120 protein-coding genes, 5 tRNA genes, 1 rRNA gene and 3 pseudogenes (1 of these 129 only partly in view) are annotated in these 109,065 nt (G+C 61.8%); 44 read left to right on the top strand and 85 right to left on the bottom strand.

Features of this window, described 5'->3' with window-relative positions; genetic code table 11:
- From ACNFBR_RS21445 to ACNFBR_RS21270, 36 genes and pseudogenes are all read right to left on the bottom strand, one after another.
- On the bottom strand, window positions 1-1,476 hold the 5' portion of the coding sequence (locus tag ACNFBR_RS21445; RefSeq protein WP_416736668.1) for a phage tail tape measure protein. The gene continues 960 nt to the left of window position 1, outside the view; 1,476 of the gene's 2,436 nt are visible here — the first part of the coding sequence; it begins with the start codon at window positions 1,474-1,476; its stop codon lies beyond the left edge, outside the window.
- Window positions 1,477-1,530: 54 nt separating this feature from the next.
- The gene (locus ACNFBR_RS21440) at window positions 1,531-1,881 is read right to left on the bottom strand and encodes a superinfection immunity protein (protein WP_416736667.1); all 351 of its coding nucleotides are present in this window, start codon (window positions 1,879-1,881) and stop codon (window positions 1,531-1,533) included.
- An 82-nt stretch (window positions 1,882-1,963) separates the two neighbouring features.
- A complete protein-coding gene (locus ACNFBR_RS21435; RefSeq protein ID WP_416736666.1) occupies window positions 1,964-2,125 on the bottom strand; it encodes a hypothetical protein in 162 nt (53 codons plus the stop codon).
- Between the two features lie 62 nt (window positions 2,126-2,187).
- Window positions 2,188-2,658, bottom strand: a complete 471-nt coding sequence (locus tag ACNFBR_RS21430; RefSeq protein ID WP_416736665.1) for a phage tail assembly chaperone family protein, TAC — start codon at window positions 2,656-2,658, stop codon at window positions 2,188-2,190.
- Between the two features lie 8 nt (window positions 2,659-2,666).
- Window positions 2,667-2,939: a phage tail tube protein gene (locus ACNFBR_RS21425; RefSeq protein WP_416736728.1), complete on the bottom strand. Its 273-nt coding sequence runs from the start codon at window positions 2,937-2,939 to the stop codon at window positions 2,667-2,669.
- A 276-nt stretch (window positions 2,940-3,215) separates the two neighbouring features.
- Window positions 3,216-3,326: pseudogene (locus tag ACNFBR_RS21420) on the bottom strand (phage tail tube protein); the annotation flags it as partial.
- 140 nt (window positions 3,327-3,466) lie between these two features.
- Window positions 3,467-3,835: a DUF3168 domain-containing protein gene (locus ACNFBR_RS21415; protein ID WP_416736664.1), complete on the bottom strand. Its 369-nt coding sequence runs from the start codon at window positions 3,833-3,835 to the stop codon at window positions 3,467-3,469.
- Window positions 3,832-4,350 carry an HK97-gp10 family putative phage morphogenesis protein gene (locus tag ACNFBR_RS21410; RefSeq protein ID WP_227696342.1) on the bottom strand — a complete coding sequence of 173 codons (519 nt, stop codon included), beginning with the start codon at window positions 4,348-4,350 and terminating at the stop codon, window positions 3,832-3,834. Before ACNFBR_RS21410 ends, ACNFBR_RS21415 begins: the two co-directional genes overlap by 4 nt.
- A gap of 30 nt (window positions 4,351-4,380) precedes the next feature.
- The gene (locus ACNFBR_RS21405; RefSeq protein WP_416736663.1) at window positions 4,381-4,719 is read right to left on the bottom strand and encodes a phage head closure protein; all 339 of its coding nucleotides are present in this window, start codon (window positions 4,717-4,719) and stop codon (window positions 4,381-4,383) included.
- Window positions 4,716-5,288, bottom strand: a complete 573-nt coding sequence (locus ACNFBR_RS21400; RefSeq protein WP_416736662.1) for a head-tail connector protein — start codon at window positions 5,286-5,288, stop codon at window positions 4,716-4,718. Before ACNFBR_RS21400 ends, ACNFBR_RS21405 begins: the two co-directional genes overlap by 4 nt.
- Before the next feature lie 4 nt (window positions 5,289-5,292).
- Window positions 5,293-5,526, bottom strand: coding sequence for a hypothetical protein (locus tag ACNFBR_RS21395; RefSeq protein ID WP_277836239.1), 234 nt, complete (start codon window positions 5,524-5,526; stop codon window positions 5,293-5,295).
- 51 nt (window positions 5,527-5,577) lie between these two features.
- A complete protein-coding gene (locus ACNFBR_RS21390; protein WP_416736661.1) occupies window positions 5,578-6,804 on the bottom strand; it encodes a phage major capsid protein in 1,227 nt (408 codons plus the stop codon).
- Window positions 6,805-6,868: 64 nt separating this feature from the next.
- Entirely contained in the window at window positions 6,869-7,573 is a 705-nt protein-coding gene (locus ACNFBR_RS21385) for a head maturation protease, ClpP-related (protein ID WP_121782998.1), read from the bottom strand.
- Entirely contained in the window at window positions 7,545-8,843 is a 1,299-nt protein-coding gene (locus ACNFBR_RS21380) for a phage portal protein (protein ID WP_416736660.1), read from the bottom strand. The genes ACNFBR_RS21385 and ACNFBR_RS21380 overlap by 29 nt, the downstream gene beginning before the upstream one ends.
- The gene (locus ACNFBR_RS21375) at window positions 8,843-10,585 is read right to left on the bottom strand and encodes a terminase large subunit (RefSeq protein WP_416736659.1); all 1,743 of its coding nucleotides are present in this window, start codon (window positions 10,583-10,585) and stop codon (window positions 8,843-8,845) included. The genes ACNFBR_RS21380 and ACNFBR_RS21375 overlap by 1 nt, the downstream gene beginning before the upstream one ends.
- Window positions 10,578-10,994 (bottom strand): hypothetical protein, encoded by a 417-nt coding sequence (locus ACNFBR_RS21370; RefSeq protein WP_186703024.1) that lies wholly within the window; start codon window positions 10,992-10,994, stop codon window positions 10,578-10,580. Before ACNFBR_RS21370 ends, ACNFBR_RS21375 begins: the two co-directional genes overlap by 8 nt.
- Window positions 10,995-11,166: 172 nt before the next feature.
- The gene (locus tag ACNFBR_RS21365; protein WP_416736658.1) at window positions 11,167-11,496 is read right to left on the bottom strand and encodes an HNH endonuclease signature motif containing protein; all 330 of its coding nucleotides are present in this window, start codon (window positions 11,494-11,496) and stop codon (window positions 11,167-11,169) included.
- The gene (locus tag ACNFBR_RS21360; RefSeq protein WP_416736657.1) at window positions 11,487-11,672 is read right to left on the bottom strand and encodes a hypothetical protein; all 186 of its coding nucleotides are present in this window, start codon (window positions 11,670-11,672) and stop codon (window positions 11,487-11,489) included. Before ACNFBR_RS21360 ends, ACNFBR_RS21365 begins: the two co-directional genes overlap by 10 nt.
- Window positions 11,669-11,962 (bottom strand): hypothetical protein, encoded by a 294-nt coding sequence (locus ACNFBR_RS21355; protein ID WP_416736656.1) that lies wholly within the window; start codon window positions 11,960-11,962, stop codon window positions 11,669-11,671. The genes ACNFBR_RS21360 and ACNFBR_RS21355 overlap by 4 nt, the downstream gene beginning before the upstream one ends.
- Before the next feature lie 71 nt (window positions 11,963-12,033).
- The gene (locus ACNFBR_RS21350) at window positions 12,034-12,360 is read right to left on the bottom strand and encodes a hypothetical protein (RefSeq protein WP_416736655.1); all 327 of its coding nucleotides are present in this window, start codon (window positions 12,358-12,360) and stop codon (window positions 12,034-12,036) included.
- Between the two features lie 60 nt (window positions 12,361-12,420).
- A complete protein-coding gene (locus ACNFBR_RS21345) occupies window positions 12,421-12,618 on the bottom strand; it encodes a hypothetical protein (protein WP_338799422.1) in 198 nt (65 codons plus the stop codon).
- A gap of 10 nt (window positions 12,619-12,628) precedes the next feature.
- Window positions 12,629-12,859 carry a hypothetical protein gene (locus tag ACNFBR_RS21340; protein WP_416736654.1) on the bottom strand — a complete coding sequence of 77 codons (231 nt, stop codon included), beginning with the start codon at window positions 12,857-12,859 and terminating at the stop codon, window positions 12,629-12,631.
- Window positions 12,860-12,880: 21 nt separating this feature from the next.
- Window positions 12,881-13,093 (bottom strand): hypothetical protein, encoded by a 213-nt coding sequence (locus ACNFBR_RS21335; RefSeq protein WP_416736653.1) that lies wholly within the window; start codon window positions 13,091-13,093, stop codon window positions 12,881-12,883.
- Window positions 13,094-13,142: 49 nt separating this feature from the next.
- Window positions 13,143-13,640, bottom strand: a complete 498-nt coding sequence (locus tag ACNFBR_RS21330) for a phage holin family protein (RefSeq protein ID WP_416736652.1) — start codon at window positions 13,638-13,640, stop codon at window positions 13,143-13,145.
- Between the two features lie 106 nt (window positions 13,641-13,746).
- Complete coding sequence (locus ACNFBR_RS21325) at window positions 13,747-14,292, bottom strand: hypothetical protein (RefSeq protein ID WP_416736651.1); 546 nt, start codon at window positions 14,290-14,292, stop codon at window positions 13,747-13,749.
- On the bottom strand, window positions 14,289-14,585 hold the full coding sequence (locus ACNFBR_RS21320) for a hypothetical protein (RefSeq protein ID WP_121782988.1): 297 nt from the start codon (window positions 14,583-14,585) through the stop codon (window positions 14,289-14,291). The genes ACNFBR_RS21325 and ACNFBR_RS21320 overlap by 4 nt, the downstream gene beginning before the upstream one ends.
- Window positions 14,578-15,912: a tyrosine-type recombinase/integrase gene (locus ACNFBR_RS21315; RefSeq protein ID WP_416736650.1), complete on the bottom strand. Its 1,335-nt coding sequence runs from the start codon at window positions 15,910-15,912 to the stop codon at window positions 14,578-14,580. Before ACNFBR_RS21315 ends, ACNFBR_RS21320 begins: the two co-directional genes overlap by 8 nt.
- Window positions 15,899-17,290, bottom strand: coding sequence for a replicative DNA helicase (locus ACNFBR_RS21310; protein ID WP_416736649.1), 1,392 nt, complete (start codon window positions 17,288-17,290; stop codon window positions 15,899-15,901). Before ACNFBR_RS21310 ends, ACNFBR_RS21315 begins: the two co-directional genes overlap by 14 nt.
- Window positions 17,287-18,087 carry an ATP-binding protein gene (locus ACNFBR_RS21305; protein ID WP_416736648.1) on the bottom strand — a complete coding sequence of 267 codons (801 nt, stop codon included), beginning with the start codon at window positions 18,085-18,087 and terminating at the stop codon, window positions 17,287-17,289. The genes ACNFBR_RS21310 and ACNFBR_RS21305 overlap by 4 nt, the downstream gene beginning before the upstream one ends.
- The gene (locus ACNFBR_RS21300) at window positions 18,068-18,832 is read right to left on the bottom strand and encodes a helix-turn-helix domain-containing protein (protein ID WP_416736647.1); all 765 of its coding nucleotides are present in this window, start codon (window positions 18,830-18,832) and stop codon (window positions 18,068-18,070) included. Before ACNFBR_RS21300 ends, ACNFBR_RS21305 begins: the two co-directional genes overlap by 20 nt.
- On the bottom strand, window positions 18,829-19,059 hold the full coding sequence (locus ACNFBR_RS21295; RefSeq protein WP_416736646.1) for a hypothetical protein: 231 nt from the start codon (window positions 19,057-19,059) through the stop codon (window positions 18,829-18,831). Before ACNFBR_RS21295 ends, ACNFBR_RS21300 begins: the two co-directional genes overlap by 4 nt.
- On the bottom strand, window positions 19,056-19,436 hold the full coding sequence (locus ACNFBR_RS21290) for a hypothetical protein (RefSeq protein ID WP_416736645.1): 381 nt from the start codon (window positions 19,434-19,436) through the stop codon (window positions 19,056-19,058). Before ACNFBR_RS21290 ends, ACNFBR_RS21295 begins: the two co-directional genes overlap by 4 nt.
- 8 nt (window positions 19,437-19,444) lie before the next feature.
- The gene (locus ACNFBR_RS21285) at window positions 19,445-20,212 is read right to left on the bottom strand and encodes a Bro-N domain-containing protein (RefSeq protein WP_416736644.1); all 768 of its coding nucleotides are present in this window, start codon (window positions 20,210-20,212) and stop codon (window positions 19,445-19,447) included.
- Window positions 20,209-20,505 (bottom strand): hypothetical protein, encoded by a 297-nt coding sequence (locus ACNFBR_RS21280; protein WP_416736643.1) that lies wholly within the window; start codon window positions 20,503-20,505, stop codon window positions 20,209-20,211. The genes ACNFBR_RS21285 and ACNFBR_RS21280 overlap by 4 nt, the downstream gene beginning before the upstream one ends.
- The gene (locus ACNFBR_RS21275; protein ID WP_416736642.1) at window positions 20,499-20,909 is read right to left on the bottom strand and encodes a hypothetical protein; all 411 of its coding nucleotides are present in this window, start codon (window positions 20,907-20,909) and stop codon (window positions 20,499-20,501) included. The genes ACNFBR_RS21280 and ACNFBR_RS21275 overlap by 7 nt, the downstream gene beginning before the upstream one ends.
- 137 nt (window positions 20,910-21,046) lie before the next feature.
- Window positions 21,047-21,340 (bottom strand): Cro/CI family transcriptional regulator, encoded by a 294-nt coding sequence (locus tag ACNFBR_RS21270; RefSeq protein WP_416736641.1) that lies wholly within the window; start codon window positions 21,338-21,340, stop codon window positions 21,047-21,049.
- Between the two features lie 106 nt (window positions 21,341-21,446).
- Here ACNFBR_RS21270 and ACNFBR_RS21265 point away from each other — a divergent pair, with 106 nt between their 5' ends.
- From ACNFBR_RS21265 to ACNFBR_RS21215, 11 genes and pseudogenes are all read left to right on the top strand, one after another.
- Window positions 21,447-22,175: a LexA family protein gene (locus ACNFBR_RS21265; RefSeq protein ID WP_416736640.1), complete on the top strand. Its 729-nt coding sequence runs from the start codon at window positions 21,447-21,449 to the stop codon at window positions 22,173-22,175.
- A 140-nt stretch (window positions 22,176-22,315) separates the two neighbouring features.
- On the top strand, window positions 22,316-22,711 hold the full coding sequence (locus ACNFBR_RS21260; protein WP_416736639.1) for a LuxR C-terminal-related transcriptional regulator: 396 nt from the start codon (window positions 22,316-22,318) through the stop codon (window positions 22,709-22,711).
- 106 nt (window positions 22,712-22,817) lie between these two features.
- The gene (locus tag ACNFBR_RS21255; RefSeq protein WP_416736638.1) at window positions 22,818-23,255 is read left to right on the top strand and encodes a tellurite resistance TerB family protein; all 438 of its coding nucleotides are present in this window, start codon (window positions 22,818-22,820) and stop codon (window positions 23,253-23,255) included.
- Window positions 23,252-23,455 (top strand): hypothetical protein, encoded by a 204-nt coding sequence (locus ACNFBR_RS21250; protein ID WP_009681855.1) that lies wholly within the window; start codon window positions 23,252-23,254, stop codon window positions 23,453-23,455. The genes ACNFBR_RS21255 and ACNFBR_RS21250 overlap by 4 nt, the downstream gene beginning before the upstream one ends.
- Before the next feature lie 45 nt (window positions 23,456-23,500).
- A pseudogene (csrA, locus tag ACNFBR_RS21245) lies at window positions 23,501-23,677 on the top strand (carbon storage regulator CsrA); the annotation flags it as partial.
- A gap of 127 nt (window positions 23,678-23,804) precedes the next feature.
- Window positions 23,805-24,140 (top strand): hypothetical protein, encoded by a 336-nt coding sequence (locus ACNFBR_RS21240; protein ID WP_416736637.1) that lies wholly within the window; start codon window positions 23,805-23,807, stop codon window positions 24,138-24,140.
- Window positions 24,137-24,280 carry a hypothetical protein gene (locus tag ACNFBR_RS21235; RefSeq protein WP_416736635.1) on the top strand — a complete coding sequence of 48 codons (144 nt, stop codon included), beginning with the start codon at window positions 24,137-24,139 and terminating at the stop codon, window positions 24,278-24,280. Before ACNFBR_RS21240 ends, ACNFBR_RS21235 begins: the two co-directional genes overlap by 4 nt.
- The gene (locus ACNFBR_RS21230; RefSeq protein ID WP_416736633.1) at window positions 24,277-24,639 is read left to right on the top strand and encodes a hypothetical protein; all 363 of its coding nucleotides are present in this window, start codon (window positions 24,277-24,279) and stop codon (window positions 24,637-24,639) included. The genes ACNFBR_RS21235 and ACNFBR_RS21230 overlap by 4 nt, the downstream gene beginning before the upstream one ends.
- A complete protein-coding gene (locus ACNFBR_RS21225; RefSeq protein WP_232861961.1) occupies window positions 24,632-25,189 on the top strand; it encodes an HNH endonuclease signature motif containing protein in 558 nt (185 codons plus the stop codon). The genes ACNFBR_RS21230 and ACNFBR_RS21225 overlap by 8 nt, the downstream gene beginning before the upstream one ends.
- A complete protein-coding gene (locus ACNFBR_RS21220) occupies window positions 25,179-25,421 on the top strand; it encodes a hypothetical protein (protein WP_012315790.1) in 243 nt (80 codons plus the stop codon). The genes ACNFBR_RS21225 and ACNFBR_RS21220 overlap by 11 nt, the downstream gene beginning before the upstream one ends.
- 54 nt (window positions 25,422-25,475) lie before the next feature.
- Window positions 25,476-25,724 carry a helix-turn-helix transcriptional regulator gene (locus tag ACNFBR_RS21215; protein ID WP_416736632.1) on the top strand — a complete coding sequence of 83 codons (249 nt, stop codon included), beginning with the start codon at window positions 25,476-25,478 and terminating at the stop codon, window positions 25,722-25,724.
- Window positions 25,725-25,748: 24 nt separating this feature from the next.
- Here the strand turns inward: ACNFBR_RS21215 and ACNFBR_RS21210 are convergent, their stop codons facing one another.
- The 7 genes from ACNFBR_RS21210 to dapA all read right to left on the bottom strand — a co-directional run bounded on the left by ACNFBR_RS21210 (window position 25,749) and on the right by dapA (window position 30,810).
- Window positions 25,749-25,979, bottom strand: coding sequence for a hypothetical protein (locus tag ACNFBR_RS21210; RefSeq protein ID WP_416736631.1), 231 nt, complete (start codon window positions 25,977-25,979; stop codon window positions 25,749-25,751).
- Window positions 25,980-26,016: 37 nt separating this feature from the next.
- The gene (locus tag ACNFBR_RS21205; RefSeq protein WP_416736630.1) at window positions 26,017-26,994 is read right to left on the bottom strand and encodes an integrase; all 978 of its coding nucleotides are present in this window, start codon (window positions 26,992-26,994) and stop codon (window positions 26,017-26,019) included.
- Between the two features lie 110 nt (window positions 26,995-27,104).
- Window positions 27,105-27,194 (bottom strand) — tRNA-Ser (locus tag ACNFBR_RS21200).
- Window positions 27,195-27,285: 91 nt separating this feature from the next.
- Window positions 27,286-27,996, bottom strand: coding sequence for a phosphoribosylaminoimidazolesuccinocarboxamide synthase (gene purC, locus ACNFBR_RS21195; RefSeq protein WP_011535129.1), 711 nt, complete (start codon window positions 27,994-27,996; stop codon window positions 27,286-27,288).
- Between the two features lie 30 nt (window positions 27,997-28,026).
- Window positions 28,027-28,785 carry an MBL fold metallo-hydrolase gene (locus ACNFBR_RS21190; RefSeq protein WP_416736629.1) on the bottom strand — a complete coding sequence of 253 codons (759 nt, stop codon included), beginning with the start codon at window positions 28,783-28,785 and terminating at the stop codon, window positions 28,027-28,029.
- Window positions 28,786-29,907 carry an outer membrane protein assembly factor BamC gene (gene bamC, locus ACNFBR_RS21185; protein ID WP_416736628.1) on the bottom strand — a complete coding sequence of 374 codons (1,122 nt, stop codon included), beginning with the start codon at window positions 29,905-29,907 and terminating at the stop codon, window positions 28,786-28,788. It lies immediately after the preceding gene.
- 15 nt (window positions 29,908-29,922) lie between these two features.
- Window positions 29,923-30,810 (bottom strand): 4-hydroxy-tetrahydrodipicolinate synthase, encoded by an 888-nt coding sequence (gene dapA, locus ACNFBR_RS21180; RefSeq protein ID WP_416736627.1) that lies wholly within the window; start codon window positions 30,808-30,810, stop codon window positions 29,923-29,925.
- 259 nt (window positions 30,811-31,069) lie between these two features.
- On the opposite strand from dapA, the gene ACNFBR_RS21175 reads away from it, so the two are divergent.
- Window positions 31,070-31,630, top strand: coding sequence for a glycine cleavage system protein R (locus ACNFBR_RS21175; protein ID WP_003254741.1), 561 nt, complete (start codon window positions 31,070-31,072; stop codon window positions 31,628-31,630).
- Window positions 31,631-31,641: 11 nt separating this feature from the next.
- Entirely contained in the window at window positions 31,642-32,115 is a 474-nt protein-coding gene (locus ACNFBR_RS21170) for a peroxiredoxin (protein ID WP_416736626.1), read from the top strand.
- 110 nt (window positions 32,116-32,225) lie between these two features.
- Here the strand turns inward: ACNFBR_RS21170 and ACNFBR_RS21165 are convergent, their stop codons facing one another.
- Both ACNFBR_RS21165 and ACNFBR_RS21160 read right to left on the bottom strand, forming a co-directional pair.
- Window positions 32,226-33,296, bottom strand: coding sequence for an AI-2E family transporter (locus ACNFBR_RS21165; protein ID WP_416736625.1), 1,071 nt, complete (start codon window positions 33,294-33,296; stop codon window positions 32,226-32,228).
- Between the two features lie 20 nt (window positions 33,297-33,316).
- Complete coding sequence (locus ACNFBR_RS21160; protein WP_416736624.1) at window positions 33,317-33,556, bottom strand: sulfurtransferase TusA family protein; 240 nt, start codon at window positions 33,554-33,556, stop codon at window positions 33,317-33,319.
- Between the two features lie 122 nt (window positions 33,557-33,678).
- Here ACNFBR_RS21160 and ACNFBR_RS21155 point away from each other — a divergent pair, with 122 nt between their 5' ends.
- Window positions 33,679-35,115, top strand: coding sequence for a M48 family metalloprotease (locus ACNFBR_RS21155; RefSeq protein WP_416736623.1), 1,437 nt, complete (start codon window positions 33,679-33,681; stop codon window positions 35,113-35,115).
- Between the two features lie 118 nt (window positions 35,116-35,233).
- Here ACNFBR_RS21155 and nadA read toward each other — a convergent pair whose 3' ends face one another.
- Window positions 35,234-36,292 carry a quinolinate synthase NadA gene (gene nadA / locus ACNFBR_RS21150; RefSeq protein ID WP_416736622.1) on the bottom strand — a complete coding sequence of 353 codons (1,059 nt, stop codon included), beginning with the start codon at window positions 36,290-36,292 and terminating at the stop codon, window positions 35,234-35,236.
- A 297-nt stretch (window positions 36,293-36,589) separates the two neighbouring features.
- Window positions 36,590-38,098, bottom strand: a complete 1,509-nt coding sequence (locus ACNFBR_RS21145) for a YdgA family protein (protein WP_416736621.1) — start codon at window positions 38,096-38,098, stop codon at window positions 36,590-36,592.
- A 446-nt stretch (window positions 38,099-38,544) separates the two neighbouring features.
- On the opposite strand from ACNFBR_RS21145, the gene ACNFBR_RS21140 reads away from it, so the two are divergent.
- From ACNFBR_RS21140 to ACNFBR_RS21125, 4 genes and pseudogenes are all read left to right on the top strand, one after another.
- Entirely contained in the window at window positions 38,545-39,897 is a 1,353-nt protein-coding gene (locus ACNFBR_RS21140; protein ID WP_416736620.1) for an APC family permease, read from the top strand.
- A 66-nt stretch (window positions 39,898-39,963) separates the two neighbouring features.
- Window positions 39,964-41,172, top strand: a pseudogene (locus ACNFBR_RS21135) (HAMP domain-containing protein); the annotation flags it as partial.
- Window positions 41,173-41,274: 102 nt separating this feature from the next.
- Window positions 41,275-42,030, top strand: a complete 756-nt coding sequence (locus tag ACNFBR_RS21130) for a methyl-accepting chemotaxis protein (RefSeq protein WP_416736727.1) — start codon at window positions 41,275-41,277, stop codon at window positions 42,028-42,030.
- 331 nt (window positions 42,031-42,361) lie between these two features.
- Entirely contained in the window at window positions 42,362-43,321 is a 960-nt protein-coding gene (locus ACNFBR_RS21125) for a cation diffusion facilitator family transporter (RefSeq protein WP_416736619.1), read from the top strand.
- Window positions 43,322-43,386: 65 nt separating this feature from the next.
- On the opposite strand, the gene ACNFBR_RS21120 is transcribed toward ACNFBR_RS21125, so the two are convergent.
- The 18 genes from ACNFBR_RS21120 to ACNFBR_RS21035 all read right to left on the bottom strand — a co-directional run bounded on the left by ACNFBR_RS21120 (window position 43,387) and on the right by ACNFBR_RS21035 (window position 57,033).
- Window positions 43,387-43,462 (bottom strand) — tRNA-Lys (locus ACNFBR_RS21120).
- A gap of 60 nt (window positions 43,463-43,522) precedes the next feature.
- Entirely contained in the window at window positions 43,523-44,215 is a 693-nt protein-coding gene (gene queC, locus ACNFBR_RS21115) for a 7-cyano-7-deazaguanine synthase QueC (protein ID WP_416736726.1), read from the bottom strand.
- Window positions 44,215-44,862 (bottom strand): 7-carboxy-7-deazaguanine synthase QueE, encoded by a 648-nt coding sequence (gene queE, locus ACNFBR_RS21110; RefSeq protein ID WP_416736618.1) that lies wholly within the window; start codon window positions 44,860-44,862, stop codon window positions 44,215-44,217. The genes queC and queE overlap by 1 nt, the downstream gene beginning before the upstream one ends.
- Window positions 44,863-45,030: 168 nt before the next feature.
- Complete coding sequence (ybgF, locus tag ACNFBR_RS21105) at window positions 45,031-45,837, bottom strand: tol-pal system protein YbgF (protein WP_110743807.1); 807 nt, start codon at window positions 45,835-45,837, stop codon at window positions 45,031-45,033.
- A 6-nt stretch (window positions 45,838-45,843) separates the two neighbouring features.
- Window positions 45,844-46,344 (bottom strand): peptidoglycan-associated lipoprotein Pal, encoded by a 501-nt coding sequence (gene pal / locus ACNFBR_RS21100; RefSeq protein WP_003254755.1) that lies wholly within the window; start codon window positions 46,342-46,344, stop codon window positions 45,844-45,846.
- A gap of 54 nt (window positions 46,345-46,398) precedes the next feature.
- Window positions 46,399-47,670 carry a Tol-Pal system beta propeller repeat protein TolB gene (gene tolB, locus ACNFBR_RS21095; protein WP_012273763.1) on the bottom strand — a complete coding sequence of 424 codons (1,272 nt, stop codon included), beginning with the start codon at window positions 47,668-47,670 and terminating at the stop codon, window positions 46,399-46,401.
- Window positions 47,671-47,696: 26 nt separating this feature from the next.
- Entirely contained in the window at window positions 47,697-48,815 is a 1,119-nt protein-coding gene (gene tolA, locus ACNFBR_RS21090) for a cell envelope integrity protein TolA (protein WP_012051476.1), read from the bottom strand.
- A complete protein-coding gene (tolR, locus tag ACNFBR_RS21085) occupies window positions 48,815-49,267 on the bottom strand; it encodes a protein TolR (protein WP_054890995.1) in 453 nt (150 codons plus the stop codon). Before tolR ends, tolA begins: the two co-directional genes overlap by 1 nt.
- Window positions 49,268-49,281: 14 nt before the next feature.
- Window positions 49,282-49,977 (bottom strand): protein TolQ, encoded by a 696-nt coding sequence (gene tolQ, locus ACNFBR_RS21080; protein WP_010952367.1) that lies wholly within the window; start codon window positions 49,975-49,977, stop codon window positions 49,282-49,284.
- A 2-nt stretch (window positions 49,978-49,979) separates the two neighbouring features.
- The gene (gene ybgC, locus ACNFBR_RS21075; protein WP_400739119.1) at window positions 49,980-50,432 is read right to left on the bottom strand and encodes a tol-pal system-associated acyl-CoA thioesterase; all 453 of its coding nucleotides are present in this window, start codon (window positions 50,430-50,432) and stop codon (window positions 49,980-49,982) included.
- Between the two features lie 125 nt (window positions 50,433-50,557).
- On the bottom strand, window positions 50,558-51,604 hold the full coding sequence (gene ruvB, locus ACNFBR_RS21070) for a Holliday junction branch migration DNA helicase RuvB (RefSeq protein WP_416736617.1): 1,047 nt from the start codon (window positions 51,602-51,604) through the stop codon (window positions 50,558-50,560).
- Entirely contained in the window at window positions 51,601-52,218 is a 618-nt protein-coding gene (ruvA, locus tag ACNFBR_RS21065) for a Holliday junction branch migration protein RuvA (RefSeq protein ID WP_110743812.1), read from the bottom strand. Before ruvA ends, ruvB begins: the two co-directional genes overlap by 4 nt.
- 109 nt (window positions 52,219-52,327) lie before the next feature.
- Window positions 52,328-52,852 carry a crossover junction endodeoxyribonuclease RuvC gene (ruvC, locus tag ACNFBR_RS21060; RefSeq protein WP_012273769.1) on the bottom strand — a complete coding sequence of 175 codons (525 nt, stop codon included), beginning with the start codon at window positions 52,850-52,852 and terminating at the stop codon, window positions 52,328-52,330.
- Between the two features lie 126 nt (window positions 52,853-52,978).
- Window positions 52,979-53,725 (bottom strand): YebC/PmpR family DNA-binding transcriptional regulator, encoded by a 747-nt coding sequence (locus tag ACNFBR_RS21055; protein WP_003254770.1) that lies wholly within the window; start codon window positions 53,723-53,725, stop codon window positions 52,979-52,981.
- 113 nt (window positions 53,726-53,838) lie between these two features.
- The gene (aspS, locus tag ACNFBR_RS21050; RefSeq protein ID WP_004575741.1) at window positions 53,839-55,614 is read right to left on the bottom strand and encodes an aspartate--tRNA ligase; all 1,776 of its coding nucleotides are present in this window, start codon (window positions 55,612-55,614) and stop codon (window positions 53,839-53,841) included.
- 93 nt (window positions 55,615-55,707) lie between these two features.
- Complete coding sequence (locus ACNFBR_RS21045; protein WP_003254776.1) at window positions 55,708-55,929, bottom strand: FmdB family zinc ribbon protein; 222 nt, start codon at window positions 55,927-55,929, stop codon at window positions 55,708-55,710.
- 92 nt (window positions 55,930-56,021) lie between these two features.
- Window positions 56,022-56,351 carry a ribbon-helix-helix domain-containing protein gene (locus ACNFBR_RS21040; protein ID WP_416736616.1) on the bottom strand — a complete coding sequence of 110 codons (330 nt, stop codon included), beginning with the start codon at window positions 56,349-56,351 and terminating at the stop codon, window positions 56,022-56,024.
- 208 nt (window positions 56,352-56,559) lie between these two features.
- Complete coding sequence (locus tag ACNFBR_RS21035) at window positions 56,560-57,033, bottom strand: Dps family protein (protein ID WP_003254783.1); 474 nt, start codon at window positions 57,031-57,033, stop codon at window positions 56,560-56,562.
- 280 nt (window positions 57,034-57,313) lie between these two features.
- Here ACNFBR_RS21035 and ACNFBR_RS21030 point away from each other — a divergent pair, with 280 nt between their 5' ends.
- Complete coding sequence (locus tag ACNFBR_RS21030; protein ID WP_416736615.1) at window positions 57,314-57,907, top strand: cold shock domain-containing protein membrane protein; 594 nt, start codon at window positions 57,314-57,316, stop codon at window positions 57,905-57,907.
- Window positions 57,908-58,116: 209 nt separating this feature from the next.
- On the opposite strand, the gene ACNFBR_RS21025 is transcribed toward ACNFBR_RS21030, so the two are convergent.
- Both ACNFBR_RS21025 and ACNFBR_RS21020 read right to left on the bottom strand, forming a co-directional pair.
- A complete protein-coding gene (locus tag ACNFBR_RS21025; protein ID WP_416736614.1) occupies window positions 58,117-58,323 on the bottom strand; it encodes a SlyX family protein in 207 nt (68 codons plus the stop codon).
- A gap of 1 nt (window position 58,324) precedes the next feature.
- Entirely contained in the window at window positions 58,325-58,744 is a 420-nt protein-coding gene (locus ACNFBR_RS21020; protein WP_416736613.1) for an HIT family protein, read from the bottom strand.
- Window positions 58,745-59,435: 691 nt separating this feature from the next.
- Between ACNFBR_RS21020 and ACNFBR_RS21015 the strand changes: the two genes are divergently transcribed.
- The 3 genes from ACNFBR_RS21015 (at window position 59,436) to ACNFBR_RS21005 (ending at window position 63,568) form a co-directional block, all read left to right on the top strand.
- The gene (locus tag ACNFBR_RS21015; protein WP_416736612.1) at window positions 59,436-60,719 is read left to right on the top strand and encodes an OprD family porin; all 1,284 of its coding nucleotides are present in this window, start codon (window positions 59,436-59,438) and stop codon (window positions 60,717-60,719) included.
- Between the two features lie 159 nt (window positions 60,720-60,878).
- A complete protein-coding gene (locus ACNFBR_RS21010) occupies window positions 60,879-62,594 on the top strand; it encodes a proline--tRNA ligase (protein ID WP_416736611.1) in 1,716 nt (571 codons plus the stop codon).
- A 20-nt stretch (window positions 62,595-62,614) separates the two neighbouring features.
- Window positions 62,615-63,568 (top strand): hypothetical protein, encoded by a 954-nt coding sequence (locus tag ACNFBR_RS21005; RefSeq protein WP_416736610.1) that lies wholly within the window; start codon window positions 62,615-62,617, stop codon window positions 63,566-63,568.
- Window positions 63,569-63,595: 27 nt separating this feature from the next.
- Here ACNFBR_RS21005 and dinB read toward each other — a convergent pair whose 3' ends face one another.
- Window positions 63,596-64,654: a DNA polymerase IV gene (gene dinB, locus ACNFBR_RS21000; RefSeq protein WP_416736725.1), complete on the bottom strand. Its 1,059-nt coding sequence runs from the start codon at window positions 64,652-64,654 to the stop codon at window positions 63,596-63,598.
- Window positions 64,655-64,875: 221 nt separating this feature from the next.
- On the opposite strand from dinB, the gene ACNFBR_RS20995 reads away from it, so the two are divergent.
- The 5 genes from ACNFBR_RS20995 to ACNFBR_RS20975 all read left to right on the top strand — a co-directional run bounded on the left by ACNFBR_RS20995 (window position 64,876) and on the right by ACNFBR_RS20975 (window position 69,856).
- Window positions 64,876-64,952, top strand: a tRNA-Met gene (locus ACNFBR_RS20995).
- A gap of 134 nt (window positions 64,953-65,086) precedes the next feature.
- A tRNA-Met gene (locus ACNFBR_RS20990) sits at window positions 65,087-65,163 on the top strand.
- A gap of 420 nt (window positions 65,164-65,583) precedes the next feature.
- Window positions 65,584-65,660 (top strand) — tRNA-Met (locus ACNFBR_RS20985).
- Between the two features lie 261 nt (window positions 65,661-65,921).
- Complete coding sequence (mprF, locus tag ACNFBR_RS20980; protein ID WP_416736609.1) at window positions 65,922-68,564, top strand: bifunctional lysylphosphatidylglycerol flippase/synthetase MprF; 2,643 nt, start codon at window positions 65,922-65,924, stop codon at window positions 68,562-68,564.
- Entirely contained in the window at window positions 68,564-69,856 is a 1,293-nt protein-coding gene (locus tag ACNFBR_RS20975; RefSeq protein WP_416736607.1) for a virulence factor family protein, read from the top strand. The genes mprF and ACNFBR_RS20975 overlap by 1 nt, the downstream gene beginning before the upstream one ends.
- A 34-nt stretch (window positions 69,857-69,890) precedes the next feature.
- Here the strand turns inward: ACNFBR_RS20975 and ACNFBR_RS20970 are convergent, their stop codons facing one another.
- Complete coding sequence (locus ACNFBR_RS20970; protein ID WP_416736606.1) at window positions 69,891-71,801, bottom strand: potassium transporter Kup; 1,911 nt, start codon at window positions 71,799-71,801, stop codon at window positions 69,891-69,893.
- Between the two features lie 234 nt (window positions 71,802-72,035).
- Here ACNFBR_RS20970 and rimO point away from each other — a divergent pair, with 234 nt between their 5' ends.
- Window positions 72,036-73,367: a 30S ribosomal protein S12 methylthiotransferase RimO gene (gene rimO / locus ACNFBR_RS20965; RefSeq protein WP_416736605.1), complete on the top strand. Its 1,332-nt coding sequence runs from the start codon at window positions 72,036-72,038 to the stop codon at window positions 73,365-73,367.
- Window positions 73,368-73,438: 71 nt separating this feature from the next.
- On the opposite strand, the gene ACNFBR_RS20960 is transcribed toward rimO, so the two are convergent.
- From ACNFBR_RS20960 to ACNFBR_RS20945, 4 genes are all read right to left on the bottom strand, one after another.
- The gene (locus tag ACNFBR_RS20960) at window positions 73,439-74,188 is read right to left on the bottom strand and encodes a hypothetical protein (protein WP_416736604.1); all 750 of its coding nucleotides are present in this window, start codon (window positions 74,186-74,188) and stop codon (window positions 73,439-73,441) included.
- A gap of 55 nt (window positions 74,189-74,243) precedes the next feature.
- The gene (locus tag ACNFBR_RS20955; RefSeq protein ID WP_416736603.1) at window positions 74,244-75,995 is read right to left on the bottom strand and encodes a DUF5666 domain-containing protein; all 1,752 of its coding nucleotides are present in this window, start codon (window positions 75,993-75,995) and stop codon (window positions 74,244-74,246) included.
- Window positions 75,992-76,837, bottom strand: a complete 846-nt coding sequence (locus ACNFBR_RS20950; protein WP_416736602.1) for a DUF6502 family protein — start codon at window positions 76,835-76,837, stop codon at window positions 75,992-75,994. The genes ACNFBR_RS20955 and ACNFBR_RS20950 overlap by 4 nt, the downstream gene beginning before the upstream one ends.
- A gap of 84 nt (window positions 76,838-76,921) precedes the next feature.
- On the bottom strand, window positions 76,922-77,569 hold the full coding sequence (locus ACNFBR_RS20945) for a hypothetical protein (RefSeq protein ID WP_416736601.1): 648 nt from the start codon (window positions 77,567-77,569) through the stop codon (window positions 76,922-76,924).
- Window positions 77,570-77,767: 198 nt separating this feature from the next.
- Between ACNFBR_RS20945 and ACNFBR_RS20940 the strand changes: the two genes are divergently transcribed.
- The 4 genes from ACNFBR_RS20940 to tsaA all read left to right on the top strand — a co-directional run bounded on the left by ACNFBR_RS20940 (window position 77,768) and on the right by tsaA (window position 80,262).
- Entirely contained in the window at window positions 77,768-78,223 is a 456-nt protein-coding gene (locus tag ACNFBR_RS20940; protein ID WP_416736600.1) for a GNAT family N-acetyltransferase, read from the top strand.
- A 118-nt stretch (window positions 78,224-78,341) separates the two neighbouring features.
- Complete coding sequence (locus ACNFBR_RS20935) at window positions 78,342-79,052, top strand: rRNA pseudouridine synthase (RefSeq protein ID WP_416736599.1); 711 nt, start codon at window positions 78,342-78,344, stop codon at window positions 79,050-79,052.
- Window positions 79,053-79,101: 49 nt separating this feature from the next.
- Complete coding sequence (locus ACNFBR_RS20930; RefSeq protein ID WP_416736598.1) at window positions 79,102-79,563, top strand: DUF1456 family protein; 462 nt, start codon at window positions 79,102-79,104, stop codon at window positions 79,561-79,563.
- A 6-nt stretch (window positions 79,564-79,569) separates the two neighbouring features.
- Window positions 79,570-80,262, top strand: coding sequence for a tRNA (N6-threonylcarbamoyladenosine(37)-N6)-methyltransferase TrmO (tsaA, locus tag ACNFBR_RS20925; protein ID WP_416736597.1), 693 nt, complete (start codon window positions 79,570-79,572; stop codon window positions 80,260-80,262).
- A 63-nt stretch (window positions 80,263-80,325) separates the two neighbouring features.
- On the opposite strand, the gene ACNFBR_RS20920 is transcribed toward tsaA, so the two are convergent.
- The 4 genes from ACNFBR_RS20920 to ACNFBR_RS20905 form a co-directional block, all read right to left on the bottom strand.
- The gene (locus tag ACNFBR_RS20920; RefSeq protein ID WP_019098118.1) at window positions 80,326-81,648 is read right to left on the bottom strand and encodes a dicarboxylate/amino acid:cation symporter; all 1,323 of its coding nucleotides are present in this window, start codon (window positions 81,646-81,648) and stop codon (window positions 80,326-80,328) included.
- Window positions 81,649-82,038: 390 nt separating this feature from the next.
- A complete protein-coding gene (locus tag ACNFBR_RS20915) occupies window positions 82,039-83,385 on the bottom strand; it encodes an ATP-binding protein (RefSeq protein ID WP_416736596.1) in 1,347 nt (448 codons plus the stop codon).
- On the bottom strand, window positions 83,382-84,059 hold the full coding sequence (locus tag ACNFBR_RS20910) for a response regulator (protein WP_416736595.1): 678 nt from the start codon (window positions 84,057-84,059) through the stop codon (window positions 83,382-83,384). Before ACNFBR_RS20910 ends, ACNFBR_RS20915 begins: the two co-directional genes overlap by 4 nt.
- 130 nt (window positions 84,060-84,189) lie before the next feature.
- Entirely contained in the window at window positions 84,190-84,795 is a 606-nt protein-coding gene (locus ACNFBR_RS20905; protein ID WP_416736594.1) for an outer membrane protein, read from the bottom strand.
- A gap of 130 nt (window positions 84,796-84,925) precedes the next feature.
- On the opposite strand from ACNFBR_RS20905, the gene ACNFBR_RS20900 reads away from it, so the two are divergent.
- Both ACNFBR_RS20900 and ACNFBR_RS20895 read left to right on the top strand, forming a co-directional pair.
- Window positions 84,926-85,717, top strand: a complete 792-nt coding sequence (locus ACNFBR_RS20900; RefSeq protein ID WP_416736593.1) for a dienelactone hydrolase family protein — start codon at window positions 84,926-84,928, stop codon at window positions 85,715-85,717.
- 80 nt (window positions 85,718-85,797) lie between these two features.
- A complete protein-coding gene (locus ACNFBR_RS20895; RefSeq protein WP_416736592.1) occupies window positions 85,798-86,499 on the top strand; it encodes a 4'-phosphopantetheinyl transferase family protein in 702 nt (233 codons plus the stop codon).
- Between the two features lie 3 nt (window positions 86,500-86,502).
- Here the strand turns inward: ACNFBR_RS20895 and ACNFBR_RS20890 are convergent, their stop codons facing one another.
- Both ACNFBR_RS20890 and ACNFBR_RS20885 read right to left on the bottom strand, forming a co-directional pair.
- Window positions 86,503-88,110, bottom strand: a complete 1,608-nt coding sequence (locus ACNFBR_RS20890; protein WP_416736591.1) for an ATP-binding protein — start codon at window positions 88,108-88,110, stop codon at window positions 86,503-86,505.
- Window positions 88,107-88,805 carry a response regulator gene (locus tag ACNFBR_RS20885; RefSeq protein WP_416736590.1) on the bottom strand — a complete coding sequence of 233 codons (699 nt, stop codon included), beginning with the start codon at window positions 88,803-88,805 and terminating at the stop codon, window positions 88,107-88,109. Before ACNFBR_RS20885 ends, ACNFBR_RS20890 begins: the two co-directional genes overlap by 4 nt.
- An 813-nt stretch (window positions 88,806-89,618) precedes the next feature.
- Between ACNFBR_RS20885 and ACNFBR_RS20880 the strand changes: the two genes are divergently transcribed.
- The 10 genes from ACNFBR_RS20880 (at window position 89,619) to ACNFBR_RS20835 (ending at window position 102,843) form a co-directional block, all read left to right on the top strand.
- Complete coding sequence (locus ACNFBR_RS20880) at window positions 89,619-92,498, top strand: ribonucleoside-diphosphate reductase subunit alpha (protein ID WP_416736589.1); 2,880 nt, start codon at window positions 89,619-89,621, stop codon at window positions 92,496-92,498.
- A gap of 481 nt (window positions 92,499-92,979) precedes the next feature.
- The gene (locus ACNFBR_RS20875) at window positions 92,980-94,230 is read left to right on the top strand and encodes a ribonucleotide-diphosphate reductase subunit beta (protein WP_416736588.1); all 1,251 of its coding nucleotides are present in this window, start codon (window positions 92,980-92,982) and stop codon (window positions 94,228-94,230) included.
- 651 nt (window positions 94,231-94,881) lie between these two features.
- Entirely contained in the window at window positions 94,882-96,120 is a 1,239-nt protein-coding gene (locus tag ACNFBR_RS20870; RefSeq protein WP_416736587.1) for an OprD family porin, read from the top strand.
- A 221-nt stretch (window positions 96,121-96,341) separates the two neighbouring features.
- The gene (locus ACNFBR_RS20865; RefSeq protein WP_416736586.1) at window positions 96,342-97,148 is read left to right on the top strand and encodes an NAD-dependent epimerase/dehydratase family protein; all 807 of its coding nucleotides are present in this window, start codon (window positions 96,342-96,344) and stop codon (window positions 97,146-97,148) included.
- Between the two features lie 25 nt (window positions 97,149-97,173).
- Complete coding sequence (locus ACNFBR_RS20860) at window positions 97,174-98,055, top strand: glucurono-1,5-lactonase (protein WP_416736585.1); 882 nt, start codon at window positions 97,174-97,176, stop codon at window positions 98,053-98,055.
- 65 nt (window positions 98,056-98,120) lie between these two features.
- Entirely contained in the window at window positions 98,121-99,092 is a 972-nt protein-coding gene (locus tag ACNFBR_RS20855) for a TRAP transporter substrate-binding protein (protein WP_416736584.1), read from the top strand.
- 65 nt (window positions 99,093-99,157) lie between these two features.
- Window positions 99,158-99,685: a TRAP transporter small permease gene (locus ACNFBR_RS20850; protein ID WP_416736583.1), complete on the top strand. Its 528-nt coding sequence runs from the start codon at window positions 99,158-99,160 to the stop codon at window positions 99,683-99,685.
- Window positions 99,686-100,966, top strand: coding sequence for a TRAP transporter large permease (locus ACNFBR_RS20845; RefSeq protein WP_186666988.1), 1,281 nt, complete (start codon window positions 99,686-99,688; stop codon window positions 100,964-100,966).
- Window positions 100,967-101,025: 59 nt separating this feature from the next.
- Window positions 101,026-101,949, top strand: a complete 924-nt coding sequence (locus ACNFBR_RS20840) for an EamA family transporter (RefSeq protein WP_416736582.1) — start codon at window positions 101,026-101,028, stop codon at window positions 101,947-101,949.
- Window positions 101,950-101,973: 24 nt separating this feature from the next.
- Complete coding sequence (locus tag ACNFBR_RS20835; RefSeq protein WP_416736581.1) at window positions 101,974-102,843, top strand: aldose 1-epimerase; 870 nt, start codon at window positions 101,974-101,976, stop codon at window positions 102,841-102,843.
- A gap of 51 nt (window positions 102,844-102,894) precedes the next feature.
- On the opposite strand, the gene ACNFBR_RS20830 is transcribed toward ACNFBR_RS20835, so the two are convergent.
- The 6 genes from ACNFBR_RS20830 to rrf form a co-directional block, all read right to left on the bottom strand.
- Window positions 102,895-104,190, bottom strand: a complete 1,296-nt coding sequence (locus tag ACNFBR_RS20830) for an MFS transporter (RefSeq protein WP_416736580.1) — start codon at window positions 104,188-104,190, stop codon at window positions 102,895-102,897.
- 157 nt (window positions 104,191-104,347) lie between these two features.
- The gene (locus ACNFBR_RS20825) at window positions 104,348-105,244 is read right to left on the bottom strand and encodes a LysR family transcriptional regulator (RefSeq protein WP_416736579.1); all 897 of its coding nucleotides are present in this window, start codon (window positions 105,242-105,244) and stop codon (window positions 104,348-104,350) included.
- A gap of 89 nt (window positions 105,245-105,333) precedes the next feature.
- Window positions 105,334-107,370, bottom strand: coding sequence for a pyridoxamine 5'-phosphate oxidase family protein (locus tag ACNFBR_RS20820; protein WP_416736578.1), 2,037 nt, complete (start codon window positions 107,368-107,370; stop codon window positions 105,334-105,336).
- Between the two features lie 27 nt (window positions 107,371-107,397).
- Window positions 107,398-108,027 carry a glutathione S-transferase family protein gene (locus ACNFBR_RS20815; RefSeq protein ID WP_416736577.1) on the bottom strand — a complete coding sequence of 210 codons (630 nt, stop codon included), beginning with the start codon at window positions 108,025-108,027 and terminating at the stop codon, window positions 107,398-107,400.
- Between the two features lie 172 nt (window positions 108,028-108,199).
- A complete protein-coding gene (locus ACNFBR_RS20810; RefSeq protein WP_416736576.1) occupies window positions 108,200-108,751 on the bottom strand; it encodes a UPF0149 family protein in 552 nt (183 codons plus the stop codon).
- A 228-nt stretch (window positions 108,752-108,979) separates the two neighbouring features.
- Window positions 108,980-109,065: ribosomal RNA gene (rrf, locus tag ACNFBR_RS20805) — 5S ribosomal RNA — on the bottom strand; the annotation flags it as partial.

Genomic DNA, 109,065 nt, shown 5'->3' with positions numbered 1-109,065 from the left:
GGCCTTGTCATCCTCCTTTGCCTGCTTCAGCTTCTTCAGCTGGTCCAGTTCGGCAGCCAGGCCTTTCAGGCGCTCCTGCTGCTTTTCGCTCAAGCCCTGCAGGTTGCCGGCCTCGAGCTCGAACTGGAGCTTGGCGACCTCGGTGGCTTCCTTGCGCTTGTCGGTCTCGGTGTTGATCAAGGCGATCTGCCGCTTGTATCCCTCTTCAGCGGTATCGAACTGACCTTGCAGCTTCTTCGCGGCGGCCTCAGCGGCTTTTGCCGCCTCGATCTGCGCCGGAGTCTGCGGATTGAATGTGCCCGGCGGTGTAATGGTACCGAGCTCACCAGCAGCCTTCTTTGCATCGATTACATATTGACGAATGGCATCGCCAGCCCAAGGCCTTTCAAACTCATCCATCATATCTATGACGATAGAGTTAGCTGTGTTCATATTATCCACAGCGTCACTGGTGAACTTCGCCGCATCCTGCTTGAAGTTTTTTGACATATCACCGAAGGTGATTGCACCAAGAATCTTGCTACCTGCCGCACCGATTTGCTGCATGTAGCTAACAGTCGTGGCAAATCCCGCAGCGATGATACCTGCAACAACCTTAAATGTTCTTCCTAGCCCATCAGCCAAGGTTGCTGTGACCGCGACAGCTTCGACAAGGTCGGCTGCTAGATCTTTAACCTTCTTTTGAAGCCCCCCGGCTTGAGTGGTTGTATCGGTCAGGTCTTTGGAGAACTGAGCCAACACTGGCATAAGCTCAGCAGCTAGGGCGGTTTGTACCGAGCCAAGATAAGTACCGAGAACGGTTAGCTCCGTACTGAATTGCTTTGCCGCCAGAATGGTCTTTTCATCCATGATGGCGCCCGCAGCCTCAGCAGCATCGCCATACTTCCTGAAACCCTCGGCATTATTTCGCAGCAGCGGCAGTAGAGCAGTGGCGTCACTGGCAATCGCTTCAAGATAGAAGGTCATGTCCGACTGACTTACCTTTGCTTTTTCCAGGCTGGAGACATAAAGACCGAGGGCCTGATTACCGCTTAAATTCTTGAACTGCTCAGCTGTAACGCCGACCTTTGGAGCAATTTGCTCGAAAAAATCAGCCATACCCCCGCCGCCAGTGTTTAAAAAATCACCGACCTTGTCATTAACATCCTTGAGAATATCGGCGAGTTTGTCTTGCTCAATACCTACGGTCTTCGCGCCTACCGACATTTTCTGGAAGTCAGTTGTGCTGACGTTAGCGACCGCCGCCAAGTTAGCAATCTCAGACGCCGAGTTGACAGCAGAAACCGTCATTGCCGTCAATGCTGTGACGCCAGCAGCAACGCCAGTACCTATGGCAGTCCCAACTGCCTTAGCGCTTTTCTCAACTTCTTTTCGCCATTTAGCGGAACTGCGCTCCGCCTTATCCATGCCGGCTACAAATCCGCCAACCTGCGCAATAACGTCCAGAGTCAAAGTGCCTAATGATCTTGAGGCCATCTTTTTCTCCGAGCAAAAAAAAAGCCCGCTTAGCGGGCTAGTTGTCAGTTGTGTTCAGCGGTTGAGGACTTTGGCTTTCTCTGCCTCAAACTCTTCAGCGGTAAGGTGCCCGCGCTCTCTCAGCTCGGCCAGCTTTTCAAGCTCAAGGTAGGCACCATCTTTTCCGGCGCCCGATGTAGGCAATTCGCCAGATAGTGTTGGTGATCTCTTTTTGATTGCAGATGCAGACCAAATCAGAGCAACTATCCATCCGATGACCGTCCATCCGAGAAAGAGGTTCAGCAGAAAGATTGATGCCTTATTGTGATGACCCCGCAGCCAAGCGACGATGAGCGGTAGAAAGTACAGCGCAATCACCATACCTTTCATAACGCCGCTCTGCATTGAGCTTGCGTCTACGACCATAGCCTGAAACTCCCTGTATCACTTGAAATTGATAACTGCTTTAGCGGGGCAATTTATCATCATTGCTAGTCAAGCTGCACGTTTACGCCCAAGTGGCCATGGCGTCCTCAAGGGAGATTGGCCCCTCTTCATCCTCATGCAGGGCGAAGTCCTTCCAGCTGTAGGGAGTCGGCACCTTCTGCGGGTCACGGTGCAGGTTGGCCATCAACGCCGCCAGCATGGCCATCGCACGCTCCACTCGCATACCAGGATGCAACGAGCCACGACGCCTCCTGAACTTCACCCACGACCGAAACTCGCGCAGGCTCAGGGTTTCCTTGGCTTGCGCGATCGTCGAGCCACCGACGCCGGAGAGGACGAGCTCGTGCCAGATTTCGTCGCGCTCGGTGAGCTCTTCGTCTTTCCCAGGTCGTTGACCTCCTGGATTGCGAGCAACAGCGCTACCGAGAGCGCACCATCAAGCGCGCCCAGGCGGGCGGTGCTTTCTGGGTCCTTCTCCAGTTCTGCCGGATCAAGCGGGCCATGGGTGATATCCATGGGGCTGCTGAACACCGGGTTGCCATGCTCATCGCAAATCGATGCCGCGATCTTGCCGGCAATCGTGTCGTGCTTTCCGTTGAACGACAGAACATCGTTCACGGCTGTCTGGTAGCCCAAGGGGCGTACATACACGGTGTAGGTGAGCTTCTTGCCGTCTTGTAACCAACTGATTTCCTTTTCCACTGGGCGCCCGGTGAACGACCCTGCGCTGGTGAGCGCGTCGAGTGTCAGTTTCATGCTTTACCTCAGACGTTGGTGGTCTTGCGAATCCAGGCGGAGCCGCCGGAGCGCTGAATGGTGGCTGCCGTGGTTACCGCAGCGTTGGCGGCAAAGTCGAACGGGAAGTCGGACACATAGCCGTCGAACAGGAACCAGGTGCGGGTCGAAGGCAACACGAAGTCTTCCGCGTCACCCAGGATTGCCGAAGCGGCTGCGCCAGTGCCCGCGCCACCGGTCAGGGCAATGGTTGGCTTGCTGGTGTAGCCGGTGCCGGCGTTGGTGATGTTGAACCCAACCACCTTGCCGTCTTCGATGATGGCGGTGGCTGCAGCGCCGGTGCCGCCGCCACCCGAGAAAGCGACGGTCGGAGCCGAGGTGTAGCCGGTACCGCCATCGGTCAACTCGATCGCCGCCAGCGCGCCGGCAACGCCGACCGTTGGCTTGATGTCTTTGCCGTCAGACCAGCCAACCACCCAGCGGATGCTCTCGATGGTGTCGTCTTCCGAGATCTGGTGCAGCCTTACATGGGAGGGGTTGCGCGGATCGACGTTCAGGGTCAGGGAAGCCTGGCCGGGGGTGCGCAGGCCGCGCAGGTACTTTCGGACGGCGTCGCTGAGGCAGGTAACCTCAACCTGGTCAGCCGGGTTGCCGCCCGGGTTGAAGGCGGTGGCGCACTCCACCTCCATGACTTCGAACTGAGACGGGGTACCGACCTTGGGCGCCAGGGCATAAATCTGGGTACCTTGAGCGAGAATCGCCATGGGTTTCTCCAATTGCGGGCAAAAGAAAACCCGCACTGGGCGGGCTATTGGGATTGGTTGCAGCTCTACCGGTGGACCATCCAGTCCACGTCGAAGCTGGCACGGTAGTTCTTGGTTTCGGTGTCGCGCCCCTCATCACCCCAGCGGGTGATATAGGCGTCGAGCTCAATCGCATCACGGATTGCGTCCCTGACCGCTCTGGCGGAGTCGCCCGTGGTTGCGTAAACGTCGACCTGCAAGGTGATGCTGTCCAGATCTGGGCGGCCGGCCAAGTAGTTCTCAGGGCTGCCGCTGATGACCTGCCAGACAGCGTATGGCTTGGCCACGCCCTGCTCCGCCTCCCCGAACGAGTAGAGGCGCATGTCGGTTCCGGCGCCGAGCAGCGCTGTTACAGCGGAGCTCTGCAAGCAGGCCTTCACAATGGGTGGTGTCATGAGGATGCCGTCTTCTTCGCCGCGCGCTTTATCGCACGGTCAATTGACTTGTCGTATTCGCTAACAAAGGTGTTGGTCACTTCCGCGATGCTCTCGGTCAGTGCCGGACGCATGAACGGAGTAGCGCGAATCCGCTCGGTACCGAACTCCAGCAGCCGCCAGTACCACACGATACTGCTGAGCTCATAGCTCTTGCCGACCCGCCCTGCCCGCCTGTTATCAGCGGTGTTGGCGTACTGCCTGGCTCCACCCTCAACGCCGATCCGGAACATCAGATCACCCGTTCGCCGGAACCGTTTGTTGGACCACCGGACGGTGATGTGCTCCCAAATCTTGTTCGGGGTTTTGGCGTCATCCAGCTTCTTCGCCTGCTCGATAGCAGCTTTTTCTACGACCTGAGCAGCCTTTCGCAAAGCGGCCCGACCGCCTTTTCGGCGGATATCATCCTTGATCGATGACAGCTTTCCGGCCAGCTGATCGGCGCCGGTAATCTTGAAATCAACACCGTCACGCATGTGTTTCTCCCTGGCGCGGCCCGCGCGCCGTCACTCATCCTTGACGCCTTTGGAGACAAGAATGGTCAGGTACTCCAGACCAGACTTGGTGTCCTCAAGCGGCGGACCCTCGATGCTGTACACCTCGCCTCGGTAGAGGATTCGCATGGTCGACAGAACACCTGGCCGGTACCTGATCAGCATGCGGGCAGTGGCTTCCGACTGAGCGGCCTGCGCGGCGATCAAGTCCCGGGCAGACAACGGTGATACCTCTGCGTAGACCTTGGCGAACTTCTGCCAAGTTGGCTCGCCAAACTCCAGGGTCACCGGGTCCCTGAGCTTCACCTTGTGCTCAATGGTGATGAGGTGGTTCAGGCGACCGAGTCTCATGGCACACCCGGAACACAATAGGGCGCGAGCAGCGAGTCAACGCCCATCGGCAACTCAGTGGCGATAGTGCCAGTGACCACCTGCTCCCGGTTCTGGTCCAGGTGGCCGACCAGCAGCAGGATCGCCGAAACGATATCCTCCGGCACGGTTGCATAGCCGGCCGTGAAGTCGATCTTCACCGACATGGCCTGCTTGCGTGTGGCTGGCCAGCTTTCGCCCTGTGCAAGGGAAACCCGGCCAAGGATCTCGAACGGGTTGACGATGTAGCTCAGGGCGTCAAGGGTTTGAACAGATCCGAGCGAATCGGTGTAGTTGACGGCCTCAACGCTCTGCAGGGGTGGCCGAGGGATCAGCACTGCACCGCAAGGGAAACCATCCAGGTGTAGCCGCCAGCGCTGTTGGCAAAGCGCTCGCTGGGTGATCCGCTCCGCCCAGGCGGTTGCCGCACGCACGATACGCGCCACCTCGTCGTCCTGGTCGGTATCGTCAGGGGCAATGCGCAGGTGCTTCTTGGCCACCTCAAGCGATACGGGCTGAGCCGTTGGCGCCTCCAGCAATTGCAGCCCCATACGATCAGCCCTCTTCCGCCGACTCTTGCGCATCGGCCGGCGAGTGCTCGACCAGTTCATAGCCCGCTGCCTTGCAGGCGGCCAAGGCATCCTTGCCAGGGTCAACCGCGCCCATGCCTTTCAACTGATCCACCTGCTCAGCGGAGAAACCCACCAGTTGGCCAGGCTTGTACTCACGACCCTCAAGCGGGAAACCGCACAGCACGCGCACCTGTACCAAATCTTTCTTTGCAGCCATGATTCATTCCCTCCGGGATGGGTGATGGCGGGCCGTAGCCCGCCAGGCACATTAGGTCGCCGAGTGCTGGTAGTGCTTCACGGCGTCGGTATCGGTCAGGTTGCCGCCGCTGCGCATGAAGGCCAGGAAGCCGACCTGCCCCTTCGAGGCGAAGGCGCTGTCGTCGAAGCGCATCAGGTTGACCTGCATGGCATCGCGGATCATGTACTTGGACAGGTCGCCGTAGATGATCGACTTGGCGTTCGCCGCCGGCGCCGGCATGTCGTTGTTCAGGGCCACTTCCTTGCCCAGCAGCAGGTCCGGGGCGCCGGCGGTGATGCCTGCCTCGTAGCCTGGGGTCCAGATCGGGCGACCCGCAGTGTCCTTCAGCTTGCGCAGCAGCTTACGGACGGTCTGGGCGAACATGAACTTACAGCTGCCGGCCAGCTGGTAGGCCTCGTCCACCGATTCCAGCAGGTCAACCAGGTCGTCGTAAACCACGGTCAGGGTCTGGCCGGTGGTGCCGATCTTGCCGGAAGAGGATGCGGTCACAATGCCGCGCGGCTGGCCAGTGCCGGTGCCGGTGGTGAAGTGGCGGTTGGTGATGCGGCCCACACGCTCGATGATCCGCTTGCGGATGAACGCCTCGATGTCGATCGAACTGTCCTGCAGCAGCTCGATCGGCACCGCGATGATCTTGGAGCTGTACTTGAACACGTTCAGGCTGACAGTGCCGAACGACGGGTCGAGTGCGCTGGCCTGGGCGTTCTCGGCCAGGATCTCACCTTCCTCGGCGGTCCCATTCGAAGACGGGAAACTCAGCGGGTTGCCTTGGGCGGTGTTCAGGATCTCGGCCACCGCACGCATGCCACCGAACAGCTTCAGGGAGTCGATCAGGCTGGACGCCACTGCGGACGGGACGGTGTAGCCGCCCTCGGAGCCAGTGGTGGTGCTCATGGTGTTGAAGAACTTGGCGGCCTGCTCGTTCGTGAAGCCGCGCTCACCGCGACGGGTCCAGGTGTCGAAGATGCCGATATCCGAGAGCAGGTCTTCGGTGTCGCGCTTGCCGGGCTTTTTATCGCCCTTGTCGCCACGGTTGTTGAAGTGCTGCTCGGCGGCGAGGTCCAGCACCTTCTGCTCGCGCTCGATCCGGGCATCAAGATCGGAGATCTCGCCGGTGAGCTGGTCGTACTTGGTCTGGTGCTCGGACTCCCATTTCTTGTCTTTGGTGTCGTCCAGCAGCTTGCGGGCTTCGATGGCCAAGCCATTACGGCGCTCGCGCATTGCTTGAATGGTCATAACTTTTCTCCAGGTGCAAAAAAGCCCGCACTGGGCGGGCTGGATTTACGCGACGGCGCGAGGCCTACGGCGCGATTTTTTCCAACAGCGAAAGGCGGCGCTCAAGGGCTTCGCGATTGACTGTGGGTTCGGGGCGCTCGGTCAGCGCCTTGGGTGCATTGCCGTAGGCGGCAAGGTTCCAGTGGTTCTGTGTGGCAGTCTTGCCTTCGGCCAGGCGATCAACAAACCCGCCCTCCAGCGCCTCCGCTGCAGTCATCCAGGTAGTGGCCGCCATCAAGGCCAGGACTTCCTCGGCGGACTTACCAGTCTTGCGCTCGTAGTCGGCACTGATGCTGGCATCGACCTTGTCCAGCAGGTCGGCCTGGTCGCGGAAGTCCTTGGCGTTGCCCATCTGGATGGTCCAGGCGTTGTGGATCATGAAGAAACCGCCTTCGGCAATCTCGACCTCATCCGCCGCCACCGCCACATAGGTGGCTGCCGATACGGCCTGACCATCGATATGCGCAATGACTTTCGCAGGGTGCGACTTGATGGCCTGGGCCATGGCGCGCGCGTCGAACACATCGCCGCCGGGGCTGTTGATTCGTAGGTGGATGGTGTCAACGTCGAGCGCGGCCAGCTGTGGCACGAAGTCTTTCGCCGCAACGCCGCCGTACCAGTCCTCGCCGATGATGTCGTAGAGGTAGATGGTTGCCTCGCGGCCCTCGTTGACGATTCGAAACTCGCGCTTCGCCGCCTGGTTATTCTTGAACAGTTGGATCAGGTTCATCTGGCTGAGCCTCTGGGGGTTTGGCCGGCTTCTGGCTGGCAGTCGAGAAGTAGAGTTTGTCGCCGCCTGGTACAGGCGGCAGATTCTTGATGGCCCGCACTTCGTTGACCACCATCCAGCCTTGGGCGCCAGGCCCGCCCAACGCCTTGCCGAGCACGTCCGCTTCGGTCTTGCTGTCACCGGCCAGCAGGCCCTCGCGATTGAATTCTGTGAAGTAGCGGGTCGAGCGCGGCCACAGCTTGCGGTTCAGCTCCTGCTCGATGCGGCGCAAGTGCGGGCCCAGGGTGTAACGGACGAAGCCGATCGACATCTGCTCGATGCCGGTACCCCAGCTGGTGGACGCGGAGGTTTCGCCGATCATGTGCGGAGGTGCGCCAAATGCTCGAGCAATCTCGACCACCTGGAACTTGCGAGTTTCCAGTAACTGGGCATCTTCGGCGGTGAGGCTCACTGGCTTCACGTCGCCGCCATTCACCAGCAGCATCGGGCGATGATGTTTGCCACGGCCCACATACTTCTCGTCGAACTGCTGACGTAGGTAATCTTGCTGGGGTGTATCCGGAGCCACACCTTGTGGGTAGGTGATCACCATGCTCGGGCTCGCGCCGTTGCTGAAGAACTCGCCGGCATACTCGTCGGCGGCCAGGGCAGCACCCACAGCCTGGCGGGCGGCGTAGCGAATTACCGACTCGCCCTTGGTGCCGTCGAACCCAAAGCCGGGGAAGTGCAAGACATCCTCCGACTCCAGGCCGAAGTACTTGCCGTCGTCATTGACGTAGTAGTGCAGCGTGTCGCCAACCCGCACGATCGATACACACTCCCGGGGAAGCGGCATGAGCCGCACTGGCTTGCCGGAACGGTCGCGGACGATCTGGGCGAGCCCATCGCCACGCAAAAGCATGGAGGACAGCATCCACTCCCAGAACGAACAGGCCGTCAGGGTCGGATAGGGCGATTCGTTGAGCAGCCACCACAGGTCGTGATTCGCCCGAGCCCGGCCGCCGTTCTCGGTGCGCTCGTAGATTGGCAGCGGCAGCAGAGCCACCGCACCGGCGATCAGTCGGCAGCAGGCATACACGGCGGCGCTGCGCTTGGCGGTTTCGGTGGTGACCACCACGCCGGATGACGACGGCACAGCGCCAAAGAAGTCCGCCCACTGGGAGCGATCCATCTCGTTCCAGGTCATTTCCTTGTTCTTTAGCTGCCCGAACTCTTCCTGCAGCGCTGCCAGCTCCTGCTCCAGCTTCTTGGTTTTTCCAAAGTTGAACATCACAGCACCACGCATAGGTCAGTAATGGGCTGCTCTTGCCCAGCCTTCGAGACGCCGACTGCCATGAGCAGAGCAGTCATGTCGTCGATCTTGTCCGCCGAACGCTTCTTGTCCGGGGCCATGTTCATGTTGTCGTCACGCCGGGCGATGAGGTTGGAGGCGCACCAGTTCAGCAGCATGTCGCCGCCATGCACCAACTTGCCGGAGATATAGGCCAGCTCCAGGGTCTGCATCGCCGGATGGTACGACTTCGGCCCCTGAATGAACTCGACCATCGGGAGCTCAGCCGCAACCAGGCGGTTCACCAGGTCGGCGGCATTCCACCGGTCATACCCGATGGCCTTGACGTTGAAGCGCTCGCAGACCGCCTTCACATCGGCCTCGATCACCGCGTAATCGGTAACGTCGCCCTCGGTCTGCTTGAGCAGCCCCGATTCAACCCAGGCCGCATACGGAACCGTTCCGTGCTCGGTGCGGAAGGCCACCGCGCTTTCCGGCGCCCATCGCCACCCGTAGGTGTACAGAACGCCATCGACATCCCACACAAGGCGGAATGACGTGAGGTCGCGGGTAGAGGCCAGGTCCAGCCCGCCCCAGCATGGGTACTGCGCGAGCCAGTCCAGGTCGATCTCGCCACCGCACTGCTGCCATCTGTTCAGGTCGATCCAGCCCTCAGCAGTCGAGGCCGGCCGGTTCAACCGCTTGATGCGAAACTCGGCCATCTTCGATGGCATCTGCTTCGCCTCGATGGCTTCCTTCTGGATCGCCGCCATCAGGTGCGGGTTCACGTCCATCAACGGGTTGGCCTTGATCCAGGCCTTCTCGTCGAAGTCGTCATCAGCCTTGATGCCGAGGCTCTTGTCCTCGTCATCCACCGCATAGAACACCACCAGGTAGTGGTCAGCGGTGGTGCCGAACAGCCCGCCCAGCAACTTCTTGGCGAACATCCGTATTTCCGCCCACGGCCCGGGGTTGGTGTAGCCCTCGGTGGTCGTGAACAGCCACAGCGGGTTACCCCGGGCACCAGCTGCTGACTGCAGAACGTTCAGCAGGTCGGCGGTCTTGTGGGCATGGATTTCGTCCAGGCCGACGTGTGATGGGTTCAGACCATCTTGGGTCGATGCCTTGGCGTGGATCGGCTTGAAGCTGGCACCGGTCTGAACGCGGCTGATGGACTTGGCCCAGACTTCAAGGCCGAAGTACTCCCGCAGGTCCGCGTTCTTCTCGGTCATCCGCTTGGCGGCGTTGAAGATGATCGACGCCTGCGGGAAGGTGGTGGCCGCGCTGATGATCTGGGCGCCCTCTTCGGGCTCGCAGCATTCGCAGTACAGCAGGATCGCCGACGAAAGCGTGCTCTTGGCGTTCTTCCGGGCTACTGCAAACAGTGCCGAGGTGAACCGGCGCGGGTGAAACTTCCCGTCGTCGCCCCACCCTTCAGTGAACACCCACTGCCGTTTTCGGAAACCGAACAGCTGGACCACAAAGAAGATGTGCGACGGGTGCATCACGATGGTGGGTTTTTCCCACTTGCCTTCAACGTGATGCAGCTTCTCGATGAAGTCGCACGGGTCGTTCGCATGCCAGGGGTCGAAAATGAACGGGCAGTCCTTCTTCTTGGCGCGCTTGAGGTCATCCAGAAAGCGCTGGGCCGCCTGGCGGATCAGCTTGCCATGGCGCTTCCGCTTCTTGTCGGCCACAGCCCCCTTCGCGTAGTCGGTAGCGATCTTGACGAAGTCACGCATTCTTCCGCCCATTACCCGCGAAGGCGTTGCCCTTCTTCTGCTCCCCGCCCGACGAAACCTTACGGCGGCTGGCCGGCGTCATGCCGAACTCGGAGAACAGCGCCTTCAGCGCTGTGGTCTCTGCCGCCGTGGCCTCCATGTCGGCCTTGGCCTTCTTGCGGAAGCATTGCCAGGCAAAGCACAGCTGCTCCAGTGAATACAGGTCGACCACCTGCAAAACCTTGGCGGCAACAAGCTGCCGGCCCAGGCTTTCCCACATCTCGGCACCGTCTCGATTCAGGTGCTGAGGTGCGTCAGGAAAGTCGTCAATCAGGTCGAACTCTGGCGCGTCCTTTTCCTCGCGATCCGGGCGAGTGGTACCGGCCAGAACCTTGAGGTTGGGCGCCGTTGGCTTCCGTCCTCGGGTCATTTGTCAACCTTCAATTTCAAAAAGCTAATTTTGACGGCGCGAAAAAAGAGTTTCGGGCGCGGTCTAGAAGAAAAAGGCCCCAGACTTTTCCCCTCCCCCTGCCCAAGCAGCGAGAAATATTCTCATTTCTACGTTTTTGGCTGATTTCTCAGGCCTGCGCGCGTGGTTTCGATCAGCTGCGGCGGGCGTTGCCGAAGCCGCCGTCCTCTGCTGCCGTCTTGCGTGAGTGATGCGTTCGGCAGAGGCCCTGCCAGTTCGCTCTGGACCAGAACAGGTCCTTGTCGCCTTTGTGAGGGGTGATGTGGTCGAGCTCAGTGGCTGGTTCTACCCTTCCCTCTCGCTGGCAGTGCACGCAGAGCGGATGCTTGCGCAGGTAGCCAGCGCGGGCTTGCTGCCACCTGTACCCGTAGCCGCGCTCGGTGCTGCTCCCTCGCTGCTCGGGCGGCTTGTGCCTGGCAGTGGTAGCGCCGTGGGGCTTGTGGGTTCCAGGTCTTACCGGCATGGCGAGCCATCCAGGTAGGTGTCCGGCTCAGCGTCCGGGTCACGAACTACATCCTCGCCATCAGCCAGCGCTTCGATCAATGCGATCTGGTTCAGCGCGATCTGCTCCAGCAGGCCCGTGTGCTTCTGCAGCTCTACAAGGATCTTCTCCTGCACCTGCTCAGCTGAAAGGTTCATCGCTCCACCCGGGCGTAACGCCTGGTTTCGTCAGCGAGGCTAGAAATATCCACCTCAACGAACTGGGCTTCTGCTGACACTACGGGGATCACACGAGGCAGAACGGTGATCACTGCGTGCCAAGCACCATTCTCGACTGACGCCTTGAGCTCAACACTCAACACTCCTTCCAGTTCGCTGCCGTCACTCAGCAGGACCTTGGTACCCATCACTTGGTGCGGACTGCCGGGGTTGCTCTTTGGTGCCGGCACGACCGTCGCCACCATCAAGGATTTGGTTTGCTCGCTCATAGGCCACCTGTGTCCAATGGTTAATCCACTAACGCCGGAATGCGTCTTCTGCACAACATCAGCCTTGAGCTTTACGCTCCGGTAGGCTCGTCATCACTTACATCCTGCTCGCCTGCCAGAGCCTTGATCAGGGCAAGGTTCTGAGTGGAGATCTGTTCGAGCAGCAAAGACTGCTTGCGCTGCTCGGCAAGCAGTTCACTCAGGCTCGGATACATGTGCGCGATTGCGCCGCCTTCTTGAGCCAGCAGCTGGAGCACCATCTGTTCCGCCCGAGCTTGCAGCTGAGCCTGGACTGTCGCCATCTGTTCCAGGCTCAACTGCTGGGGAATGCTGACCACCAGCAGGCTCTCCTGCCCCTGAGCCAACGGCTGATCGGAAGAGTTCGCTTGCTCGCTCATATGCGACCTTTGTCCATTTGTTGATCCGTTCGCGCCGGGCGGCGCATCCACTGCAGGCCATCACTCAGTCCTGCGCATGTTGAGTTGCTGTGCGATATCCGCAGCCCGCTCACGCACCTCCAGCACCTGACCATCGAACGTGCGAACGATGGCGCAGACGCCGTGCCACTGGCTGCTGGCGCAGGCCTCCGTAACAGAGGCAACAGCGGCAGGTGCCAGGTGTATAGCGTTGCGGTTGATTCCGGTCAGCTTGATCATTGGCGTTCTCTCATCTTCGGTACCAGGTCAGCTGGAAGCACCGCGCATCATGCGGCACCTCCTCGATCGGCCAGCGCAGGCAGCTCATGTGTTTGCGCTCTGGCCTGGTGCGGCTCAATCGAAGCGTCTGCACCAGATAGGCAGATCCGGCAGCGGTAGTGATGTAGTCGCCAACCGCGATACCTTCAGCCCCATCCACATACAGCTTGCACGGTGTGTACGGGGCCTTTGATCTGGCCATGCCAACCTCCTGCAAGCTGCTTCACACGCCGATCCGGGTAAGGCCGTAGCGCTCCAGGGAGCCTGCGATCTTCTCGCCTTCAACAACGTTGATCACCTGTGTCACCTCTACCGCTGCGGCGGTGTTGGGCTCCATGCGAATGGTGATCGAGACAACCTTCGAAGGGTCAAGACCGAGCACTTGGCAGACCATCTGGCCAAGTTCCTGACCCAAGATGAGGGGTTTCTTTTCCATGATGCTTCCTCGCGCCACGAAACAGCGCTCCATGTGTTTGTGGCGCAGGTCACCCTGCATCTACCTTCCGCTCTGCCCAGCGCTTGCCAAGCTGGCGCGCTTGCTCAACGCCCAGCACACCGACAAAGCCAGCGGTGGCGAACGACCAAGCGATGCTCAAGCCGAACTCCTTCACGGTCAGGCCAACCACCATCACGATCAACGCACCAAGGGTTGCCTCAATCAGCTGGCGGGCTGGGCGAGTCTCTTTCCCGTCGTACTGGATGCGCAGCCAGGTCAAAGCGAATGTCAGGCCCATAGCAAGGCCGTTTTCTCTCAGGGCTGTCAGTACCAGCACCCAGAAGGATGGGTCTTTCTCTGGCGGCATATGGGCCATCTCGATTCCTCCCGTTGCGGGGAGCGGAAAAAGAAAAGGCCCGCCGTTATGGCGAGCCCTTGTAATTGGCGGAGATGGCAACCCTGTCAGGCCGCTGTCGTGGCGCTTCCCTCCAGTCCCCACGCTGACTGTTACCCCTGCGCATTTCTGCCGGGCTTTGATCATCTCCATAAACGAAAAAACCCCGACACAATGGCCGGGGTTTCTATGCTCGCGTGCGTCACCTTTTTACGCACCGAACCGCAGGTTATGAAGTTACGCGGTCACTCGGCCACTGTCAAGCGGCTGATTTCAGCAGAAGCCCGTGCTCTTCAAGCAATCCCTCGACAACCGCATGCGCCTCACTCACCCGATCATCAAGCCAGCGCATGGTCACTGTTCTCCAGCGCCGAAGCGTTCGGTCTGGAGTGCCGTCGGCATCCCAGGTATGCAGCACATAGAACGACGCAGGCAGCCCGCGACGGCGCTCTGGCACCATCCAGGCCATCACGCACTTCATCTTGAACAGGTGGTGCGCCGGGCTCACCACGCGCGGGGTCAGGTATCTGGCTGCCTCCTGCACCTCGGCCTCATTGATTGAGTACTTCCCAGCCAACGCATGCCACTGCGCATCTGGAAGCATTCGTTTCAGCATGGATCGGGTCATGGCGTCTTGGGTGGTCCGCTCCTCTGGGGAAAGTCCGTCATCGATCCGCTCAGTCAGCAACTCGTCATCGACGGTGGCTTTGTAGCGGTTCTGCCAGGCCGGCTTGGCCGTGCCGTCGTGGATCTCGATCGACATGACACGGCTGATGCAGTGTCCAGCGTCCTTGTACACGGTCATGCAGCCCTCCGGATGCGGCGAGGTGGTGGGTTGTCGTCCAGGCCAAGCAGGTTGCGCAGCAGCTTGTCGGCGGCCGCATTCTTGGTGTTGCCCTCGGCAACCCAGCGCTTGCAGTACTCCCCGAACTCGATCTCAACCCGGGTGGCGTGCCAGCTGGCGACCATATCCAGCAGCGCGGCCATGGCGTGCGGGCCAGCCTTCTCTTCTGCCAGGTGCTGGCCGGCGATCTTCAGGAACTTGCGCTCATGCTCCTGAAGGCTTTTGCGCGGCAGCGCCGCAGTTACCTTACTCATGCCCGTCTCCCGGCTTGGAATCTTGATCGTGCATCCTCCCTTGGGATGGATGCTGTGAGGTGCTGCAACCGGCGCCGTTAGTGGCGTCATCGGCTACAGGCCCGGTTTTCTGTCCCGGCAATGTCTCGGTGTGAATGGCGGCGAATCCCTGCCCGTCGAGGTACTTGTGCCAGGCCTCCAGCGCCTGACGTTTCAGCCCTTCGGCCGTGGTGTGGATGTAGGTGGCGTCGAGATCCTTCATGGCGTGGTTCAGCAGCAGCTCGCCCACCATGTAGTCCACGCCGAGGTCGGTCCACGCGGTGCGGGCCACCTTGCGCAGGTCGTGGCTCGACCACTCGCCCTTGGCCAGATCGGTGAACAAGGTGTTGGCCTTGCTCGGGCTCAGCGGAGCACCGTGGCTGCCCGGGAACAACAGCAGGCCGGAGTAACCCTGAGCGGTCTGCAAGCGCTGGTACCGGCGCAGCAGTGCGCAGGCCTGGGTGGTTAGCGGCAGCGTGTGCTCGGCCTTCGTCTTCGTGTCACCCGCCGGAATGAACCAGCGCCCCGCTTCAAGGTTGACGTTGCGCCAGCGCGCCAGCCGGGTCTCGCCCAGCCGCGAACCGTGGCACAGCATCATCAGGGCCAGCATGCAGCCCGCTGGCTCCACCTCGAAGCGCTCGGCCACCACCATCAGCAGGCCCGGCACATCATCCCCACGCAGTCGCGCCGGGCGCGGCCTGATCCGGGTCCGCACGAAGTCGGTGAACTTCAGCGAGGCCATCGGGTTGGCGGGCAGCATGTCCAGACGCAGGGCCTGGCGGAACGCGACCGAAAGCACGCCGTAGACCGAGCGCACGAAGGACAGCGCATAACGCTCCTGCAGCGGCCACATCAGGCGCTGGTCGATCGCCTGCTTGTTGGTCTCGGCCAGTAGCAGATCCCCCAGGCGCGGCACCAGGTGGCGGTCCAGCGCCGACTTGGCACTGGCCTTGCGCTTGGCGGACAGGCCTCGATCACGGTTCATCCGGTCGCGGTACCACGCCAGCACATCGCCCACCGTGGCCCAGCTGGTGGTCGTCGACTTGGCGTCTGCATCGGCGGCACGGCGGGCCAGGATCGCCGGCAAGGTGGCCAGCATGGTCTTGGTGTTGATCCCTGGATAATCGCCAGCCTTGCCCCAGCGCCCACGCACCACGACATGCCAGGCGCCACGGGAGCGGTCAACAGTCGAGAACCGGAACCGCAGCTCCCGGTGGCGAGTATCGCGCAGCTGGAAGACTTGGCCAGCAGCGTGCCGGCGGATCTCTGCATCGCTGAGGGTAACGGTTAGGGTTTTAGAACCGCTCATTGCCCGCCCCCTTGTAGCGCTGGGCGTAGCTGCCACGCCCAGCCTCGACCTCATCATCACTGGGCAGAGATCCGGCGTAGGTGGCGAACCGGCCATACTGCCCTTCCTGCTGGACGATGCAGCTGCCAACCCGCGCATGGCGACACTTGGTCATCAGGATCTCAGTGAGACCGTTCTGGCCCTCCTCCGTATCCATGTCCCGGTGCACCATCAGGATGCAGCTGGCGTCGGCCTCGATCTCACCGGAATCGCGCAGGTCGCTGGATTGTGGCTTCTTGCCGGGGCGCTTGGTCGAGTCACGGTTCAGCTGGGCCAACTCAATGACCGGGATAGCCATTTCCTTGGCCAGCTGCAGCAGGGCCTTGCTGATCTTTCCCACCTCCTCGGAACGAGATCGGCCACCACGCTCGCTGCGCACTAGGGTCAAGTAGTCGACCACGATGCCGGCCAGTCCGTGCTCGCGCTGGCACTGCCGAGCCGTGGCGCGAATGGTGGACGGCGTCTGCACCGGGTCGTCACAGACGAATAGCGGGGCTTCCAGGGCCAATCCTACGGCACCACTCATCCTGGCCCAGTCGTCTTCGCGCATCTGGGCTGGGTTGTCCAGCTTGTGCAGAGCCACCCCTCCCAGCGAGGCGATAGCGCGCAGCCCCAGCTCTTCGCCAGGCATTTCGATGGAGAACACCAGCCACGGCTTCCGCTCCTTGACGGCGTTGTGCTGGGCGATCTGCAGGGCCAAGGTGGTCTTGCCACTGCCCGGCAGGCCGGCGATTACGGTCACCTTCTTCGGGCGGAGGCCTTGGACCAGCTCATCCAGCTTTTCGAGCCCCGTGGAGGGCCACTTCGGCGCCACCCCTCGGTGCTTTTCGTCCACCAGGTCAGCGGCATCTCCCATCCATTGGTCCAGCCGCTTGTAACCCTTTGCCTCCCCATCAAGGTTGCGCAGGTCTGCCATGGCCTGCTGAGCTGCAGCAATCACTTCGCCGGTAGGTGCGCCGGCCTGCACCATTTCCTGCGCGCCACCGGCCACGTCAAGAATGCGCCGGATCACACCCCACTCCTTGACGTGCTTGGCGTAGGCCTTCCAGTTGGCCAGCGAAGGCACCTTGCTGGCCAACTCAGCGGCATAGGCCATGACGTTGTCGCCACCTGGGAGCAGGCGCTGCACCGCGCCCAAGGTCACCGGATCGATGGGCATGGCTTGCTCGCGGCACTCCAGCATGGCCTCGAACAGAGCCGCATTGTCGGCGTGATAGAAGTCGGCTGAGGTCATCTGGCCAAGCATGTCCTCGACCAGGCCTACGTTCTGCTGCAGCGAAGCGTGAATGACTGCGCCAAGCACGCCGTGCTCGGCCTCGTCGCTGTAGAGCTCCCTCATGCCGCAGCCCTCTTCGATTCCCAAGTGAACCCGACTTGCTGCCCGCCGTTCTGGCGCAGGCGGTCAAGGGCGCGATCGCCGATGTAGGACTTGAGGCCGTCAGCGCTCAAGTTGCTGATCACCACGGTCGGCAGCACGGCCTGATACCGCCGGTCAATGATGCTGTGCAGCAGGCCCAGCTCGTACTCGCTGCCCTTCTGCGCCCCGATCTCATCGATCACCAGCAGGTCCAAGCCGCCAAGATGGACTGCCACGTCACGGTCGGTATATCCCGATCCAGGCACCATCGAGGCGCGGGCGATGCTCACAATGTCCCCGGCCGGGATGATCAGCGCACGGCATTGATCGGCCACCACCGTGCGAACGATAGCGCTGGCCAGGTGAGTCTTACCGCAGCCGACGTTACCGGTCAGCAGCAGCGAGCGGCCCGCCCGGAAGTTGGCCGGGAACTGCTCGGCATAGGCCTGGCACTTTGCCAGAGCCCTGTGCTGCGGCTCCGTCTCGGCGTGGTAGCTGTCGAAGGTGGCGCCAGCAAAGCGCGGGGTGATCCCGGCAGCGATCAGCGCTTCGCTGGCTTTCTCGGCCTTGTGCTGGGCATTGGCCAGGGCGCGCTCTGCCGAGTCGCGGGGGGTGGTATGCAGGGCCTCCCAAGCGCAGCGCTTGCAGCCACGCGCCAGCATCGAGCCGTCCAGCTGCTCGACCTCACTCATATCGACGCGGCCATGCACCGGGCACTCGCCAGAGAAGATGCGCTTGGCCGGGGTACGGTGGAACAGATCAGAAATTCGAGCGGCCATCGTGGCTCTCCTGGTACATGTCATCGGTGTGCTGAGGGAGGTTGTTGAATGCGCCGCCTTGGGCGGTTGCGCCGGCTGGCTGCAGAACGTCGTGCCAGCGCTCGCCGTTCAACCAGGTGGCGGCGTTCGGGATGTACTGGCCACCTTCCTTGGCCCAGTCGCGGGAAGCGCAGTGGTTGGCCAGGGCAGCGATCATGACGGCCTGCAGCTCGGCGCCAGGGCTGATCTTGTTCCAGGCCTTGAGGGCGTCCTTGCGGCTCTTCTTCTTCGGATAAAGCTTCCAGAACTGTTCGAACGCGCCGTCTGCTTCTGCGCCAGATGCACGTAAGTCTTTATCCCTCTTTGTATTACTCATAGGTGTATTACTCCCCTGCGTGTTTTCCGAAGGGGGTTCATCGCCTTTTCCGAAGGGGTTCACAGCGTTTTCCGAAGGGGTCTTCGGTTTGTCGAAGGGGTTGGAAAGGCGAATTCGGCGCTCGATAACACGCTTGCCTTCGCGGATCTGCTCAACCTTGATCAGGCCGCGCTCAGCCAGTCCGCTGATGATCTCGGACACCCGAGATACCGACAGCCCGAAGAATGCGGCGAAATGCGCGTTAGTGGCGTAACAGCCGCGTACGTCATCCTCGAGGCTGCTGATCTCCACCAACATCACCTTCTCGTTTGTCGACAGCGAGTGATCCAGCCAGAGAGAGGCCGGAATCCATACGCCCTGAAACTTGCGAGGGATACGCTCCTGGCTCACAGGTCAAGCTCCTCTGTGATACGGCGCACGAAGGCGTCGTAGCTCTCGGCCATCTCGAAGCCGCTGTCTTCCATCGCCTGCCGTCCAGCCTTGGCCAGTTCGTAGATCGTCCAGCGCTCTCGCTCTGGAAAGCCTTTGAACTGGGTGTAGCTTGGCCATGGCCCGCTGATGATCGTTGCGCCAGCGCGTGGCTGATGTGCCTGGGCGGGGTCCGGGATCGTGGTCATTGCAAGGTCTCCCCGGTGGCGGTGGTACGCCTCAGTGGCATAGGTGGTAATGGCGAAGGGGCAAGCGGTGGTTCGAGATCGACGGCGGGGCCGATCATCGACCTGATGGCTGATTCCATTGCTCGCTTGGCGTTGTGCTTGGCCCGCAGCGCCTTCTGGTAAAGCTCGTAGGTGTCCGCCGTGTAGGCGATCACTGCGTCGTACATAGGGTTCGAGGGGTCGATACGACGACTCTTCGGATCGGGCTCGCCCCGGGCCTGGAAGAACGCGCCGTACTCACGGTTAAGCCTCATCTTCAAGCGCCGCGCCATCGACTGCGCCCGATAGAACTCGGCCGCCCTGTCAGCCACCTGCTGTATCACCTGCGACTTGCTCATGCTCCGCTTCATGGGTGCACCTTCCCAGTCAGCCGGAACCGGCCATTGAAGTAGGGGTGGATGGCCTGGGTGGCGTTGACCATCTCGCACTCGTCGACGAAGCGCTTGAACGCCGCAGTGACAAGGCTCTTCGTCCAGACCAGGTACTGCGAGCCCTTGGCGTCCTCGTGACCATTACGGACCATGCCGGCAGAGTTGGGCTGATGCGGCCACTCCTTCAGCACGTAGTCGACAACGGCGCCCGACAAGCCATGACGCGCCAGCATCGCGGCCTTGATGCCGGTGAGCGACAGGCAGTTCTGCGGGCAGTGATCCCAAACCATTGTCTGGCTGAGGTCGGCAACCTGCCGCTCAACACGATCGAGGGCGACCTGCTGCTGGGACTGACGGCGCTCCAGGTCAACCATTACCTGAGCATGCGCGAGAGCCTGCTCAGCAGGTGTCAACTGCCTCTGGTAGCTACCTGTCTTGCGGATTGACGGGATGACTTCGCCAGCCACCCAGATCTGCAGAGGAAGTGCGCCAGGCTTGTCGGATCTACCTAAGAAGAAGTAGAGGCCCTGCTCGCTCAGCACGGCCATCTGCTGGCTGCCGGAGGGGGTCACAACGGATGTGACCCCCCTCCACAGTTCGGGGACGTGCTCAATGCGACTGGTGCCGTTCCAAACGTACCCCAGCTGCTCGGCAACGTCCTTCGCTACAAACCATGGCTCGCCAAGAGCATCGGTCACTACGCGAACCGGTGCCCCTTTAAAGCTGAAGGGGACCAGGTTCATGCCGCACCTCCCACATCCTTCGCTTCATGGAAGGCAGCTGCGTTGCGGTGAGGCCACATAAAGTTTCGCGTGTCGAAAACGACGCGCTCGAACAGGCGCTCAAGTTCGCCGGCTACTGGATTATCGAATCCGCCGAGCGAAGGCACGACGTGCGCCCAATACAAGGCCTTGATCAACTTGAATGACTCACGCGCTTCGTTGAAGCGCGCGATGTCCGCTGCCGTGAGGGTCACGTCCTGCACTATCTCGCCGGAAACCGCCATCGGCACCAATTCGGTTCGCGCAATTAGCATGCTGCACCGCCCGCGCCACGAACTGGCGAAGTAGGTTTTTGTGGAGCGCATTCTTCGAGGTCAGTAACAGTCAACTCGGAACGCCCGTAGCTGTTGAGGTGGCCTTCAAAGCCGAGCAGCTCACGATTGGTGGCCTGACACTGAAGACTCCAGCGGTCGTAATCGACATGACGGCCGACCTCCTGATCAACCACCCAATCAGGCAGCTGTCCGTGGAGGCGCATTTCCGAAAGATAGGTCCACCAACGACTGGCATGGTTTCTCTCGGCGATCAGCAGCCCGACTACGATTGCGCGCTGGTCTTGGGTGAAGATTGCGGCTAGACCGCCGCCAGACTGGCAGGCACCAGTAAAAGTTGGAGAATGTTGATTTGGGCTATCTGAGGTGGTATTTTTTGGGTGCATGAAATCGTCTCCAAGTGACGAAGATTCAAGAAAGTCCCCTGCAAGGGACTGGATTAAAGGCCCGCCTGCGAAGCGGGCTTTTTGTTGCCTGGTGAAAAGTCAGCCAGACAGCAAAAACAGGGATGGGCATGACCTCATCAAAGAGCCTTCCCGATACTGGATGTTTGAACAGCCACGTTAGTTGGCTCTGCAAGACCAACGATCGACGACATAATTAGCTCAAGGTCGGCACGCGGTCTGTCTACCGCCCCACCGCTCGGGAACGACTTAACCTCGAACGCCTCAAAGCGTCCGCCAGCACCCGAACGAACTAGAATCTGACGACCACTTCGAATGGCCTTGCTGATAGCGGCCTGACTAGTGCCAAGCCTCCTTGCGGCTTCTTCCTGGCCGTGCTGACCAACGAAATCCGCCAACTGAACTGGTGTCATGGGTTCACCTAAAAACGGCTTATGGCACATAAAATAACCGCCGGTAGTAGATATGTCCACACCTTTGGTTTTTGACCAGCATTACCATCAGTTCTAGGATGAACGCATGAAAAAACGAGCCCTCCCCCCCGAACAAGCAGAAGAATGCGCCCGCCTCAAGGAGGCCTTCCTTTCTCGAAGAAATCGGAAAGTCACCCAGGCGACAATCGCTGCTGAGCTTGAAATCAGCCAGGCAGCTGTTAGCCATTACCTGAACGGGTACAACCCGTTGAACGCTCGCACAGCCGCTGTGTTTGCCAAGCTGCTGGAGGTGCCCGTTTCCAATTTCAGTCCACGCCTTGCCAACGAGATCGCTTACACCACCGAGGCGGCTCGCATAGGGGAGGCCGCCTCTAGCGAGGAAAGCAATATCAAGCTCACGGCTCAGCCATCAATGTCGTACCGCTACCCGGTAATTAGCTGGGTGGCGGCGGGTGACTGTGCTGAAGCTGTCGAGCCGTTCCCGCCAGGATTTTCTGATAGGTACGAAGTTTCGGACTACGAAGCCAAGGGCGCTGCCTTCTGGCTCGAAGTGAAAGGCGACTCAATGACAGCACCGAGCGGGACGAGCATCACAGAGGGCATGATGATCCTGGTGGATACTGATGCCGATGCCTACTCGGGGAAACTTGTGGTGGCGAAGCTGACTGACAGCAATGAAGCGACCTTCAAAAAATTGATCGAAGACGCTGGACGCAGGTTCTTGAAACCTCTGAACCCCGCTTACCCCATGCTCCAAGTGAACGGAAACTGCAAGATCATAGGAGTTGTGGTGCGAGCCATGATGAAGCTCTGATCCTCACCATCGCCCCCATAGAAGGCCCGCTGACGCGGGCCTTTTTTTATCTCGCCAAAAAATAATAACTGTTGGTATTGACGGCAAAATATAACCGCTAGTATCTTTCGCTCATTGCCACCCTGCATGGAGCAGCCGACATGAGCACCGAAACCATCACGCTATCTGGATTTACCGGCTTTCTTGGACGCGGTGCTGCGCCGCGTGAGCTGGAATGCTTGCTGGCCATTGCCGGAGGCGCATCAGGGAAAGAAGTGGCACGCACCCTTGGCATCAGCGAGGACGGTGTAAAAAAGCGCCTGATAGCGCTTGGCACGAAGTGGGGAGTTACACGACGAGCCGCACTGGTAGCCGAGGCCTTTCGCCGGGGTGTTATCAGTAATGCTGTAGCCGCATTGGCGCTCATCATGGCTATCCACGGAATGATTGGCGACGACCAAGCAATGCGCATCCGCCGCGGCGGCAACAGTGGCGAGCGCAAGATTGAAACCCGTATAGCAACCCGGCGCGCTGAGTGCGCCTTGGCGGTGGCGTGACGCTGCCAGCCTGACCTGATCCAACCCTGATTTTGCGAAAGCCAACAAACGCGGCAGGCCACCGGCTTGCCTGAAGAAAGCTCCACCAACCCAAGAGGAAAGACCCATGTTCGGTATTGGAAAGAAACTGTTCGGCGCCAAGCGTGCAGTCAAGAAGCTGGAAAACCGTGACCTGATGCAAGCCATCGTCGGTGGCTGCCTGCTGGTGGCGGCGGCTGACGGCGAGATCAGTAAGAACGAAGCGGCTCAGATCGACATTCAGATCCGGGCGAACAAGAACCTGGAGCACTTCGGCCAAGAGATCACCGCCACCGTGAACCTCTTCACCGAGCAACTGCAGGCCGGGTTCCGCCTGGGGCGCATGAACATCATGCGTGAGATCGCGGACATCAAGAACAACCCTCTCGATGCCGAGGAGGTGTTCGTGAACATGATCACCGTTGCCGAGGGCGACGGAAACATCAGCCCCGAAAAACTGAAGGTCCTGGCCGAGGTTGGTGTGCAGCTGGGCTTGCGCCCAAAAGACTTCGGTATCGAGGCTTGAAGCGCAAGCACATCGGCCTGGGCGCAGTTGTAGGGCTTGCCCTGTGCGCGCTCGCAATCGCCGCTGTTGTGAACTGGGGGTCGTGCCAATGGTACGGCTACCAGACCGAGCGGCACACCAAGTTCGCGCCCTACGTCGGCTGCATGGTGAAAACCACCGGCGGCTGGGTACCACGCAACGAGCTGCGCACAACGCAGTGAATTGAAGGGCGGCAATCGCCGCCCTCCCCTACAAGGAGTTTGACCATGTTGATCCTCACCCGTCGCGTAGGCGAAGCCATCAAGATCGCCGACGACATCACCGTAGTTGTGCTGGGCGTCAAAGGGGGCCAGGTTCGCCTTGGCATCGAAGCTCCGCAAGGTGTAGCCGTGGACCGCAAGGAAATTGCCGAGCGCAAAGCAGCAGGTCTGCCCAAGCCACAGGCGCCAGCATCGAGTGACGTGCAGCCCAAGTCTGAACCGCTCTATGGCAATCGCACCGAGGCTGAGTGGCGCCAGCTCCTGCAGGATGAAGCCGAGGAAAAAGCCGCACGCAAAACGGAGAGCGGCCATGAAGCAGCCTGAACGCATCACGCTTGTGCTGAAGGCCTGCGAGGCCGCGCCACTGTCGAACATCTTGCCTTTCACCAAGCTGGGCGATCTGGTCTCAGCTGGCCGAGGACTGGCGGTAATCGCCGGCGCCAGCGAGGGAGACCTGCAGGCCAAGCTGGAAGATCGTGAGACCCAGCTACAGGAGGCCGACACACTGCTGCGGGAGGCGATCGCCTACATCAACGACGACCTGGTCAACGTCGAGTATCGCGACATGCTCCTCGCCCGAATCGACAGGCTGCTTGATCGTGACCAGGCGCAGCAGGCGGAAAAGCCTCGGGAGCAGGAGCCATGAGCCAGGCCAGCCTGCTCTTGCTGCTGTGGGACGCCCTGCAGCAGCGCGAAACAACCTTCGGGCAGGTCCTTGACCTGTCCGCTGCCTGCGGCCTGGACGGGCGACAAGTTCTGGCCGACCACTTCCGGGGGCACTCATGAGCAAGCGGGATATCAGCCAGGCGGCGAAGGAAATACTCGAATCGATGGGGCTCAAGCGGGGTCGCGGGCGGGCCAACTCGGTCGTATCAAGGTCGGCCGCAAAGGTCTCGACGGCTCATGTTGTAGAGCCCACCCGCAAGCTCTCCTGCTCGGCGCTGCCTCCGGCCGGCCCCATCAACCGCTTCATGTACTTGGAAGCAAGGAACTGGGCGATTGACTTGGTCGCCTCACTGCGTGGCTCACCGGTAGACGTGGTGGTTGAGCGATTGGCCGGCGCTACCGAAGGTCGGCCAGGCAGCTATGTAGCCGGCATCCAATCGGTTATCGAAGAGCTGCAGGCCGGAGCAGGCCATGACTAGGCGAGGGCCAGTCAAGCGTTGGACCGAGGCAGAGGATGCGCTTCTTCGCCAGCTCTATCCCAACAAAACCAACAAGGAGCTTTGTCTTCTACTACCAGGACGGACGAAGACAGCCATCACCTTGCGGGCAGCCCTATTTGGGCTGGTTAAGACCGATGCCCACAGATCGGAAACGCATCGACGAATCCTGCTTGCCAGGCTGGAGGCCAAAGGGGGTCAGATTGGCCAGGATCCAAGACCGGTTGGAGCCACCCACCGCAAGGGCCGGTACACGTTGATCAAGGTAGCGCAGCCCGACGTGTGGAAACCGCTTCATATCTACACCTGGGAGCAAGTCAACGGACCTGTTCCAGATGGGATGGTTGTGGCAGCCAAAGACGGCGACGTGCAGAACACGGACCTAAGCAATCTGTGCCTACGAACACGCGCCGAGCACCAGTTGCGCAATAACCATCACTACAAAGGCTTGCCGGAGGAGATCGTTGACATTCTCCACCTGCAAAACGAACTGAAAAAAGAGATCAAGAGGAAGACCAGGAATGAAAAATAAGCTCAGCGACCTTCGCGACCACCTGTTCGCCCAGCTCGAAGCGGTGCGTGAGGCCGATGACGACAACTTGGCCAAGGAGGTTCAGCGCGCCCAGTCGGTATCGGATATCAGCCGCGTACTGATTGAAAGCGCAAAGGTTGAGATCGACTACTTCCGCCACATTGGCGGCGAACACTCGGCCAGCTCGTTCATTGAGTCGAAACCTGCGCTGCCGCCAGCAAAACGAACCTGACGAGTCAGGTCAGCGTGACAACCAGAATCTGACGAGTCAGGTCGGGAGGAAGGAATGAGCGAAGAGACCGAGGTACTGACGGTTGAGGGCCTGGCTAAGCTGCTGGGCCGCACCGAAGCGTCGATCAGGGAGGGGATTCGCCGTGGCGTGCCTTGGTTGCCCAAGAGTTTCAAGATGGGCAACCGGCACTGCTGGCTGAAGGAGGACGTGCGCACGTTCCTGCGCGAGTTTAGGGATGGGGAGCACCAAAAGCCGAAGCCTGGGCGAAAAAGAAAGGAGCCGCCAACGCTAAAGGTCGCATGACGCGCTGACGGTAGGTATTCACCGTCAGCGCGCTGAATCCTTCGCAAACCCTGCCTTGATCCAATAGAAAATCATGCAGGCAATGAACGGCAGGAAGAAGATCACGACCATAGCCCCAAGCCGGAACGCTAGCTGAGACGGGGGTAATTCCATCCACTCGGACAGTGTCTGACCACCTTGAACTATGAGCACGACATTTATGAGAATCCCCGCGACCACACAAACTCTACGAATTCCTTCCGGTAGGCGAATCATCAAAAGCTTCCTTACTATTTCAAGTTTGTATGGATGGTCAGCCGAGCTTTTCGGCGAGGTCCTGCGGACTGAGGTGGGTATAGCGCTTGAGCATCGCCAGGGTCTTGTGGCCCGTGATACTCGCAACTTCCATCATGGTGAAGCCGCGTTCGAAGAAGCGGCTGGTCGCCTCATGGCGAAGGTCGTGAAGGCGTAGGCCTTCAATCCCAGCGGCCACGCAGGCCCTGGGGAAATAGTTGCTGATCGTGTTGAGGGCCAGGTTGAAGTACCGGCCGCCACCGATCGGCGTGGGCAGCCCCTCCAGCAGGGCTATCGCCCGGGAGGACAGCGGCACCGCGCGCCTCTCGCCGTTCTTGGTGTCTTCCAAGTAAGCCACTTTGCCGCGCACTTGGTCGCGGCGTAGCATTAGCAGCTCAGACCGGCGCATCGCGGTCTCCACCGCCAGCTCAATGAACACCGGCAACTGGGCGTTCATCTGGCCGGCCGCCTTGTACAGCGCGGCGAGCTCCGCCGGCGTTGGGCGGCGATCCCTCTCCTTGCTGCCCTTGGGCATCCGGATCGCCCGGCACGGGTTGGTCAGCCCTTCAATGCCCCACTCCTTGGTGGCCACCGTATAAAGGTGGCTGATCACGGCCAGGTTGAGGCGGACTGTTGCGGTCGATTTGCCTTCCTTGATCTCAGCATCGCGGTACGCGGCCATGTCGCTCGAGCGGATCGCAGCGAGGCCCTTGCTGGCCAGCTTGTGCTCTTTCCATTTCTTGATGCGAACCTGCTCCTGCTTGGCGCCCTTCTTGGTGGAAGTGACCTCCGACAGGTAGCGGTCCAAGGCCTCAGCGAGCGTGGTGCTCTCGGCCTCGCGCATGTCGACGAAACGCGCACGCGACATATCACCTTCGATCTCGGCGGCCCATCGCTGGGCTTCTGCCTTGGTGTCAAAGGTGGCTGAAAGGGTTGGATATCCTTTGCGGCGGATCTGGGCGCGCCAGGCGTCCCCGCGCTTCTCGTAGTAGGCCATGGGGGAAATGATAGCGAACGCTTGGGGGAAATACACGCTCCCCCATTCCCCCAAAATTCCCCCAAATGAAAAAGGCCCCGAGGGCTATACAGCGCTCGGGGCCTTTAATATGGCGGAGAGATAGGGATTTGAACCCTAGGTACTGTTGCCAGTACAACGGATTTCGAATCCGTCCCGTTCGACCACTCCGGCATCTCTCCAATGCCGCGCATCATACCAGCGTTCTTTTAAAACGCAAACCTTTTTTTCAAAAAAATCGCGTGGTATCAGGCGCTTGCGTGAACGCGCCGGTTACAGCGGCACGCCCAGGCGCTTGGCAACTTCTTCGTAGGCTTCGATCACGTCGCCCAGACCCTGACGGAAGCGGTCTTTGTCCATCTTCTTGCGGGTTTCCTTGTCCCACAGGCGGCAGCCGTCCGGGCTGAACTCGTCGCCCAGCACGATCTGGCCGTGGAACACGCCAAACTCCAGCTTGAAGTCGACCAGCAGCAGGCCGGCGTCATCGAACAGCTTGCTCAGCACTTCGTTGACCTTCAGCGACAGCTTCTTCATTTCCACCAGCTGCTCGGCAGTGCCCCAGCCGAACGCGACAACGTGGGATTCGTTGATGAAGGGGTCGCCCTTCTCGTCGTTCTTCAGGAACAGCTCGAAGGTGGACGGCTCCAGCTTGATGCCCTCCTCCACGCCCAGGCGCTTGACCAGGCTGCCGGCGGCGTAGTTGCGCACCACGCACTCGACCGGGATCATGTCCAGCTTCTTCACCAGGCACTCGTTGTCGCCCAGCAGTTTGTCAAACTGGGTCGGCACGCCGGCTTCTTCCAGTTTCTGCATGATGAAGGCGTTGAACTTGTTGTTCACCATGCCTTTGCGGTCGAGTTGTTCGATGCGCTTGCCGTCGAACGCCGAGGTGTCGTTACGGAACAGCAGGATCAAGCGGTCGGCGTCGTCGGTCTTGTAAACCGATTTGGCCTTGCCGCGGTAGAGTTCGTCGCGTTTTTCCATGATTGGGCTCCGCTTGCTTGAGGTGTTGGGCTAGGCGATTTCGCGCCAGTCGAGCCCGTGTTCCTGATTCGCCACCTGGAGCCAGTCCGGGTCGCACCCAAGGGTGTCGACGAAGCACTGGCGGGCCAAGTGTGGCAGGTTGTTCTTGCTGCTGAGGTGGGCCAGCACCAGGTGTTGCAGGTTGCTCCAGCCCAACTCTTGCACCAGGCGCGCGGCCTGGTGGTTGTTCAAATGCCCTTGCATGCCACCCACCCGCTGCTTCAAAAAGGCCGGGTAGTGACCGCGTGCCAGCAGGTCGCGGCAGTGGTTGGCCTCGATCAGCAGTGCATCCAGGCCCTGGTAACGCTCCAGCAGCAGCGCGTCGTACGAGCCCAGGTCAGTCAGCATGCCGAAGCGCCGCTGGCCGTCGCTGAGCACGTACTGCAATGGCTCGTAGGCGTCATGCTCGACCCGCGCGGCGGTCACTTCCAGGCTGCCGATGCGCAGGCTTTCGCCACAAGCGAGAAAACCGGCCACCTCCACCGGCTTGCGCATGCCGCGCAAGGTCCCTTGGCTGAGGTAGACCGGTACATTGTAGCGCCGTGACAGCAGGCCGACCCCATGCACGTGGTCGGCATGTTCATGGGTGACCAGTACCGCACTGAGCTGGGCCGCCGACACACCGAGCAGCGCCAGGCGCCGCTCGGTTTCGCGCAGGGAGAAGCCGCAATCGACCAGGATGAACGTGTCACCACTGGCGATCAGCGTGCCGTTCCCTTGGCTACCGCTTCCGAGTACCGCGAAGCGCACTTAGCCCAGGTGGTCCTGAATGGCGCTCAGCACGCGGCGTGCGACATCGGCCGGCGCCACGGTGTTGATGTTTTTCTCGACCGTGACCTGCACGCTCTCACCCACCTTGCTCAGGCGAACCTGGTAGCGCTCGGCACGGGCTTCACGCTCTTCCTTGGTCGGCTCGCTGCCGAACATGCGGCTGAAGAAGCCAGGCTGGTTCTGCTTGTCGTCAGGCTTTTCGGACAGGTTGATGTAGTACAGGCCCAGGCTGCGGTTGATGTCTTCGACACGCCATTCGCCACCCTGCTCCAGCGCACGGCCCACGCCAGACCAGGCGCGGTCCAGGTCGGAGCCCAGGTACAGCACCGGGTTGCCGCTGCCGTCCTCGCTCAGGCTGACACGGCTTGGCGCGTCGAAATCGCGCGCGGCCAGCAGCGAAACCGAACCACCTTTCTCGGCGCTACGGTTCATGCTGGCCAGCATTTCGTCGACCAGCAGGGCATCGGCACCGGTGTTGCTGGATGTGGACGGGAACGCAGGCTCGGCAGTGCTGCCAGCCGGGCGCTCGACGCTGACCACGTACACCTCGGAGGTGTTGCGCTGCACGCCAGGCTCCATGCGCACACGCACGCGCACTTCGCTGTCACCACTGCTGGCAGTGCTGGCCAGACGCTGGCCGAGCGATGCCGACAGTTCGTCGAAACGCTGCCAGGTGGTGTTGAATTCACCCGTTTGCGGACGCTCTTCGGCAATGCGGAAGCCGTTGTCCTCGAAGAACTGGCGGGCTACCGGCCATACTTCGGCTGGCGAATGCTGAGCCAGCACCCAACGGCTGCTGCCGCTGCGCTGCAGGCTGTAGTCGGTGACCTGGGCCGCACCGCCGGTCAGCGGTTGCGGGCGCGGCACTTCGAACTCGCCAGTGACGTTATCGTCGGCAACGTTACGCGGGATCGGCAGCAGCGGGTCAAGACGCTTGACGTTGCTGGCGTCCGGCGGCAGCTGCATTGGCGCGGTCGGGTGCGCCTGCAGGTAGTCGCTGCCGCGGTCGCGGAAATAGCCATCTTCGCCCCACAGCCAGCCACACCCACTGGTGCTGGAGATAATCAGGGCAAGGGCGGAAAGACCAGCCAGTCGCTTCATGCGGTGTACTTCCTCTTAAACCAGTACGCCGGACTGGCGCAAGGCAGTACGGACTTTTTCGTGGCAGCCTTCGCTCAGCCAGGTCAGTGGCAGGCGAATACCTTTGTGCATCAGGCCCATTTCGACCAGCGCCCATTTCACCGGGATCGGGTTGGCTTCGCAGAACAGGTCTTTGTGCAGCGGCATAAGTTTTTCGTTGATCGCGCGGGCCTTCTCGGCATTGCCCGCAAGGGCGGCCTCGCACAGGTCGGCCATTTCGCGCGGGGCGACGTTGGCGGTGACCGAGATGTTGCCCTTGCCGCCCATCAGGATCAGCTCGACGGCAGTCGGGTCGTCGCCGGACATGACGATGAAGTCCTTGCTGACGCCATCGAGGATGGCCTTGGCACGAACCAGGTCGCCGGTGGCTTCCTTGATGCCGATGATGTTCGGCACGGTCGACAGACGGATCACGGTCTCGGCCTGCATGTCGCAGGAGGTGCGGCCGGGAACGTTGTAGAGGATCTGCGGAATGTCGACGGCTTCGGCAATGTGCTTGAAGTGCTGGTACAGGCCTTCTTGGGTTGGCTTGTTGTAGTACGGCACCACCAGCAGGCAGGCGTCAGCGCCGGCATTCTTGGCGTTCTGGGTCAGGTGCACGGCTTCGGCGGTGGAGTTGGCACCGGTGCCGGCGATGACCGGAATCGGCTTCTTGCTGTGCTTGACGCGCTCGACGACATGCTTGATGACCAGGATGTGTTCTTCGACATCCAGCGTGGCGGACTCACCGGTGGTGCCGACAGCGACGATCGCATGGGTGCCGTTTTCCAGGTGGAAGTCTACAAGTTTGTCGAGGCTAGCCCAATCAAGACGCCCTTGTGCATCCATGGGTGTGACCAATGCCACCATACTGCCCGCAATCATGTAACTGCTCCTGCCGGAAAAAGAGAGCGGTTATGGTACTGGGGGCATCGGCCTTGCACAAGCGAAGCAGGCGGGCGGAGCATTCCCCTCGGCGCCTTATTTCGCTACCCTTGATCCTTTGATCGGTGCAGCGCGGCCCGCCGGGCCGTCGACCTTGCTCCCCGCCAGCGTCCAAGACCTCGCATGCGAGCCCCGGGCACTGCCGACAGGAGGCTTTTGCCCGTCCTGTGCCGACCGCTCATCGCTTTAGGAATGCTGCATGTCCACCCCCACCGTCCGCGAACAATTCCTTGTCATCAGTGCCCTGGGCCCGAACCCCATGGAACTGGCCAACGTCCTCAGCCGAGCAGCCTTCGAAAACCGCTGCGCGGTGGTCACCTCGCGCCTGAGCCGCCACGGCGAGACCAGCGCCCTGGTGCTGCAGGTGGGCGGCAGCTGGGACGCCCTGGCACGTCTTGAGTCCACCCTGCCGGGCCTGGGCAAGAAGCACGGCCTGACCCTCGACGTGGTGCGCAGCGCCGACCAGGAAGTGCGCCCACAGGCGCTGCCGTACGTGGCCTACGTCAGCGCCGCCTATCGCCCGGACATCATCAACGAGCTGTGCCAGTTCTTCCTCGACCACCGCGTCGAACTGGAAGCCATGACCTGCGACACCTATCTGGCGCCGCAAACCGGCAGCAGCATGCTCAATGCCCAGTTCACCGTGATCCTGCCCGCCGGCACGCAGATCAGCTGGCTGCGCGACCAGTTCCTGGACTTTGCCGATGCCCTGAACCTCGACGCGCTGATCGAGCCATGGCGTCCACAGAACCCAATGTAAGGAAACCGACCATGGCTGTAGCACTCGACCAACCCGTTGCCGACTTCCAGGCCCAGGCCACCAGCGGGCACACCGTCAGCCTTGCCCAACTCAAGGGCAAGCAGGTGGTGGTGTACTTCTACCCGAAGGACAGCACCCCAGGCTGCACCACCGAGGGCCAGGGCTTCCGTGACCAGCATGAGGCCTTTGCCGCAGCCAATACCGTGGTGTTCGGCGTGTCGCGCGATGGCATCAAGTCGCACGAGAACTTCAAGGCCAAGCAAGGCTTCCCCTTCGAGCTGATCAGCGACAAGGACGAAGCCTTGTGCCAGCTGTTCGATGTGATCAAGCTGAAGAAGCTGTACGGCAAGGAATACATGGGCGTTGACCGCAGCACTTTCCTGATCGACAAGGACGGTGTGCTACGCCAGGAGTGGCGCGGGGTGAAGGTGCCTGGGCATGTGGATGCCGTGTTGGCGGCGGCCCAAGCCTTGAACAAGGCTTGAGATTGCTGGGGCTGCTTTGCAGCCCATTCGCAGCACAAGGCTGCTCCTACCCGGTCCCTGTAGGAGCAGCCTTGTGCTGCGAATGGGCCGCAAAGCGGCCCCAATTACATTCATAGCATGGGTGAAACACTCGGCTCCTGCCGAGGCCAGGCATCCAGCACGGCCTTGATCAGCGTCGCCAGTGGGATAGCGAAGAAGATTCCCCAAAACCCCCACAGCCCGCCAAACAGCAAGACCGCGCAAATGATCGCCACCGGGTGCAGGCTCACCGCCTCGGAGAACAACAGCGGCACCAGCACGTTGCCATCCAGTGCCTGGATGATCGCGTACACCGTCATCAGGTAGATGAACTGGTCGCCCCAGCCCCACTGGAACAGCGCAATCAGCGTTACCGGCACGGTCACCACCACCGCCCCCACGTAAGGCACCACCACCGACAGCCCCACCAGCAACGCCAGCAGCGCGGCGTAGTTGAGCCCCAGGCTGATGAAGGCGATATAGGTGGCGATGCCACAGATCAGGATCTCGATACCCTTGCCGCGAATGTAGTTGGCAATCTGCCGGTTCATCTCGCTGCCCACCCGGTTGAGCAGCGCACGCTGGCTGGGCAGGTAGCCGCTGACCCAGCGGCCGATCAATTCGCGGTCCTTGAGGAAGAAGAACACCAGGATCGGCACCAGTACCAGGTAGATCATGGCGTTGACCAGCAGCGGCAGGCTGGACAGCGAGAACGTCAGCGCCCATTGGCCGAACTTGCCGATTTCGCCGCGCACCGATTCGATGGCATGCAACACCTGTTCGTCCGACACCAGGTGCGGGTAGCGCTCAGGCAGCAGCAGCAACAGCGACTGCCACTTGCCGAGCATGCCCGGCAACTCGTTGAACAGGGTGATCAACTGGTGCCACAGCAGCGGCACCAGCACCAGCATGAACACCGCCAGCGCGCCCATGAACAGGGCAAACACCAGCATCACTGCCAGCCGCGTAGGGACTCGCACACGCTCCAATGCGTTGACCAGCCCTTGCATCAGGAACGCCAGCACCATGCCCGCCAGTACCGGCGCCAGCATGCCACCCAGGGTGAGTACCGCGGTAAAAGCCAGGAACAACAGGACCGCCAGCACCACTGCTTCCTCATCGGAGAAGTAGCGCTGTATCCAGTCGCGAAGCACTTTGAACATTGACGATCCTTGGTAAAGACTCAGGCCTTGCGTAGCCAGTAAATGTAGGTGCCGGCCTCGGCCGTTTCCCGCAGCAGGGTATGACCGGCCAACTGGGCGAAAGTGCGGAAGTCGCGCTGCGAGCCTGCGTCAGTGGCGATCACCTTGAGCACCGCACCGCTGGCCAGGCCATTGAGCGCCATCTTTGCCTTCAGCAGCGGCAAAGGGCAATTCAGCCCGCTGGCGTCCAGTTCGGCGTCGCAGGTCAGGGTGTCACTCATTGCGGGGCTCTCCAAAGGCATTGCCAGACGGCTGGCTGACAGGGGCGGCTAGGATAGCGCCACTGGTCGCCAACGTGTGAGCCCGCTACAGTAGGTATCTTTGACCGACGCGAGCTTCATGCATGAATCTACTGCGCCCTACCCTGCTGACGCTGGCCTGCCTGATGGCCCTTCCCGGCCATGCTGACGACCTGCCATCACTGGGGGATGCCAGTTCCGCGATCGTTTCACCGCAACAAGAGCACCAACTGGGCCGCGCCTGGCTGAGCCTGCTGCGTGGCCAGGTCAACCAGTTGAACGACCCGCAGCTCAAGGACTACGTCGAAACTACCGTGTACCGCCTGGCCGAAACCAGCCAGCTGCAGGACCGGCGCCTGGAATTCATCCTGATCGACAGCCGCGAACTTAACGCCTTCGCCGCCCCCGGCGGCATCGTCGGGGTCAACGGCGGCCTGTTCCTCAATGCCCGCACCGAAGGCGAGTACGCCTCGGTGCTGGCCCACGAACTGGCGCACTTGTCGCAACGCCACTTCGCCCGTGGCGTCGAAGCCCAGCAACGCATGCAACTGCCGATGATGGCGGCATTGCTCGCGGGTATCGTGCTGGCTGCCGGTGGCGCTGGCGATGCGGGTATCGGCATGATTGCCGGCACCCAGGCGGCAGCAATCCAGGAGCAGCGGCGCTTCTCGCGGCAAAACGAACAGGAAGCCGACCGCATCGGCATCCAGAACCTGGAAAAGGCCGGTTACGATCCTCGCAACATGCCCACCATGTTCGAACGCCTGGCGCAGCAGTACCGCTATGGCGCCAAACCGCCGGAATTTCTGCTGACTCACCCGGTGACCGAGTCGCGTATCGCCGACACCCGCAACCGTGCCGAACAAGCGCCCAAGGGCGGTGTCGAGGACAGCCAGCGCTACCAGCTGATTCGCGCTCGGGTGGCCCTCACTTACGAAGAAACGCCAGGCTTGGCCGCCAAGCGCTTCCGCACCCAACTGGAGGAAGACCCGAAACTGGACGCTGCGCGTTACGGCCTGGCCCTGGCGCAGATCAAGGGCGGCCAGCTGAACGAGGCGCGCGAAATGCTCAAGCCGCTGCTGGCCAAAGCGCCCAACGACATCACCTACAACCTGGCGCAGATCGACCTCGACATCACCAACAACCGCCTGGCCGACGCGCAGCAGCGTGCCGAGCGGATGCAGGGGCTGTACCCAGGCAACTATCCGCTTAAACAGGTGCGTGCCGATTTGCTGGTGAAGCAGAACAAGCCTGCCGAGGCGGAGAAGGTGTTGAACGAGCTGGTCAAGAGCCGGCCGGATGACCCGGATGTGTGGTACGACATGGCCGAAGTGCGGGGCCTGTCGGGCAATACCATTGGTTTACACCGGGCGCGGGCCGAGTACTTCACCCTGGTCGGGGACTTTGACCAGGCGATTCAGCAACTGGACTACGCCAAGCGCCGGGCGGGCAGCAACTTCCCGCTGGCTTCGCAGATCGACCAGCGCCAGCGCGAGATCATGGAGCAGCAGCGCATGGTTCGGGAAATGATGGGGCGCTGAAGGGTTCGGGAGCGCTTTGCGCTCCATTCGCAGCACAAGGCTGCTCCTACAGGGGAATGCAACCTCCTGTAGGAGCAGCCTTGTGCTGCGAATGGGCCGCAAAGCGGCCCCAGCAATCTCAGGCGTTACCGGACAGTTTCAGGCGCGCCGCCTGGGTAAAGTCCAGCATGCGGTTCAGCGGCTTGATCGCCTTGGGCACCAACGCCGGGTCAACAAAAATCTCGTTGGTTCCCTTACGCAGGCAATCCAGCACCCGCTCCAGGGTGTTCATCGCCATCCACGGGCAATGCGCGCAGCTGCGGCATGCCGCACCGTTGCCGGCGGTAGGGGCCTCGACGAATTCCTTGTCCGGGCACAGCTGCTGCATCTTGTAGAAGATGCCGCGGTCGGTGGCGACGATGAAGGTCTTGTTCGGCAGGGTCTGGGCAGCCTTGATCAACTGGCTGGTGGACCCCACCGCGTCGGCCAGCTCAATCACCGCTTCTGGCGACTCAGGGTGCACCAGGATCGCAGCATCCGGGTACAGCGCCTTCATGTCGGCCAGCTGACGCGACTTGAACTCTTCGTGAACGATGCAGGCGCCGTCCCACAGCAGCATGTCGGCACCGGTCTGCTTCTGGATATAACGCCCCAGATGCTGGTCCGGGCCCCAGATGATGGTTTCGCCGTTGTCCATCAGGCTTTCGACGATTTCCAGCGCGCAGCTCGAAGTCACCACCCAGTCGGCACGCGCCTTCACCGCAGCGGAGGTGTTGGCGTAAACCACCACGGTACGCTCAGGGTGCTGGTCGCAGAACGCCGAGAACTCTTCGACCGGGCAGCCCAGGTCGAGCGAGCAGGTGGCCTCCAGAGTCGGCATCAGCACGCGCTTTTCCGGGGTGAGAATTTTTGCCGTCTCGCCCATGAAGCGCACACCGGCCACGATCACCGTTTCGGCCGGGTGATTCTTGCCGAACCGGGCCATTTCCAACGAGTCGGACACGCAGCCGCCGGTTTCTTCGGCCAGTGCCTGGATGACCGGGTCGCAGTAATAGTGGGCAACCAGCACGGCGTTCTGGGCCTTGAGCTCGGCAGCGATGGCCGCACGGTATTCGGCCTCCTGCTCGGCTGTCAGCGGGTTGGGCTGCTTGGCGTCGAGGTGAGCCTGAACCAACAGGCGTTCGGAAATCTGGGTCATGATCGCTGGACCTGCAGGCGCACGTGCGCGTCAAATCGAGTGTATCACCCGGCCCTGACAGATCGGCTAAGGGTGCCGGACGGCATACTGGCCGCCACGGCCCTCTGCGGGCACGGATTATTATCGGAGGCCGAAGGCTACAGACAATCCAGCGATTACTAAAGTGGTTTTTGTGTTGCCTGCACCGGCGTCTTCGCGGGCACGCCCGCTCCCACAAGTACTGCGCTGCCCTCGGGGGCAATGAGTAACCTGTGGGAGCGGGCACGCCCGCGCAAAGGCCAGTGCAGGTTCAATCGATCAACCCTGGGGCGACAATGCCGCCAAGTGCGCGGCCATGAGCATGGCGAATTCTTCCACGGTCATTTTCTTGCCGTTGAAGTCGACCATGCCATCGGCATAGTGCAGGCTGCTCACCACATCGTTGCCTTCGACGGTCGCCATGCCGCTCTGCAACGCCATCATGCCGACCATCTCCCCTGCCTGGCCCGACTGCATGGCAATCGCCTGGGCGTCGGTCTGGCCATCCAGCAATGCCTGCAAGGTCGCCAGGTCACCGATCATCGGCTTGGACAGCGACAGCTTGCTCTTGACCTCGGTGATCAGCTGCTTGCTCAACTGGTCCGGTGGCAAATCGAAGCTGGCCGGGGCGGCGAAGCCCATCGACAGGTTGAAACGGCTTTCGCCATTGGCAGTCTTGAACGACAGGTTTTCTACCGCCACCTTGGGCTTGGCGGCCAGCAGTTGGCGCAGGTCGCCCTGGAACCTGGCCTTCTCGGCGTCGTCCATCTGGATCTGCGGCACAGGCTGACCGGCCGCTGAAGCGGCCTCGAATTCCGGCAGGTGCTGCTGGTACCACTTCGACAAAGCCTGCAATGCAGGGGCATTGACCGAGCTGACGCTCACCGCCATCTGCGCCTTGCCTACCGCGCGGCCATCCCAGGTGATGTCACCCACCTTGTACTCCACACGACCGCCTACGGTATCCGGGCCATCGAGGGTTTGCAGAGCATTCTGTTCCAGGCCTTTGATCAGCAGCACCTGCTGTTTCGGCCCCAGGGTGACCTTGGTTTCGGCCAACGCCAGGTCGACGCTACCCACGTAGATGGCGTCGTGCTCGGTAGCTGCAAGGTTGCCGCCAACTGTCAGGCCTTTGAGTTCGAACGTGGCAGGCGGCTGATCATCACGCACCAGTTTCATCACCAAACGGTCGGCCTGGCCATGGAATTTCGAAGCCTTGCCTTCCTTGTCGCCACTGACCTCCAACCGCATACCCGAGAAGTCGAGGCTATTGCCGTCCGCTTCGTCGAGTTTGACCGGCGCCAGTCGGACCTGGCTGACCACATTGCCGTCGTAACCCAGGCTGGTCTGGGCACTGACCGGAACCTGCTCGCCTGCGGCGGCGAACCACGGCGCGGTGGCATCGTCCTTTTGCAAGGTGCTGTTGCTCACTGCCAGTACCGGCATCAACTTGAGTGCCTTGACCCGCGACCAGGGGAACGGGCCGTGCTCGATCTGGTCGGTCACGCCCACGTCAAAATTGATCACCTCGCCTTCACCCACATTGATGTCGCGGGCCTTGAGCCGGTACTGGGCGGTGCTGCTGAAGAAATGCTGCTCCAGCGACACCCGCTCGATACTCATGCTGCCGCCGGTGCTGACCAGGGCCTTCTTGAATTCGGCGTTGCTGCGGGCAAGGGCGTTGTCCAGCTCGGCAGGCAGTTGCTTGCCGGTGTACCAGGCGCCCGCCGTGGTTGCGACGGCAATGGCGATAGCCAGGCCGGAAAGGATGCCAACTGATTTCTTCATGAATAGAACCGATTGCTGTCCATAAGGGCTTCGAAGGCGGCCAGAGGCCACATAGAAAGCGAAGAGTACCATTGCGACAGAAGACCAGGACCGGCGCAAAACGCGAAAAGTGACTTTTCGGAAGCGTCTGACACCTCTCAAAGACAGGCATCGCTCGTTAATTTTTTCGAACATTCGAATTGATCAAAATCGCAAAAAACCGCGCAAAAACCGAACAAAAGCCCTCGGAAATCGATAAATATTTCAATTCAGCAACATCTTGTCATGTTTAACTTGACACCCACCTACCCATCGTTTTTTATTTTCACCACTTTGCGCGATCCCCCCCGCGCCTTCCGCCGCTCCAACATAAAAGGTGAACAACATGGAGCCCACCCGCTCGCCCTTGCCGCATGCGCAATACACCGTGCCCGTCGTTTACGCCCAGCAGCAGGAGCCATGCCAGCATGCAGCATGACCACAGCGCTTCCGGCAACGGCCAACTCCGCAAAACCCTGCGCCTCTGGCACGTGATCATCATCGGCCTGGCCTACCTGACGCCGATGACCGTGTTCGACACCTTCGGCATCGTCAGCGGGATTACTGCCGGCCACGTACCCAGCGCCTACATCCTGGCGTTGGCAGGGATCCTGTTCACCGCAGTGAGCTACGGCACCCTGGTCAAGCGCTTCCCGCAATCGGGCTCGGCCTACACCTACACCCAACGCGCGATCAACCCGCATGTGGGCTTCCTGGTCGGCTGGTCGTCATTGCTGGACTACCTGCTGCTGCCGATGGTCAACGCGCTGCTGGCCAAGCTGTACCTTTCGGCCATGTTCCCGGAAGTGCCGGAGTGGATGTGGGTGGCCGGTTTCGTGACCCTGATCAGCCTGATCAACATGCGCAGCGTGAACCTGGTGGCGCATTTCAACCTGTTGTTCGTGGGCGTGCAGGTGGCGATCATTGCCGTGTTCATCTACCTGTGCGTGCGCGGCCTGGATCACGGTGAAGGGCTGGGTACCGCCTGGAGCCTGATACCATTCGCCGACAGCCAGACCCAGTTCAGCGCCCTGGCCGCGGGTGCGACCATCCTGTGCTTCTCGTTCCTGGGCTTCGATGCGGTCACCTGCCTATCGGAAGAAACCCGCGACCCGGCCAAGACCATTCCCCGGGCGATCTTCCTCACCGCCCTGATCGGCGGCGTGGTGTTCATCACCGTCTCGTACTTCATTCAGGCCTACTTCCCGACCATGGCCCGCTTCCACGACCAGGAAGCAGCCCTGCCGGAAATCGCCCTGTATGTCGGCGGCAAGCTGTTCCAGTCGATCTTCATCGCCTGCACCGTGATCAACACCATCGCCTCGGGCCTGGCCTCGCAAACCAGCGTGTCGCGCCTGCTGTACGTGATGGGCCGCGACAACGTCATCCCGGCCAGCGTCTTCGCCCGCCTGCATTCGCGCTACAAGACGCCGGTGCTGAACATTGCCGTGGTAGGGGTCATTTCCCTGTCGGCGATCTTCTTCGACCTGGTTACAGCCACCTCGATCATCAACTTTGGCGCCCTGGTCGCGTTCAGCTTCGTCAACCTGTCGGTCATCAACCACTGCTACCTGCGCGAAGGCAACCGCAAAGGCCTGGCCAACCAACTGAAATACCTGGTACTGCCTACCATCGGTTTCTGCATCATCGTCTCGCTGTGGCTGGACCTGAATGCGCATTCGCTGATGTTTGGCGGCATCTGGGCCGCGCTCGGGTTGATCTACCTGGGCTGGCTGACCAAAGCCTTCCGCTCGGCACCGCCCAACTACGTCGCCGAATGAACCACGCTGCCGACAACGCCCGCGCCTGACCGCGGGCGTTGTACTTGATCGAAAAGGAAAGTTCTCATGCCGCTGCGTCGCCTCTCCATCCAATGGAAGATCACCTTGCTTGCCGGCCTGTGCCTGCTGGCCATCGTCGCCTTGCTGGTAGCCACCTCGCTGACCCAGGCGCAGCGCAGCGCTGCCTTGGTCAACCAGGCCAACACCGCCATGCTCGACAACAGCGCCCGCCAGCGCCTGCAGGCCCACGCCGAAACCCAGGCCTTGCGTATCCAGCGCTACTTCATGGACGCCTACCAGTACGGCAATGGCTTTGCCCGCCTGGTGCAAGTGCTGAAGGCCCGTGGCGGCAGCGACCTGCGCGCCGAGCTGACCCGCCAGGCGCGCGCCAGCCTGGCCGGCAACCCGGATGTGATCGGCCTTTACCTGGTATTCCAGCCCAATGCCCTAGACCAGCAAGACAGCCAATACATAGGCCAGGACGCTGTGGGCAGCAATGAGAGTGGGCGTTTTTCGCTGTACTGGTCGCAACCAAGCCCCGGCACCCTGGAGCTTGAGGCCATGCCGGAAACCATGCTCGGCGATGCCAGCATCGGCAGCAACGGCGCGGCGAAGAACCGCTGGCTGACCTGCCCGCAGGATACCGCCAGAACCTGCATGCTCGAACCGTACCTCGACGAGGTCAACGGCCGTCAGGTGCTGATGACCAGCATCGCCCTGCCGCTGCTGGAGCACGGCAAGGTAGTTGGCGTGGTCGGCCTGGACATCGGCCTGGCCAACCTGCAGCAACTGAGCGTGGACGGCCGCCGCGAGCTGTTCGAAGGCCAGGGGCAGGTGAGTATTGCCAGCGCCGCCGGCCTGTTGGCCGGTAACAGCCGCGACGACAGCATGCTTGGCCAGCCCATGGACAAGGCGGTTGCCGACGGCCTGCTGCGCGAGGCCCACCCTTTCACCCCCATTCCTGACACAGCCCCGTGGCAGGTATTGCTGGAACTGCCGGAAAGCGTGCTGCAGGCACCTGCCGCAGCCCTCAACCAGCGCCTGGACGCACACAACCAAAGCGCCAACCTGACCAGCCTGATGATCGGCCTGGTCGCTGCCGTGGTCGGTTTGCTGCTGGTGTGGCTGACCGCACGCGGCGTTACCCGGCCTATCCTGGCCGTGGCCGCGCGCCTGGAAGACATCGCCAGCGGCGAAGGCGACCTCACCCGCCGCCTGGACTATGCCCGCCAGGACGAACTGGGCCAGCTTACCGGCTGGTTCAACCGCTTCCTCGACAAGCTGCAACCGGTCATCGCCCAGGTCAAAGGCTCGCTGCAGGAGGCCCGTGGCACCGCCGACCAGTCCGCCGCCATCGCCAGCCAGACCAGCAACGGCATGCAGCAACAGCACCGCGAAATCGAGCAGGTGGCCACGGCGGCCAACGAGATGAGCGCCACCGCCCTGGATGTCGCCCACAATGCCTCGCAGGCCGCCCAGGCCGCGCGCGCCGCCGACCAGGCCAGCCAGGAAGGCCTGCAACTGATCGACAGCACGCGCCAAGGCATCGACCGCCTGGCCGCCGGCATGAACACGGCCATGGACGAGGCACGTGCACTGGAAGGCCGCAGTGGGCAGATCGGTTCGGTGCTGGAGGTGATCCGTGCCATTGCCGAGCAGACCAACCTGCTGGCACTCAATGCCGCCATCGAAGCGGCGCGCGCCGGCGAAGCCGGGCGAGGCTTTGCCGTGGTTGCCGATGAAGTGCGCGGCCTGGCCCAGCGCACACAGGTGTCGGTGGAGGAAATTCGTCAGGTCATCGAAGGCCTGCAGCAAGGCACGCAGGATGTCGTCGGCGCCATGCATGAAGGCCAGCGCCAGGCCCAGGACAGCGCTGCGCGCATGGAGCAGGCATTGCCGGCACTGCAGCGTATTGGCCAGGCGGTGGCGGTCATCAGCGACATGAACCTGCAGATTGCCTCGGCTGCCGAGGAGCAGAGCGCGGTGGCCGAGGAAGTGAACCGCAATGTGGCCGGCATCCGAGATGTGACAGAATCACTGGCTGGCCAGGCCGACGAATCGGCGCGCATCAGCCAGGCCCTTAACCGCCTGGCCAACCAGCAACAGGCGCTGATGGAGCAGTTTCGCGTCTAGCCTGTAAGGGCCCCTTCGCGGGCAAGCCCGCTCCCACAGGGTTTTGCACTTGCCTCGATGACGGTGCCGACCCGCGGGAGCGGGCTTGCCCGCTCCCACAGGGTTTTGCACTTGCCTCGATGGCGGTGCCGACCCGCGGGAGCGGGCTTGCCCGCTCCCACAGGGTTTTGCATTTGCCTCGATGGCGGTGCCGACCCGCGGGAGCGGGCTTGCCCGCCCCCACAGGGTTTTGCACGTGCCTCGATGGCGGTGCCGACCCGTGGGAGCGGGCTTGCCCGCGAAGAGGCCCTTGCAGACGCCACAGCACTATCGTTTTTACTGAGCACAACTCATGCAAACCGCAACCCGATCCACCTTTTTTGACATCACCAGCGAACAGGGCCTGTTACGCACCTCGATTGCCGTCACCCTGTTCATCGCCACCATCGGCATCGCCTTCGGCCTAGCCTCCGGCTCGTTCTCCATCGTCTTCGACGGTGTGTACTCCCTGGTCGACGCCAGCATGAGCGGCCTGTCGCTGGTGGTGGTCAAGCTGATCACCTCGCACACCACCAGCGTGCAGATGTCGCGCAAGCTGCGCGAGCGTTTCACCATGGGCTTCTGGCATCTGGAGCCGATGGTGCTGGCACTCAACGGCATCCTGCTCAGCGGCGTGGCCATCTACGCGCTGATCAACGCCGTCAGCAGCCTGTTGCAAGGCGGCCGTCACCTGGAGTTCGGCATTGCCATGGTCTACGCGGTGCTGACGGTGATCACCTGCGTAACGATCGCCGTCGTCGAAGCCCGCGCCAACCGCAAACTGAAGTCAGACTTCGTGCGCATGGACGTCAAGGGCTGGGTGATGTCGGCCAGTATCACGGCCGCCCTTCTGATCGCCTTCTGCTTCGGCTACGCGGTGCAGGGCACCTCGCTGGAATGGGTGTCGCCGTATATCGACCCGGCGGTACTGGCGCTGGTGTGCCTGGTGATCGTGCCGCTGCCCTTGTCGGTGGTGCGCCAAGCGCTATCGGAAATTTTCCTGGTCACCCCTGGTGACCTCAAGCTGCATGTAGATGAAGTGGCCAAGGCCTTCGTCGCCCGCCACGGGCTGCAGTCTTACCGCGCCTATGTCGCGAAGGTCGGGCGCTCGCGGGAAATCGAGCTGTATTTCATCGTGCCAAAAGGCATGGCTGCGAAGACCATCGAAGAATGGGATGCGTGGCGCAACGAGATTGGTGATGCGGTTGGTGGTGAAGGGCCTGACCGTTGGATTACGGTGGTGTTCACTGGCGATCCCGAATGGGCTGAGTAAGACAGGAAGCCAACAACGAAAAAGCCCGCGACCATTTCTGGTAGCGGGCTTTGACGTACTGTATATGGTGGGTCGTGTAGGATTCGAACCTACGACCAATTGGTTAAAAGCCAACTGCTCTACCAACTGAGCTAACGACCCGTTGGGTGGCGCGTATAATACTGATTTCTAACGAGAAATCAACACCCCATCAGCATTTTTTCAAAAGTACCGCGTCGGGTCTTCGACACCGGCGGCCTTGAAGCCGTCGGCGCGCAGGCGGCAGCTGTCGCATTTGCCACAGGCACGGCCGTCATCGTCGGCCTGGTAGCAGGAAACGGTCAGGCTGTAATCCACACCACGGGCCATACCGGCCTGCACGATCTGCGCCTTGCTCATGTTCTGCAACGGCGCCTGAATGCGGAAGCCCTGCCCTTCAACGCCAGCCTTGGTTGCCAGGTTGGCCATGCGCTCGAAGGCCTCGACGAACTCGGGGCGGCAATCCGGGTAGCCGGAGTAATCCACGGCATTGACGCCAATGAAGATGTCACGCGCGTCCAGCACCTCTGCCCAGCCCAAGGCGAGCGAAAGGAACACGGTGTTGCGCGCCGGCACGTAAGTGACCGGGATGCCTTCGCTCGGGGCTTCCGGCACGTCGATACTGCTGTCGGTCAATGCCGAACCGCCGATGCCGTCGAGGTTCAAGCCGATCACCTTGTGCTCGACCACACCCAGATCGCGGGCCACGCGAGCAGCGGCATTCAACTCGGCACGATGGCGCTGGCCGTAATCGAAACTCATGGTGTAGCAGCGGTAGCCTTCGGCCTTGGCCATGGCAACTACGGTGGCTGAGTCCAGGCCCCCGGACAACAGGATTACTGCGCGTTTTTCGGTCATGTGTACGTGCTCCTCAATCAACGTCCGGGTTCGTCGTTCCACAGCAGCTTGTGCAGCTGCAGTTGGAAGCGTACAGGCAGGTTGTCGGCAACGATCCAGTCCGCCAGGTCGCTGGCCTTGACCTGGTGGTGGCTAGGTGAGAACAACACCTCACCGGCACGCTCGGCCAGGTTGTACTGGATCAGCTTGGAAACCGCCCAGTCGTAGTCTTCACGGGAACAGATGACGAACTTGACCTGGTCGTTGCGGGTCAGCTGCTCGATGTTCTCGTAGCGGTTACGGTGAGACTCTTCGGAGCCTGGGGTTTTCAGGTCGACCACGCGGCTGACGCGGGTATCGGTGCCGGCAATGTCCAGCGCGCCGCTGGTTTCCAGCGATACCTCGTAGCCGGCGTCACACAGGCGCTGCAGCAACGGCAAGGCGTTGGGTTGGGCCAGCGGCTCGCCACCGGTAACGCAGACATAGCGGGGCTTGAAGCCGGCCACCTGCTCAAGGATCGAATCGAGGGTACGTACAGTGCCGCCACTGAAGGCATAGGCACTGTCGCAGTACTGGCAGCGCAGGGGGCAGCCGGTGAGGCGCACGAATACGGTGGGCAACCCAGCCGTTCGCGTTTCACCCTGCAAAGAGTAAAAGACTTCGGTGATGCGTAATGTGTCTTGCATGCTCGCCACGGGCGTGACAGCTAAACAGGCTGCCCGCCTCCGTCAGGCACTGTCGCGGACTCGACATAGCGTTATCCGCAGCAGCGTGTTTACGAAAAAAGGGCACTGATTCTAACGAAAAAACCCGCGACTGGCGCGGGTTTCTTTCGAACGGTGCAGCTACGACGCTTAGAGCTTCTGCAGGTCACGCTGGGCCAGTTGCGCGGCAGAGGTGCCGGGGTACTGGGTGATGACCTGCTGCAGGATGCCCTTGACCTTGTCGGTATGGCCCATACGGCGCTCGACGTCGGCCAATTTGTACAGCGAATCTGGCACCTTGCTGTGTTTCGGATACTTCTGACTTACCTGGGCAAAGGCCTGGCTGGCACCTGGCAGGTCACCCTTGGCCAGGTTCACTTCACCCAACCAGTACTGGGCGTTGCCGGCGTACTGGCTGTTGGGGTACTTGCGCAGGAAGGCGTTGAACGCCTGGCTGGCCTTGTCGAAGTCTTTCTGTTTGATCAGGTCGAAAGCCGCATCGTAGTAGAGCTTTTCTTTCGCCGGATCACCAGGCTCGCTACTGGCGGCCGGTTGTTGCGCAGCAGCACCTGCTGCTGCATCGGGGGCGGCATTGGACGCACCACCACCGGAGGAATTGTCAGGGGTTGCGGCAGGCGCAGCGCCACTGTTGATGCGACGGTCCAGGTCCTGGTAACGCTCCAGGTTTTCCTGCTTCATGCGCGACACATCGTTTTGCAGCTCTTCGATGATGCCTTGCTGGCGGGAAAGCTGATCCTGCATCTGTTGCAGCTGCATGAACAGCTGGCCCTGTGCAGAGGCAGGGGCCGAAGCCCCTGACCCGGCATAGGCGCCGCTCGTGCCATAACCCGCAGGCGGATAGCTGCCTGCGTTGTCATCTACTACAGGGACCTCAGCCCAGGCCGCGAGCGGCAGGCTGAGTGCGAGGACGGTTACTACACGGCGGCACATACGCATAAGAACTTACTTACGCAGTTCTACGCGACGGTTCTGAGCCCAGGACTGCTCGTCGTTGCCGGTGGCAACTGGACGCTCTTCGCCGTAGGAAACCAGTTCCAGCTGAGCAGGGGAAACGCCCTGCAGAACCAGGTAGCGCTGAACGGCTTTCGCACGACGCTCACCCAGAGCCATGTTGTACTCGCGGGTGCCGCGCTCGTCGGTGTTGCCTTCCAGAACAACGCGGTTGCCGTTGGCTTTCAGGTCCTTGGCGTGAACGTCCAGAGCGCGCATGGCTTCTGGCTTCAGGTCCGAGCTGTCGTATTCGAAGTAGAAGGTGGTGATTGCGCGCAGGGCGGCTTCTTCGCTCAGGGAGCCGTCAACAGCGCCAGTGTTGGCACCGTAGCCAGCGTTAGGATCTACAGCAGCGCCTTCGCCTGCGTTATCACCGCCCTTCGAGGAGCAACCTACAGCTACAGCCATGGCCAGAGCCAGCGCAGCAAATTTACCAAACTTCAGCATTTCCATCGTGAAACTCCTAATGAAACCCCAGTGTGTTAAGCAAAACGTATTACGCCGCAATCAGTTCAGGTAAGGGGACCAGGACGGTTCTCTGACTTCGCCTTGAGCGGTAGGAAGTGGGAGCCTCACGCGGCCATTAAGCGACACGAGCATCAAGACTCCCCGGCCCTGCTGGCGGGTGGCGTAGATTAGCATGGTGCCGTTTGGCGCGACAGTGGGAGACTCATCAAGACTTGTTTCAGACAGAATCTTTACACTTCCGCGCTGCAAGTCCTGTGCCGCCACTTTAAAGTTGGTAAAGCCTTGTTGGCGATGAATCATCACCAAGGTCTTTTCGTCTGCCGAAAGTTTCGGGTTGGCGTTGTAGTTACCCACGAACGTTACGCGTTCGGCACCACCACCACTGACCGACTGTTTGTAGATCTGCGGTTTACCGCCACGGTCGGAAGTGAAGTAAAGGGTGTTGCCATCCTTACCCCAGAACGGCTCGGTATTGATACCTGGGCCGGCAGTGACACGGCTGATTTGGCGCGAAGCCACATTCATCACGTAGATGTCCGGGTTGCCGTCCTTGGACAGCACGAACGCCAGGCGCGAACCGTCCGGCGACCAGGCTGGCGCACCGTTCAGGCCTTCGAAGTTGGTCACCTGCTCGCGGCGACCGGTATCGATGTTCTGGATGAAGATACGCGGGCGCTTCTGCTCGAACGAGACGTAGGCGATACGCTTGCCATCCGGCGCAAAGCGCGGCGACAGGATCGGTTCACGCGATTGCAGCAGGGTGACCGCACGCGCACCGTCGTAGTCCGAACGCTGCAGGGTGTAGCGGGTGTTGTTGGTGGAGAAGCGCTCGGCCGTCACGTACAGCATGCGGGTAGAGAACGCACCCTTGATGCCGGTGAGCTTCTCGAACGACTGGTCGGCAATGTAGTGCGCCATGTCGCGCAGCTGGTCGGTGCTGCCCGCTACGCTACCGGTCAGCACTTGCTGCTCGGTGGCGACGTTGAACAGCGCGTACTGCACCTGCAGGCGGCCGCCCGACGGCACGATGCTGCCGACCATCACGTACTGGGCACCCAGCGCTTTCCAGTCACGGAAGATCACTTCGCTGGCCTGGGACGGCTGGCTGATCATGTTCTGCCGCGGAATCGGCGAGTAGTAGCCAGAATTGCGCAGGTCGTTGCCGATGATATCGGCGATGTCTTCGGGCAGCACGCTGCCGCCCTGCAGACCGAACGGCACTACCGCGATGGGTGTAGCCCGGTCGCTGCCGCTGGTGACCAGGATGTTCTTTTCCTCTGCCACCGCCATGCCTGCCACGCAGCACAGCATGACCAGCAGTCCTCTCAGACGTTTAATCACAACGCTAGATCCTCAGGTGTAAATGTCATCTTGAACGAACGATATTGGTTGAAATCGCTCGGCTTCATACCCTGCATCTCGGTCAAACGACCAATGTTCTTCACCGCAGCCACCGCCGAACTGTCATACGGGCCGTCACCACTGGAACGGGCCACGCTGACACTGGTGATGGTACCGTCCGGCAACATGTTGATCTGCAGGACCACCGTCATGCCCTTGCGCGCGGAAGGCGGACGTGCCCAGCCCTCGGCCGCTCGCATGCGGATCAGGTCGTCGAAGTCGCCGGCCACCTGGTCACCCTGCTCGTCGGCCAGCGCCTGCTGCCGCTCGGTGGTGTCGGACAACAGCTCGGCCAGGGCCTGAGCTTTCTTGTCTTCTGCCGCCTTGCGGGCCGCTTCCTGTGCCTTCTTCTTCTGGGCGTCTGCAGCGGCCTTTTTCTTGGCCTCTTCAGCTGCCTTCTTCTTCGCGTCCTCGGCCGCCGCTTTCTTCTTGGCGTCCTCGGCTGCTTTCTTCTTGGCCTCTTCGGCTGCCTTTTTCTTGGCTTCCTCGGCGGCTTGCTTCTTCGCCTCTTCAGCGGCCTCTTTCTTGGCCTCTTCTTCGGCTTTTTTCTTGGCTTCGTCCTCGGCCTTCTTCTTGGCGATGTCGGCCTGCTGTTTCTCGGCGGCCTTCTTCGCCTCGTCGGCCTTTTTGGCTTCGGCGGCTTTCTTGGCCTCGGCAGCCTTGGCGGCTTCAGCGGCCTTGGCAGCGTCTTCGGCTTTTTTCGCCTCGGCGGCTTCGCGGGCCTCCTCGGCCTTTTGAGCGGCGTCGGCTTTCTTTTGTTCCGCGGCCTTCACAGCTTCCTGCTCGACTTTCTTCTGTTCCAGCTGCTCGACCTCGGTCTGGCGCGAAGCGGTTTTCTTCGCTTCCCCGGCAATCTTCTGATTGGTCTGGGTGGTCGCCTGGCTCTTGGACTTGAGCTGGTACAGGGTAGCCTGAACGATCGGCTTGGAAGGCGGCAGCTCAGGCGTCATGGCAAAACTGACGAACAGCAGGGCGAACACCAGCACATGCAGGCCGATGGCCCAGACACTGGGCCAGAAGTAGCTTTCCGAGGCGGATGGCTCTCGCTGTTGCATCAGGGCGCCTCGGTAATCAGGCCAACGTTACCGACACCGGCCTTCTGCAACCCGCCCATGGCACCCATGACCGCGCCATAGTCGACAGCCTTGTCGCCACGAATGAACACCTGGGTCTGCTTGCCCTGGTCACGGCCGGCAGCGATGATCTTGGTCACCGCATTGGTCATTTCAGGCAAGGTCATGGCCTTGTCCATCTGTTTGTCGGTATCGACTTCGCTGCCAAGGTTCCAGTAGTAGGTCTTGTCGGCCTTGATGGAGATGGTGAGGATCTGGACGTTGTTGTCCTGCGGCAAGGCTTCGCTGGAAACCTTGGGCAGGTCGACCTTCACGCCCTGGTTGAGCATGGGCGCCGTCACCATGAAGATGACCAGCAGCACCAGCATCACGTCGATGTAGGGCACCACGTTCATCTCGGCGACGGGCTTGCGTTTGTGGCGAACTCGGGCCATGGGCTTCTACCTGATTACTCTTCGCTGGTGTGCACTTTGCGGTGCAGGATCGCCTGGAACTCGTCGGCGAAGGTGTAGTAACGACCGATCAGCACTTCACTGCGCGCGGCGAAACGGTTGTAGGCGATGACCGCCGGGATCGCTGCGAACAGGCCGATGGCGGTGGCGATCAGCGCTTCGGCGATACCTGGGGCAACCGTGGCCAGGGTGGCCTGCTGGGCGCTGGCCAGGCCGCGGAAGGAGTTCATGATGCCCCACACGGTACCGAACAGGCCGATGTACGGGCTGGTGGAACCGACGGTGGCCAGGAACGGCAAGCTCTGCTCGAGTTTTTCTTCCTCGCGCGAAATGGCTACGCGCATGGCACGGCCAACGCCTTCCATGACCGCGTCCGGGTCAACGCCCGGTTGCTGGCGCAGGCGCGAAAACTCCTTGAAGCCGGCACGGAACACCTGCTCCACGCCAGAATCCGGGTCTGGGTTGCTGCCTGCCTGACGGTACAGCTTGGACAGGTCGATGCCCGACCAGAAGCGCTCCTCGAAGGCATCCAGCGCACGACGACCGGCGCGCAGCATGGTGCTGCGCTGGAAGATCATGATCCATGAAGTGACCGAGGCGGCCACCAGGGTCAGCATTACCAGCTGTACCACCACGCTGGCATTGCTGACCAGACTCCACATGGAGGTATGGTCGACGACGTTAGCTTCCACGCTTATTCTCCTGCATTCGATTGATTACCCGAGCCGTCCGCCGCAAAGGCGTCGCGCAGCTGGGGGGGTATGGCTCGGGGTTTGAAAGTGTCGGCGCGCACGGCGGCCACCAGGAACTGCCCTTCGCAAAGCAGCGTTTCGTCTTTTTCCCGCCAGACCTGCTGCACGAAGCGCAGGCTGGCGCGATTGAGTTCAAGTACTTGCGCGGTCACCCGCAATTCGTCATCAAGCCGCGCCGGCGCGTGATACCGCGCTTCGCTGGAATGGACCACGAACAGCAGATTGTCTTCGGCCAGCAACGACTGGGAAAAGCCCAGGTGCCGCAGGCGTTCAGTGCGCGCGCGCTCCATGAATTTCAGGTAGTTGACGTAATACACCACGCCGCCCGCATCGGTATCTTCGTAATAGACGCGACAACGGTGGGCGAACGGTTCGAGCTGATTTTGCGCGCGCATACTCTAGTGCTTACTCCTCAGCTTGCCAATCCGCTGTGGCAACTGTTTTTTCTTCATTAATGTCTTATTGCCAGCGCACCTTGGGCATGCCAGCGGTAGGACCACGAAAAGTCGCTTTCGATCTGTCATTCATCGCCTGGCTCGGAAAAATCACCACCCTCCGCCAAGCGCCCGGGAATATTCAGGCCGAAGTGCAGGTAGGCATGCCGGGTGACCACGCGGCCACGCGGCGTACGCATGATGTAGCCTTGCTGGATCAGGTACGGCTCAAGCACATCTTCGATGGTATGACGCTCTTCGCTGATGGCCGCTGCCAGGTTGTCCACCCCCACCGGGCCGCCATCGAACTTCTCGATCATGGTCAGCAGCAGGCGGCGGTCGGAGTGGTCGAAACCACGCTCGTCGACGTCCAGCAGGTTCAGCGCCATGTCGGCCACCGCCTTGCTGATCTGGCCCTTGCCGCGCACCTCGGCGTAGTCGCGTACGCGGCGCAGCAGGCGGTTGGCGATACGTGGCGTGCCGCGGGCACGGCGGGCGATTTCGTAAGCGCCTTGGTCTTCGATGGCCAGGCCCAGGATGTTGGCCGAGCGGCTGACGATGGTGGCCAGGTCTTTGTCGCTGTAGAACTCCAGGCGCTGGACGATACCGAAGCGATCACGCAGTGGATTGGTCAGCATGCCGGCACGGGTGGTAGCACCCACCAAGGTGAACGGTGGCAGGTCGAGCTTGATCGAACGGGCCGCCGGGCCTTCGCCGATCATGATGTCGAGCTGGAAATCCTCCATGGCCGGGTACAGCACCTCCTCGACGACCGGCGACAGGCGATGGATTTCGTCGATGAACAGCACGTCGTGCGGCTCGAGGTTGGTGAGCATGGCTGCCAGATCACCAGGGCGTTCCAGAATAGGCCCCGAGGTGCTCTTCACCGACACCCCCATTTCATGGGCGATGATGTTGGCCAGGGTGGTCTTGCCCAGGCCCGGCGGGCCGAAGATCAATGTGTGATCGAGCGACTCGCTGCGGCCACGGGCAGCCTGGATGAACAGCGCCATCTGCTCGCGCACCACCGGCTGGCCGATGTAATCGTCCAGGCTCAGCGGGCGAATCGCCCGGTCCTGAACCTCTTCACGGTCGCGGCCACTGGCGGCGATCAGGCGGTCGGCTTCGATCACTTGGTAATCATCCCTTTCAGGCTGCGGCGGATCAGCTCTTCACTGCTCAGGCCGGCCTTGTCCTTGATCGCGGCGATTGCCTTGCTGGCTTCCTGCGGCTTGTAGCCCAGCGATACCAGGGCACTGACCGCATCGGCCTCGGCGCTGGACTCGCTGGCGACCGGCAACGGCCCATCGGACACCAGGGTGAACATGGCCGGCGAGGTTTCCCAAGCCTTGAAGCGGTCCTTGAGTTCGACCAGCAAGCGTTCGGCTGTTTTCTTACCGACGCCAGGTACACGCACCAGGGCCGAGGTGTCCTGGGCCTGCACGCAGCGCACCAACTCGTCCACTTCCAGCCCGGACATCAGCGCCAGGGCCAGCTTCGGCCCTACGCCATTCAGGCGGATCAGCTCGCGGAACAACTCGCGCTCGCGTTTTTCGGCAAAACCATAGAGCAAGTGGGCGTCTTCGCGCACGACCAGGTGGGTATGCACGGTGACGGTTTCGCCCACTTTGGGCAGACGGTACAGCGTGGTCATGGGAACTTCCAGTTCGTAACCCACGCCGTTGACGTCGATAATCAGGTGCGGCGGCTGTTTTTCCGCCAGGGTGCCGCGCAAACGTCCAATCACGTTCCGATCCTTCCTCTCGGGGAGCCGGTCAAAGACCGCTCAACCCTATCAGCAAATGCAGCGGGTGAACGCATCACCCGAACAAAATGTGTATCAGCGCATGAAGCGCCTACAGACGCAAGCGCCCGCCGCGTCGCCGCGCCGTGGCCAGGCCATGTGGCACCAGGCTGGAACGGGTGTGGGCATGGCACAGGGCGATAGCCAGGGCATCGGAGGCATCGATCTGCGGCTTTTGCGTCAACTTCAGCAGGTGCATGACCATCATCATCACCTGCTCCTTGTTGGCCCCACCCGTGCCAGCCACGGCCTGCTTGACCTGGGTGGCGCTGTACTCGGCAATTTCCAGGCCGGCCTCGGCGGCGGCGACGATGGCCGCGCCACGGGCCTGGCCGAGCTTGAGCGCCGAGTCGGCGTTGCGGGCCATGAACACCCGCTCGATGCCCATGGTCACAGGGCCGTGCTGGGCGATGATTTCACTGACGCCACGAAAAACGATCTGCAGCCGTTCGTGCAGCTCGCCGCTGCCGGTGCGAATGCAACCCGACGCCACGTACTCGCAACCACGGGCGGTCTGGCGGACCACACCGTAGCCAGTGATGCGCGAGCCGGGGTCGATACCAAGAATCAGAGTCATAACACCTGCAGAGTTTTACCAGTTTCACCGGCCTATTCGCGGGCAAGCCCGCTCCTACAAAGACCTCGCGATCCCTGTAGGAGCGGGCTTGCCCGCGAATTGGCCCTCAAGGCGAACGAAACAACCTTAGCCGAGGTTTTCCATGATCTCATCGGAAATCTGGGCATTGGAGTAGACGTTCTGCACGTCGTCCAGGTCTTCGAGCATGTCGATCAGCTTGAGCACCTTTTCCGCACCGTCCTGGTCAAGTTCGGCGCTGGTGGTCGGCTGCATGACGATTTCCGCGTCAGCGGCCTTGAAGCCAGCCTCTTCCAGGGCGTTACGCACGGCATAGAAGCTATTGAACGAGGTGAACACGTCGAACGAGCCATCATCGTTGGCCACCACGTCGTCGGCATCGGCCTCCATCGCCGCTTCCATCAACGCGTCCTCTTCCACGCCCGGGGCAAAGCTGATCTGCCCCTTGCGCTCGAACAGGTAGGCCACCGAACCGTCGGTACCCAGGTTGCCGCCACACTTGGTGAAGGCATGGCGCACGGCGGCGGCGGTACGGTTGCGGTTGTCGGTCATGGCCTCGACCATGATCGCCACGCCACCCGGGCCGTAACCTTCGTAGCTGAGCTCTTCGACGTTGTCGCTTTCATTGGTGCCAGCACCACGGGCCACGGCGCGATCGATGATGTCGCGGCTCATGTTGGCGCCCAGGGCCTTGTCCAGCGCCAGGCGCAGGCGCGGGTTGGATGCCGGGTCAGGACCGCCCTGCTTGGCAGCGACCGTCAGTTCGCGGATCCACTTGGTGAAGACCTTGCCTCTCTTGGCATCCTGGCGCTCTTTGCGGTGCTTGATGTTCGCCCACTTGGAATGACCAGCCATAACGACTCCGAATTCTTTGAATCACAAACAGCCCCGCCCCATGACGGGGCGGGACGGAAAATACCTGCGCCGAAACGCAAAGGCGCATCCATGTGGATGCGCCCGGGGACTGCTTACTCGACCTTGGTCTGTTCGCGCAGTCGGATGTGCAGCTCGCGCAGGGCCTTGGCGTCGACCATGCCAGGGGCCTGGGTCATGACGCACGCGGCGCTCTGGGTTTTCGGGAACGCGATCACTTCACGGATCGACTGGGCGCCGGTCATCAGCATGACCAGGCGGTCCAGGCCGAAGGCCAAACCACCGTGTGGCGGCGCACCGAACTTCAGGGCGTCGAGCAGGAAGCCGAACTTCTCTTCCTGTTCTTCGGCCTCGATACCCAGCAGGCGGAAGACCGCCTGTTGCATCTCTTTACGGTGGATACGGATCGAACCACCACCCAGTTCGGTGCCGTTGAGGACCATGTCGTAGGCACGGGACAGGGCCGTGGCCGGGTTGGCCTCAAGCTCTTCCGGGGTGCACTTCGGTGCAGTGAACGGGTGGTGCAGCGCGGTGAAGCTGCCGTCTTCGTTCTCTTCGAACATCGGGAAGTCGACGACCCACATCGGCGCCCACTCGCAGGTCAGCAGCTCGAAGTCGTGGCCCAGGCGGATACGCAGCGCGCCCAGGGCTTCGCTGACAACCTTGAACTTGTCGGCGCCGAAGAACACGATGTCGCCGTCTACGGCACCCACGCGGTCGAGGATGTTGTTGAGGTTGGCCTCAGGGATGTTCTTGACGATCGGCGACTGCAGGCCTTCGACGCCCTTGGCGCGCTCGTTGACCTTGATGTAGGCCAGGCCCTTGGCACCGTAGATGCCGACGAACTTGGTGTATTCGTCGATCTTGCTGCGCGGCATGCTGGCACCGCCTGGCAGGCGCAGGGCGGTAACGCGGCATTTCGGATCGTTGGCCGGGCCGGCGAAGACTTTGAAGTCGACATCCTTCAGTTGGTCGGCAACGTCGACCAGTTCCAGCGGGATACGCAGGTCTGGCTTGTCGGAACCGTAGCGGCGCATGGCCTCTTCGAAGGTCATGTGCGGGAATTCGCCGAATTCCAGGTCGAGCACTTCCTTGAACAGCTTGCGGATCATGCTTTCGGTCAGGCCCATGATCTCGCTTTCATCGAGGAAGCTGGTCTCGATGTCGATCTGGGTGAATTCCGGCTGACGGTCGGCACGCAGGTCTTCGTCACGGAAGCACTTGGCGATCTGGTAGTAACGGTCGAAGCCGGCGACCATCAGCAGCTGCTTGAACAGCTGTGGCGACTGCGGCAGGGCGAAGAAGCTACCGGCGTGGGTGCGGCTTGGCACCAGGTAGTCACGCGCACCTTCCGGGGTAGCACGGGTGAGGATCGGGGTTTCGACGTCGAGGAAACCGTTTTCGTCGAGGAAACGACGGATGCTGCTGGTGATGCGCGAGCGCAGGCGCAGCTTGTCGGCCATTTCCGGGCGACGCAGGTCGATGAAGCGATAACGCAGGCGGGTTTCTTCGCCGACGTCGGAGTATTCGTTCAGCGGGAACGGCGGGGTTTCCGCTTCGTTGAGCACGTTCAGCTGGTAGCCGAGGATCTCGATGGCACCGGACGCCATGTTGGCATTCACCGCACCTTCTGGGCGCTTGCGCACCTTGCCGGTGATCTGCACGACGTATTCGCTGCGCACACGGTCGGCAGCGGCGAAGGTTTCGGCGCGATCCGGGTCGAAGACGACCTGGGCCATGCCTTCGCGGTCACGGATGTCGAGGAAGATCACCCCGCCGTGGTCGCGGCGACGATGGACCCAGCCGCAAAGGGTGACTTCCTGGCCGTCCAGGCTCTCGTTCAGTTGGCCGCAATAATGGCTGCGCATCATGATGGTGGTTTCGCTTCTCGTGATTCGTGTATTCGGTGGAGGCCTTGGCCGCCCGGAGGGCTAATACTGCAAGACCCGGTCACAGCATTCAACTCAGTCGGCCTTGTCGCCGCCTGCCAGATTCTTTTTCGCCCCGGTCTTGAAGTCGGTTTCATACCAACCGTTACCACTCAGGCGGAAGCCTGGCACCGACAGCAACTTTTTCAGCGCCGGTGCCTGGCAGGCCGGGCAATCGGTCAGCGGCGCGGCGCTGATCTTCTGCAGCACTTCCATGCGGTGCTCGCAGGACGCACATTGATAGTCATAAAGGGGCATGGGTGTCTCTCGTCAACCATAACGCTGGCTGCCGGGGCAGCAAAAAGCGGGATTATATATGGTTAACAAGCACTGCGCAGCCCGCCAGGCGATCAGCGCACACTTGGCGGGTCCTGCAACCACGCCACGCAGATGACCCGGATCAGCCCGCTGAAGTTGCGCACCCCGCCCTGGCGCAGGTGCACTTCGCGGTCCACGTAGGATAACACCGCACTGACCGAACAGCGGTTGGCTGCGGCGATGCGATCGAGGATCCCCCAGTAGACGGCCTCCAGGCGCAGACAGGTGGAAAAGCCGTTGAGCCGCACCGAGCGCGACACCGGCTGGGCCTGCAACATGTCGAAATCCGCCCTGAATGGATCGACGCACTGTTTTCCTGGCCAACTCCCCTGGCCAACCCTACGCTTGCTCGCTTGCATCATGCGCCACACTTCCTCGTCACAGGTACCAGGTGGCCTATGAAGCGCTGATGGGCGAGTTCAAAGCAGCGGCAAAATATTCCCGTACAAAGACCATTCTTTAAGCGCGAGACATTCCCTGTGGGAGCGGGCATGCCCGCGAAGCAGGCGATTCGGCAGTTCAGCGCCCCGAAACGCCCGCCCCACAGAGCGACACGACAGCTTAGGGCAACTACTTGCCGTCGAGCAGTACCCGCAGCATCCAGGCGGTTTTCTCGTGGACCTGCATGCGCTGGGTCAGCAGATCGGCAGTGGGCTCATCGCTGACTTTGTCCACCACCGGGAAAATGCTGCGCGCAGTACGCACCACGGCCTCCTGCCCCTGCACCAACTGGCGGATCATCTCGTCCGCCGGGGGAACGCCTTCCTCCTCCTTGATCGACGAGTGCCGCGCATAGAATGCATACGACCCCGGTGCTGGGAAGCCCAGGGCACGGATGCGCTCGGCGATCGAATCGACTGCCAGCGCCAGTTCGTTGTATTGCTCTTCGAACATCAGGTGCAGGGTGCGGAACGACGGACCGGTGACGTTCCAGTGAAAGTTATGGGTTTTCAGATACAGCACGTAGGTATCCGACAACAGGCGGGACAGCCCATCGACGATGGACTTGCGATCTTCTTCACTGATACCGATATCGATTGCCATGAAGTTCCCCTTTCCATAAGGCTTGAGACTCAAGCGGGCGCCGACCACTGTAGCAACACTTGGCGCAAGCCGCATGTGACATGGCGCAACACATCGCCCGCCGGGCGGCCTGCGGTTTGAGTAGCCTGCGGCTTTACTGTTAAATAGGCACCGTGCCACCCGTGCGGACTGTCATTGCCGGGTGCATAGGCTGGCCTGTCCGTGTTCGCGCTCTACACCTCATGCGCACCGTGCTACCAGCTCTTCCTGTGATCGGCCTTATCAACTGTGAGCCAAACCCATGTTCAAGATCGTCCATCTGGTGACGGGCGTGGCAGCTTTGCTGCTATCGCTCATACCCAGCCTGAAAACCGATGCGACACCCTTCCTGCAACAACCTGACGCGGTCTACCTGGCCCTGCTCGGCCTGCTCAACCTGGTACTGGCACCGGTCGTGCCTCTGTACTACCGCGGCGCGCGGCAACAACTGCAGCACCTGGCCTGCGCCCTACTGGTGGTAGCCGTGGTACTGCAGACCCTGACGTTGCTGGCCCGCCCGGAAATGGGCAACCTGGCAGCCCTGGTCTGCGCGGCGCTGGCCGTGGCCCTGCACCTGGCCGTGAGCTTTGCCCGCAGCCCGCGCAAGGCGCGCAGCAGCCAGCATGCCATTCAGGATGCCGGCAACCGTGATACCGGTACCGTCAAGTGGTTCAACACATCGAAAGGCTTTGGCTTCATCTCCCGCGATTCGGGTGATGACATCTTCGTGCACTTTCGCGCCATTCGCGGCGAAGGCCATCGCATTCTGGTCGAAGGCCAGCGCGTCGAGTTTTCGGTCATGCACCGTGACAAAGGCCTGCAGGCCGAAGACGTGGTTGCGGTAACCCGCCGCTGATCAACGCCTGAGGCTATCGCCGGCACGCCAGCTCCCACAGGTGCAGCGCAACCCTTCTGGTCGGCGCCGCACCTGTGGGAGCAGCCTTGCGCTGCGAAGAGGCCGGTAGGGCTAAAGAACATCTTCGCCTGCAATGGCCACTTCGCAGCACAAGGCTGCTCCTACAGATTCCGCACACACCTTGATGGCTTGAGGCCACTTCTGCAGGGTCAGTAATGCGGCGGCGGCGCCTCTTCCCCTTCACTGCCGTACTGGCCGACCATCTCTTCATAGCGCTTGATCAACTCGGCCACCTGCAACTGCAGCCGCTCGATCACCCGCCCCTGCTCGACCACCACGTCATTCAGTGCCTGGATGGTGTCATCCTGAAACGCCTGACGGGTTTCCAGCTCGACCATGCGTGCTTCAAGCGACATGTCAGGCCTCCTGATAACCGGCGAGTTGCAGACCGCGCAGGCGCTGGCGAATGGCTTGCAGCTGGTCGTCGCTGTAAGCCACGGCCGGGCACTTGCCCCACACGGGTGCGGGCCAGGCGGCGTCGTCACGCTGACGCACGATCACATGCATGTGCAGTTGGCTAACCACATTGCCCAAGGTGGCCACGTTCATCTTGTCGGCGCTGTAGCTGGATTTCAGCGCTTCGGCCAGCAGGGTGGTTTCCTGCCACAGCTGCTGCTGGTCCGCCGCATCCAGCTCGAACAGTTCGCTGATGCCAGCGCGCTTGGGCACCAGGATGAACCATGGGTAGTTGGCGTCTTTGCTCAGCAGCAACTGACACAGTGCAAACTCTCCCAGCACCAGGGAATCCTGTTGCAAACGCGAATCGAGGACGAACACGGTGTATCTCCTTCAGGCAAAACCATTCCGCTGCAAGCGGAAAACAGGCCTGCAAGGATACATTGCACATTCCCGGTAACACAGCGCTACTTTTCGCACCAAAATGAGGCCACCTGTCCGCCCTTCCCACACTTGTCACCCCACAAACGACTCTGGATGAACAAGTTGCGGTAACACATTGACTTTCATGGCAGCTTTTTAAATTTTAATGATTCTCGACTCCATAATCCCCTCGCACAGCCTTCGTCCCGTATTTACGGCACTTTCCGACCCTCGGTAGCAGGTTTTGTGAAAATTTCATGAAGTGTTGCGAATTTTGAGCACGCTTGTTGCATTCCCTTCACGCCAAGTCGGCACGACATCTGCAGAGGCAGGTGTACGCGACAAATAACAACAGCGGTATTGGTCACCAGGGAGTTTCCTCAACCGGAATCGGTAGTTACAGGTTCGTTACGGTGACAGGAACAGCGCTGGGGTTGCACGGCCCTTGAAACGGGGCGTGATTTGCGACATGGAAATACCTAAAAGCGACATGGCAAAAAAGTTCCGAAAAGAGAGTTTATTGCCATATCGCCAACAACAGTCAGCGTGCTATACATTTTCGCCGACATAACAAGAAAGAGCTGCCCCATATAACTAAAAAACTTGGACGCAGCGGTACTCTTCCTAAAAACCAAAGGAGCAAATCACGATGCGCGTGATGAAGTGGAGCATGATCGCCCTGGCCGTTGCGGCAGGGACCTCGCAGTTGGCAATGGCCTCGGCACAAGACGAGTCCAAAGGTTTCATCGAAGACAGCAAGCTGAACGTCAAAACCCGCATGCTGTATTTCAGCCGCGACTTCCGCAACAACGAGCCTGGCACCCAGAGCCGCGTTGAAGAAACCGGCCTTGGCTTCCTCGGCACCTTCGAGTCGGGCTTCACCCAAGGTACCGTAGGCTTCGGCGTCGACGCCATTGGCATGCTCGGCATCAAACTGGACAGCGGCCGCGGCCGTGCCGGCACCGGCCTGTTCCCTGAAGGCTCCGACGGCCGCTCGCAGGATGACTACTCCGAAGCTGGCGGCGCAGTGAAAATGCGCATCTCCAACACCGTGCTGAAGTTCGGCGACCAGTTCACCGCTCTGCCAGTACTGGCTACCGACGACAGCCGCCTGCTGCCGGAAGTTGCCGAGGGTGGCCTGATCACCAGCAACGAAATCGATGGCCTGACCCTGCATGCCGGTCACTTCACCGCACTGAACGCCCAGGCTCAGACTTACCATGACAGCCTGAACCTGACCAAGGCCGACGTCTTTGGTGGCACCTACGCCATTACCGACAACCTCAGCACCAGCGTCTACTACTCGCACGTTGAAGATCACTTCCGCAAGTGGTACGGCAACATCAACTGGGCGCTGCCAATCAGCGACAAGCAAGGCCTGGTGTTCGACTTCAACATCTATGACACCAAGTCGATCGGCGACAACCTGACCGGTGCATTCGTCAGCAAGTCCGACGGCAGCAACGAACTGGACAACATCGCAGCCAGCCTCTCGGCCGCCTACAACATTGGCGCGCACACCTTCACCCTGGCCTACCAGAAAGTCAGCGGCGACGGCGACTACGCCTACGGCGTGGACGGTGGCGGCACGGTCTTCCTGGCCAACTCCGTTGCCCGTTCCGACTTCAACGCCGAAGACGAGAAATCCTGGCAAGCGCGCTACGACCTGAACTTCGCCGAGTTCGGCGTACCGGGCCTGACCTTCATGACCCGCTACGTGCGCGGTACCGGTGCAACCACCCGCACCACCGACGACGGCAAGGAATGGGAACGCGACATCGACGTCAAGTACGTGATGCAAAGCGGCCCAGCCAAGGACCTGAGCTTCCGCGTACGTCAGGCCACCTACCGTTCGGGCGATGGCGTGTACTACGGTTCCCCATCGATCGACGAACTGCGCCTGATCGTGGAGTACCCGCTGAGCATCCTGTAAGCCTGGCTTGCAGTGCCCCGCACCTGAAAAGCCCGGCGATCACGCCGGGCTTTTTCTTGGCTGACAAGTGTCACGCCCTGGGGCATCCTGTACGCCTTCGTTTCACCCCCGTACAATGCGGGGCTATTTCAACGTCTTAGGCAATCGACACGGCTAACCATGCGCACCAGTCAATATTTGCTCGCCACCCAGAAAGAAACCCCTGCCGACGCAGTGGTCATCAGCCATCAGCTCATGCTGCGTGCCGGCATGATCCGCAAACTGGCCTCCGGCCTGTACACCTGGCTGCCGATGGGCCTGCGGGTAATGCGCAAGGTCGAGGCCGTGGTGCGTGAGGAAATGAACGCCGCCGGCGCCCTGGAAGTGCTGATGCCGAGCATCCAGCCCGCCGAGCTGTGGCAGGAATCCGGCCGCTGGGAGCAGTACGGCCCCGAGCTGCTGCGCCTGAAGGACCGCCATCAACGCGACTTCTGCGTCGGCCCTACCCACGAAGAAGTGATTACCGACCTGGCCCGTAACGAGCTGTCCAGCTATAAACAGCTGCCGCTCAACATGTACCAGATCCAAACCAAATTCCGTGACGAAATCCGCCCACGCTTCGGCCTGATGCGCGGCCGCGAATTCATCATGAAGGACGCCTACTCGTTCCATGCCGACCAGGCTTCCCTGCAGGAAACCTATGACCGCATGCACCAGGCCTACAGCAACGTGTTCACCCGCCTGGGCCTGGACTTCCGCCCTGTGCAGGCCGATACCGGCTCGATCGGTGGCAGCTACTCGCACGAATTCCATGTACTGGCCGAGTCTGGCGAAGACGATGTGATCTTCAGCGATAGCTCCGACTACGCTGCCAACATCGAGAAAGCCGAGGCCATCCCGCGCGAAACCGTGCGCCCTGCCCCTACCGAGGAGCTGCGCCTGGTCGACACCCCGGACGCCAAGACCATCGCTCAGCTGGTGGAAAACCACGGCATGGCGATCGAGAAAACCGTCAAGACCCTGATCGTGCGCGGCGCCGAAGAAGGCAAGCTGATTGCCCTGATCGTTCGCGGCGACCACGAACTGAACGAAATCAAGGCGACCAAGCTGGAACAAGTTGCCGACCCGCTGGTCATGGCCACCGAAGCTGAACTGCGCGACGCCATTGGCGCCGGTGCAGGCTCGCTCGGCCCGCTGAACCTGCCGCTGGAATGCATCATTGACCGTTCGGTTGCCTTGATGAGCGACTTCGGCATTGGCGCCAACATCGACGACAAGCACTACTTCGGCGTGAACTGGGAGCGCGACCTGCCGGTTCCTCAGGTCGCTGACCTGCGCAACGTGGTCGAAGGCGACCCAAGCCCGGACGGCCAGGGTACCCTGGTGATCAAGCGTGGCATCGAAGTGGGCCATATCTTCCAGCTGGGCACCAAGTACAGCGAGGCGCTGAAGTGCCAGGTACTGGGCGAGAACGGCAAGCCAGTCGTACTGTCGATGGGCTGCTACGGCATCGGCGTGTCCCGTGTAGTCGCTGCCGCCATCGAGCAGAGCTACGACGACAAGGGCATCATCTGGAACGACGCCCTGGCTCCATTCCAGATCGCCCTGGTACCGCTGCGCTACGAAACCGACGTGGTCCGCGAGGCAACTGACAAGCTGTACGCCGAACTGACCGCCGCCGGCTACGAAGTACTGCTGGACGACCGCGACAAGAAAACCAGCCCAGGCATCAAGTTTGCCGACATGGAGCTGATCGGCATCCCGCACCGCATCGTCGTCAGCGATCGCGGCCTGGCCGAAGGCAACCTGGAGTACAAGCACCGCACCGAGCAAGACGCCCAGGCGTTGCCACTCAATGAAGTGCTGAGCTTCCTGCAGGCCCGCGTTCGCCGCTGATAACCAATGCACGAGTGATCATGTTCAAGCGAAGTACCTTTACCCTGGGGGGCGCCGCACTGTGCGGCGCCCTGCTCGTCAGCGGTTGCGCCAACCAGATGTCACAGCGCAGCGACCATGAGGAGCGCGTCGAGCGCAAACTGCTCGAGCACACCCTGCAGATCGATGTTGGCGAGCCGAAGGTGATGGAGCTGCCGCAGCGACGTGTGCGCGTGCATGAACTGAAGCGCTTCGAAGTCACCGAGTTCGAAGTCACCCGTCGCTATGACCGCTATACGCCTTACCAGCCCTGGCGGGAAATCTACGAGATCCCGCTGGGTGCAGTGGCTGTAGTGGCGGGTGTCGGCGCCAATGTGGTCAATGTCTTCACCTTGGGCAACCTGCCGCAAAGCATCACCCACGACTGGCTCAGCTACGGCGTGGACGGGCTCAACCCGTTCATGAACGTGCCGTCCAATGGCCGTGCGCAGCAGAACCTGGCCGGGATCAGCGAAGTGCAGAAAGGCCAGCGCGAGGAATCCACCAGCGTGCCCTGGAGCGAACGCCTGGTCGAGGTCAAGGCCGGCAAGATGACCCACGAACTGACCACCGACAAGAACGGCGTACTGCGCCTGAACCTGCTCGACAGCCCGTTCTCCGAGCAGAACCTCAACCACGTCGGCACCCTGCACCTGCAGGTACTCGACGAGGACAACGCGGTACGCGGTGATGCCAGCCTGCTGGTCAGCGCCACCCTGCGCAACAAGCTGCTCGAAGCCCATGAGCTGATCTTCGATGACCTCGAAGATGACGAAGTCGGCCAATGGGTACACCGGGTCAAGCGCCTGTCCGAGCTGGGCCTTGAAGAAGAAGCCAGCGAAATGGAACAGAGCCTGATCGAGTTGACCCGCAACGATCCGGAGCTGCAGCAGGAGTTTTTGCAGTCGCTGACCAAGGCCACCGGCCGGTTGGTGGCTGACCCGGGGGCGCAGTAACACATCGGGGCTGCAAAGCGGCCCCTTTCATTTAGGTGGAAACAGCTCCAACTGTTCATGCGCACCGCGCAGGTCGCGCAACCTCACCCCAACCCCTAGCAGGCGCACCGGCTTGCCACCACGGGCGAACGCCTGCCCCAGCAATTGCCGATAACTCTCCAGGTCCCTGCCTGCCCCCGCTTGCTCCATGGTGGTCTGGCTGAAGTCATGGAACTTGACCTTGACGAATGGTTTGTCCGGCCGGTAACTGCTGTCCATGCGGGCGATGCGCTCGTTCAGGCTGTCCAGCAGTTCTGGCAGGCGCGCCAGGCAACTGGCCAGGTCCGGCAGGTCGGTATCGTAGGTATTTTCCACGCTGACCGACTGGCGGCGGCTGTCGTTGTGCACCGCACGCTCATCGATACCCCGCGCCACCCCCCACAATCGCTCGCCAAAACTGCCGAACTCGCGCACCAGCGCCAGCCGTGACCACTCACGCAATTGCAGGCAGGTTTCGATGCCCAGCCGCGACAATTTATCGGCCGTGACCTTGCCCACCCCATGCAACCTGGCCACCGGCAAGGCTGCGACGAACGCCTCCACTTCAGCCGGGGTGATCACGAACAGCCCATTGGGTTTGCGCCAGTCACTGGCGATCTTGGCCAAAAACTTGTTCGGCGCCACCCCAGCAGACACCGTGATGTGCAGGGTGCGGGCAACACGACGGCGAATATCCTCGGCGATGCGCGTAGCGCTGCCCGAATACCACTGGCTGTCGCTCACATCCAGGTAGGCCTCGTCCAGCGACAAGGGCTCGATCAGTTCGGTGTAGTCGCGAAAGATCGTGTGAATTTCCCGCGAGGCCTCGCGGTAGGCTTCGAAGCGCGGTTTGACGATCAACAGGTCGGGACACAGCTTCAGCGCATGCCGCGACGACATGGCCGAACGCACCCCATAGGCACGCGCCTCATAGTTGCAGGTGGCGATTACCCCGCGGTGCTCGGGCGAGCCGCCCACCGCCATGGGCCGCCCGGCCAGGCGCGGGTCGTCACGCATCTCGATCGCGGCGTAGAAGCAATCGCAGTCGACGTGGATGATCTTGCGCAAGGACATGGACGACCGTCAGCACTGTAAATTCATACAGATAGTATCGCATGCACCTTGCTCTGAAACAGCTCGCCCGCCTTGCAACACGATAATTGGCTTGCAAGCCCCGCCGCGCCTGAGCCGCATACTGTTATCAAGCGCTAAGGGTTTGAACAAAAAAGGTTTTTCCAAAACAATTGCTTGACAACGGGGAGCAAATCCGTAGAATTCGATCTCACAGGCGCGGGATGGAGCAGCCTGGTAGCTCGTCGGGCTCATAACCCGAAGGTCGTCGGTTCAAATCCGGCTCCCGCAACCAGATTCAAGAAAAGGCCACTGTTAACACAGTGGCCTTTTTCTTTGCCCACTGAAAAGTGTTTTCGAAAAAGCCTCGTAAAATCAGAGGCTAGCGCTTGACATACAAACTCCGCGCTGTAGAATTCGCCCCACTGACGCGGGATGGAGCAGCCTGGTAGCTCGTCGGGCTCATAACCCGAAGGTCGTCGGTTCAAATCCGGCTCCCGCAACCAGATTCAAGAAAAGGCCACTGTTAACACAGTGGCCTTTTTCTTTGCGCTTGAAAAATGCGTTTGGGTTGAAAGGCGTTCGCCGGGGGAGTTGCTGCGCCGGTAAGATCGAGCGCCGCCCGCGCGGCGCATCGCGAGCAAGCTCGCTCCTACATTTGTTTCGGGCCAATTATTTCTGTGGGAGTTGCGCGCGAACGCTTTGGCGCATGTCTCGATATCGCGTCGTACAAACAAGGCGATCGCGTGCGCTTGTCTCAGGCGTTACTGGCCCGAAACAAACGTAGGAGCGAGCGCAGCTCGCGATGCGCCGCGCGGGCGGCGCTCGATTTACGCACCACCTCACAAACCAAGGCATGCACCTGGTAGCCCTCCCCCAAAAACGCTTGACACCTCAACACCAAACTGTAGAATGCGCACCTCTGACGCGGGATGGAGCAGCCTGGTAGCTCGTCGGGCTCATAACCCGAAGGTCGTCGGTTCAAATCCGGCTCCCGCAACCATATTCGTCAGAACAAACCCCGCCTGTGTAACAGCAGTGCGGGGTTTGTTGCTTTTGCATTCCCGGCTTTTCGTCGCCCCGATTTCCCCCTCCCTCAAGCTAACCCGCAGGCTTGAGACGTTGTGCCCAGGATGAACTATCTTTAACCCTGCCAGGCCGCTGAAAGCGCCTGAGGCCGGAGTAACATTGGATACGTTTTCCTAAGGGACTTTCACTTGGCCGCACCTTTCCTTTACCTCGCGCTGCAAGCCCGGGGCAATTCATGACTTCGCACAATCCCGAACCTCCGGTGCCGCTCGCCTCGGCGCTGCCCGGTGCCGTGCAGCGCCTGCCCTTGCTGGAACGCCTGAGTCGCTACCGCCAGCCCATTGGCCTGGTCGTGACCCTGTTGCTGTTCACCATGGCCTTGATCGCCTGCCGCCACCTGCTCAGCGAGCTGGACATCTATGCGCTGCACGATGCCATGCTCAGCGTGCCGAGCCAGTCTTTGCTGGGCGCCTTGCTGGCAACGGTGGTCGGCTTCGTGATCCTGCTGGGCTATGAATGGTCGGCCAGCCGCTATGCCGGTGTGAAACTGCCAGCACGCAGCCTGATACTGGGCGGTTTCAGCGCCTTCGCCATCGGCAACGCCATTGGTCTGTCGATGCTCTCTGGCGGTTCGGTTCGCTACCGCCTGTACGCACGCCAGGGGGTGGGTGCTGGCGAAGTCGCACGCATGACCGTGTTCGCCAGCCTGTCACTGGGCTGCGCGCTGCCACCCCTGGCCGCCTTGGCGACCTTGAGCAACTTGCCGGCGGCCTCGGCTGCACTGGGCTTGGCGCCCGGCCTGCTGGCAGGTATCGCCAGCGCCGTACTGGTCGCGTCGGCTTTGCTGGTGATTGGCTTGTACCGCCGGCGCCTGGCCGAACAACCGCTGGCCAACAACCTGCTCGTGCAACTGGGCCGGCGCACACTTCGCCTGCCGGATGCACGCCTGGCCGCCCTGCAATTGCTGATCACCGCGCTGGACGTGGCGGCGGCTGCCACCGTGCTGTACCTGCTGCTACCCGAAGCCCCTCCTTTTGGCGCGTTCGTGCTGGTGTACCTGCTGGCCCTGGCGGCAGGTGTGCTCAGCCACGTACCCGGCGGTGTCGGGGTGTTCGAGGCGATCCTGCTGGCGGCCTTCGCCGACCAACTCGGGGCCGCGCCGCTGGCGGCCGCCCTGCTGCTGTACCGACTGATCTATGTGGTACTGCCACTGCTGCTGGCCTGTGTGTTGCTGCTGGCCAACGAAGCCCGGCGCCTGTTGTTTGCGCAACAGGCCATCAAGGCCGCCTCTGGGCTGGCCGCGCCGATCCTGTCGATACTGGTGTTCCTGTCCGGCGTGGTGCTGTTGTTCTCGGGCGCTACACCCGAGATCGACACACGCCTGGAACATATGGGCTTCCTGGTACCACACCGGCTGATCGATGCCTCGCATTTCGGCGCCAGCCTGATCGGCGTGCTCTGCCTGCTGCTGGCCCAAGGGCTGCGCCGGCGCCTGTCCGCCGCCTGGCTATTGACCACCGTGCTGTTGCTGGTCGGCGCCCTGTTGTCGCTGCTGAAGGGTTTTGACTGGGAGGAGGCATGCCTGCTGACCTTCACCGCCACCCTGCTCGCCCTGTTCCGCCGCTCGTTCTACCGCCCCAGCCGCCTGCTGGAGCTACCCTTCTCTCCGGTGTTCCTGGTGGCCAGCGCCTGTGCGGTGGGTGCATCGGTATGGCTGCTGCTGTTCGCCTACCAGGATGTCCCCTACAGCCATCAGCTGTGGTGGCAGTTCACCCTCGATGCCGACGCTCCACGGGGCTTGCGCGCCGCCATGGGCAGCGCCCTGCTGCTGGCAGCCGTGGCACTGACCTGGCTGCTGCGCACTGCGCCGCCAGTAATCCACTTGCCCGATGAAGAAGAGCTGCAACGCGCCAACCGGATCCTGCTGGCCTCCGACCAGCCCGATGGCGGCCTGGCGCTGACCGGCGACAAGGCATTGCTGTTCCACCCACGTGACAATGCATTCCTTATGTATGCCCGACGTGGCCGCAGCCTGGTGGCGTTGTACGACCCGATCGGCCCGGCCCAGGAGCGCGCCGAGATGATCTGGCAATTCCGCGACCTGTGCGACCTGCACCACGCCCGGCCAGTGTTCTACCAGGTGCGTGCGGAAAACCTGCCGTTCTACATGGACATCGGCCTGACCGCCCTGAAGCTGGGCGAGGAAGCCCGAGTCGACTTGCGCCGCTTCGACCTTGAAGCCAAAGGCAAGGAGATGAAGGACCTGCGCTACACCTGGAACCGTGGCGGGCGCGATGGCCTTAGCCTGGAAATCCATGAACCCGGCCACGCCCCGCTGGCTGAGCTGAAGGAAATTTCCGATGCCTGGCTCGGCGGCAAGAACGTGCGCGAGAAAGGCTTCTCGCTGGGGCGCTTCAGCCCGGACTACCTGCAGCATTTCCGTATAGCACTGATCCGCTTCCAGGGCCGCCCGGTGGCTTTCGCCAACCTGCTGGAAACCCATGGCAACGAGCTGGCCAGCCTCGACCTGATGCGTGCGCACCCCGAGGCGCCAAAGCTGACCATGGAGTTCATGATGATCGGCTTGATCCTGCACTACAAAAGTCATGACTACGGGCGTTTCAGCCTGGGCATGGTACCGCTGTCCGGCCTGCAACCCCGCCGTGGCGCACCCTTGACCCAGCGTTTGGGCTCGATGGTGTTCCGCCGTGGCGAGCAGCTTTACAACTTCCAGGGGCTTCGACGCTTCAAGGACAAATTCCAACCGGATTGGGAACCCCGCTACATGGCCGTGCCAGCCGGGCTTGACCCGCTGGTGGCACTGGCCGACACCGCCGCCCTGATCGCAGGCGGCCTGACTGGATTGGTGAAACGTTGATGACCCGACGCTTTTGGCTGTACCTGCTGGTTCCCCTGCTGCTGGCCGCCCTGGGTGGTGCGCTGGCCTTCTGGCTGTGGACGCGCCCGGCCCCCGAGGCGCGCCTTGAGCAATTGAGCATCAATGACACCAGCATCACCCGGGTTACCCCTGGCGTGCATCCCAAGGCCCGGGTGGCCATTGGCGTGCCACAGGATCAAGCACTGACCGACAAGCAACTGCTGGACCTGAGCCAAGCCGGCGAGGCCCAGCTGGTGCAGGTGATCCTGCCGCCTAACGACTGCAGCAAGCAGCAACAGGTCATGGACCAGGCCCTTGCCGAGCTACCGGAAAAGCCGACGCTGGTAGCCGGTATCGGCCCTGGTGCCGCCCAGGCCTGGCGCTGGCTGGCCAGCCAGAACGATGACAAGGCCCGGGCAATTTCCGTGGACTTCACCGTCGAACAACCCGGCTGCCAGGCACCGCTGCCCAAGTCCGCTGCCCATGGCCACTGGAACGTCGCCTGGAACGACAACCCGGATGACGCCAGCGCCGCCTTCGTGCGCGACCAGGCCAATGCCGAAACCAGCATCAGCGACTACGACATCCACCTGCCGCAAGTGCTCAAGGCGCAATTGACCCAGGCCTTGGTCGGCCACGACGGCAATGCCTTGGCCATCCCGGTGGTCGAGGTGCCGGCCGGGCAGACCACCGACACGGTCACCCTGTTCCTTTCCGGCGATGGCGGCTGGCGCGACCTCGACCGGGACGTGGCCGGCGAAATGGCCAAGCTGGGCTACCCGGTGGTGGGCATCGACACGCTGCGCTACTACTGGCAGCACAAGACCCCCGAACAAAGCGCCGCCGACCTGTCCGAGCTGATGCAGCACTACCGGCAGAAGTGGGGTACCAAGCGCTTCGTACTGACCGGCTATTCGTTCGGTGCCGACGTGCTGCCGGCGATCTACAACCGCCTGCCAGCGGAGGATCAGCAGCGTATCGATGCGGTGATGCTACTGGCCTTTGCCCGCAGCGGCAGTTTCGAGATCGAGGTCGAGGGCTGGCTGGGCAAGGAAGGCCAGGAAGCCCCAACCGGCCCGGAAATGGCCAAGCTGCCTGCATCTAAGGTGGTGTGTGTGTACGGCGTCGAGGAAACCGACGAAAGTGGCTGCACGGAAAAGACCGCAGTAGGTGAACGCCTGAAGCTGCCTGGGGGACACCACTTCGACGAGAATTACCCGGCGCTGGCCAAACGCCTGATTGGCGAGATCGAGACCCGCCAGGGTAAATCGAGCGTGGCCGAGCAGAACTGAAAATGATTGGGGCCGCTTTGCGGCCCCTTGGCATTCAGATCTCGACCTGAGTTCCCAACTCGATCACCCGGTTGAGTGGCAGGTTGAAGAAGCGCAGGTTGCCGTTGGCATTCTTCAACAGGAACGCAAACAGGTTGCCCCGCCAGCGCGACATCCCCTCCAGCCGCGACGCGATCACCGTCTCTCGGCTGAGGAAGTAGGTGGTGCGCATGGGCGTGAAGTCCAGGTCGTCCAGATGACACAACTTCAATGCCGCCGGCACGTCTGGCTCATCCATGAACCCAAAGTGCAGCAACACACGGAAGAATCCGTCGCCATAGGCTTCCACCTCGAAACGCTCATGCTCCGGTACCCGTGGCCGGTCTTCGCTGACCACGGTCAGCAGCACCACCTGGCTGTGCAGCACCTGGTTGTGAAGCATGTTGTGCAACAGCGCATGCGGCACAGCATCGGAGCGTGCCGTCAGGAACACCGCCGTGCCTTCAACCCGGTGCGGAGGCTGAATGCGGATACTGCTGATGAACAGTGGCAACGGCAGTGCGCCTTCATCGATGCGTTCCACCAGAATCTGCTTGCCGCGTTTCCAGGTGCTCATCAGCAGGAACAGCACACCGCCCGCCAACACCGGGAAGGCACCGCCCTGGACGATTTTCGGCACGTTGGCGGCGAAGAACAGCCCATCGACGAAGAGGAAGCCGACCAGAATCGGCACTGCCAATACCGGCGGCCACTTCCACAGCAACAGCATCACCGCCGACACCAGGATGGTGGTCATCAGCATGGTGCCGGTCACCGCCACCCCGTAGGCAGCCGCCAGAGCGCCTGACGACTCGAAGCCGATCACCAGCAGCACCACGCCCACCATCAGCGTCCAGTTCACGGCGCCAATATAGATCTGCCCCTGTTCGTCGCTGGAGGTGTGCTGGATCTGCATGCGCGGAATATAGCCCAGCTGGATAGCCTGGCGGGTCAGGGAGAAGGCCCCGGAAATCACCGCCTGCGAAGCGATCACCGTGGCCATGGTGGCCAACCCGACCAAAGGCAGCAATGCCCAGCCCGGCGCCAGCAAGTAGAACGGATTGCGTGCGGCGTCCGGGTTTTGCAGCAGCAGCGCCCCCTGGCCAAAGTAGTTGAGCACCAACGCCGGAAGCACCAGGATGAACCAGGCCCGGGCGATCGGCTTGCGGCCAAAGTGGCCCATGTCGGCGTACAGCGCTTCGGCACCGGTCAGCGCCAGCACCACCGCGCCGAGAATGGCCACGCCCATGCCGGGGTGCACCACGAAGAAATTTACCGCCCAGCCTGGGTTGAAGGCCTTGAGTACTTCCGGGCTCTGCGAGATGCCATGTACGCCCAACGCGCCCAGCACCACGAACCAGGTGACCATGATCGGGCCGAACAGTTTGCCGATCTTCTCGGTACCGTGCTTCTGCACCAGAAACAGCGCCACCAGCACCACCAGCGAAATCGGCACCACCCAGTGGTCGATACCGTCAAACGCCAGGCCCATACCCTCTACGGCCGACAGCACCGATACCGCCGGGGTGATCATGCTGTCGCCATAGAACAACGAAGCGCCGATCAGGCCGCAGATCACCATCAGCGTGCGCAGCCGCGGATAGGCCGCCGTGGCCCGCCGCGCCAGCGCGGTCAGGGCCATGGTGCCGCCCTCGCCCTGGTTGTCGGCGCGCAGGATGAACATCACGTACTTGAACGACACCACCCACAGCAGCGACCACAGGATCAGCGACAGGATCCCCAACACGCCATCATGGTTGACCGGCACCCCATAACCGCCGGTAAAAACTTCCTTGAGGGTATACAACGGGCTGGTGCCGATATCGCCATAAACCACCCCGACCGCCGCCACGAGCAGGCCCAGCGACCGCGCCGCCCCCTGCTTCCCCTCGTGCCCGCCCTCAGCGTGACTGCTTGCCTGAACCATCGACCACTCCTGCAGACGGCCATCACGGCCCTTGGTAATCACTCTGCTACCAGGCCCCTGAAGGCACCCTGGCGCAACGGCGCGAAGCATAGCGCAGCGTTCGTCGTATTTCTGCTGGTCAAGCGCCCTTGCGCTCGCTAGAATTGCGCACTTTTTGATCAGAGGCGCCAAAAGCGCCCGTCAAGTCCGCCCCCGATTCCGGCCGGGCGACTGCATTCAATACCGAGGTTAGTCATGTCCACCACGCCCGCCACCCCCAAGGTAGGTTTCGTAAGCCTGGGTTGCCCAAAAGCCCTGGTCGATTCCGAGCGCATCCTGACCCAGCTGCGCATGGAAGGCTATGAAGTCGTGCCCACCTACGAGGACGCCGACGTTGTGGTGGTCAACACCTGCGGCTTCATCGACAGCGCCAAGGCCGAGTCGCTGGAAGTGATCGGCGAAGCGATCAAGGAAAACGGCAAGGTCATCGTCACCGGCTGCATGGGCGTCGAGGAAGGCAACATCCGTGACGTGCACCCCAGCGTGCTGTCGGTCACCGGCCCGCAGCAGTACGAGCAGGTGGTCAATGCCGTGCACGAAGTGGTGCCGCCGCGCCAGGACCACAACCCGCTGATCGACCTGGTGCCGCCACAAGGCGTCAAACTGACCCCGCGCCACTATGCGTACCTGAAAATTTCCGAAGGCTGCAACCACAGCTGCAGCTTCTGCATCATTCCGTCGATGCGCGGCAAGCTGGTCAGCCGCCCGGTGGGTGAAGTGCTGAGCGAGGCGGAGCGCCTGGTGAAGGCTGGCGTGAAGGAGATCCTGGTAATTTCCCAGGACACCAGCGCCTACGGCGTCGACGTCAAGTACAAGACCGACTTCTGGAATGGCCGCCCGGTCAAGACCCGCATGCTCGAGTTGTGCGAAGCGCTGAGCAGCCTGGGTGCCTGGGTCCGCCTGCACTATGTGTACCCGTACCCGAACGTTGACGACGTAATCCCGCTGATGGCCGCCGGCAAGATCCTGCCGTACCTGGACATCCCGTTCCAGCACGCCAGCCCGAAAGTGCTCAAGTCGATGAAGCGCCCAGCCTTCGAAGACCGCACCCTGGCGCGCATCAAGAACTGGCGCGAGCAGTGCCCTGAACTGGTGATCCGCTCTACCTTCATCGTCGGCTTCCCGGGCGAGACCGAGGAGGACTTCCAGTACCTGCTGGACTGGCTGACCGAGGCCCAGCTCGACCGCGTTGGCTGCTTCCAGTACTCGCCGGTGGAAGGCGCCCCGGCCAACGATCTGGGCCTGGAAGAAGTGCCGGACGACATCAAGCAGGAACGCTGGGACCGCTTCATGGCCCACCAACAGGCCATCAGCAGCGCACGCCTGCAGTTGCGCATCGGCAAGGAAATCGAAGTGCTGATCGACGAAGTCGAGGAGCAAGGTTCGGTTGGCCGCAGCTTCTTCGATGCCCCGGAAATCGACGGCAGCGTGTTCATCGATGGCGACCATGGCTTCAAGCCCGGCGACAAAGTGCGTTGCCGTGTAGTGGATGCCGACGAATACGACATGTGGGCAGAGCCCATCTAAAACGGCTGAAACCTGAAAAGCCCCTGCCCCGGCATTCCCCACCAGGAACTACCGGCGCAGGGGCTTTTTTGTCAGAACGTGTGAAATAGCATCAGGCCGCCCTCGGCATCCGGGCTGGCATCCGAGAAGCCTTTGACCGCGTAGAGCTGTACTTTCCACTGCTGGTTGAGCTTGTGGGTGAGAAACAGTGTCAGTTCCTGGATCTGCGACCCGGTCGAGACCACTTTTTGCCGCCAATCATAGGAAGCGCCTGCCGAAGTGCCCGCTGCCACGGGCAGGGCAAAGCCGAGGCTGGCAAATATCGGGTCGTCGAAGTCGCTGTCGGGTGGGTCGCCGAACTTCTTCCAGCCCAGCGTGGCGAAGCCGGTAACCGGGCCAAAGCCCTTGGTGATGTCGACCTGGGCGGTGTAGTCGTACTCACCGGTACCCAGGCACTGGTCTTCATCGGCAGTGGGGAATTTGACCTTGCCGATCAAATCCAGCATCAGGCCGCCGTCACTGCCATCGAGCAGCGCATAGCCGGCGCTGGCAACCGTGTCACCCAGCCCGCTTTCCACGTCCCTGCAACCACCTGGCAAGGGGTCACCATTAGGGCCGACTTCGGGGTTGGTGATACGCAACCAAGGCACGGTGACCTTGTAGGTCATGGGGCCGGTTTCATACTTGCCGACCACCGGCACGTACCAGATTTCCGACGTGGTGCCAGTGCCGTAGTCACCACTTGAATAATCCATGCCGATGGCGGCGCTGAAGGTATCGGCCAGGGCCGACGCACTGATGCATGACAGCAAGCAGGCGAAAAGAGGGAGCGTGGGTCTCATCTGCACCTCAGTACCCCTTTCGGGAAGCGTGGTCGGACTTACCCAGCCTAGTTGGCTAACGCCCGGATCGCTCTGGATGCTCGATTTTTTCGGCGGTCTCGATCTTTTCCGGTTTTTCGACCTTCTCGACCTTTTCTACCTTTTCAACTTTCTCCGGCAGCTCAATCTTCTCTACCTTTTCGACTCTTTCTACTTTCTCAACCTTCTCGACTTTTTCAGGCCTTTCGACTTTCTCTACCTTCTCGACTCTTTCTACTTTCTCTACCTTCTCAACTTTTTCAGGCTTTTCGACTTTCTCTACCTTCTCGACTCTTTCTACTTTCTCAACCATCTCAACTTTTTCAGGCTTTTCAACTTTCTCAACCTTCTCAACCTTCTCAACCTTCTCAACCTTCTCTACCTTCTCGGCCTTTTCGACTTCGACCTTTTCCACCCGATCAGAACTTCCGCTGTTGCTCCGCTCGACCTGCTCCACTGCGTCGAGGTGTTCCGTCTTTCCAGATTTTTCCACGCTACCACCGCTGCCATGGCCACTGGCCTCGTCAACGGTACTGCGCCCACGGTGATCATCACTGCTTTCATTGCCAATGCTGGTCGCATCGCTGGCGCCATGACCGCTGTTGCTGGAGCCGCCAGCGCTGCTGCTTTCCTGTTCGCTACCGTGCCCAGAATGGCTTCTGTCCGGATTGTCGGCACGGTCACCCTGGAATTCCACACGGGTCGCCCGCAGCTCATGATTACCACTGAGCACACCGCTCACCCGAACACGTTGATCGAGTGCCAACGCCCCTGGCTGCTTACCGACAATCACGGTGCCCTGCCCCAGGGTTACATTGATGCCTGCCACCACCAGTTGCCGTGCCTGTGTGCGCTGTACCAGCCCTTCGACCACCGCCTGCTGGACACGGCCAGCAAACGGCAGGCTCGGGTCCGGACGCGTTTGCGCCACTTCCAGCTGGCGCCCGGTCCATTGGCCGCGCACCAGCACTTCCCGTGCAGGTGCCACACGGGTCCCCAACTTCAAACCCTGAAGGTTGCCAGCGCGATCAACCGCACCGATGGCACTGGCCTCCCTCAACCCCGGCGCCCGTTCGATACGTGTCGCCACCACTTCGCCCTGGGCATCGCGCAGGCCGCTCACCTTCACCGGCTCGCCTGGGCGCAACCCTTCAGCCACCCGCGCACCCGCGGCAAGCCGCACAGGTTGACCCATGACCCGCAGGGGGGCAGAAGCATTGGGCAACGCCGTCAATGGCCCTTCAAAGACATTCAGGATCGAGATGCGCCCTGCCTGCAGGCCGCGCTGGGTGGCGAATGCCTCCACCGCCACCACTTGCCCGATCGCCAAGTGGCCACTGCTGGCAGGTGCCCCGTTTTCACTGACCGGCACGTCCTTGCCATAGTGCACTTCCATGCCATTGACGCAGATCGAGGCGAACCCGGTGATGGTGCCAACGATGCCTGTGCCGCCAGTCCCCCCCGGCCGCAGGATCGGTGCACCGGTACCGCCTACCCCACCGTGGCTGCGATCGAAGTAGGTACCGTCCACCCCTTCCGCCACCGCGCCGGTACCCCCTGTACCACCGGGGCGTTGCTGGAGTGGCGCGCCGGTACCACCGACCCCGCCCGACCTGGCCCCGGTACCGCCCACGCCGCCGGGAAACTGCATGCCTGCAGCACCGCCCATACCCACTTCGTCCCGGCTGACACACACCGGCGCCGCAGCCACCTCGACAGGCGCCATCAGGTTCAACCCAAAAACCAGGGCGAGCGTGATGGCACTGAGGCAGCGCGCAAGAAGAGTCATGGGCCGGGTGTCTTCGACGGGTCGGGATCGGTAGCTTCAGTGTAGAAATAAAGCCCGACAGTGATGCGCTGACGTTGCTCGGCGCTAGGCTGATCGGCGCTTTCCAGCTCTGCGGCAAGCCGGCTGAAGGCAAGCAATGTCTGCATGCCATCCTTGGCGACCACCTCACGTACTTGCTCGACACTGGCCTGGCTCAAAGCATCGTAGTGCACACTGCGTTCAAAAAACGGCTGGCCTTCGCCACTGAGGTTGTGCACCGCTGCGCTGGCATGGTCATGCAGGTTGTGGCCGAAGTACGCGGTTTTTTCATCGAAGCCCTTTTGCGGCACGAATGCCTGGGCTTCCAGGTGCACACAATCCTGCTCATCGAGCCGTACCACCCCCAGGCGCAACCATTCATCCAGCACCACCCGGCCGCGGATGTCGGTGCTGACGTTAGCCACCAGCGCATCGAACGAGCAATCGCCACCCACGCTGGCTAACCGCGGCAAGGCCAGTGCCTGGCCAGGCGACGAACAGAAGGGCGCCGTGGTGGTCCAGGTATTGACCAGCTGCGCGCCTAGCGTGATGTTTGCCGGCAGGGCCGCCAGCGCTGTATCGCCCTCGCTGCGCAGCCGTCGCACATCCTTGCGATGCACACCTGTAAGCAGGCTGATGCGGCTGTCGGTTGGGGCGGTGTCGTTCAGGCGAAACTCGCGATGGGCCACGTCGACGAAGACTTCCTTGAGCAAGTCGGCGAACACCGTGTAGGTAACCCCCTTGCGCAGCATCAGACGCACCAAAGGGCGCATGACACGCCGCAATGCGTTCAACATCGAGGGGGGTAAGGCGGGCGATTGCATTGAGCGTATTCCTTGACAGATGAATCCTGCTCATACAAAACCCGTCCGCTGGGTTTTGTACGGGCCACTTCGGATCAGCGCCAATCAGCTTCTGCTGTTGTCATCACCCGGTTCGCCACCCACATGGTTGCCGTGATCATCGCCAGGTTCACCACCAACATGATTGCCGTGATCATCGCCAGGCTCGCCGCCGACATGATTGCCATGATCATCCCCGGGCTCACCGCCAACATGGTTGCCATGATCGTCACCGGGCTCACCGCCAACGTGGTTGCCGTGATCATCACCGGGCTCACCGCCCACGTGATTGCCATGATCGTCACCTGCTTCAGCATGATTACTGCTGCGCCCAGAGTTCGAGTTGCCGTCGTGGCCGCTACCACTGTTGCCAGCATGGCCACCGCCGTCGCCTCCACTGCCGTGGCCGCCGCCGCTGCCACTTCCACCGCCACCACCGTGGCCACCGCCGCCGCCACTTCCGCCACCACCACCGTGGCCACCGCCACCGCCGCTTCCGCCACCACCACCGTGGCCACCGCCACCGCCGCTTCCGCCACCACCACCGTGGCCACCACCGCCGCCACCGTGTCCACCACCTCCCCCGCCGCCATCTTTGGCGTAGGCACTTGAGCCATGCGAGATCGAGTCAGGGATCAAGACAATGGATGTCGATAGCACGCCAGCTACGGCAACCGCGAGTAGAGCCTTTTTGAACAGCAGGTGGATTTGCATAGTCCGTCTCCAGGTCTTCGCCACGAGAACGCCAAATCAGTCAGGAATTCTGTTTTCAGATTTTTCTTTTCTTTGCGTGGGATTTTTTCCCACGCTTAATTAATAGACCTCCACACCCCTGGCATCAAGCGCTGGGAGAACAAGCCGACCGGTGGTTGGGCTGCTATGTTTTCTCTATCGCCACGGAGGACCACCGGCATGCCTGCGCTACTAACGCTGCAAACCCCGCGCTTGTGCGACTACAGCGAGCTGGTACAGGTTTGGGAGGACTCCGTGCGCGCCACCCACGACTTCCTCCCGGATGGCTACATCCTGCTGCTGCGCGAACACGTGCTGCGCCGCTACCTTGACGCAGTGATGCTGATTTGCTGCAAGGACCGCCAGCGGATCTGTGGTTTCGCCGGAGTCGCCAACGGGCGGGTAGACATGCTGTTCGTCGCACCAGGCTACCGTGGCCAAGGGGTAGGCAAGCGCTTGCTGCGCTATGCCATCAACGAACTCAATGCCGAGCACCTGGACGTCAACGAACAGAACCCACAGGCGCTGGGCTTCTACCTGCATGAAGGTTTCGAGGTGATCGGTCGCTCGGAAACCGATGGCCTGGGCCAGCCCTATCCTCTGCTGCACATGAGACTGGTGCGTAGCGGGCCTTGAGGCAGCGTCTGAATGTGCCGTGCTATGTATCCAAAATGGCGCATCTGACACAGATTCCCATCATCAATCGCGTACGGGCAGGTACAATGGAGGCTTTCCCTGCCTTGCGAATTGCCCCATGTCCGAACCCGTCCGCCTGTCCAAACGCCTCATCGAGCAGCTTGGCTGCTCCCGCCGCGAGGCCGAGCTGTACATTGAAGGAGGCTGGGTAACGGTCGATGGCGTGGTGGTCGAGCAGCCGCAGTTCAAAGTCGAGCAGCAGCGCGTCGAGCTGCTGCCGGGCGCCCGTGCCGAAACCCTGCAGCCGGTGACCCTGCTGCTGAACCAGCCAGCCACCATGGACAGCGAAACCGCGCGCGCCAGCATGAACATGGGCAACCTCAGCGAAACCCACCGTGAAGGCGTACGCGCCCTGCACGGGCATTTTGCCCGGCAGGACTGCGTGGCGCCGCTGGAGCGTGGCGCCAGCGGCCTGCAGGTGTTCACCCAGGACTGGCGGGTAACCCGCAAGATCGAGGCGGACCTGCGTCGCCTGGAGCAGGAATTCGTCGTTGAAGTGCGTGGCGAGACCACGCCTCAGGCGCTGGAGCGCCTGGCGCGCGGGGCCATGCGCAATGACCGCGAACTGCCCAAGGCCAAGGCCAGCTGGCAGAACGAGACCCACCTGCGCATGGTGTTGAAAAACCCGCAACCCGGGCAAATTGCCGAGCTGTGCGCCTACCTGCGCCTGGAGCTGGTAAGCATGCGCCGCATTCGCCTGGGCGGCGTGTCGATGGGCAAGCTGCCGCTGGGCCAATGGCGCTACCTGGCCACTACCGAACGTTTCTAAGCAATGCGCCGCGCCGGAATGCGCGGCACCTGAACAGGATTCTGCAGCAATGAACCACAACGACGTCCTGCGCAGCCTGCGCTACATGCTCAAGGTGAACGACGCCAAGATGGCCGAAATCATCGGGCTCTCCGGCCTTGAGGTGCATCCTCTGGTGCTGGCCACCTACCTGAAAAAAGAAGAAGAGGAAGGCTTCGTGCGCTGCCCGGAGCGAGTGATGGCGCACTTCCTTGACGGCCTGGTGATCCATCGCCGCGGCAAGGACGATAGCCGCCCGCTGCAACCGGTCGAGCTGCCGGTAACCAATAACCAGATCCTCAAGAAGCTGCGGGTAGCCTTCGAACTCAAGGAAGATGACCTGCACGCGATCCTCAAGTCGGTCAACTTCCCGGTCAGCAAGCCAGAGCTCAGCGCGCTGTTCCGCAAGGCTGGCCACGATAACTACCGCCCATGCGGCGACCAGTTGCTGCGCAACTTCCTCAAGGGCCTGACCCTACGCGTGCGCGGCTGAGTGGCCATGCAGCATACGGTTGCCCCGGTCGGCATCGTCCGCTCCTGCTTCAAGGAAAAGTTCGCCATTCCACGCCAGCCGCAGCTGGCGCCTGCCGCCCGTGGGGTGCTCGAACTGCTGCCGCCGTTCGATCAGGGTGATGCGGTCGAGGGCCTGGAACAGGTCAGCCATGTCTGGCTGCTGTTCCTGTTCCACCAGGCCCTGGAGGACAAGCCGCGCCTGAAGGTGCGGCCACCGCGCCTGGGCGGCAACAAGAGCATGGGGGTGTTCGCCACCCGCGCCACCCACCGGCCCAATGGCATCGGCCAGTCGGTGGTCCGCCTGGAGGGTGTGGAGCCCGGGCGCCTGTTGCTGTCCGGGATCGACCTGCTCGACGGCACGCCGGTGCTGGACATCAAGCCCTATGTGCCCTACGCCGACAGCATCGCTGGCGCCAGCAACCAGATGGCCCATGCAGCGCCTGTGGCAATTGCCGTGCAGTGGGCCGACAACGCCCTGCCCCAAGCCCGCGAGCATGCGTTGCGCCTGGCCGAGCCGCTGGTGGAGCTGATCGAGCAATGCCTGGCGCAGGACCCACGGCCGGCCTACCAAGTGCCACCGGCCGAGCGGGTGTACGGGGTGAAGTTCTGGGATGTGCAGGTGAGGTGGCATTACCCGCAGCCGGACTTGATCCGGGTATTGGAGGTTGTGCCGGCCTGACGCGAAGGCCGCGCATGAAAAAGGCGACCCTAGGGTCGCCTTTTTCGTTTTACCGCAGCGCGATCAGCGAGCCGGGCCTTCAGCCACGCCCAGGTCGTCGGTCGGACGGGTATCGACCAGCGGTGCACCACCGGAGGCCAGCTCCGAAGCCAGCTTGTCGTTGTCCATTTCCTTGACCCACTTGGCCACGACCACGGTGGCAACGGCGTTGCCCACCAGGTTGGTCAGGGCGCGGGCTTCGGACATGAAACGGTCGATGCCGAGGATCAGCGCCAGGCCGGCAACCGGCAGGTGGCCAACGGCCGACAAGGTCGCGGCCAGGACGATGAAGCCCGAACCGGTAACGCCGGCAGCACCTTTGGAAGCCACCAGCAGCACCAGCAGCAGGGTGATCTGGTGCGTGATGTCCATGGTGGTGTCGGTGGCCTGAGCGATGAACACCGCAGCCATGGTCAGGTAGATCGAGGTGCCGTCGAGGTTGAACGAGTAACCGGTCGGGATAACCAGGCCGACTACCGACTTCTTGGCCCCCAGGCGTTCCATCTTGGCCAGCATGCGAGGCAGGGCCGACTCCGAGGACGAAGTACCCAGCACGATCAGCAGTTCTTCACGGATGTAGCGGATCAGCTTGAGCACGCTGAAGCCGTGGGCGCGGCAGATACCGCCCAGCACCACCAGCACGAACAGCAGGCAGGTGATGTAGAAGCAGGCCATCAGGTAGCCCAGCTGCACCAGCGAGCCAACACCGTACTGGCCGATGGTGAAGGCCATGGCACCGAAGGCGCCGATCGGGGCCAGCTTCATGATCATGTTGATGATGTTGAACATGACATGGGCGAAGCGGTCGATCATGTCCAGCACCGGCTTGCCGTAGCTGCCCAGGCGGTGCAAGGCGAAGCCGAACAGCACCGAGAACATCAGCACTTGCAGGATGTCGCCGTTGGCGAAGGCGCCGACCACGGTGTTGGGGATGACATTGAGCAGGAAGCCCACGGTGGTCTGCTGCGCGCCGGCGGCGGCGTAGGCAGCCACGCTGCTGGCGTTCAGGGTGCTGACGTCGATGTGCATGCCAGCGCCTGGCTTGACCACGTTGACGACGACGAGGCCGATGATCAGGGCGATGGTGGAGACGATTTCAAAGTACAGCAGCGCGTAGCCGCCGGTCTTGCCAACCGACTTCATGCTCTGCATGCCGGCGATGCCGCTGACCACGGTGCAGAAGATGATGGGCGCGATGACCATCTTGATCAGTTTGACGAAGCCATCACCCAAGGGTTTGAGGGCAACGCCGGTTTCCGGGTAGTAGTGGCCGAGCAGGATGCCGATGGTGATGGCGACCAACACCTGGACATACAGGGATTTGTACAGCGGCTGACGTGTCGTCATGGCTAATTTTCCTCAAGTGTGCCGGTTCACCCTTCCCAGGGTGATGGGGCACCTGAATCGCTAACCCTCCTGCACCTGGAGGGATTTGTCGTTGTGTTCGAGCTGCCTGGGCAGGCCTCTGCGAAGATCAATAGCAAGGGTGGTGCCAAAATGCCCATGAAGGGTGCAGGGGCCGTATTTGCTAGGGATTCATGCCCAACGACGGGGCGATTTTTCTGAGGAAGGCTGGCGGATTTCCGCCCTGTGGCGGGATTTGTACAAGGGGAATGGCGGGAATCCGCCCGCGGCGATCTGCCTGTGCCTGCCCTTTCGCGGGCTTGCCCGCTCCCACAGTCCCGCGCGACCTGTGGGAGCGGGCAAGCCCGCGAAAGGGTCGATACAGACTCTGAATCACTCCAGATTGAAGGTGATCCTGAACGCCGCGCCACCCAGCGGCGAATCCCCAAGGCTCAGCTCGGCGTCATAGCTGTCGACGATATCCTTGACCACCGCCAACCCGATGCCCTGCCCCGGGTGCTGACTGTCCAGCCGCTCGCCGCGTTCCAGAATGCGCTCACGCTGGTCGGCCGGTACCCCCGGCCCATCGTCCTCAATGCACAAGGTCAATTGCCCTGGCGCCTGCTCCAGGCTCACCCGCACCTGGCCCAGGCTCAGCCGGTAGGCGTTTTCCAGCAGGTTGCCGAGCATTTCCAGCAGTGCGCCCTGCTCCATCGGCACCTGCGCCGCATCGGGCAACGCCAGCACCACATCCACCCGTTTGTCCCGGTAAACCTTTGCCAAGGTGCAGCACAGGCTATCGAGCAACGGCCGCAGCAACACGCTGTGGCGCACCAGGCCACTCTTGCGCAGACTGGCGCGTTGCAACTGGTAGTCGATCTGCTGGCTCATGCGCTCGATCTGGCTTTGCAGCACCCGCGCCTGCTCGCGCTCGCCGCTGCGCTGCTGCAGACTTTCACCCACGCCCTGCAGCACGGCCAGCGGCGTCTTCAGGCTGTGCGCCAGATCGTCCAGCGAATCACGGTAGCGCGTGCGTTGTTCACGCTCGCTGCGCAACAGCCGGTTGAGCGAGCGCGTCAAGCGCAGCAGTTCGCGCGGGTGCTCGCCACTCAGGCCATCGCGCGCGCCCGATTCCACCTCGTCCAGCTCGTGACTGAGCCGGCGCAACGAGCGCAGGCCCCAGGTCAGGCCAGCCCACAGCAGCACCATCAGCGCCAGCAATGCTGCGCCAAAACCCAGGTAGAGCTTTTCGCGCAGGCCATTGAGGGTAGCCTTGTACTCACTCAGCGGTTGCAGGGCGACAATGCTGTAGGCGGCGCTCTGGCCACCCAGCAGCTTGATCTCGACGTCGTACACGAAGAACTCTTCGCCGTCGGCCTGGTGAATGCGGGCGAATTCATTGCCGCGCCCATCGTAGCGTGGGCGGTAGTTGATGTGCCGGTCCGCGGTGGCACGCGATTGCCAGACCAGGTTTCCATCGCGGTCGAAAATATAGCCAAGCAGCCCGGTGTACGGCAGGTTGTAGCGCTCGTCCGGCAGCAGCGCAGGCATCCGCAACTGGCCCTGTTCGATACGCGCGGCGGAAATCAGCGTGGTCACGTCCGAGGCCAGGCGCTGCTCGATCGATTCCTGCAGGGCCAAGCTGAAGGCCTTCTGCAAGGCAGGCAGCAGTGCCAGCATGAACAGCAGCGCCAGCACTGCGGCGGCCAGCATCAGGCGCACCCGCAGCGAGCGCATCATCGGCAGCGCTCGGTGAACAGGTAGCCCAGGCCGCGCACGGTGTCGATGGGTTTGAAGCCGTGTTCGCCCTCGAGCTTGCGGCGCAGGCGGCCGACCAGCACTTCGATGACATTGGGGTCGCGCTCCTCGTCCCCCGGGTACAGTTGCTCCATCAGGCGATCCTTGGCCACCACCTGCTGATGATGGCGCATAAGGTATTCGAGAATGCGGTATTCGTAGGCGGTCAGTGCCAAGGGCTGTTCGTCGAGGGTCGCCTGCTTGCGATTGAGGTCGAGCACCAGGGGCCCTGCGGCGATGGTCGACTGGGTAAAGCCGCTGGAGCGGCGCAACAGGGCATTGAGCCGCGCCTCCAGCTCTTCGAACTGGAACGGCTTGACCAGGTAGTCGTCGGCCCCGGCGGCCAGGCCCTCGACCTTGTCCTGCCAGTTGCCACGGGCGGTGAGGATGAGAATGGGGAACGTCTTGTCCTGGCTGCGCAGGCGCGTGATCAGCTCCAGGCCACTGATGCCTGGCAGGCCCAGGTCGATGATTGCCAGGTCGAAGTGGTACTGCTCCGCCTGATACAGCGCCTCCTCGGCGTCGGCGACCGCTTCGACCACATGGCCGCTTTCGCCCAGGCGGGTGTAGAGGTGATGGCGAAGCAGGGCTTCGTCCTCGACCACCAGCAGTTTCATGTGCAGCTCCTTAATTGGTATGGCCTGTGCCGGCCTCTTCGCAGCACAAGGCTGCTCCTACAGGAATGTCACCCCGTAGGAGCAGCCTTGTGCTGCGAAAGGGCCGGCACAGGATAACGCGGCTCGCTCGTCAGAACTTGTAGGAAGCAGCCAGGTAAGTCTGCGCGCTGCTGGTCAGGCGCAGGGTGCCGTCCTTCGGCCCGTCATGCGCGCCCACTTCGGTTGCGGCATTGGTACGCAAGTAACGGTAGCCCAGTTCGACCGAGGCCTTGTCGGTGATGTCCTGAATCACACCGGCCTGCAGACCGTAGGCATAACCGTAGTCGGTATCCCGGCTGGCGCCTGGCGAGTCCTGGGTGAGCTTGGTCACGCCCAGGCTGCCACCGCCGAACAGCTTGGTGGTATCCCCCACCGGCAGGAACAAGTCATAGCTGCCCAGCAGGTTTTCCTGGCGCAACTTCAGGCCGCTGTGGTCGCCCGAGACGTTGTCATAGGTCATGTAGTAGCGGCCTTGGTCATTGATCTTGCCCACACGCACGCCCCAGGTGTCATCCTTGCCGATGATCCCGTCGGCATTGAGGTGGTCGGTGTTGCGCTGCAGCAGGCCGGATTTGCGAACCTTGTCGCTGGTCTGGCCATAAGTCAGGCTGGCGAAGTTGTCGTCCGCGGCCTGGGCGGTGGTGATGCCAGCGGCACAGACGGCCATGGCGGCAAGCAGGGTATTGAAGGTTTTCATGGCTGGGTACTCCAGTTTGGTGCGCTGTTTCGGTCTGGAAGCTAGAGTAAGCAGGGCACCCTGAACCGCGACTGAACCCTGGCTGAACCCCGGCTGAACGAACCGATTGCAGAACAAGGAGTAGTGACCCATGCGTGCCCTGCTGGCCTTGACCCTGATGTGCAGCGCCGTCTTCGCCCAAGCGGCAGTACAAACCCGTGAGATCCCCTACCAGGATGCCGACGGCAATCGCCTGGTCGGCTACTACGCCTACGACGATGCGGTCGAGGGCAAGCGCCCCGGCATTGTTGTGGTGCATGAATGGTGGGGGCTGAACGACTATGCCAAACGCCGCGCCCGCGATCTGGCGGCGTTGGGCTACAACGCGCTGGCCATCGATATGTATGGCGACGGCAAGCACACCGAACACCCCCAAGACGCCCAGGCGTTCATGGCCGAGGCGATGAAAGACCCGGCAGCGGCAGCCAGGCGCTTTGACGCTGGCCTCGAGCTGCTGAAGCTGCAACCGAACACCAACAAGCATGAACTGGGGGCTGTCGGCTATTGCTTCGGTGGCAAGGTGGTCCTGGATGCCGCGCGGCGCGGCGAGAAACTGGACGGCGTGGTGAGTTTCCATGGCGCACTGGCCACCCAGACTCCGGCAAAACCTGGCGTGGTGCGTGCCGACATCCTGGTCGAGCATGGTGCGGCGGACAGCATGGTCACTGCCCAGCAGGTCGAAGCGTTCAAGGCAGAAATGGACGCGGCCAAGGTCAACTATCAGTTCGTCAGCATTGAAGGCGCCAAGCATGGGTTTACCAACCCCGATGCCGACCGATTGAGCCATGGCGAGCACGGCGGGCCGGACATTGGCTACAACAAGGCGGCTGATGAGAGCTCTTGGGCGGATATGCAGGCGTTTTTCAAGAAGGTGTTCAAGTAAAGATTGTCGGGGGCCGCCTTGCGGCCCATCGCCGGCGATCCCACCTCCCACACCGCCGCTGCGGCTGGCACAATAGCCCCATGAACACACTCCCCGCCTGCTGCGCCCCGCTCCAGCACCATTGGCCCCTGCCCCGCCCACTCCCCGGCGCGGTGCTGGTCAGTTGCGCCTTCGACCCTACCCTCCTGGCACCTGACGACTTCCAGCGTGCCGGCATCGTGCCCAGCGCCAGCCTGCAACGCTCGGTGGCCAAGCGCCAGGCCGAGTACCTGGCGGGTCGTGTATGTGCCCGCGCCGCACTGCAGCGCCTGGACGGCCGCGACTACGTGCCAGGTACCCATGAGGACCGCTCCCCCATCTGGCCTGCCGGTATTCATGGTTCGATCACCCATGGCAAGGGCTGGGCCGCCTCGGTGGTCGCCGCCGAGGACAGTTGCCAAGGCCTGGGGCTGGATCAGGAAACCCTGCTGGATGACGAACGCGCCGAGCGGCTGATGGGCGAAATACTCACCCCGCCCGAGCTGGAACGCCTGGACCGGCGCCAGCTCGGGCTGACAGTCACCTTGACCTTCTCGTTGAAGGAAAGCCTGTTCAAGACGCTTTACCCGCTGACCCGCCAGCGTTTCTACTTCGAGCACGCCGAAGTGCTCGACTGGTCCGCCGAAGGCCTGGCACGCCTGCGCCTGCTTACCGACCTGTCGCCTCAGTGGCGGCATGGCGCAGAACTGCAGGGCCAGTTCTGCGTGCAGGACGGCCACCTGCTCAGCCTGGTAAGCGCCTGACCTTCACTGCGGCGCCTGCTGCCGTGGCCAGTTCAGGCTGAAGCAGGCGCCCCCCAACGCGACACTGCGCCCCACCGTAGCCCGACCCGCGTGCCAGTAGATGATCCGCCGTACGATCGACAAGCCCAGGCCATGCCCACCCGAGGCACGGGTACGGCTGTCATCGAGGCGGGTGAAGGGTGTGAAGATGCGGTCCCAGACACCCTCGGGGATCCCGGGGCCGTCATCCTCCACATCGATGCGGCAGCGTTGCTGCCCCAGTTGATAGCTCAGGCGTACTTCGGACTCGGCATGGCGCATGGCATTGCCGACCAGGTTCTGCAGGGCCCGGTGCAGGTAACGCGGCTCGGCCTCGACCCAGGCGCCTTCAGCATCCGCGCCCTGGCAGTCGCCGCGTACCACCCGCACCTCGGCACGCAACGGTGCCAGCTCTTCGATCACCCGGTCGAGCAAGGCATCCAGGTCGATCCGCTGGAACTTCAAGGCTGGCGCGCCCTGCTCCAGACGGGCGTAGGTCAGCATCTCGTCGACCAGCTTGTCGAGGTCCTGAATGTCACCGTCCATGCCGGCCAGGTGCTTGGCGCGGGCTTGCTCGGTGGTCGCACTTTCGATCATCTCCAGGCCAAAGCGCAGGCGCGCCACGGGCGTGCGCAGCTCGTGGGACACCGCCCGCACCAGCTCGCGCTGCATGGTCAGCGAGCGCTGCAGGTGCTCGGCCATGCCATTGAAAGCAGCCGCCAGGCGCCCTACCGAATCAGCGTCGCCGGCCGGTACGCGGGTGTCCAGGCTGCCCTGGGCGATGCGCGTGGCGGCAATTTCCAGGCCCGACACCCGGCGCTCCAGCTGACGCACCAGCAGGTAGACAACCAGGCCGATCAGGCACAGGCCAAGGAAGGCAATCAGGATCAGCAACTGCGGTGGGTACGGGTTGAGTTGGTACAACGGGCCGATTTCCAGCACCCAGGGCGAGCCCGTCAGCCCGGCGAACACACGGATCGAATCGCCATCCTTGCCCAACGCCATCACCGTGTCGCCCTCCTCGACTCGGCGCCGCTGGTCATCGTCCAGGCTGACCCGCTCGATACGTTGCAGGGCGACACCAAAGCCGAAACCCTTTTCCTGCTTGAGCTGGGCCAGGCGCTGCTGCTGCTCGGTCACCGGATAGCGCACCAGTTCGTCAGCCAATAGATAGAGGGTGGCCCGCGCCAACTGCTCGCTGATCTGTTTGATCTGCGCGACCAGCATCAGGTCTTCCTGGCCGACCTTGCGCAGCACTTGCGCCGCATGCGGGCCAGTCTTCTCGACCACCACCAGGCCACGGTACAGGCGTGCCCGCTGGCCACCGTCGAGGCTGCGCGCCGTCATCGGCTGCAGCGCCAGCGGCACGCCAAGCAGGCGCTCCCAGATCAGCAGCGAGCGCTTGCGTTCGGTTTCATTCTGCATCGCCAGGTTGTCGGCCATCAGGCTGAAGGTGCCCTGGGCCAGGCCCTCGCGGTGCTGGGCGACGCGCACTTCGTTGACCAGGTGCAGGCTGAGCACGCCAAGCAGGGCCACCAGCACCAGCACGGCCAGCATACCGCCATAGATGCGCAGGAAGATCGAGTTGTTCATGGCGTTTCGCCGACAAACAGGTAGCCCTTGCTGCGCAGGGTCTTGATAAGCCGCGGCTGCAGCGGGTCATCGCCTATCTTGGGGCGAATTTTCGAGATGCGAATGTCGATGGAGCGGTCTTGCCCGTCGTAGCCCACACCACGCAGCGCGGTGAAGATCTGCTCGCGAGTCAGCACCCGGCCGGCGTTGCTGGCCAGCAGCCAGAGCAGGTCGAACTCGGCGCCGGTCAGCTCGATCAGCTGCTCGCCCAGGCGCGCCTCGCGCAAGCGGTTGTCGATGCGAAGCGCACCGAAGGCCAGGTCCTGGCGCTTGCTGTCCACGGCTTCGCTGCGGCGCAGCAGGGCCTGGATGCGCGCTAGCAGCAGGCGTGGGCGCACCGGTTTGCAGACATAGTCGTCAGCCCCCAGGTCCAGCCCCTGGACCTGGTCGAGTTCGTCGCTGCGGGCGGTGAGCATCAGGATTGGGCCAAGGTACTGACTGCGCACTCGGCGGCAGATGCTCAGGCCGTCCTCGCCGGGGAGCATGAGGTCGAGAATGACCAGGTCGGGCTGGCTGTCGACGATGCGCCGCGCGGCGCGGGCCCCATCGCCCTCGACACTGACCTCGTAGCCGTTGGCCTGCAGGTACTCGGCGGTGAGTTCGGCCAGACGCTGGTCGTCTTCGACGATGAGAATGCGCGGGGTGGAGTGGTCCATGGCCTCTGCCTTTACTTATTGTTCTTGTTTTGCTGTACCGGCCTCTTCGCAGCACAAGGCTGCTCCTACAGGAGAGCGGCGCACCTTGTAGGAGCAGCCTTGTGCTGCGAAGAAGCCAGCACAGGCAACATACCCCTTTAACCTAAAAGCAACATCACAGCCGGATACTACGTCCCGCCCCCGGCACTGCCAACCCGCCCGCGGCCCCCTCGACTGAACCGTTTTTTGTGATAGGGTTCGCGCCCGCAAAAAACTGCCCCGGGGCACCAAGGCGCAGAAAAATACTGCAAACCACTTGGCACAAGGCCTACAGCGAATACCCACCATTCACTCACAAAGTACACACACGTTATCCACAGGCGCTCGCCTTGCAAAGCCCCCAATACCGCATTATCTTGTATCCCGATCGCAGCGAACCACTAGATATAGGGGTTCGTGCAAAATCACACACAAAAGTCAACCCGCAAGATCAAGCGATTTTCCGGGTGGAACTTCAAGTGATTTCAGCAGCCAAACCGCTCCTGCGGAGGCGACCGAGGCAAGCCCTTCCAGGGCCTTGTTCGGGCATGGGTGTTGCAGGCCAGGCCTGGCATCCATCAGCAACAGTTTTTGGGCCTTGCCCAGAACCTTTGACTTCGGCCAGGGAGCGGCAAGCCATTGCCCTTTATTCCTGAGTCTGTCCCGAAGTCGGTACGCCCGCGCGGGCGGATGCGCATGCGTTGCGCATCCCCGTGAGGCCATCGAGCAAGTGGACGGAACGGTGGGCGCCCAAAAGGCGCCTGAACAATATAGAAACTGTGGAGACACCCACCCATGCAAACCGACACAACTCGCGAGAACCCGCAGGCCAAGGTGCCGCAGGCCGCCGATTCCAACCAGGATCTGGCCGCCACCGCCCCCGGCCAACTGCGCGTGATCAAGCGTAACGGCACTGTCGTCCCTTACACCGACGACAAGATCACCGTGGCCATCACCAAGGCGTTCCTCGCAGTTGAAGGCGGCACCGCCGCCGCTTCGTCGCGCATCCACGACACCGTCGCGCGCCTGACCGAACAGGTTACCGCCACGTTCAAGCGTCGCATGCCATCGGGTGGCACCATCCACATCGAAGAAATCCAGGACCAGGTCGAACTGGCCCTGATGCGCGCCGGCGAGCAGAAAGTTGCCCGCGACTACGTAATCTACCGCGACCAGCGTGCCAAGGAGCGTGCTACCCGCGCCAACACCGATGCCGTGGTCGAGCCGCACCCGACCATCCGCATCACCCTGGCCGACGGCAGCCTGGCCCCCCTGGACATGGCCCGCCTGAACACCATCATCAGCGAAGCCTGCGAAGGCCTGGCCGAAGTCGATGGCGACCTGATCCAGCGCGAAACCCTGAAGAACCTGTACGACGGCGTGGCCATCAAGGACGTCAACACCGCCTTGGTGATGACCGCCCGTACCCTGGTCGAACGCGAGCCGAACTACTCGTTCGTCACCGCCCGCCTGCTGATGGACACCCTGCGCGCCGAAGGCCTGGGCTTCCTGAACGTGGCCGACAGCGCTACCCACCACGAGATGGCCGACCTGTACGCCAAGGCCCTGCCGGCCTACGTCGCCAAGGGTATCGAGTTCGAACTGCTGAACCCGGCCCTGGCCGACTTCGACCTGGAAAAACTGGGCAAGGCGATCAACCACGAGCGCGACCAGCAGTTCACCTACCTGGGCCTGCAAACCCTGTACGACCGCTACTTCATCCACAAGGATGGCGTGCGCTTCGAGCTGCCGCAGGTGTTCTTCATGCGTGTGGCCATGGGCCTGGCGCTGGAAGAGAAAGACAAGGAAGCCCGTGCGATCGAGTTCTACAACCTGTTGTCGTCGTTCGACTACATGGCCTCGACCCCAACCCTGTTCAACGCCGGCACCCTGCGCCCGCAACTGTCCAGCTGCTACCTGACCACCGTGCCGGACGACCTGTCGGGCATCTACCACGCGATCCACGACAACGCCATGCTGTCGAAATTCGCCGGTGGCCTGGGCAACGACTGGACCCCTGTACGTGCGCTGGGCTCCTACATCAAGGGCACCAACGGCAAATCCCAGGGTGTGGTTCCGTTCCTGAAAGTGGTCAACGACACCGCCGTTGCCGTCAACCAGGGTGGCAAGCGCAAAGGCGCCGTGTGTGCCTACCTGGAAACCTGGCACCTGGACATCGAAGAGTTCATTGAGCTGCGCAAGAACACCGGTGATGATCGCCGTCGTACCCACGACATGAACACCGCCAACTGGATCCCGGACCTGTTCATGAAGCGTGTCTTCGATGACGGCAAGTGGACCCTGTTCTCGCCTTCGGAAGTGCCAGACCTGCACGACCTGACCGGCAAGGCCTTCGAAGAGCGCTACGAGTACTACGAAGCCCTGACCGAGTACAACAAGATCAAGGTGTTCAAGACCATCCAGGCCAAAGACCTGTGGCGCAAGATGCTGTCGATGCTGTTCGAGACCGGCCACCCATGGCTGACCTTCAAGGACCCGTGCAACCTGCGTTCGCCGCAGCAACACGTGGGCGTGGTACACAGCTCGAACCTGTGCACCGAGATCACCTTGAACACCAACAAGGACGAAATCGCGGTCTGCAACCTGGGCTCGATCAACCTGCCGAACCATATCGTTGATGGCAAGCTGGACACCGCCAAGCTGCAACGCACCGTGAACACCGCCGTGCGCATGCTCGACAACGTGATCGACATCAACTACTACTCGGTGCCGCAAGCGCGCAACTCGAACCTCAAGCACCGCCCGGTCGGCCTGGGCATCATGGGCTTCCAGGACGCACTGTACCTGCAGCACATCGCCTACGGTTCCGACGCTGCCGTCGAGTTCGCCGACAAGTCGATGGAAGCGGTCAGCTACTTCGCGATCCAGGCATCCTGCGACCTGGCCGACGAGCGTGGCGCCTACGAGACCTTCCAGGGTTCGCTGTGGTCCAAAGGCATCCTGCCACTGGATTCGCAACAGATCCTGATCGAGGCCCGTGGCCAGAAGTACATCGACGTCGACCTGAACGAAACCCTGGACTGGGCGCCAGTGCGTGCCCGTGTACAAAAAGGCATTCGTAACTCGAACATCATGGCCATCGCGCCAACCGCGACCATCGCCAACATCACCGGCGTGTCGCAGTCGATCGAGCCGACCTACCAGAACCTGTACGTGAAATCGAACCTGTCGGGCGAGTTCACCGTGATCAACCCGTACCTGGTCCGCGACCTGAAGGCCCGTGGTCTGTGGGACTCGGTCATGATCAACGACCTGAAGTACTACGACGGTTCGGTGCAGCAGATCGAGCGTATCCCGCAAGAGCTGAAAGACCTGTACGCCACTGCCTTCGAAGTCGAGACCAAGTGGATTGTCGACGCCGCTTCCCGTCGCCAGAAGTGGATCGACCAGGCTCAGTCGCTGAACCTGTACATCGCTGGCGCCTCGGGCAAGAAGCTGGACGTGACCTACCGCATGGCCTGGTACCGTGGTCTGAAAACCACCTACTACCTCCGTGCCCTGGCCGCGACCAGCACCGAGAAGTCGACCATCAACACCGGCAAGCTCAACGCCGTTTCCAGCGGTGGCGACAGCGCCCCGGTCCAGGCAGCCGGCCCTGCGCCAGTGCCGAAGGCCTGCGCGATCGACGAGCCTGACTGCGAAGCCTGCCAGTAAGGCCTGAATGCCGCGCGGGGCGCCTACGGGTGCCCCGCGCGGCTTTTTTGTACCCGCGCCTCAGAGAAACCTCGCCCCTTACCGGCGCTGAGGCCGGAACCGTTAAAAACACCATATGATGTGCCTTTAAATTTAAACTGGCACAACATATAGGTTGGCGCTACACTCTCCCCCCGTACCAAGCGACACGATTCACGTGAACGGAAGCACGCCATTTCGGTCGAAAAAGTTACCCTCGCCCGCAAGACTCGCGCCCCGATCGAAGGTGAATTCCGATATACTTTGCGCCCTCTGAAAAGAGCACCATTCAATTGTCCTGGCCCCTCACTGAGGCCTGGCCAGGACAAGCCAGAACACATTCAGATGTAAACGAGAGTCAGCCTCTCGAGCTGTCCATTCGCCGTTACGGCCTTGCGTCAGGCATCACATTCTTAAAATCCAACCGGTTGCCCCAGGGCGACCCTCAAGCAGGAGCCAAACCATGCTGAGCTGGGACGAATTCGACAAAGAAGACGGCGAAGTAGCCGCCAAAGGCAACACCCCTGCGCAGGCCGCTGCCGCCGCCACCCTCGACAAGCTCGACAGCGCCGGTGGTGCCGCCGCCCTGGAAGCCCGCGCAGCCACCGCCTCTGACTCCGAAGCCGTCAAGCGTGCCAAGGCTGCCCTGGACGCCCTCGACATCGCCGAAGGCCTGGCCGAGCTGGAAGGCTCCTCGGCCCGCGTTGCAGTCGATGAAAAGCGCATGATCAACTGCCGCGCCGACCTCAACCAGCTGGTACCGTTCAAGTACGACTGGGCCTGGCAGAAGTACCTGGACGGCTGCGCCAACCACTGGATGCCGCAAGAGGTCAACATGACCGCCGACATCGCCCTGTGGAAGAGCCAGGACGGCCTGACCGAAGACGAGCGCCGCATCGTCATGCGCAACCTCGGCTTCTTCTCCACCGCCGACTCGCTGGTTGCCAACAACCTGGCCCTGGCTGTGTACCGCCTGATCACCAACCCGGAGTGCCGCCAGTACATCCTGCGCCAAGCCTTCGAAGAGGCGATCCACACCCACGCCTACCAGTACTGCATCGAGTCGCTGGGCATGGATGAAGGCGAGATCTTCAACATGTACCACGAGATCCCTTCGGTCGCGAAAAAAGCCGCCTGGGGCCTGAAGTACACCCGCGCCATCTCCGACCCGGAATTCAACACCGGCACCGTCGAAACCGACAAAGAGCTGCTGCGCAACCTGATCGCCTACTACTGCGTGCTGGAAGGCATCTTCTTCTACTGCGGCTTCACCCAGATCCTGTCCATGGGCCGCCGCAACAAGATGACCGGCGTGGCCGAGCAGTTCCAGTACATCCTGCGTGACGAGTCGATGCACCTGAACTTCGGTATCGACGTGATCAACCAGATCAAGATCGAGAACCCGCACCTGTGGGATGCGGCGATGAAGGAAGAAGCGACCCAGATGATCCTGCAAGGGACCCAGCTGGAGATCGAATACGCCCGTGACACCATGCCACGCGGCGTGCTGGGCATGAACGCGGCGATGATGGAGGACTACCTCAAGTTCATTGCCAACCGCCGCCTGACCCAGATTGGTCTGAAGGAAGAGTACCCAGGTACCAACAACCCGTTCCCTTGGATGAGCGAGATCATGGACTTGAAGAAGGAGAAGAACTTCTTTGAGACGCGTGTGATCGAGTATCAAACGGGTGGTGCACTGAGCTGGGACTGATCGTCCGGGCTGAGCATCGAGAAGGCTGCCGATTGGCAGCCTTTTTTTTTTGCTGGAATCGCTTTGGCGATAGGCGCTCTGAGCTAATGCTGAACCTGCGGATCGACTGTCCTGCACCATCACCCAGGCTACCTTGGCCCCCTGTAGGAGCAGCCTTGTGCTGCGAAGAGGCCGGTAGGGTTAAAGATAATCTTCGACTGCAATGGCCTCTTCGCAGCACAAGGCTGCTCCTACAGGGACTGTGCAAGCCTTGGAGCTTGGGTACGGCGAGTAAAGTCATAGTATGTCCTTGCAAGGATTGTTGTAGAGCCGCTGCGCGTTAATTTCCGGTACTTACCCCGTAATCAATAGGCTATTACGCGTTGACAGCCCACCTCGGGCTTGCTAATAATCGCCCACAGTTGTACGACAACACATAACAAAAACAACAATCAGTGGACGATCCCATGTCGACATCCATCCCGCTACACCCACGCCTGTTGCACACCCCTCTTTCCCCGGCTTGCTCGCGTACACCCACCGGAACCTAGTACCCGGCTACCGCGCATTCACCCTTGGCCCTGACCGGCCCGTTATCTACCCGCCCCTGCCGCAGGCCGCTTGTGCGCGCCCGGTGGACGGGCTGCCACACCCTTCGGGAGCACAACAATAATGAAAATCTGCCACACCCTTCCCTTCGCCCTGCTTGGCGCCGGGGTCATCGCCGGCCTGCCTGGCACCAGCCTGGCCGCGGGCTTTGTCGAGGACAGCAAAGCCACACTCGGGCTGCGCAACTTCTACATCAACCGCAACTTCACCAACCCCAGCAACCCGCAAAGCAAGGCCGAGGAATGGACGCAAAGCTTCATCCTCGATGCCCGTTCGGGCTTCACCGAGGGGCCGGTCGGGTTCGGTGTGGATGTGCTGGGGCTATGGTCGGTCAAGCTCGATGGCGGGGGCGGCACGTATGGCACAGCGTTGCTTCCGCGCCATGACGATGGCAAGCCAGCAGACGACTACGGCCGCCTGGCAGTAGCAGGCAAGGCACGGATCTCCAAGACCGAACTGAAAATCGGCGAGTGGATGCCGGTGCTACCGATTCTGCGTTCGGACGATGGGCGCTCGCTGCCACAGACGTTCCGTGGCGGGCAAATCACCTCCAACGAGATCGCCGGGCTGACCTTGTATGGCGGCCAGTTTCGTGGCAACAGCCCGCGTAACGACGCCAGCATGGAAGACATGAGTTACGGCGGCGGCGTGTCTGACCGCTTCAATTTCGTAGGTGGCGAATACAAGTTCAACCAGGACCGCACACTGGTGGGGCTGTGGAATGCGGTGCTCAAGGACGTGTACCAACAGCAGTACTTGCAACTGAGCCACAGCCAGCCAGTGGGTGACTGGACCTTGGGTGCCAACCTGGGCTATTTCCAGGGTGATGAGGACGGCTCCCAACGCGCCGGGCAGCTGGATAACAAGACCTATTCGGGAATGTTTTCGGCCAAGTACGGTGGCAGCACGTTCTGGGTAGGGCTGCAGAAAGTCGATGGCGATACCTGGATGCGGGTCAACGGCACCAGTGGCGGCACCCTGGCCAACGACAGCTACAACTCCAGCTTCGACAATGCCAACGAGCGCTCCTGGCAGGTGCGCCATGACTTCAACTTCGTCACCGTCGGGGTGCCTGGGTTGACCCTGATGAACCGCTATATCAGCGGGCGCGATGTGCATACCGGGTCGATCACCGATGGCAAGGAGTGGGTGCGCGAGACGGAGCTGGCGTATGTGATCCAGAGCGGAGCGTTCAAGGATTTGAGTGTGAAGTGGCGCAACTCGTCGATTCGGCGGGATTACAGCAACAACGAGTTCGATGAGAACCGGTTGATCTTCAACTATCCGTTGTCGTTGCTGTAACAAAGGGCGAACGCGGTCCCTGTGGGAGCGGGCATGCCCGCGAAACCAACAACCCGGTATATGGCACCGGCTTCGCCGGTATTCGCGGGCGCGCCCGCTCCCACAATGAAATGCATAACCCGTCGAAGGCTGTGCATACCTCATTGACAACAGCCAAACCCACCGCCAATAATCAGCATAGTCATACGACAACCTACAACAACTAACAACAAGAGCCGGCCATGACCACTACCCCCCTCAATCGCCTGCTGCTCACTGGAGCCGCAGGCGGCCTGGGCAAGGTCCTTCGCGAACGCCTGCAAGGCTACGCCGAGGTCCTGCGCCTTTCCGACATCAGCCCCATGGCCCCTGCCGCGGGCCCGCATGAAGAAGTCATTGCCTGTGACCTGGCCGACAAGGCTGCCGTGCATGCCCTGGTCGAAGGCGTGGACGCCATCGTCCACTTCGGCGGGGTGTCCACCGAGCATGCCTTCGAAGACATCCTCGGCCCCAACATCTGCGGCGTGTTCCACGTCTACGAGGCGGCGCGCAAACATGGGGTGAAGCGCATCATCTTCGCCAGTTCCAATCACACCATCGGCTTCTACCGCCAGGACGAGCGCATCGACGCCCACTCCCCGCGCCGCCCCGACAGCTACTACGGGCTGTCCAAGTGCTACGGCGAAGATGTGGCCAGCTTCTATTTCGACCGCTACGGCATCGAGACCGTCAGCATCCGCATCGGCTCGTCGTTCCCGCAACCGCAGAACCCGCGCATGCTCTGCACCTGGCTGAGTTATGACGACCTGGTGCAACTGATCGAGCGCGGGCTGTTCACCCCCGACGTTGGCCACACCATCGTCTACGGTGCGTCCGACAACCGCACCGTGTGGTGGGACAACCGCTATGCCGAGCACCTGGGCTATGTGCCCAAAGACAGCTCCGAACCCTTCCGTGCCGCCGTGCAAGCCCAGCCGGCACCCGCCGCCGATGACCCGAGCATGGTCTACCAGGGCGGCGCCTTCGCCGTGGCAGGCCCGTTCAACTGACCCACCTACGCCAGGAGGCACGGCCATGAACTGCGAATTGATCGTCGACGCCCGCAACGGCACTGGCGAAAGCCCCGTGTGGCACCCCGCTGAACAGGCCCTGTACTGGGTCGATATTCCCGCCCGCCAACTGCACCGTTGGCAGGCGGCCGATGGCAAGCACCAGTGCTGGCAGGGCGACGAGATGCTGGCCTGCATCGCCCGCAGCGGTCAGGGCTGGGTGGCGGGCATGGAAAGCGGCATCTTCCACGTCCTGGCCAAGGCCGACGGCAGCCTTGATAGCCGCCTGCTCAGCAGCGTGCAGCACGCCCAGGGCGGCATGCGCTTCAACGATGGACGCTGCGACCGCCAGGGCCGTTTCTGGGCCGGCAGCATGCTGCTGGACATGCAGCAAGGGGCCCACGTGGGCGCGCTGTATCGCCATGATGGAGAAGGCCAGCTGCACCTGCAGCAAGACGGCATGATCGTGCCCAACGGCCTGGCCTTCAGCCCCGACGGCACCCGCATGTACCTGTCCGACTCGCACCCCAACGTGCAAAAGGTCTGGGCCTTCGACTACGACATCGACAGCGGCACGCCGCACAACAAGCGGCTGTTCGTCGACATGCGCGGCTACCCTGGGCGCCCCGATGGCGCGGCCATCGACCAGGACGGCTGCTACTGGATCTGCGGCAACGACGCTGGGCTAATACACCGTTTCACCCCCGACGGCCGCCTGGACCGCTCGCTCGGCGTGCCGGTGAAAAAGCCGGCGATGTGCGCCTTCGGCGGTGCCAGCCTGGACACCCTGTACGTCACCTCGATCCGCCCCACGGGCACAGACCTCAGCGACCAGCCATTGGCTGGCGGGGTGTTTGCCCTCAACCCTGGCACCAAGGGCCTGGAGGAGCCTGCCTACCGGGGCTGAGCGCCCCTTGCCGCACCCACACTTGCACACACGAAACCAGATAATAAAAACCACGGAGTTTCATCATGACATTCAAACGCAAGCTGCTTCTTGCCGTACTCCCCTTCGCCTTCAGCCTGTCCATGCCCGCCTCGGCACTGGACATCAAGTTCGCCGAAATCCACCCGGCGGGCTATCCGACCGTGGTTGCCGAGCAGAACATGGGTAAAAAGCTGGAGGAAGCCAGCAATGGCGACATCACCTTCAAGATGTTCGCCGGCGGTGTGCTGGGCTCGGAAAAGGAAGTGATCGAGCAGGCGCAGATCGGTGCAGTGCAGATGACCCGCGTCAGCTTGGGCATCGTCGGCCCGGTGGTGCCGGATGTGAACGTGTTCAACATGCCGTTCGTGTTCCGCGACCATGAGCACATGCGCAAGATCATCGACGGCGAAATCGGCCAGGAAATTCTCGACAAGATCACCAACTCCGATTTCAACCTGGTGGCCCTGGCCTGGATGGATGGCGGCTCGCGCAGCATCTACACGAAAAAGCCGGTGCGCAGCCTGGACGACCTCAAGGGCATGAAGATTCGCGTGCAGGGCAACCCGCTGTTCATCGACATGATGAACGCCATGGGCGGCAACGGCATCGCCATGGACACCGGGGAAATTTTCAGCGCCCTGCAGACCGGCGTGATCGATGGCGCCGAGAACAATCCGCCGACGCTGCTCGAGCACAACCACTACCAGAACGCCAAGTACTACACCCTCACTGGTCACCTGATCCTGCCCGAGCCGGTCGTGATGTCCAAGACCACCTGGAACAAGCTCAGCCCCGAGCAGCAGTCGCTGGTAAAGAAGGTCGCGCGTGAAGCGCAGATGGAAGAGCGCGTGCTGTGGGACGCCAAGTCCGCCGCCAGCGAGGAGAAGCTCAAGGCCGCCGGCGTGGAGTTCATCAGCGTGGACAAGAAGCCGTTCTATGACGCCACCGCTCCGGTACGCGAAAAATACGGCGCGCAATACGCCGACCTGATGAAGCGTATCGACGCCGTCCAGTAACCGCGCCCCTTCCCGAACGACCTCGGCAGCGCGGTGCTCGCCGCCCTGCCGCTTTGGTGATGCCCATGAAAAACCTGTTTCTGCGTGTGAACGACACGCTGTACCGCACCTGCATCTGGGTCGCTGGCCTGTCGATCCTGGCCATGTCGCTGATCATCCCCTGGGGCATCTTCGCCCGCTACGTGCTCGGTACCGGCGCCAGCTGGCCGGAGCCGGTGGCCATTCTGCTGATGGTGGTGTTCACCTTCGTCGGCGCCGCCGCCAGCTACCGCGCCGGTGCACACATGGCCGTGGCAATGATCACCGACCGCCTGCCTCCCCTGCAGCGCCAGTTGGTGGCGCTACTGGTGCAAGTGCTGATGATTCTGGTGTGCGCATTCATGACCTACTACGGCACCAAACTGTGCATCACCACCTGGAACCAATTTCTGGCATCCCTGCCGGGCGTGCGGGTGGGCATGACCTACGCGCCGATCCCGATCGGTGGCGTGCTGACCCTGGTATTCGTGCTGGAAAAACTCCTGCTGGGCGATCAGAACCACCGCAAGGTGGTGCGCTTCGACCAACTGGAAGAAAACGAAGGAGCGGCATAAATGGATGCGTTCATTCTGTTGGGCAGTTTCATTGCGCTCATCCTGTTGGGCATGCCGGTAGCTTACGCCCTGGGCCTGTCGGCGCTGATTGGTGCCTGGTGGATCGATATCCCGCTGCAGGCGATGATGATCCAGGTGGCCAGTGGGGTTAACAAGTTCTCGCTGCTGGCCATTCCGTTCTTCGTGCTGGCCGGTGCGATCATGGCCGAAGGCGGCATGTCACGGCGGCTGGTGGCATTTGCCGGGGTGCTGGTGGGCTTCGTGCGCGGCGGGCTGTCGCTGGTCAACATCATGGCCTCGACCTTCTTCGGCGCGATTTCCGGCTCGTCGGTGGCCGACACCGCCTCGGTGGGCTCGGTACTGATCCCGGAAATGGAGCGCAAGGGTTACCCGCGCGAGTTCTCCACCGCGGTGACCGTCAGCGGCTCGGTACAAGCGCTGCTGACCCCGCCTAGCCACAACTCGGTGCTGTACTCCCTGGCGGCGGGCGGCTCGGTATCCATTGCCTCGCTGTTCATGGCGGGTGTCATGCCGGGCTTGCTGCTGAGCGCGGTGATGATGGGCCTGTGCCTGCTCTTCGCCAAGAAGCGCAACTACCCCAAGGGCGAAGTGATCCCGATGCGCCAGGCGCTGAAGATCGCCGGTGAAGCGCTGTGGGGCCTGATGGCCATGGTGATCATTCTTGGCGGCATTTTGTCGGGCGTGTTCACGGCGACCGAATCGGCAGCAGTGGCCGTGGTGTGGTCGTTCTTCGTGACCATGTTCATCTACCGCGACTACAAGTGGCGCGACCTGCCCAAGCTGATGCACCGCACGGTGCGCACCATCTCGATCGTGATGATCCTGATCGGCTTTGCAGCCAGCTTCGGCTACGTGATGACGCTGATGCAGATCCCGTCGAAGATCACCACGGCATTCCTGACCCTGTCGGATAACCGCTACGTGATCCTGATGTGCATCAACTTCATGCTGTTGCTGCTGGGCACAGTGATGGACATGGCGCCGCTGATCCTGATCCTTACGCCGATCCTGTTGCCGGTGATCACCGGTATCGGTGTGGACCCAGTGCATTTCGGCATGATCATGCTGGTGAACCTGGGGATCGGGCTGATCACGCCACCCGTGGGCGCGGTGCTGTTCGTCGGCTCGGCCATCGGCAAGGTCAGCATCGAGTCGACGGTCAAGGCGCTGCTGCCATTCTACCTGGCACTGTTCATGGTGCTGATGGCAGTGACCTACATCCCGGCCATTTCGCTGTGGCTGCCTAGCGTGGTGCTGTAAGTAAATTCGGGGGCTGCTCATCGCGGCCCCCTGGCTCTATCTGCAAATGGATCCTGCATATGGCTGTCCCCTCCTCTGCTGCTCCCCTTTTCCCGCGCAAACTGGCAATCGCCCTGCTGGCCCTGCTGGCCTGCTCATTCGCCGGCAACCACATCGCCGCACGCATCGCCTTCGACGACGGCACCGGTGTGCTGCTGGCCATCCTCTGCCGGTCAGGTATCACCTTGCTGGTGCTGGCCTGCTTGCTGTTATGGCAACGTCAGGCACTGGCCCTGCCCACCGGCACCCGACACTGGCAACTGCTGCTTGGCCTGCTGATCGCCACCCAGAGCCTGTGCCTGTACTCGGCGGTAGCACGCATTCCGGTGGCCCTGGCACTGCTGGTGGGCAACACCTTTCCGATGCTGCTGGCGCTGCTCACTTGGGCGCTGGGTGGCGCACGCCCCACCGGCCGCACCGTGCTGTTCATGGGCCTGATCCTGTGCGGCCTGGTGCTGGCACTGGATGTGCCAGCACGCCTGGCCGACAGTGGCACGGCCAACCCGCACTGGGCGACGGGTATCAGCCTGGCCTTCGGCGCCGCCTGCGCCTTCGCCTGCGCCTTGTGGATCACCGACCACAAACTGGCTGCCGTGCGCGGGCCCGTGCGCAGCTTGCTGACCTTGCTGATTGTGTTCAGCAGCATGCTGGTAGCAGGTGCAAGCGGCGTGATGCCATCCGGGTTGTCGCTGCCGGGAAGCAGCAGTGGCTGGGCAGCCCTGGCCAGCCTGGTGGTGCTGTATGGCCTGGCCTTTACCTTGCTGTTCGTCTGCGTACCAAAGCTGAACATGGCCCAGAACGCGCCAGTGATGAACGTTGAGCCCATCGCCACCCTGCTGCTGGGCTGGGCCTTGCTCGACCAGCACCTGAGCACCCTGCAATTGCTCGGTGGCGCCGTGGTGGTGTGCGGCATCGTGCTGCTCACTTACCGCCGGACCAGTTGATTGTTGATTTGAAAGGAGCCTTGAATGGCCGTGACCGAACTGCACCTGCAGGACCGCCTGACCCGCCTGAGCCTGGCCCCGGCACTGGGCGCCAGCCTGGTCAACTGGCAGGTGAAGGCAACCGGGCAGGCGCTGCTGCGCCATTCCGACCCAGCCGCGCTGGCCAGTGGCACCCCACGCCGCCTGGCCTGCTACCCGTTGGCACCCTGGTCCAACCGCATTGCCGAGGGTGGCTTTGCCCGGCCCGAGGGGTGGCAGCCACTGGCAGCGAATACCGAGCATGACCCTTACCCGATTCATGGAAGTGCCTGGCAGCAGCCCTGGCAGGTAGAGCACCACAGTGAACGGCGTGCACGGCTGACACTGGACAGTGCCGTGCCATTTGCCTACCAGGCCACGCTGGATGTGCACCTGCATGAAGGCTGCCTGAACCTGGACCTGCATGTGACGCACCTGGAAGAGCCAGCCACCTGGTTTGGTCTGGGTTTACACCCGTACTTTCCGCGCTACCCCGACACCAAGCTGTACGCCACGGCGCGCAAGGTATGGCTGGCCGAGGATGGGCAGTTGCCGTCCTACCAGGCCAAGGTGCCTGAGCAATGGTGTTTCAATACCCTTGGGCGTTTGCCCGAGACAGGCGTTGACCATGCCTTCAGTGGTTGGCCGGGGGAATGTGTGATCGAACAGCCCAGCGCGGGTTATCGACTGACGTGCAGTGCCAGTGGAGCTGAGCACTTCTTGCTGTTCTGCCCGCAGGGCCAAGGTTTTTTCTGCTTTGAGCCGGTTAGCCACCCGATCAATGCACATCACCTGCCGGGGCGGCCGGGGTTGCGGTTGTTGCAGCGAGGGGAAGCGATGAGCCTGGGGTTCAGGATGCAGTATCAGTCGCTGTAGGAGCAGCCTTGTGCTGCGAATGGGCCGCAAAGCGGCCCCAACGTCTCAGCCTTATGCAAGTGCCTCGGTCGGGTTCTCCATCGCCCTGAGCGAAGCCTCACCCCGCACCTCCCGCGCCACCTTCCACACCAACACCGCCGCCACGATATCGAAGGCGGCCAGCACCACGAACAGCGGGCTATAGCCAATCTGCGTGACCAGCACCCCGAACACCAGGGTGAACACTGCCGCGCCCAGGTACCCGCACATGCCACCCATCCCGGTTGCCGTGGCCACCTGGTCCTTGCTGAACGAGTCGGAAGTGATCGAGTACAACGCCCCCGACAGCGTCTGATGGGCAAAGCCACCGATGCACAGCAACAGGATCGCCGTGTACGGGCTTTCCACCAGGCCGATGCAAGCCGGGCCAATCATGCAGCTGGCACCGAACACCAGCACCATCTTGCGCGAGGTGAACAGCGACACCTTGAAGTAGCGGTGGAACAGCGGGCTGAGATAACCGCCCAGCACACAGCCGATATCGGCAGCCAGGAACGGCAACCAGGCGAACATCGCCACTTCCTTGATGTTCATGTGCCGCTCGGTCATCAGGTACAGCGGAATCCAGGCATTGAAGGTTTGCCAGGCCGGCTCGGAAAGGATTCGCGCCGATGCGATGGCGTAGAAGTTGCGGGTTTTGAAGATGCGTTTCCATGCGCCCTTTTCGCGGGTGTCCTGTTTGAAATGCGCTTCCTGCCCAGCAAGGATGTAGTCCCGTTCTTCGTCACTCAGGCGCTTCTGGTCACGTGGGTGCTTGTACAGCAGCATCCACAGCAGGGTCCAGACAATGCCTGAAGCGCCCACGATGACGAACGCCAATTGCCAGCCGCTGTGCAGGATCGCCCACACCACCAGCGGTGGTGCCAGCAAGGCGCCGAGCGAAGAACCGATGTTGAACCAGCCGATGGCCACCGAACGCTCCTTGGCCGGGAACCACTCGGTAGTAGCCTTGACCCCTGCAGGCAAGCCTGCGGCCTCGGTCATGCCCAGTAGCCCACGCATGAACGCCATGCTTTGCCAACCGCTGGCCAGTGCCGCACCGGCACAGGCCAGCGACCAGGCCATGGCGAACACGGCAAAGCCAAGCTTGGTGCCGATGAAGTCGATGAACCAGCCGGCCACCGGCTGCATGAGGGCGTAACAGATCTGCCAGGCGGCGACGATCTTGGCGTATTGCTCGGTACTGATGGACAGGTCGGTCATCAGGGTGGGGGCAGCCACCGAAAGGGTATTGCGGGCGAGGTAGTTGACGACGAGCCCGGCCGTGACAAGGCTGACCATCCACCAACGGATGCCTTTCATCTTCATGGTTCACCTGAATTTTTGTTTTTAGAGTTGCGGGTGATTGGCGCAATGGCCAGCAAGGGCTATTTGCGACAAATTGTTTCAGGCGAAAGATTGCCATGTCATAGGTCGTCGTACAACATTTATTATTTTCGAAGGTTTTAAACGTTGTTGTACGATCTCAATCCAGTTGCTGGGCTCGCAGCGCCTGCGCCAGCATGTCGATGAAGGCCCTGACCTTGGCCGAACCGTACTTGCTCTCGCGGTGCAATACATGAATGGGCCAGGGCGCTTCTTCATACTCGGCCAGGATCACCTGGAGTTGCCCGCTGGCCAGCTCGTCTGCCACTTGGTAAGACAACAACCGAGCAATCCCCAGCCCACCGCTGGCCGCGGCGATTGCCCCGTCATTGCTGGTTACCGTCAAGCGCGGTTTCATGCGCACCAGGGTCGGCTCTTCGGTCAGCCCGAAGCGCCAGCCGGCCCGCGGCGACAGGTTGGTGGTACCGATCACCGCGTGCCCAGCCAAGTCCGACGGGTGTTTGGGCACACCATGACGCGCCAGATAGTCAGGCGAGGCGCACAGCATGCGCCTCACCCTGCCGACCCGCAGCGCCTTCAACCCGGAATCGGGCAATGGGCCAATGCGCACGGCTACGTCCATACCCTCCTCCACCATGTTCACCACACGGTCCAGGAAGTAGGCGGAAACATCGACTTCCGGGTACTGCTGCAGGTAGCGAACGATGCATGGCATGACGAACTTCTTGCCGAACAGGATCGGTGCGGTCACCGCAAGGTCGCCCTTTGGAGTAGCGTTGATACCGGCGGCGGCTTCATTGGCCTCATGGATACTGGCGAGGATATGCCGGGTGTCCTCCAGATAACGGCCGCCTGCCTCGGTCAGGCGTACGCTGCGGGTGGTGCGCAGCAGCAGCTTGACCCCGAGCTGGTCTTCCAGGGCACTGACGGCACGGGTGACGGCAGCCGGTGAGATGTCCAGGCGGCGAGCGGCAGCGGCGAAGCTTTCCAGTTCGCCAACGGCAACGAACACCTTCATCAGGTGGATCTGGTCCATGCGGGCTCCTGGCAGCGGGGGTGCGGAGATTATCGGATATCCGACGGTTTTGTGCTGCCTGTCCCGGCCCAATCGCCGGGGAAGGTTTGTCAGATATCCAGCACCAGTGCCTGCGCGCCCTCTTCCAGATGTGCCGGCACAGCACAACAGATCAGCACCGATCCCGCCTCCGGCAGCTCTGCCGGTGGGTTTGGGTAATGTACCTGGCCACTGACCAATCTGGTCTTGCAGGTTCCGCACGAGCCGCCCCGGCAACTGAACTCCGGCGCCAACCCACGCGCCTCGGCCAGCTCCAGCAACGAACCGCTACCAGGCGACCAGCGCGCCTCCTTCGCCGAAGCCGCAAAATATACCGGCACTGGCTGGTTCGCAGCGGGTGGCTGTTGCACAGCGGGCTGGCCAGCATCCGTGTGCCGCCGCAGCGTCGAGGGGCCAAAGGCCTCGGCGTGAATCCGCGCATCTGGTACGTTCACTGCGCGCAGGCCTTCATACAATTCCTGAGTAAAACTACCCGGGCCGCACAGGTAGAAGTCGTAGTCGTCCAACGCCAGCGCTGCCTTGACCTGTTCGACACCCAGCCGGCCGACAAACTCGAAATCACGACCGACCAGCGCGTGGCCTTCCGGCTGGCTCAGGGCACGGTGCACGCGCAACAGGCCTGCGGCCTTGCGCTGCAAACTCGCCAGCTCCTGCTGAAACGGCAGGTCGCCCAGGCTGCGTGCGCCATGGAACAAATGAATTCGCCGCGCCTGCCCCGTACTCAACTGCTCGCGCAACATGGCCAGCAGCGGCGTGATACCCACACCCGCGCCAATCAGCACCAGTGGCCGCTTGCTTTGCTGGTCGAGTGTGAAGCTGCCCATCGGTGGGCGCACGTTCAGCACGTCCCCGGCCACGACCCGCTCATGCAAGTACCGCGAGACTGGCCCCTGGGCCTTGACGCTGATACGCATGTAGCCATCGGAGGGTGCGCTGGACAGGCTGTAGGTGCGGATCAGCGCGGCCTCGCCATCGCGCTGCACGTTCACCGGAAGATGCTGGCCTGGCGCAAAAGCCACACGGCTGCCCGCCGGAGGCTCAAGATAGAACGAACGAATATCGCGGCTTTCCTGTTCCACCCGCAACACACGCCAGGCCTGCCATTGGCGCTGTTGCTGGCGTTGCTCCAGGCGCGCGTCGGCCTCGGCCCAGGTGCCGGTCATCAGGCTGGTCGGGGCGTACGCCTTGAACGCCCAACGCAAGGAAACCGCAGCCGGGCGCCACACCACTTGCTCGACCTGTAGCGTCCATAACCGCTCGGCGCCCTCAAAAGCCTGGATGGCAGGGCTGTCTAACAGTACCTCGGCACGCCCGTACAGCTGCAGCACGTTGCCGTTGCTGAAGTCGATGAACAGCAAGCCTGCCTGCGGGTTGACCAGCAGGTTGCCCAAGGTGTTGAAGTGCAGGTTGCCGGCATAGTCGGGAATGGTCAGAAGGCTGCCTTCGACCTTGATGAACCCTGGCCGGCCTCCCCGGTGGGAGACATCCACCGAGCGCTGGTCGTTTCCGTGCTCGACATAGCTGGCGACAAAGAAGGTATCGGCGCCTTGGATCATGCTCGCTGTCGTCGCATCCAGTGTTGTCGCATCAACGCGCCCCTGGCTAGGTTCGTCGACACGCGTGTAGTCACGCAGCTGAATGTACTGCGGGCAATTGCCGAACGACTGCCCCACGGCCACTTGCAACTGCCCTTGTGCAGCTTGGCTGATTTGCCCGTTGATACGATTGCGCCTACGGGTGTGCAGCTCGATGCCCAACAGGCCGACCGCCTGCCCAGCGGCCAAACCGGGGGTAGCTGGGTCATCTGCAGGCAACGTGGCGTCGATCGTCAGTACTCGCGGGTCGGGCGAGCTTACAAAGCCCTCCGGCCCCTCCAACAGGGTGGCCCAAGGCCGACCTTGGGCGTCCACACTGGCGGCGACCATGAACGGCAACTGGTGATAGAAAATACGGTGCTGGTCGGGCATGTGGTCACGAATGACCTTTTGCCCGAACGCCTCCATGCGCTCTGCTACACCGACCTTTTCCTGTAGAGCTTTCTCGCCCGCATGCCAGGGCGAGGGGCGGTGGTCCGGGGGCTGTTGCATGGTGGCGTTCCTCGCGATTGCGGGGTATCAGGCGCTGGTCTGCAGCCCGATCACAGTGCGTGGCATCGGCACGAAGCCCGGCAGTGTCTCGATCCGTGCCAACCAGTTGCGCACATTGGCATAGGGCTCCAGCGACACGTTGCCTTCTGGCGCGTGAGCGATGTACGAGTAGTTGGCAATATCAGCGATGGTGGCTGTGTCACCCGCCAGGAATGACCTGTTGGCCAGCTCCGCATCGATCACCTTGAGCAGCGTGTGGGCCCGGGCAATCACTTCGTCGGTATTGAATGAGGCCCCGAACACCGTGACCAGTCGGGCTGCGGCAGGGCCAAAGGCCAGCGGGCCGGCAGCGACCGACAACCAGCGTTGCACACGGGCGGCAGCTGCTGGCTCTTCGGGCAACCAAGTACCGTTGTCATACTTTTTCGCCAGGTAGACGAGGATGGCATTGGAATCGGCGATTACCGTGCCGTTGTCATCAATGACCGGGACTTGGCCGAACGGGTTCAGGGCGAGGAATTCCGGCTGCTTGTGCGCGCCTTTGGCCAGGTCGACGAACACCAGCTCGGTCGGCAGGTTCAGCAGCGAAAGCATCAATTCGATGCGATGGGCATGGCCAGACTTGGGGAAATTATAGAGTTTGATCGGGTTCGACATGGGCTGGGCTCCTGGTCAGCACCGGGGTGGGCTGATGGAGCACATCCTGCACTGGATCGGCTGGCAGCAGAATCAGCGCGCAGGGGAAACCATAATTTCGCCGAGCGGAATAATGGTTTCCATCCTCTGGCGCAGGCGCCTTCAGGTGGGCACTAGCCAAGCAACTGTCAGATCAGTGCGTTTTTTTGAAGTATCGGAACAGCCCGCGCGCTGCCTCGACCACCTGCGGCACGCAGGCCTGGATATCCTCGTCGCTCATTTGGTCCAACAGCTCGAAGTTATCTTCCAGCCCATGCAGCGAAATGGCCTTGAGCAACCGGTCCTGCTCCGGTGGCAACTCGCCCCAGCCGGCAATCTGGGTACCGCGCATGTAGCCAAAGCACCACTCTTCCATTACGACCACAGTGCCTTGCTCACTCTCGCTTTCCTCGAACAGCGGCTCGAACTGGCCAACGTCATCATTCAGTTCTTCTGCCACCTGGCTGGCATAGCGCAGCATCAGTGCCGTGTAGGCCTCTTCATGCGCAGGTTTCTTGAACTTCGGCACCTTGCCACCCGCCACCGCTGGCAACCAATGCTCCGGGGTCACGGTGACCGGGGAGCTGGCCAGTGCGGTAAAGAACCCATTGAGTTCGGACAGGTTAAGTACCGAGTAGTCGTTACCGTAGGTGATCAGCAGGTCTTCGAGGCGGTCGAGTTCTTTTTCGCTGAGTGCGGGGAGCATGGGTGAGAATCCTGAGAAGCAAAAGTGTGCACCCTAGCACATGCCGCCACGCTTGTAGGAGCAGCCTTGTGCTGCGAAGAGGCCCGTACGGCTGACAGTGATGTGTCGGCTATACGGGCCTCTTCGCAGCACAAGGCTGCTCCTACAGGGATCGCGTGGTGCTTGTTTTTGGCGCCACAAAGACAAAACCCCTACCTGCATGTGCAGATAGGGGTTTTGCGAAATGAATCTTGACGATGACCTACTCTCACATGGGGAAACCCCACACTACCATCGGCGATGCATCGTTTCACTGCTGAGTTCGGGATGGGATC

The organism is Pseudomonas sp. NY11955, assembly GCF_048068035.1.
Taxonomy (GTDB): domain Bacteria; phylum Pseudomonadota; class Gammaproteobacteria; order Pseudomonadales; family Pseudomonadaceae; genus Aquipseudomonas.
The sequence above is the reverse complement of the archived record's forward strand: the minus strand, read 5'-3'. Positions and strand labels throughout refer to the sequence as shown.

Bases quoted from the DNA above. Each gene is read 5' to 3' on its own strand.
- ACNFBR_RS20955 (WP_416736603.1), bottom strand. From the start codon at position 75,995: ATGACTCTTCTTGCGCGCTGCCTCAGTGCCATCACGCTCGCCCTGGTT.
- ybgC (WP_400739119.1), bottom strand. From the start codon at position 50,432: ATGCGCGCGCAAAATCAGCTCGAACCGTTCGCCCACCGTTGTCGCGTC.
- ACNFBR_RS21015 (WP_416736612.1), top strand. From the start codon at position 59,436: ATGCGCGTGATGAAGTGGAGCATGATCGCCCTGGCCGTTGCGGCAGGG.
- ACNFBR_RS21375 (WP_416736659.1), bottom strand. From the start codon at position 10,585: ATGCGTGACTTCGTCAAGATCGCTACCGACTACGCGAAGGGGGCTGTG.
- ACNFBR_RS20930 (WP_416736598.1), top strand. From the start codon at position 79,102: ATGAACCACAACGACGTCCTGCGCAGCCTGCGCTACATGCTCAAGGTG.
- ACNFBR_RS21205 (WP_416736630.1), bottom strand. From the start codon at position 26,994: ATGGCCTACTACGAGAAGCGCGGGGACGCCTGGCGCGCCCAGATCCGC.
- ACNFBR_RS21210 (WP_416736631.1), bottom strand. From the start codon at position 25,979: ATGATTCGCCTACCGGAAGGAATTCGTAGAGTTTGTGTGGTCGCGGGG.
- ACNFBR_RS20880 (WP_416736589.1), top strand. From the start codon at position 89,619: ATGCAAACCGACACAACTCGCGAGAACCCGCAGGCCAAGGTGCCGCAG.
- ACNFBR_RS21430 (WP_416736665.1), bottom strand. From the start codon at position 2,658: ATGAAACTGACACTCGACGCGCTCACCAGCGCAGGGTCGTTCACCGGG.
- ACNFBR_RS21350 (WP_416736655.1), bottom strand. From the start codon at position 12,360: ATGAGCGAGCAAGCGAACTCTTCCGATCAGCCGTTGGCTCAGGGGCAG.
- ACNFBR_RS21055 (WP_003254770.1), bottom strand. From the start codon at position 53,725: ATGGCTGGTCATTCCAAGTGGGCGAACATCAAGCACCGCAAAGAGCGC.
- ACNFBR_RS21160 (WP_416736624.1), bottom strand. From the start codon at position 33,556: ATGAGTGACACCCTGACCTGCGACGCCGAACTGGACGCCAGCGGGCTG.
- tolB (WP_012273763.1), bottom strand. From the start codon at position 47,670: ATGCTGTGCTGCGTGGCAGGCATGGCGGTGGCAGAGGAAAAGAACATC.
- ACNFBR_RS21225 (WP_232861961.1), top strand. From the start codon at position 24,632: ATGACTAGGCGAGGGCCAGTCAAGCGTTGGACCGAGGCAGAGGATGCG.
- ACNFBR_RS20920 (WP_019098118.1), bottom strand. From the start codon at position 81,648: ATGACGACACGTCAGCCGCTGTACAAATCCCTGTATGTCCAGGTGTTG.
- ACNFBR_RS21235 (WP_416736635.1), top strand. From the start codon at position 24,137: ATGAGCCAGGCCAGCCTGCTCTTGCTGCTGTGGGACGCCCTGCAGCAG.
- ACNFBR_RS21285 (WP_416736644.1), bottom strand. From the start codon at position 20,212: ATGAACCTGGTCCCCTTCAGCTTTAAAGGGGCACCGGTTCGCGTAGTG.
- ACNFBR_RS20895 (WP_416736592.1), top strand. From the start codon at position 85,798: ATGAACACACTCCCCGCCTGCTGCGCCCCGCTCCAGCACCATTGGCCC.
- ACNFBR_RS21440 (WP_416736667.1), bottom strand. From the start codon at position 1,881: ATGGTCGTAGACGCAAGCTCAATGCAGAGCGGCGTTATGAAAGGTATG.
- ACNFBR_RS21320 (WP_121782988.1), bottom strand. From the start codon at position 14,585: ATGAGTAAGGTAACTGCGGCGCTGCCGCGCAAAAGCCTTCAGGAGCAT.
- ACNFBR_RS21240 (WP_416736637.1), top strand. From the start codon at position 23,805: ATGAAGCAGCCTGAACGCATCACGCTTGTGCTGAAGGCCTGCGAGGCC.
- ACNFBR_RS21125 (WP_416736619.1), top strand. From the start codon at position 42,362: ATGCAAACCGCAACCCGATCCACCTTTTTTGACATCACCAGCGAACAG.
- ACNFBR_RS21400 (WP_416736662.1), bottom strand. From the start codon at position 5,288: ATGGGGCTGCAATTGCTGGAGGCGCCAACGGCTCAGCCCGTATCGCTT.
- ACNFBR_RS20960 (WP_416736604.1), bottom strand. From the start codon at position 74,188: ATGAGACCCACGCTCCCTCTTTTCGCCTGCTTGCTGTCATGCATCAGT.
- ACNFBR_RS21295 (WP_416736646.1), bottom strand. From the start codon at position 19,059: ATGACCACGATCCCGGACCCCGCCCAGGCACATCAGCCACGCGCTGGC.
- ACNFBR_RS21170 (WP_416736626.1), top strand. From the start codon at position 31,642: ATGGCTGTAGCACTCGACCAACCCGTTGCCGACTTCCAGGCCCAGGCC.
- ACNFBR_RS21305 (WP_416736648.1), bottom strand. From the start codon at position 18,087: ATGGCCGCTCGAATTTCTGATCTGTTCCACCGTACCCCGGCCAAGCGC.
- ACNFBR_RS21280 (WP_416736643.1), bottom strand. From the start codon at position 20,505: ATGCTAATTGCGCGAACCGAATTGGTGCCGATGGCGGTTTCCGGCGAG.
- ACNFBR_RS21325 (WP_416736651.1), bottom strand. From the start codon at position 14,292: ATGACCGTGTACAAGGACGCTGGACACTGCATCAGCCGTGTCATGTCG.
- ACNFBR_RS21255 (WP_416736638.1), top strand. From the start codon at position 22,818: ATGTTCGGTATTGGAAAGAAACTGTTCGGCGCCAAGCGTGCAGTCAAG.
- ACNFBR_RS20860 (WP_416736585.1), top strand. From the start codon at position 97,174: ATGAACTGCGAATTGATCGTCGACGCCCGCAACGGCACTGGCGAAAGC.
- ACNFBR_RS20865 (WP_416736586.1), top strand. From the start codon at position 96,342: ATGACCACTACCCCCCTCAATCGCCTGCTGCTCACTGGAGCCGCAGGC.
- tolR (WP_054890995.1), bottom strand. From the start codon at position 49,267: ATGGCCCGAGTTCGCCACAAACGCAAGCCCGTCGCCGAGATGAACGTG.
- ACNFBR_RS20905 (WP_416736594.1), bottom strand. From the start codon at position 84,795: ATGAAAACCTTCAATACCCTGCTTGCCGCCATGGCCGTCTGTGCCGCT.
- ACNFBR_RS20975 (WP_416736607.1), top strand. From the start codon at position 68,564: ATGACCCGACGCTTTTGGCTGTACCTGCTGGTTCCCCTGCTGCTGGCC.
- ACNFBR_RS20840 (WP_416736582.1), top strand. From the start codon at position 101,026: ATGGCTGTCCCCTCCTCTGCTGCTCCCCTTTTCCCGCGCAAACTGGCA.
- ACNFBR_RS21010 (WP_416736611.1), top strand. From the start codon at position 60,879: ATGCGCACCAGTCAATATTTGCTCGCCACCCAGAAAGAAACCCCTGCC.
- ACNFBR_RS21260 (WP_416736639.1), top strand. From the start codon at position 22,316: ATGAGCACCGAAACCATCACGCTATCTGGATTTACCGGCTTTCTTGGA.
- rimO (WP_416736605.1), top strand. From the start codon at position 72,036: ATGTCCACCACGCCCGCCACCCCCAAGGTAGGTTTCGTAAGCCTGGGT.
- tsaA (WP_416736597.1), top strand. From the start codon at position 79,570: ATGCAGCATACGGTTGCCCCGGTCGGCATCGTCCGCTCCTGCTTCAAG.
- ACNFBR_RS21395 (WP_277836239.1), bottom strand. From the start codon at position 5,526: ATGGCTGCAAAGAAAGATTTGGTACAGGTGCGCGTGCTGTGCGGTTTC.
- ACNFBR_RS21155 (WP_416736623.1), top strand. From the start codon at position 33,679: ATGAATCTACTGCGCCCTACCCTGCTGACGCTGGCCTGCCTGATGGCC.
- ACNFBR_RS21310 (WP_416736649.1), bottom strand. From the start codon at position 17,290: ATGAGGGAGCTCTACAGCGACGAGGCCGAGCACGGCGTGCTTGGCGCA.
- ACNFBR_RS21045 (WP_003254776.1), bottom strand. From the start codon at position 55,929: ATGCCCCTTTATGACTATCAATGTGCGTCCTGCGAGCACCGCATGGAA.
- ACNFBR_RS21410 (WP_227696342.1), bottom strand. From the start codon at position 4,350: ATGCGTGACGGTGTTGATTTCAAGATTACCGGCGCCGATCAGCTGGCC.
- ACNFBR_RS20890 (WP_416736591.1), bottom strand. From the start codon at position 88,110: ATGAACAACTCGATCTTCCTGCGCATCTATGGCGGTATGCTGGCCGTG.
- ACNFBR_RS20935 (WP_416736599.1), top strand. From the start codon at position 78,342: ATGTCCGAACCCGTCCGCCTGTCCAAACGCCTCATCGAGCAGCTTGGC.
- ACNFBR_RS21265 (WP_416736640.1), top strand. From the start codon at position 21,447: ATGAAAAAACGAGCCCTCCCCCCCGAACAAGCAGAAGAATGCGCCCGC.
- ACNFBR_RS20870 (WP_416736587.1), top strand. From the start codon at position 94,882: ATGAAAATCTGCCACACCCTTCCCTTCGCCCTGCTTGGCGCCGGGGTC.
- ACNFBR_RS21270 (WP_416736641.1), bottom strand. From the start codon at position 21,340: ATGACACCAGTTCAGTTGGCGGATTTCGTTGGTCAGCACGGCCAGGAA.
- ACNFBR_RS20845 (WP_186666988.1), top strand. From the start codon at position 99,686: ATGGATGCGTTCATTCTGTTGGGCAGTTTCATTGCGCTCATCCTGTTG.
- ACNFBR_RS21385 (WP_121782998.1), bottom strand. From the start codon at position 7,573: ATGAACCTGATCCAACTGTTCAAGAATAACCAGGCGGCGAAGCGCGAG.
- ACNFBR_RS21405 (WP_416736663.1), bottom strand. From the start codon at position 4,719: ATGAGACTCGGTCGCCTGAACCACCTCATCACCATTGAGCACAAGGTG.
- ACNFBR_RS21140 (WP_416736620.1), top strand. From the start codon at position 38,545: ATGCAGCATGACCACAGCGCTTCCGGCAACGGCCAACTCCGCAAAACC.
- ACNFBR_RS20885 (WP_416736590.1), bottom strand. From the start codon at position 88,805: ATGGACCACTCCACCCCGCGCATTCTCATCGTCGAAGACGACCAGCGT.
- ACNFBR_RS21005 (WP_416736610.1), top strand. From the start codon at position 62,615: ATGTTCAAGCGAAGTACCTTTACCCTGGGGGGCGCCGCACTGTGCGGC.
- ACNFBR_RS21220 (WP_012315790.1), top strand. From the start codon at position 25,179: ATGAAAAATAAGCTCAGCGACCTTCGCGACCACCTGTTCGCCCAGCTC.
- queE (WP_416736618.1), bottom strand. From the start codon at position 44,862: ATGCAAGACACATTACGCATCACCGAAGTCTTTTACTCTTTGCAGGGT.
- ACNFBR_RS20810 (WP_416736576.1), bottom strand. From the start codon at position 108,751: ATGCTCCCCGCACTCAGCGAAAAAGAACTCGACCGCCTCGAAGACCTG.
- ACNFBR_RS21030 (WP_416736615.1), top strand. From the start codon at position 57,314: ATGTTCAAGATCGTCCATCTGGTGACGGGCGTGGCAGCTTTGCTGCTA.
- ACNFBR_RS21130 (WP_416736727.1), top strand. From the start codon at position 41,275: ATGCAGCAACAGCACCGCGAAATCGAGCAGGTGGCCACGGCGGCCAAC.
- aspS (WP_004575741.1), bottom strand. From the start codon at position 55,614: ATGATGCGCAGCCATTATTGCGGCCAACTGAACGAGAGCCTGGACGGC.
- bamC (WP_416736628.1), bottom strand. From the start codon at position 29,907: ATGAAGCGACTGGCTGGTCTTTCCGCCCTTGCCCTGATTATCTCCAGC.
- ACNFBR_RS20825 (WP_416736579.1), bottom strand. From the start codon at position 105,244: ATGGACCAGATCCACCTGATGAAGGTGTTCGTTGCCGTTGGCGAACTG.
- nadA (WP_416736622.1), bottom strand. From the start codon at position 36,292: ATGACCCAGATTTCCGAACGCCTGTTGGTTCAGGCTCACCTCGACGCC.
- ACNFBR_RS21365 (WP_416736658.1), bottom strand. From the start codon at position 11,496: ATGCCGGTAAGACCTGGAACCCACAAGCCCCACGGCGCTACCACTGCC.
- ACNFBR_RS21025 (WP_416736614.1), bottom strand. From the start codon at position 58,323: ATGTCGCTTGAAGCACGCATGGTCGAGCTGGAAACCCGTCAGGCGTTT.
- ACNFBR_RS21290 (WP_416736645.1), bottom strand. From the start codon at position 19,436: ATGAGCAAGTCGCAGGTGATACAGCAGGTGGCTGACAGGGCGGCCGAG.
- ACNFBR_RS20900 (WP_416736593.1), top strand. From the start codon at position 84,926: ATGCGTGCCCTGCTGGCCTTGACCCTGATGTGCAGCGCCGTCTTCGCC.
- ACNFBR_RS21215 (WP_416736632.1), top strand. From the start codon at position 25,476: ATGAGCGAAGAGACCGAGGTACTGACGGTTGAGGGCCTGGCTAAGCTG.
- ACNFBR_RS21315 (WP_416736650.1), bottom strand. From the start codon at position 15,912: ATGAGCGGTTCTAAAACCCTAACCGTTACCCTCAGCGATGCAGAGATC.
- ACNFBR_RS20830 (WP_416736580.1), bottom strand. From the start codon at position 104,190: ATGAAGATGAAAGGCATCCGTTGGTGGATGGTCAGCCTTGTCACGGCC.
- ACNFBR_RS20820 (WP_416736578.1), bottom strand. From the start codon at position 107,370: ATGCAACAGCCCCCGGACCACCGCCCCTCGCCCTGGCATGCGGGCGAG.
- ACNFBR_RS20970 (WP_416736606.1), bottom strand. From the start codon at position 71,801: ATGGTTCAGGCAAGCAGTCACGCTGAGGGCGGGCACGAGGGGAAGCAG.
- ACNFBR_RS21415 (WP_416736664.1), bottom strand. From the start codon at position 3,835: ATGACACCACCCATTGTGAAGGCCTGCTTGCAGAGCTCCGCTGTAACA.
- ACNFBR_RS20910 (WP_416736595.1), bottom strand. From the start codon at position 84,059: ATGAAACTGCTGGTGGTCGAGGACGAAGCCCTGCTTCGCCATCACCTC.
- ACNFBR_RS21360 (WP_416736657.1), bottom strand. From the start codon at position 11,672: ATGAACCTTTCAGCTGAGCAGGTGCAGGAGAAGATCCTTGTAGAGCTG.
- purC (WP_011535129.1), bottom strand. From the start codon at position 27,996: ATGGAAAAACGCGACGAACTCTACCGCGGCAAGGCCAAATCGGTTTAC.
- mprF (WP_416736609.1), top strand. From the start codon at position 65,922: ATGACTTCGCACAATCCCGAACCTCCGGTGCCGCTCGCCTCGGCGCTG.
- ACNFBR_RS21165 (WP_416736625.1), bottom strand. From the start codon at position 33,296: ATGTTCAAAGTGCTTCGCGACTGGATACAGCGCTACTTCTCCGATGAG.
- ACNFBR_RS21355 (WP_416736656.1), bottom strand. From the start codon at position 11,962: ATGAGCGAGCAAACCAAATCCTTGATGGTGGCGACGGTCGTGCCGGCA.
- ACNFBR_RS20815 (WP_416736577.1), bottom strand. From the start codon at position 108,027: ATGTCGAACCCGATCAAACTCTATAATTTCCCCAAGTCTGGCCATGCC.
- ACNFBR_RS21390 (WP_416736661.1), bottom strand. From the start codon at position 6,804: ATGACCATTCAAGCAATGCGCGAGCGCCGTAATGGCTTGGCCATCGAA.
- ACNFBR_RS21370 (WP_186703024.1), bottom strand. From the start codon at position 10,994: ATGACCCGAGGACGGAAGCCAACGGCGCCCAACCTCAAGGTTCTGGCC.
- ACNFBR_RS21380 (WP_416736660.1), bottom strand. From the start codon at position 8,843: ATGTTCAACTTTGGAAAAACCAAGAAGCTGGAGCAGGAGCTGGCAGCG.
- ybgF (WP_110743807.1), bottom strand. From the start codon at position 45,837: ATGCGTATGTGCCGCCGTGTAGTAACCGTCCTCGCACTCAGCCTGCCG.
- ACNFBR_RS21145 (WP_416736621.1), bottom strand. From the start codon at position 38,098: ATGAAGAAATCAGTTGGCATCCTTTCCGGCCTGGCTATCGCCATTGCC.
- ACNFBR_RS21345 (WP_338799422.1), bottom strand. From the start codon at position 12,618: ATGATCAAGCTGACCGGAATCAACCGCAACGCTATACACCTGGCACCT.
- ACNFBR_RS21340 (WP_416736654.1), bottom strand. From the start codon at position 12,859: ATGGCCAGATCAAAGGCCCCGTACACACCGTGCAAGCTGTATGTGGAT.
- ACNFBR_RS21175 (WP_003254741.1), top strand. From the start codon at position 31,070: ATGTCCACCCCCACCGTCCGCGAACAATTCCTTGTCATCAGTGCCCTG.
- ACNFBR_RS20945 (WP_416736601.1), bottom strand. From the start codon at position 77,569: ATGCAAATCCACCTGCTGTTCAAAAAGGCTCTACTCGCGGTTGCCGTA.
- ACNFBR_RS21435 (WP_416736666.1), bottom strand. From the start codon at position 2,125: ATGCGAGTGGAGCGTGCGATGGCCATGCTGGCGGCGTTGATGGCCAAC.
- ACNFBR_RS21335 (WP_416736653.1), bottom strand. From the start codon at position 13,093: ATGGAAAAGAAACCCCTCATCTTGGGTCAGGAACTTGGCCAGATGGTC.
- ruvC (WP_012273769.1), bottom strand. From the start codon at position 52,852: ATGACTCTGATTCTTGGTATCGACCCCGGCTCGCGCATCACTGGCTAC.
- ACNFBR_RS20915 (WP_416736596.1), bottom strand. From the start codon at position 83,385: ATGATGCGCTCGCTGCGGGTGCGCCTGATGCTGGCCGCCGCAGTGCTG.
- ACNFBR_RS20855 (WP_416736584.1), top strand. From the start codon at position 98,121: ATGACATTCAAACGCAAGCTGCTTCTTGCCGTACTCCCCTTCGCCTTC.
- ACNFBR_RS20875 (WP_416736588.1), top strand. From the start codon at position 92,980: ATGCTGAGCTGGGACGAATTCGACAAAGAAGACGGCGAAGTAGCCGCC.
- dapA (WP_416736627.1), bottom strand. From the start codon at position 30,810: ATGATTGCGGGCAGTATGGTGGCATTGGTCACACCCATGGATGCACAA.
- ACNFBR_RS20850 (WP_416736583.1), top strand. From the start codon at position 99,158: ATGAAAAACCTGTTTCTGCGTGTGAACGACACGCTGTACCGCACCTGC.
- tolA (WP_012051476.1), bottom strand. From the start codon at position 48,815: ATGCAACAGCGAGAGCCATCCGCCTCGGAAAGCTACTTCTGGCCCAGT.
- ACNFBR_RS20950 (WP_416736602.1), bottom strand. From the start codon at position 76,837: ATGCAATCGCCCGCCTTACCCCCCTCGATGTTGAACGCATTGCGGCGT.
- ACNFBR_RS21275 (WP_416736642.1), bottom strand. From the start codon at position 20,909: ATGCACCCAAAAAATACCACCTCAGATAGCCCAAATCAACATTCTCCA.
- ACNFBR_RS20940 (WP_416736600.1), top strand. From the start codon at position 77,768: ATGCCTGCGCTACTAACGCTGCAAACCCCGCGCTTGTGCGACTACAGC.
- ACNFBR_RS21230 (WP_416736633.1), top strand. From the start codon at position 24,277: ATGAGCAAGCGGGATATCAGCCAGGCGGCGAAGGAAATACTCGAATCG.
- ACNFBR_RS20835 (WP_416736581.1), top strand. From the start codon at position 101,974: ATGGCCGTGACCGAACTGCACCTGCAGGACCGCCTGACCCGCCTGAGC.
- pal (WP_003254755.1), bottom strand. From the start codon at position 46,344: ATGGAAATGCTGAAGTTTGGTAAATTTGCTGCGCTGGCTCTGGCCATG.
- ACNFBR_RS21330 (WP_416736652.1), bottom strand. From the start codon at position 13,640: ATGGAGATGATCAAAGCCCGGCAGAAATGCGCAGGGGTAACAGTCAGC.
- ACNFBR_RS21035 (WP_003254783.1), bottom strand. From the start codon at position 57,033: ATGGCAATCGATATCGGTATCAGTGAAGAAGATCGCAAGTCCATCGTC.
- ACNFBR_RS21040 (WP_416736616.1), bottom strand. From the start codon at position 56,351: ATGATGCAAGCGAGCAAGCGTAGGGTTGGCCAGGGGAGTTGGCCAGGA.